The 113,880-nt window shown below is 69.2% G+C and carries 103 protein-coding genes and 3 pseudogenes (2 of these 106 only partly in view); 50 read left to right on the top strand and 56 right to left on the bottom strand.

The window, feature by feature from the left end; translation table 11 throughout:
* On the bottom strand, positions 1-891 hold the 5' portion of the coding sequence (locus G6N49_RS21910; protein ID WP_083044551.1) for a 3-ketosteroid-delta-1-dehydrogenase. The gene continues 816 nt to the left of window position 1, outside the view; the window shows 891 of its 1,707 coding nt (coding positions 1-891); it begins with the start codon at positions 889-891; its stop codon lies off the left edge, out of view.
* Between the two features lie 100 nt (positions 892-991).
* Here G6N49_RS21910 and G6N49_RS21905 point away from each other — a divergent pair, with 100 nt between their 5' ends.
* The 6 genes from G6N49_RS21905 (at position 992) to G6N49_RS21880 (ending at position 5,915) form a co-directional block, all read left to right on the top strand.
* Complete coding sequence (locus G6N49_RS21905; RefSeq protein WP_011854329.1) at positions 992-1,786, top strand: SDR family NAD(P)-dependent oxidoreductase; 795 nt, start codon at positions 992-994, stop codon at positions 1,784-1,786.
* Positions 1,783-2,286 (top strand): nuclear transport factor 2 family protein, encoded by a 504-nt coding sequence (locus G6N49_RS21900; RefSeq protein WP_083044552.1) that lies wholly within the window; start codon positions 1,783-1,785, stop codon positions 2,284-2,286. Before G6N49_RS21905 ends, G6N49_RS21900 begins: the two co-directional genes overlap by 4 nt.
* A gap of 51 nt (positions 2,287-2,337) precedes the next feature.
* Positions 2,338-3,474 (top strand): 3-ketosteroid-9-alpha-monooxygenase, oxygenase component, encoded by a 1,137-nt coding sequence (locus G6N49_RS21895; protein ID WP_011557723.1) that lies wholly within the window; start codon positions 2,338-2,340, stop codon positions 3,472-3,474.
* Positions 3,471-3,761 carry a ferredoxin gene (locus tag G6N49_RS21890; protein WP_083044553.1) on the top strand — a complete coding sequence of 97 codons (291 nt, stop codon included), beginning with the start codon at positions 3,471-3,473 and terminating at the stop codon, positions 3,759-3,761. The genes G6N49_RS21895 and G6N49_RS21890 overlap by 4 nt, the downstream gene beginning before the upstream one ends.
* A gap of 9 nt (positions 3,762-3,770) precedes the next feature.
* Complete coding sequence (locus tag G6N49_RS21885) at positions 3,771-4,583, top strand: SDR family NAD(P)-dependent oxidoreductase (RefSeq protein WP_011557725.1); 813 nt, start codon at positions 3,771-3,773, stop codon at positions 4,581-4,583.
* Positions 4,584-4,679: 96 nt separating this feature from the next.
* On the top strand, positions 4,680-5,915 hold the full coding sequence (locus tag G6N49_RS21880; protein ID WP_083044554.1) for a DUF222 domain-containing protein: 1,236 nt from the start codon (positions 4,680-4,682) through the stop codon (positions 5,913-5,915).
* 5 nt (positions 5,916-5,920) lie between these two features.
* Here G6N49_RS21880 and G6N49_RS21875 read toward each other — a convergent pair whose 3' ends face one another.
* From G6N49_RS21875 to G6N49_RS21830, 10 genes are all read right to left on the bottom strand, one after another.
* Positions 5,921-6,997: a hypothetical protein gene (locus G6N49_RS21875; protein ID WP_011557727.1), complete on the bottom strand. Its 1,077-nt coding sequence runs from the start codon at positions 6,995-6,997 to the stop codon at positions 5,921-5,923.
* Between the two features lie 91 nt (positions 6,998-7,088).
* A complete protein-coding gene (locus G6N49_RS21870) occupies positions 7,089-8,039 on the bottom strand; it encodes an alpha/beta hydrolase (RefSeq protein ID WP_083044555.1) in 951 nt (316 codons plus the stop codon).
* Positions 8,036-9,640, bottom strand: a complete 1,605-nt coding sequence (locus tag G6N49_RS21865; RefSeq protein ID WP_083044581.1) for an FAD-binding protein — start codon at positions 9,638-9,640, stop codon at positions 8,036-8,038. The genes G6N49_RS21870 and G6N49_RS21865 overlap by 4 nt, the downstream gene beginning before the upstream one ends.
* Before the next feature lie 11 nt (positions 9,641-9,651).
* Entirely contained in the window at positions 9,652-10,440 is a 789-nt protein-coding gene (locus tag G6N49_RS21860) for an SDR family NAD(P)-dependent oxidoreductase (protein ID WP_064874520.1), read from the bottom strand.
* A gap of 11 nt (positions 10,441-10,451) precedes the next feature.
* The gene (locus G6N49_RS21855) at positions 10,452-11,312 is read right to left on the bottom strand and encodes an SDR family NAD(P)-dependent oxidoreductase (RefSeq protein ID WP_083044556.1); all 861 of its coding nucleotides are present in this window, start codon (positions 11,310-11,312) and stop codon (positions 10,452-10,454) included.
* Between the two features lie 4 nt (positions 11,313-11,316).
* Positions 11,317-11,799, bottom strand: a complete 483-nt coding sequence (locus tag G6N49_RS21850) for a nuclear transport factor 2 family protein (protein WP_011557732.1) — start codon at positions 11,797-11,799, stop codon at positions 11,317-11,319.
* 62 nt (positions 11,800-11,861) lie between these two features.
* Positions 11,862-12,635, bottom strand: coding sequence for a crotonase/enoyl-CoA hydratase family protein (locus G6N49_RS21845; protein ID WP_179967859.1), 774 nt, complete (start codon positions 12,633-12,635; stop codon positions 11,862-11,864).
* 8 nt (positions 12,636-12,643) lie between these two features.
* On the bottom strand, positions 12,644-14,062 hold the full coding sequence (locus tag G6N49_RS21840) for an aldehyde dehydrogenase family protein (protein ID WP_011557734.1): 1,419 nt from the start codon (positions 14,060-14,062) through the stop codon (positions 12,644-12,646).
* Between the two features lie 14 nt (positions 14,063-14,076).
* Entirely contained in the window at positions 14,077-15,183 is a 1,107-nt protein-coding gene (locus tag G6N49_RS21835) for a zinc-binding dehydrogenase (RefSeq protein ID WP_011768018.1), read from the bottom strand.
* A 12-nt stretch (positions 15,184-15,195) separates the two neighbouring features.
* Positions 15,196-16,776 carry an acyl-CoA synthetase gene (locus G6N49_RS21830; RefSeq protein ID WP_225891796.1) on the bottom strand — a complete coding sequence of 527 codons (1,581 nt, stop codon included), beginning with the start codon at positions 16,774-16,776 and terminating at the stop codon, positions 15,196-15,198.
* Between the two features lie 100 nt (positions 16,777-16,876).
* Here G6N49_RS21830 and G6N49_RS21825 point away from each other — a divergent pair, with 100 nt between their 5' ends.
* Together G6N49_RS21825 and G6N49_RS21820 are read left to right on the top strand one after the other, a co-directional pair.
* Positions 16,877-18,760, top strand: coding sequence for a flavin-containing monooxygenase (locus tag G6N49_RS21825; RefSeq protein ID WP_083044557.1), 1,884 nt, complete (start codon positions 16,877-16,879; stop codon positions 18,758-18,760).
* Complete coding sequence (locus G6N49_RS21820; protein WP_011854337.1) at positions 18,757-19,644, top strand: SDR family NAD(P)-dependent oxidoreductase; 888 nt, start codon at positions 18,757-18,759, stop codon at positions 19,642-19,644. The genes G6N49_RS21825 and G6N49_RS21820 overlap by 4 nt, the downstream gene beginning before the upstream one ends.
* 5 nt (positions 19,645-19,649) lie before the next feature.
* On the opposite strand, the gene G6N49_RS21815 is transcribed toward G6N49_RS21820, so the two are convergent.
* From G6N49_RS21815 to G6N49_RS21780, 8 genes are all read right to left on the bottom strand, one after another.
* Positions 19,650-20,270 carry a Dabb family protein gene (locus tag G6N49_RS21815; protein ID WP_011557739.1) on the bottom strand — a complete coding sequence of 207 codons (621 nt, stop codon included), beginning with the start codon at positions 20,268-20,270 and terminating at the stop codon, positions 19,650-19,652.
* On the bottom strand, positions 20,263-20,604 hold the full coding sequence (locus tag G6N49_RS21810; protein WP_064874533.1) for a hypothetical protein: 342 nt from the start codon (positions 20,602-20,604) through the stop codon (positions 20,263-20,265). The genes G6N49_RS21815 and G6N49_RS21810 overlap by 8 nt, the downstream gene beginning before the upstream one ends.
* Entirely contained in the window at positions 20,597-21,529 is a 933-nt protein-coding gene (locus G6N49_RS21805; RefSeq protein WP_064874535.1) for a LipP1 family hormone-sensitive lipase, read from the bottom strand. Before G6N49_RS21805 ends, G6N49_RS21810 begins: the two co-directional genes overlap by 8 nt.
* A complete protein-coding gene (locus tag G6N49_RS21800) occupies positions 21,526-22,386 on the bottom strand; it encodes an IclR family transcriptional regulator (protein ID WP_011768019.1) in 861 nt (286 codons plus the stop codon). Before G6N49_RS21800 ends, G6N49_RS21805 begins: the two co-directional genes overlap by 4 nt.
* Before the next feature lie 173 nt (positions 22,387-22,559).
* Positions 22,560-24,023, bottom strand: a complete 1,464-nt coding sequence (locus G6N49_RS21795; RefSeq protein WP_083044558.1) for an FAD-dependent oxidoreductase — start codon at positions 24,021-24,023, stop codon at positions 22,560-22,562.
* The gene (bphC, locus tag G6N49_RS21790) at positions 24,020-24,928 is read right to left on the bottom strand and encodes a biphenyl-2,3-diol 1,2-dioxygenase (RefSeq protein WP_011854343.1); all 909 of its coding nucleotides are present in this window, start codon (positions 24,926-24,928) and stop codon (positions 24,020-24,022) included. The genes G6N49_RS21795 and bphC overlap by 4 nt, the downstream gene beginning before the upstream one ends.
* Positions 24,929-24,943: 15 nt before the next feature.
* On the bottom strand, positions 24,944-26,125 hold the full coding sequence (locus G6N49_RS21785) for an acyl-CoA dehydrogenase family protein (protein ID WP_011854344.1): 1,182 nt from the start codon (positions 26,123-26,125) through the stop codon (positions 24,944-24,946).
* Between the two features lie 89 nt (positions 26,126-26,214).
* Positions 26,215-27,234 carry a ferredoxin--NADP reductase gene (locus G6N49_RS21780; RefSeq protein WP_064875121.1) on the bottom strand — a complete coding sequence of 340 codons (1,020 nt, stop codon included), beginning with the start codon at positions 27,232-27,234 and terminating at the stop codon, positions 26,215-26,217.
* 90 nt (positions 27,235-27,324) lie between these two features.
* Between G6N49_RS21780 and G6N49_RS21775 the strand changes: the two genes are divergently transcribed.
* On the top strand, positions 27,325-28,947 hold the full coding sequence (locus G6N49_RS21775) for a flavin-containing monooxygenase (protein WP_083044559.1): 1,623 nt from the start codon (positions 27,325-27,327) through the stop codon (positions 28,945-28,947).
* Between the two features lie 90 nt (positions 28,948-29,037).
* Here G6N49_RS21775 and G6N49_RS21770 read toward each other — a convergent pair whose 3' ends face one another.
* Both G6N49_RS21770 and G6N49_RS21765 read right to left on the bottom strand, forming a co-directional pair.
* On the bottom strand, positions 29,038-29,895 hold the full coding sequence (locus G6N49_RS21770) for an alpha/beta fold hydrolase (RefSeq protein ID WP_011854347.1): 858 nt from the start codon (positions 29,893-29,895) through the stop codon (positions 29,038-29,040).
* Between the two features lie 34 nt (positions 29,896-29,929).
* Positions 29,930-30,535: a TetR/AcrR family transcriptional regulator gene (locus G6N49_RS21765; RefSeq protein WP_083044560.1), complete on the bottom strand. Its 606-nt coding sequence runs from the start codon at positions 30,533-30,535 to the stop codon at positions 29,930-29,932.
* Between the two features lie 50 nt (positions 30,536-30,585).
* On the opposite strand from G6N49_RS21765, the gene G6N49_RS21760 reads away from it, so the two are divergent.
* Positions 30,586-31,959 (top strand): MFS transporter, encoded by a 1,374-nt coding sequence (locus G6N49_RS21760; protein WP_011854349.1) that lies wholly within the window; start codon positions 30,586-30,588, stop codon positions 31,957-31,959.
* On the opposite strand, the gene G6N49_RS21755 is transcribed toward G6N49_RS21760, so the two are convergent.
* Positions 31,956-32,795: an SDR family oxidoreductase gene (locus G6N49_RS21755; RefSeq protein ID WP_011557753.1), complete on the bottom strand. Its 840-nt coding sequence runs from the start codon at positions 32,793-32,795 to the stop codon at positions 31,956-31,958. The two genes, G6N49_RS21760 and G6N49_RS21755, sit on opposite strands and share 4 nt — an antisense overlap.
* Positions 32,796-32,892: 97 nt before the next feature.
* Between G6N49_RS21755 and G6N49_RS21750 the strand changes: the two are divergent.
* Together G6N49_RS21750 and G6N49_RS21745 are read left to right on the top strand one after the other, a co-directional pair.
* Positions 32,893-33,183 (top strand): annotated as a pseudogene (locus G6N49_RS21750) (hypothetical protein); the annotation flags it as partial.
* Positions 33,184-33,262: 79 nt separating this feature from the next.
* Complete coding sequence (locus tag G6N49_RS21745) at positions 33,263-34,159, top strand: universal stress protein (RefSeq protein WP_083044562.1); 897 nt, start codon at positions 33,263-33,265, stop codon at positions 34,157-34,159.
* 60 nt (positions 34,160-34,219) lie between these two features.
* On the opposite strand, the gene G6N49_RS21740 is transcribed toward G6N49_RS21745, so the two are convergent.
* The 3 genes from G6N49_RS21740 to G6N49_RS21730 all read right to left on the bottom strand — a co-directional run bounded on the left by G6N49_RS21740 (position 34,220) and on the right by G6N49_RS21730 (position 36,675).
* Positions 34,220-35,140: a TIGR03619 family F420-dependent LLM class oxidoreductase gene (locus G6N49_RS21740; protein ID WP_083044563.1), complete on the bottom strand. Its 921-nt coding sequence runs from the start codon at positions 35,138-35,140 to the stop codon at positions 34,220-34,222.
* Positions 35,141-35,168: 28 nt separating this feature from the next.
* A complete protein-coding gene (locus G6N49_RS21735) occupies positions 35,169-36,008 on the bottom strand; it encodes a mycofactocin-coupled SDR family oxidoreductase (RefSeq protein ID WP_011557757.1) in 840 nt (279 codons plus the stop codon).
* A 79-nt stretch (positions 36,009-36,087) separates the two neighbouring features.
* Positions 36,088-36,675: a TetR/AcrR family transcriptional regulator gene (locus tag G6N49_RS21730; protein ID WP_083044564.1), complete on the bottom strand. Its 588-nt coding sequence runs from the start codon at positions 36,673-36,675 to the stop codon at positions 36,088-36,090.
* 112 nt (positions 36,676-36,787) lie between these two features.
* Here G6N49_RS21730 and G6N49_RS21725 point away from each other — a divergent pair, with 112 nt between their 5' ends.
* Entirely contained in the window at positions 36,788-38,065 is a 1,278-nt protein-coding gene (locus G6N49_RS21725) for a cytochrome P450 (protein ID WP_011854353.1), read from the top strand.
* On the opposite strand, the gene G6N49_RS21720 is transcribed toward G6N49_RS21725, so the two are convergent.
* Genes G6N49_RS21720 through G6N49_RS21710 form a run of 3 tightly spaced genes read right to left on the bottom strand, consistent with a single transcriptional unit; the run spans position 38,062 to position 40,491 of the window.
* On the bottom strand, positions 38,062-38,871 hold the full coding sequence (locus G6N49_RS21720; RefSeq protein WP_011557760.1) for a carboxymuconolactone decarboxylase family protein: 810 nt from the start codon (positions 38,869-38,871) through the stop codon (positions 38,062-38,064). The genes G6N49_RS21725 and G6N49_RS21720 overlap by 4 nt on opposite strands.
* Positions 38,855-39,664 (bottom strand): mycofactocin-coupled SDR family oxidoreductase, encoded by an 810-nt coding sequence (locus tag G6N49_RS21715; protein ID WP_011557761.1) that lies wholly within the window; start codon positions 39,662-39,664, stop codon positions 38,855-38,857. The genes G6N49_RS21720 and G6N49_RS21715 overlap by 17 nt, the downstream gene beginning before the upstream one ends.
* Complete coding sequence (locus tag G6N49_RS21710) at positions 39,661-40,491, bottom strand: mycofactocin-coupled SDR family oxidoreductase (protein ID WP_083044565.1); 831 nt, start codon at positions 40,489-40,491, stop codon at positions 39,661-39,663. The genes G6N49_RS21715 and G6N49_RS21710 overlap by 4 nt, the downstream gene beginning before the upstream one ends.
* An 87-nt stretch (positions 40,492-40,578) precedes the next feature.
* Here G6N49_RS21710 and G6N49_RS21705 point away from each other — a divergent pair, with 87 nt between their 5' ends.
* Positions 40,579-41,187, top strand: coding sequence for a TetR/AcrR family transcriptional regulator (locus G6N49_RS21705; RefSeq protein ID WP_083044566.1), 609 nt, complete (start codon positions 40,579-40,581; stop codon positions 41,185-41,187).
* Here G6N49_RS21705 and G6N49_RS21700 read toward each other — a convergent pair.
* Positions 41,152-41,841, bottom strand: a complete 690-nt coding sequence (locus tag G6N49_RS21700) for a DUF899 domain-containing protein (RefSeq protein WP_083044567.1) — start codon at positions 41,839-41,841, stop codon at positions 41,152-41,154. The two genes, G6N49_RS21705 and G6N49_RS21700, sit on opposite strands and share 36 nt — an antisense overlap.
* A 186-nt stretch (positions 41,842-42,027) precedes the next feature.
* On the opposite strand from G6N49_RS21700, the gene G6N49_RS21695 reads away from it, so the two are divergent.
* Complete coding sequence (locus G6N49_RS21695) at positions 42,028-43,368, top strand: HNH endonuclease signature motif containing protein (RefSeq protein WP_163647430.1); 1,341 nt, start codon at positions 42,028-42,030, stop codon at positions 43,366-43,368.
* A gap of 36 nt (positions 43,369-43,404) precedes the next feature.
* Here G6N49_RS21695 and G6N49_RS21690 read toward each other — a convergent pair whose 3' ends face one another.
* On the bottom strand, positions 43,405-44,070 hold the full coding sequence (locus G6N49_RS21690) for a FadR/GntR family transcriptional regulator (protein ID WP_083045580.1): 666 nt from the start codon (positions 44,068-44,070) through the stop codon (positions 43,405-43,407).
* Between the two features lie 46 nt (positions 44,071-44,116).
* Here G6N49_RS21690 and G6N49_RS21685 point away from each other — a divergent pair, with 46 nt between their 5' ends.
* Positions 44,117-45,328, top strand: coding sequence for a CynX/NimT family MFS transporter (locus G6N49_RS21685; RefSeq protein WP_083045581.1), 1,212 nt, complete (start codon positions 44,117-44,119; stop codon positions 45,326-45,328).
* A 1-nt stretch (position 45,329) separates the two neighbouring features.
* Here G6N49_RS21685 and G6N49_RS21680 read toward each other — a convergent pair whose 3' ends face one another.
* Positions 45,330-45,824 carry a hypothetical protein gene (locus G6N49_RS21680; RefSeq protein WP_011557768.1) on the bottom strand — a complete coding sequence of 165 codons (495 nt, stop codon included), beginning with the start codon at positions 45,822-45,824 and terminating at the stop codon, positions 45,330-45,332.
* 55 nt (positions 45,825-45,879) lie between these two features.
* On the opposite strand from G6N49_RS21680, the gene G6N49_RS21675 reads away from it, so the two are divergent.
* The gene (locus tag G6N49_RS21675) at positions 45,880-46,452 is read left to right on the top strand and encodes a M15 family metallopeptidase (RefSeq protein ID WP_011557769.1); all 573 of its coding nucleotides are present in this window, start codon (positions 45,880-45,882) and stop codon (positions 46,450-46,452) included.
* Positions 46,453-46,511: 59 nt separating this feature from the next.
* Positions 46,512-47,162: a hypothetical protein gene (locus G6N49_RS21670; RefSeq protein WP_011557770.1), complete on the top strand. Its 651-nt coding sequence runs from the start codon at positions 46,512-46,514 to the stop codon at positions 47,160-47,162.
* Here the strand turns inward: G6N49_RS21670 and G6N49_RS21665 are convergent.
* The 5 genes and pseudogenes from G6N49_RS21665 to G6N49_RS21645 all read right to left on the bottom strand — a co-directional run bounded on the left by G6N49_RS21665 (position 47,159) and on the right by G6N49_RS21645 (position 54,207).
* Positions 47,159-48,439 carry a hypothetical protein gene (locus G6N49_RS21665; protein WP_011557771.1) on the bottom strand — a complete coding sequence of 427 codons (1,281 nt, stop codon included), beginning with the start codon at positions 48,437-48,439 and terminating at the stop codon, positions 47,159-47,161. The two genes, G6N49_RS21670 and G6N49_RS21665, sit on opposite strands and share 4 nt — an antisense overlap.
* Before the next feature lie 62 nt (positions 48,440-48,501).
* Positions 48,502-48,690: pseudogene (locus tag G6N49_RS21660) on the bottom strand (hypothetical protein); the annotation flags it as partial.
* A 107-nt stretch (positions 48,691-48,797) separates the two neighbouring features.
* A complete protein-coding gene (gene treS / locus G6N49_RS21655; protein WP_011557773.1) occupies positions 48,798-51,068 on the bottom strand; it encodes a maltose alpha-D-glucosyltransferase in 2,271 nt (756 codons plus the stop codon).
* A gap of 179 nt (positions 51,069-51,247) precedes the next feature.
* Complete coding sequence (locus G6N49_RS21650) at positions 51,248-52,627, bottom strand: aspartate aminotransferase family protein (protein ID WP_011854365.1); 1,380 nt, start codon at positions 52,625-52,627, stop codon at positions 51,248-51,250.
* Between the two features lie 86 nt (positions 52,628-52,713).
* Positions 52,714-54,207, bottom strand: coding sequence for a CoA-acylating methylmalonate-semialdehyde dehydrogenase (locus G6N49_RS21645; protein WP_011557775.1), 1,494 nt, complete (start codon positions 54,205-54,207; stop codon positions 52,714-52,716).
* A gap of 81 nt (positions 54,208-54,288) precedes the next feature.
* Between G6N49_RS21645 and G6N49_RS21640 the strand changes: the two genes are divergently transcribed.
* The 4 genes from G6N49_RS21640 (at position 54,289) to G6N49_RS21625 (ending at position 61,775) form a co-directional block, all read left to right on the top strand.
* Entirely contained in the window at positions 54,289-55,917 is a 1,629-nt protein-coding gene (locus tag G6N49_RS21640; RefSeq protein ID WP_083045583.1) for a PucR family transcriptional regulator, read from the top strand.
* Between the two features lie 179 nt (positions 55,918-56,096).
* The gene (locus tag G6N49_RS21635) at positions 56,097-60,269 is read left to right on the top strand and encodes a SpoIIE family protein phosphatase (RefSeq protein ID WP_011557777.1); all 4,173 of its coding nucleotides are present in this window, start codon (positions 56,097-56,099) and stop codon (positions 60,267-60,269) included.
* Complete coding sequence (locus G6N49_RS21630; protein ID WP_011557778.1) at positions 60,269-60,601, top strand: STAS domain-containing protein; 333 nt, start codon at positions 60,269-60,271, stop codon at positions 60,599-60,601. Before G6N49_RS21635 ends, G6N49_RS21630 begins: the two co-directional genes overlap by 1 nt.
* A 10-nt stretch (positions 60,602-60,611) precedes the next feature.
* A complete protein-coding gene (locus G6N49_RS21625) occupies positions 60,612-61,775 on the top strand; it encodes a YihY/virulence factor BrkB family protein (protein WP_011557779.1) in 1,164 nt (387 codons plus the stop codon).
* Here G6N49_RS21625 and G6N49_RS29605 read toward each other — a convergent pair.
* Positions 61,773-62,891: pseudogene (locus G6N49_RS29605) on the bottom strand (NCS2 family permease); the annotation flags it as partial. The gene G6N49_RS21625 and the pseudogene G6N49_RS29605 sit on opposite strands and share 3 nt — an antisense overlap.
* A 164-nt stretch (positions 62,892-63,055) precedes the next feature.
* Between G6N49_RS29605 and G6N49_RS21615 the strand changes: the two are divergent.
* Positions 63,056-63,970 carry a LysR family transcriptional regulator ArgP gene (locus G6N49_RS21615; RefSeq protein ID WP_064873429.1) on the top strand — a complete coding sequence of 305 codons (915 nt, stop codon included), beginning with the start codon at positions 63,056-63,058 and terminating at the stop codon, positions 63,968-63,970.
* A gap of 4 nt (positions 63,971-63,974) precedes the next feature.
* Here the strand turns inward: G6N49_RS21615 and G6N49_RS21610 are convergent, their stop codons facing one another.
* A complete protein-coding gene (locus G6N49_RS21610; RefSeq protein ID WP_083045587.1) occupies positions 63,975-65,186 on the bottom strand; it encodes an NAD(P)/FAD-dependent oxidoreductase in 1,212 nt (403 codons plus the stop codon).
* A 119-nt stretch (positions 65,187-65,305) separates the two neighbouring features.
* Between G6N49_RS21610 and G6N49_RS21605 the strand changes: the two genes are divergently transcribed.
* From G6N49_RS21605 to G6N49_RS21595, 3 genes are read left to right on the top strand one after another with little or no spacing between them, the layout of a single operon-like run.
* Positions 65,306-66,391 (top strand): GGDEF domain-containing protein, encoded by a 1,086-nt coding sequence (locus G6N49_RS21605; RefSeq protein WP_163647429.1) that lies wholly within the window; start codon positions 65,306-65,308, stop codon positions 66,389-66,391.
* A gap of 13 nt (positions 66,392-66,404) precedes the next feature.
* On the top strand, positions 66,405-67,094 hold the full coding sequence (gene tenA / locus G6N49_RS21600) for a thiaminase II (protein ID WP_083045482.1): 690 nt from the start codon (positions 66,405-66,407) through the stop codon (positions 67,092-67,094).
* A gap of 2 nt (positions 67,095-67,096) precedes the next feature.
* Positions 67,097-67,747: a class I SAM-dependent methyltransferase gene (locus G6N49_RS21595; RefSeq protein ID WP_083045481.1), complete on the top strand. Its 651-nt coding sequence runs from the start codon at positions 67,097-67,099 to the stop codon at positions 67,745-67,747.
* A 100-nt stretch (positions 67,748-67,847) separates the two neighbouring features.
* On the opposite strand, the gene G6N49_RS21590 is transcribed toward G6N49_RS21595, so the two are convergent.
* Positions 67,848-68,303 (bottom strand): STAS domain-containing protein, encoded by a 456-nt coding sequence (locus tag G6N49_RS21590; RefSeq protein WP_011557786.1) that lies wholly within the window; start codon positions 68,301-68,303, stop codon positions 67,848-67,850.
* 152 nt (positions 68,304-68,455) lie between these two features.
* A complete protein-coding gene (locus G6N49_RS21585) occupies positions 68,456-69,757 on the bottom strand; it encodes a DNA polymerase domain-containing protein (protein ID WP_083045480.1) in 1,302 nt (433 codons plus the stop codon).
* A gap of 57 nt (positions 69,758-69,814) precedes the next feature.
* Here G6N49_RS21585 and fadD2 point away from each other — a divergent pair, with 57 nt between their 5' ends.
* Positions 69,815-71,596, top strand: a complete 1,782-nt coding sequence (gene fadD2 / locus G6N49_RS21580; protein ID WP_083045479.1) for a long-chain-fatty-acid--CoA ligase FadD2 — start codon at positions 69,815-69,817, stop codon at positions 71,594-71,596.
* A 3-nt stretch (positions 71,597-71,599) separates the two neighbouring features.
* Here the strand turns inward: fadD2 and G6N49_RS21575 are convergent, their stop codons facing one another.
* Entirely contained in the window at positions 71,600-71,908 is a 309-nt protein-coding gene (locus G6N49_RS21575; protein WP_011557789.1) for a hypothetical protein, read from the bottom strand.
* Between the two features lie 60 nt (positions 71,909-71,968).
* On the opposite strand from G6N49_RS21575, the gene G6N49_RS21570 reads away from it, so the two are divergent.
* Entirely contained in the window at positions 71,969-72,874 is a 906-nt protein-coding gene (locus G6N49_RS21570) for an ADP-ribosylglycohydrolase family protein (protein WP_083045478.1), read from the top strand.
* Here the strand turns inward: G6N49_RS21570 and G6N49_RS21565 are convergent.
* The 4 genes from G6N49_RS21565 to G6N49_RS21550 all read right to left on the bottom strand — a co-directional run bounded on the left by G6N49_RS21565 (position 72,834) and on the right by G6N49_RS21550 (position 77,471).
* Positions 72,834-74,120 (bottom strand): MFS transporter, encoded by a 1,287-nt coding sequence (locus G6N49_RS21565; protein ID WP_011557791.1) that lies wholly within the window; start codon positions 74,118-74,120, stop codon positions 72,834-72,836. The two genes, G6N49_RS21570 and G6N49_RS21565, sit on opposite strands and share 41 nt — an antisense overlap.
* Positions 74,121-74,206: 86 nt before the next feature.
* Positions 74,207-74,500: a DUF4193 domain-containing protein gene (locus tag G6N49_RS21560; protein ID WP_011557792.1), complete on the bottom strand. Its 294-nt coding sequence runs from the start codon at positions 74,498-74,500 to the stop codon at positions 74,207-74,209.
* 101 nt (positions 74,501-74,601) lie between these two features.
* Positions 74,602-76,794: an acyl-CoA dehydrogenase family protein gene (locus G6N49_RS21555; RefSeq protein WP_083045477.1), complete on the bottom strand. Its 2,193-nt coding sequence runs from the start codon at positions 76,792-76,794 to the stop codon at positions 74,602-74,604.
* 59 nt (positions 76,795-76,853) lie between these two features.
* Positions 76,854-77,471 (bottom strand): TetR/AcrR family transcriptional regulator, encoded by a 618-nt coding sequence (locus tag G6N49_RS21550; RefSeq protein ID WP_011557794.1) that lies wholly within the window; start codon positions 77,469-77,471, stop codon positions 76,854-76,856.
* Between the two features lie 140 nt (positions 77,472-77,611).
* Here G6N49_RS21550 and G6N49_RS21545 point away from each other — a divergent pair, with 140 nt between their 5' ends.
* The 13 genes from G6N49_RS21545 (at position 77,612) to eccE (ending at position 94,081) form a co-directional block, all read left to right on the top strand.
* On the top strand, positions 77,612-78,457 hold the full coding sequence (locus G6N49_RS21545) for an oxygenase MpaB family protein (RefSeq protein WP_225891837.1): 846 nt from the start codon (positions 77,612-77,614) through the stop codon (positions 78,455-78,457).
* A 16-nt stretch (positions 78,458-78,473) separates the two neighbouring features.
* Positions 78,474-79,376: a class I SAM-dependent methyltransferase gene (locus G6N49_RS21540; protein WP_011557796.1), complete on the top strand. Its 903-nt coding sequence runs from the start codon at positions 78,474-78,476 to the stop codon at positions 79,374-79,376.
* 132 nt (positions 79,377-79,508) lie between these two features.
* Positions 79,509-81,356 carry a type VII secretion AAA-ATPase EccA gene (eccA, locus tag G6N49_RS21535; RefSeq protein WP_197913489.1) on the top strand — a complete coding sequence of 616 codons (1,848 nt, stop codon included), beginning with the start codon at positions 79,509-79,511 and terminating at the stop codon, positions 81,354-81,356.
* On the top strand, positions 81,353-82,903 hold the full coding sequence (gene eccB, locus G6N49_RS21530; RefSeq protein WP_083045475.1) for a type VII secretion protein EccB: 1,551 nt from the start codon (positions 81,353-81,355) through the stop codon (positions 82,901-82,903). The genes eccA and eccB overlap by 4 nt, the downstream gene beginning before the upstream one ends.
* A complete protein-coding gene (gene eccCa, locus G6N49_RS21525) occupies positions 82,900-86,865 on the top strand; it encodes a type VII secretion protein EccCa (RefSeq protein WP_083045474.1) in 3,966 nt (1,321 codons plus the stop codon). Before eccB ends, eccCa begins: the two co-directional genes overlap by 4 nt.
* Positions 86,865-87,173 (top strand): PE family protein, encoded by a 309-nt coding sequence (locus G6N49_RS21520; RefSeq protein ID WP_011557800.1) that lies wholly within the window; start codon positions 86,865-86,867, stop codon positions 87,171-87,173. The genes eccCa and G6N49_RS21520 overlap by 1 nt, the downstream gene beginning before the upstream one ends.
* On the top strand, positions 87,174-88,751 hold the full coding sequence (locus tag G6N49_RS21515) for a PPE family protein (RefSeq protein ID WP_083045473.1): 1,578 nt from the start codon (positions 87,174-87,176) through the stop codon (positions 88,749-88,751).
* A gap of 49 nt (positions 88,752-88,800) precedes the next feature.
* On the top strand, positions 88,801-89,094 hold the full coding sequence (esxG, locus tag G6N49_RS21510) for a type VII secretion system protein EsxG (protein WP_011854377.1): 294 nt from the start codon (positions 88,801-88,803) through the stop codon (positions 89,092-89,094).
* Between the two features lie 29 nt (positions 89,095-89,123).
* Complete coding sequence (locus G6N49_RS21505) at positions 89,124-89,411, top strand: WXG100 family type VII secretion target (protein WP_011557803.1); 288 nt, start codon at positions 89,124-89,126, stop codon at positions 89,409-89,411.
* A gap of 36 nt (positions 89,412-89,447) precedes the next feature.
* Positions 89,448-90,392: an ESX secretion-associated protein EspG gene (locus tag G6N49_RS21500; protein WP_083045472.1), complete on the top strand. Its 945-nt coding sequence runs from the start codon at positions 89,448-89,450 to the stop codon at positions 90,390-90,392.
* Complete coding sequence (gene eccD / locus G6N49_RS21495; protein WP_179967779.1) at positions 90,319-91,749, top strand: type VII secretion integral membrane protein EccD; 1,431 nt, start codon at positions 90,319-90,321, stop codon at positions 91,747-91,749. The genes G6N49_RS21500 and eccD overlap by 74 nt, the downstream gene beginning before the upstream one ends.
* A complete protein-coding gene (gene mycP / locus G6N49_RS21490; protein ID WP_083045471.1) occupies positions 91,746-93,131 on the top strand; it encodes a type VII secretion-associated serine protease mycosin in 1,386 nt (461 codons plus the stop codon). Before eccD ends, mycP begins: the two co-directional genes overlap by 4 nt.
* On the top strand, positions 93,128-94,081 hold the full coding sequence (eccE, locus tag G6N49_RS21485) for a type VII secretion protein EccE (protein WP_083045470.1): 954 nt from the start codon (positions 93,128-93,130) through the stop codon (positions 94,079-94,081). The genes mycP and eccE overlap by 4 nt, the downstream gene beginning before the upstream one ends.
* Here eccE and G6N49_RS21480 read toward each other — a convergent pair.
* Positions 94,067-95,056 (bottom strand): L-lactate dehydrogenase, encoded by a 990-nt coding sequence (locus G6N49_RS21480; protein WP_011557808.1) that lies wholly within the window; start codon positions 95,054-95,056, stop codon positions 94,067-94,069. The genes eccE and G6N49_RS21480 overlap by 15 nt on opposite strands.
* 102 nt (positions 95,057-95,158) lie before the next feature.
* Between G6N49_RS21480 and G6N49_RS21475 the strand changes: the two genes are divergently transcribed.
* Positions 95,159-97,006 carry a pyruvate kinase gene (locus G6N49_RS21475; protein ID WP_083045469.1) on the top strand — a complete coding sequence of 616 codons (1,848 nt, stop codon included), beginning with the start codon at positions 95,159-95,161 and terminating at the stop codon, positions 97,004-97,006.
* Positions 97,007-97,012: 6 nt separating this feature from the next.
* On the opposite strand, the gene G6N49_RS21470 is transcribed toward G6N49_RS21475, so the two are convergent.
* Positions 97,013-97,420 (bottom strand): pyridoxamine 5'-phosphate oxidase family protein, encoded by a 408-nt coding sequence (locus G6N49_RS21470; RefSeq protein WP_011854382.1) that lies wholly within the window; start codon positions 97,418-97,420, stop codon positions 97,013-97,015.
* Positions 97,421-97,475: 55 nt separating this feature from the next.
* Positions 97,476-98,672 (bottom strand): alpha/beta hydrolase family protein, encoded by a 1,197-nt coding sequence (locus G6N49_RS21465; RefSeq protein WP_083045468.1) that lies wholly within the window; start codon positions 98,670-98,672, stop codon positions 97,476-97,478.
* Positions 98,673-98,798: 126 nt separating this feature from the next.
* Between G6N49_RS21465 and G6N49_RS21460 the strand changes: the two genes are divergently transcribed.
* Positions 98,799-99,563 carry a trans-aconitate 2-methyltransferase gene (locus G6N49_RS21460; RefSeq protein WP_083045467.1) on the top strand — a complete coding sequence of 255 codons (765 nt, stop codon included), beginning with the start codon at positions 98,799-98,801 and terminating at the stop codon, positions 99,561-99,563.
* Here G6N49_RS21460 and cysC read toward each other — a convergent pair.
* The 4 genes from cysC to G6N49_RS21440 all read right to left on the bottom strand — a co-directional run bounded on the left by cysC (position 99,560) and on the right by G6N49_RS21440 (position 104,603).
* Entirely contained in the window at positions 99,560-101,419 is a 1,860-nt protein-coding gene (gene cysC / locus G6N49_RS21455; RefSeq protein WP_083045466.1) for a sulfate adenylyltransferase subunit CysN, read from the bottom strand. The genes G6N49_RS21460 and cysC overlap by 4 nt on opposite strands.
* On the bottom strand, positions 101,419-102,339 hold the full coding sequence (gene cysD / locus G6N49_RS21450) for a sulfate adenylyltransferase subunit CysD (RefSeq protein ID WP_011557814.1): 921 nt from the start codon (positions 102,337-102,339) through the stop codon (positions 101,419-101,421). Before cysD ends, cysC begins: the two co-directional genes overlap by 1 nt.
* Positions 102,336-103,139, bottom strand: coding sequence for a trehalose 2-sulfotransferase (gene stf0 / locus G6N49_RS21445; RefSeq protein WP_064916887.1), 804 nt, complete (start codon positions 103,137-103,139; stop codon positions 102,336-102,338). The genes cysD and stf0 overlap by 4 nt, the downstream gene beginning before the upstream one ends.
* Before the next feature lie 66 nt (positions 103,140-103,205).
* On the bottom strand, positions 103,206-104,603 hold the full coding sequence (locus G6N49_RS21440; protein ID WP_083045465.1) for a sulfatase family protein: 1,398 nt from the start codon (positions 104,601-104,603) through the stop codon (positions 103,206-103,208).
* 89 nt (positions 104,604-104,692) lie between these two features.
* Between G6N49_RS21440 and G6N49_RS21435 the strand changes: the two genes are divergently transcribed.
* On the top strand, positions 104,693-105,115 hold the full coding sequence (locus G6N49_RS21435; RefSeq protein ID WP_064916885.1) for a PPOX class F420-dependent oxidoreductase: 423 nt from the start codon (positions 104,693-104,695) through the stop codon (positions 105,113-105,115).
* Positions 105,116-105,139: 24 nt separating this feature from the next.
* Here the strand turns inward: G6N49_RS21435 and G6N49_RS21430 are convergent, their stop codons facing one another.
* Positions 105,140-105,622, bottom strand: a complete 483-nt coding sequence (locus tag G6N49_RS21430) for a hypothetical protein (protein WP_083045464.1) — start codon at positions 105,620-105,622, stop codon at positions 105,140-105,142.
* Positions 105,623-105,669: 47 nt separating this feature from the next.
* Between G6N49_RS21430 and G6N49_RS21425 the strand changes: the two genes are divergently transcribed.
* The gene (locus G6N49_RS21425) at positions 105,670-106,329 is read left to right on the top strand and encodes a phosphatase PAP2 family protein (protein ID WP_083045463.1); all 660 of its coding nucleotides are present in this window, start codon (positions 105,670-105,672) and stop codon (positions 106,327-106,329) included.
* Here the strand turns inward: G6N49_RS21425 and G6N49_RS21420 are convergent.
* Complete coding sequence (locus G6N49_RS21420; protein WP_083045462.1) at positions 106,283-107,773, bottom strand: bifunctional phosphatase PAP2/diacylglycerol kinase family protein; 1,491 nt, start codon at positions 107,771-107,773, stop codon at positions 106,283-106,285. The genes G6N49_RS21425 and G6N49_RS21420 overlap by 47 nt on opposite strands.
* 62 nt (positions 107,774-107,835) lie before the next feature.
* Between G6N49_RS21420 and G6N49_RS21415 the strand changes: the two genes are divergently transcribed.
* The 3 genes from G6N49_RS21415 to G6N49_RS21405 are packed head-to-tail and all read left to right on the top strand — an operon-like array spanning position 107,836 to position 109,942.
* Entirely contained in the window at positions 107,836-108,429 is a 594-nt protein-coding gene (locus G6N49_RS21415) for a winged helix-turn-helix domain-containing protein (RefSeq protein ID WP_011557821.1), read from the top strand.
* Entirely contained in the window at positions 108,429-109,253 is an 825-nt protein-coding gene (locus G6N49_RS21410; RefSeq protein ID WP_235679562.1) for an SRPBCC family protein, read from the top strand. The genes G6N49_RS21415 and G6N49_RS21410 overlap by 1 nt, the downstream gene beginning before the upstream one ends.
* Before the next feature lie 35 nt (positions 109,254-109,288).
* Positions 109,289-109,942, top strand: coding sequence for a L,D-transpeptidase family protein (locus G6N49_RS21405; RefSeq protein ID WP_011854386.1), 654 nt, complete (start codon positions 109,289-109,291; stop codon positions 109,940-109,942).
* Positions 109,943-109,945: 3 nt separating this feature from the next.
* Here G6N49_RS21405 and G6N49_RS21400 read toward each other — a convergent pair whose 3' ends face one another.
* A complete protein-coding gene (locus G6N49_RS21400; RefSeq protein WP_041925201.1) occupies positions 109,946-110,404 on the bottom strand; it encodes a nuclear transport factor 2 family protein in 459 nt (152 codons plus the stop codon).
* Positions 110,405-110,510: 106 nt separating this feature from the next.
* On the opposite strand from G6N49_RS21400, the gene G6N49_RS21395 reads away from it, so the two are divergent.
* Positions 110,511-111,224: a DUF3159 domain-containing protein gene (locus G6N49_RS21395; protein WP_064916907.1), complete on the top strand. Its 714-nt coding sequence runs from the start codon at positions 110,511-110,513 to the stop codon at positions 111,222-111,224.
* Here the strand turns inward: G6N49_RS21395 and G6N49_RS21390 are convergent.
* Complete coding sequence (locus G6N49_RS21390; protein WP_011854389.1) at positions 111,219-112,742, bottom strand: FAD-dependent oxidoreductase; 1,524 nt, start codon at positions 112,740-112,742, stop codon at positions 111,219-111,221. The two genes, G6N49_RS21395 and G6N49_RS21390, sit on opposite strands and share 6 nt — an antisense overlap.
* An 82-nt stretch (positions 112,743-112,824) precedes the next feature.
* On the opposite strand from G6N49_RS21390, the gene G6N49_RS21385 reads away from it, so the two are divergent.
* A protein-coding gene (locus G6N49_RS21385) for an Hsp70 family protein (RefSeq protein WP_163647428.1) crosses the window boundary here: on the top strand, positions 112,825-113,880 show its 5' portion. It continues 735 nt past the right edge of the window; the window shows 1,056 of its 1,791 coding nt (coding positions 1-1,056); its start codon is at positions 112,825-112,827; its stop codon lies off the right edge, out of view.

Here is a 113,880-nt window from a genome sequence, read left to right as displayed (position 1 = left end):
ACCCAGCCTCTCGGACTGGAACTTCCAGCGCATGTCCATGTGATGGTCGAAACCCCCGGCAGCCAGTACGACACCCCGGCGCGCGGTGACGGTGATCTCCTGACCCCGGTGGTCGACCACGGCCCCGGTGACCCGGCCACCGTCGTCGGTGACGAGTCGCTGCAGTGCGGTCTCGGTCCAGATCGGGATGCCGGCGCGCAACACACCGGCGAACAGGCCGGCCGCCAGCGCCTGCCCACCCGCCGCGTACCGCCGGCCGAGCAACAGACCACCGATCCCCTGACCGAGTCGCTTGGCCACCAACGGGATTCCCTTGCGGGGCACCCGCGACATCAGGTTCAGCCAGCGGTAGTCGGCGCCGGTCGTCGGCATCGGGATCTTGACTTCCATCACGCCCGGACGCAACCTCGGCAAGTACTCCCCGAGGACCGCGGTGTCCAGCGGGCGGCACTCGCACGTGCGGCCCGCAGCGGAACCGCCGGGTTGTTCCGGGTGGTAGTCCGAGTACTCCCGCGCCCAGAACAGCCGCATCGGGGTCGTGCGGCGCAACAGGTCGATCGTGGCGTCGACGTGTTCGAGGAATGCTGCGGAGCGCGACGCGGGCGCCGTGCCGTCCACCACCGCGTCGAGATAGGTCGCGGCCCGCTGCGAGGTGTCCCCGCCGCCGTCACCGTCGATCACCTGACTGGCGGGCAGCCACAGCGCACCTCCGGACCGCGCCGTCGAGCCGCCGACGAACTCCGACTTCTCGACGATCAGCACCGACAGGCCGCGGGCCTGGGCGGCCAGCGCGGCGCCCATCCCGGTACCGGAGCCCACCACCAGGAGGTCGACGGTGGTGTCGAGGACCGGCAGTCCACCGGGAATCGTCGCTGTATGCGCAGTCGTCACGGCCGTGACGCTAGGGCGTCACCCCTCCCGGCAGCACCGACTCGCCCGGTCAGCGGAACACCTGGCCGGCGGCAGGGACCCACGGTGTTGGATCGTCCTCATGACAGACCTCGACAAGTACGGGCCGTGGGCCGTCATCGCCGGTGGATCCGAAGGAGTCGGAGCGGAGTTCGCGCGGTCACTCGCCGGAGACGGTTTCAACCTCGTGCTGATCGCCCGCAAACCCGGGCCGCTGGACGAGACCGCCGAGTCCTGCCGCGAACTCGGCGCCGACGTGCGCACGCTGTCCCTCGATCTGCTCGACCCCGAGGCCACCTCGCGCATCGCCGAAGCCACCGCCGACATCGAGGTGGGTCTGCTGATCTACAACGCAGGCGCCAGTACGTGCAACGATCCCTTCCTCGACGCCGATCTGGCCGAGTGGCGCAAGATCATCGACCTCAACATGTCCAGGATGCTCGAGCTGACGCAGCATTTCGGCAGGCGCATGGTCGCGCAGTCGCGCGGCGGCATCATTCTGGTCGGATCGCTGTCGGGGTACATGGGCTCGGTGCGGCATGCGGTGTACTCCGGGGTGAAGGCGTTCGGCCGGATGTTCGCCGAGAGCCTCTGGCTGGAACTGCGTGAGCAGGGTGTGGATGTTCTCGAACTGGTCCTCGGGGTGACCCGGACACCGGCGATGGAGCGCGCCGGCCTGCGATTCGACATCCCGGGGTTCATCGTCAACGACCCCGCCGACGTCGCCCGCGAGGGGCTGGAGCATCTCGGTGACGGGCCGGTACGCGTCGCCGGCGGCAACGCCGAGCAGGCGGCGCGCAACAGCGGTCCGGACCGCGCCAGGATCGTGCTCGAATCCCACCTGGCCATCCAACGACTCATCGGGGCGCAGCCGTGAGTTCGGACCGGCTGGCGGCCCTCGAGGCGCGGTTGCAGCGGCTCGAGGACGAACGCGACATCCAGCGGCTCATCGCGAGCTACGGCCCGTACGTGGACGCCGCCGATGCCGACGGTGCCGCCGCACTGTGGGCCGAGGACGGCAGCTACGACGTCGAGGGCTGGCGGATGACCAGCCGCGACGACGTCCGGGCGATGGTCTCCTCGGACGGCCACCGAGCGCTCGTCGCCGCAGGGTGCTGCCATTACCTCGGCCCGTCGATCGTCACCGTCGACGATGACGAGGCGGTGGCTGTGTGTGAATCCGTGGTGCTGCGCACGACCGGCGAGACGCCGGTCGGATATGCGGTGTGGCGCGCGGCGGCCAACCACTTCCACCTGCGGCGGGTCGGGGGTGTCTGGCAGATCGCGGCGCGCACGACGCGTCTGCTCGACGGCAACCCCGAGGCGCACCGACTGTTGACGGCCGGTGTCGCGGGGCAGCGGTCCGACCTGTCCTGATGAGCGGAACATTCGCCCCCCGGCGCCACCGCCCGGCGGTAGAACTGTCACATGACGTCCGACATCGACGAGGTTCGGCAGATCGAGGCCGACGCGGCACCGACCCGGTTCGCCCGCGGGTGGCACTGTTTGGGGTTGACGCGTGATTTCGGCGACGGTAAACCGCACACCGTCAACGCCTTCGGCCAGAAGCTCGTCGTGTTCCGCAGCGGCGACGGCAGGATCAACGTGCTCGACGGCTACTGCCGTCACATGGGCGGTGACCTGAGCCAGGGCGAGGTCAAAGGCAACGAGATCGCCTGCCCGTTCCACGATTGGCGCTGGGGCGGCGACGGCCGGTGCAAGCAGGTCCCGTACAGCAAGCGGGCGCCGCGGCTTGCCCGCACCGCGACGTGGACCACGCTGGAACAGGACGGCATGCTGTTCGTCTGGAACGACCCGGAGCGCAAACCGCCGCCCGACGACGTGACGATCCCCCGGATCGAGGGCGCCACCAGCGACGAGTGGACCGACTGGCACTGGTACACCACGGTGGTCGACACCAACTGCCGTGAGGTCATCGACAACGTCGTCGACATGGCGCACTTCTTCTACATCCACGGGTCGCTGCCCACGCACTTCAAGAACATCTTCGAAGGCCACGTCGCCACCCAGTACATGAACAGCGCGGGACGCGCCGACCTCCAGCCCCCGGAGGGACCGCGGATGCTGGGCACCACCTCCGTCGCCTCCTACCACGGCCCCTCGTTCATGATCGACGACCTGACGTACCACTACGAAGAGGCCGATCACCACACCGTGCTGATCAACTGCCACTATCCGATCGACGCGAATTCCTTTGTGCTGCAATACGGCATCATCGTCAAGAAATCCGAGGCACTGCCCGACGACCTGGCGGTGCAGACCGCGGTCTCGCTGGGCGACTTCGTCAAGATGGGCTTCGAACAGGACGTCGAGATCTGGAAGAACAAGGCCCGCATCGACAATCCCCTCCTGTGCGAGGAGGACGGGCCGGTGTATCAATTGCGGCGCTGGTACGAGCAGTTCTACGTCGACATCGCCGACGTCACCCCCGATATGGTCGACCGATTCGAGTACGAGGTCGACACCACCCGCCCGCGGGAGGAGTGGATGAAGATCGTCGAGGCCAACATCAGCGCACGGGCGTCGGCGACGAGCGCGGGATGAGCGTCCGGCCCGACAACCGGCTCGACGACGCCCCCATGGTGCCGGTGACGTGCCGGGCCTGCGGCGCGAAAGTGCTCGCCCGCAAGAGCAGTTGGCAGCAGACCAGCGTCCAGTGGAGCGCCGACGCGGCGCAGCGCTGCCCGCAACGGCGGGACAGTGAGGCGCTCGCCGCGCACGGCCGCAAGACGGTCTTCCTGTCCTGCTCCGAGTTGTCCGAGTCGATCGTCGAGGCGGTGCGTGCGGGCCGGCTGTCCATCGTGGACGAAACGGTGGACGTCGCGCCGTAGTCTCGCCTGGTGACCGAACACATCGATCCGCCGGTGGCCGTCGTGACCGGGGCTTCTCGCGGAGCGGGCCGCGGTATCGCACGGGCGCTCATCGCCGCCGGGTGGCGGGTGTACCTGACCGGCCGCACCGTCGACAGTCTGGGCGAGGGTTCGGTGGCGGTGCCGCTCGACCACCGGGACGACGCGGCGGTGGGCGCCTTGTTCACGCGGGTGGAGGACGAGGCCGGCCGGCTCGACCTGCTGGTCAACAACGCCGCCGCGGTCCATGACGCGTTGACGGGTCGAGACCCGTTCTGGCAGAAGCCGGTTGAGCTGGGCGACATTCTCGACGTCGGATTGCGGTCGTCCTATGTGGCGGCCTGGTACGCGGCGCCTCTGCTTCTGCGCGGTCCCCGGGGACTGATCGCGTTCACGTCCTCGCCGGGATCGGTGTGCTACATGCACGGTCCGGCCTACGGCGCGCAGAAGGCGGGTGTCGACAAGATGGCGGCCGATATGGCTGTCGACTTCCGCGGTACGCCGGTGCACACCGTCTCGATCTGGATGGGCATCCTGCTGACCGAGAAACTGCGCGGTGCGTTCGACGGTAATCCGGATGGGCTGGCCGCGATGGCCGAGCACGCCGAGACGCCCGAATTCACCGGTCGGGTGATCGATGCGCTCTACCGTGACCCGGCCCGCGAGTCGCTGAGCGGGCACACCGTGATCGGCGCGGAACTGGCTGCGCGCTACGGGATCACCGACGAGGGCGGCAGGCAGCCGGTGTCACACCGCGGAATGCTGGGCGCGCCCCGGACGCCGAGTGACGTGGTGGTCCGCTGAGCGGGCTGCGCCGGTGCCTGTGGATAGAAGCGGCGCTGTGGATGACTCGGCCCAGCCGAGGGAATCGCGTCGGGGGTCGTGCTTAGCGTCGGTGTCATGGTCGATACAGAGATCGATGAGGCGGCGCTGATCGAGCGGATCGCGGCGCTGGAACGGGCGAAGTCCGCCGCGGCGGCTGCGCAGGCACGCGCGACCGCGTTGCTGGACGAGAAGCGCCGGGCCGCCGAGGCGGCGGCCGGTGTGCCGGCGAACAAGCGAGGCCGCGGTCTGGCCTCGGAGGTGGCGCTGGCGCGGCACGACTGCCCGAACAAGGGCGGCCGCCACCTCGGATTCGCCCGAGCGCTGGTCCACGAGATGCCCCACACCCTGGCCGCACTCGAGTGCGGTGCACTGTCGGAGTGGCGGGCGACGTTGATCGTCCGGGAATCGGCGTGCCTGTCGGTCGAGGACCGGCGCATGTTGGACGCCGAACTGTGCACGGACGTTGCCGCGCTGGAAGGTCTGGGCGACAAGCGCATCGAGGCCGAGGCGAAGAAGATCGCCTACCGCCTCGACCCTCAGGCGGTGGTCGACCGGGCCGCCAGGGCGGCCTCGGAGCGCACCGTGACGTGCCGGCCGGCGCCGGACACGATGACCTACGTGACGGCACTGCTGCCGGTTGCTCAGGGGGTGGCGGTCTACGCCGCGCTCAAACGGTCGGCCGACACCACCTTCGACGACCGGTCCCGCGGTCAGGTCATGGCCGACACGCTGGTCGAGCGGGTGACCGGCTGCCCCGCCGAGGTGGCCGTCCCAGTGGCGGTGAACCTGGTGATCACCGACGAAGCGCTGCTCGGCGGCGACCCGGAACCGGCGGTGATCAGCGGGTATGGTCCGGTACCCGCGGCGGCGGGCCGCCGCCTCGTCGACGCCGCGGTCACCGACAAGCGGTCGAAGGCCACGTTGCGCCGGTTGTACCGCCGGCCGCGCTCAGGTGCGTTGGTGGCGATGGAGTCACGGTCACGGTGCTTCCCGAAGGGCTTGGCCACGTTCATCGACCTGCGCGACCAGACCTGCCGTACCCCGTACTGCAACGCCCCGATCCGCCACCACGACCACGCACGGCCACACCGCGCCGGCGGACCGACCAGCGCGCTCAACGGGCTCGGCGAGTGCGAAGCATGCAACTACGCCAAAGAAGCCCCGGGCTGGCAGGTCACCGCCGCTATCGATGAAACCGGAACTCATACGGCGGAATTCACCACGCCAACCGGTGCGGTGTACCGCTCGACCGCACCGTCACCACCCGGTGTCGCGCCTCCGGACGCCGCGGGAGACTCGCGAGCCGCTTGAGCCGGTCAGGCGAGCTGGAACGCCGACAGCGGGGCTTCCTCCGGGTAGGCCGCCGGACCTCCGAGGTCGTACGCCGCATTGAGCGTGGCGATGAACTGCGGGTCGTGCAGCGGATTGTCGGGCATCTTCAGCGAAATACCCTGCGCGTTGACGTCTTTGACCAGGGTGTCGATCGCCTGCTCGATGGTCAGGTCGTCGGAGTGGTCCATGTTCTTCTTGAGCTCGTCGTAGTCGGAGAACACCTCTGCCGACCAGTGGACCAGGAACCGCAGTTCGTCGGTGTGGTGGCGGGCGATCACGTCGTCACCGTTCTTCAGAACCCAGTGGTCGCGATCGGACGGATCCCCCGTGAACACCGTGTCGAATGCCAGGCCCGCGGGGGTCTGCTGCTCGAGCGGGCCGTTGGCCTCACCGCGGTGGACCATCATCTCGTTCTGCACCACCACGCCGCGGTTGTACACCGGCGGAAGCAGGCGCTGCGGCGCCTTGAGCGGGCCCTCTGGCCAGTAGGTGAAACCGCTGCCCTCGTCGAGCGAGAACCAGGTGATCACCTGCGCCATCTTGATCAGATGGTCCTGGAACAGACCGGATTTGCCCATCACGCTCGTCAGCCAGGTGGGGGCGTTCTCGTGGCGCACCCCGCGGAAGCTGGGGGAGTCGAGGTGCCCGGGGTCGCGGTTGGCGCACGGACCGTTGATGTTGAACAGCATCATTTCCGGCTTCGCGTACTCGGCGTTCCAGTAACTCTTGGCGTGAGCCAGGAACTGCTCGTTGTAGAAGCAGTCGTGCAATTCGGGGTAGAGCACCGTGCCGTAGTTCGCCAGGTAACCCCGGAACGTCGGGGTCAGGAACAGATCGAGCGACGGTTCGAACCCTTCGGGGAACGCGCCGCTCATGGTGGCCATCAGTTCCTCGGCCGATGCGAAATGCTGGGCGATGATCAGCTTCCACGGCCCCTGCGTGCGCACGACATCCAGTAGCCGCTCCCGCTGGTCGTCGGTGTAGATGTCGTCGACCTCACGCGGCGGTGACGCGGGGCGCAGGACGTCGGACAGCGCCAACCGCCGATCATCAGTGAGCATCGAATCTCTCCTTCATTCATCGGCGCGCACGGCGCACTGGGTTGTCTAGATTCTGCGTCCGTCCGTGGTGTCCCCGACGGCCGCTTTCCGGTCATCGGGAGACTGGAACCGGATAGGCGAACTTGGCCCGCAGCAGCGCGCCGGTCTCTGCGATGGCCAGCCGACCCCTGGCGGTGGCGTCCGAGCGCATCAGGAATCCGTGATACGCGCCGGGATAGCGCGTCTGGGTGGTCTGCACGCCGGCGTCGCGTAACCGGGTTGCGTACCGCTCACCCCAGTCGCGGATCGGGTCGCATCCGGCCGTCACAACGATCGCCGGTGGCAGACCGGTGAGATCTGTTGCCAGCGCCGGGAATCGGTACTGATCCGGGGGAACGGCGGCGCCCTGGTCGGCCAGTTCGTGCATGTAGTCGATGTCGGCGCGGGTCAGCATCGGCGCGTCGGCCAGCAGCTGGATCGACTCGCAGGTCATGTCCCGGTCCAGGCCCGGGTACAGCAGGACCTGGCAGAGGATCGACGGGCCGCCACGGTCGCGGGCCGCCAGCGCGACCGCCGCTGCCAGCGATCCGCCGGCACTGTCACCTACGACGGCGAGCCGGGAAGCGTCCACTCGAATCACCTCGGCATTGCCGGCCACCCAGACGGTGGCGGCGTAGGCGTCGTCGAATTGGGCGGGCGCCGGTGCCTCGGGGGCCAGTCGGTACTCGACGGAGACCACCGTCGCACCGCTGTGTGCCGCCAGAGCCCGGGCGAGCGGTTCGAACGAGCGGTTCGACCCCATGACCATGCCGCCGCCGTGGAAGTAGACCAGCACCGGTGCCGAGTCGTCGTCGGTCGGCCGATAGATCCGCACCGGAATCGGTTGCGCCGGGCCGGGAATCGACAGGTCATCGACGTCCGCCATCTCGGGCGTGTCATCGGGGTGGGGCGTCGCCTCCACGGCGCGCCGCACCGCGTCCAGCCCACGCTCGCGCATCGGTGGGATGGCGCCGAACGAGGCGACACGCGCGGCGGCGTCGGGATCGAGTCCGGGCACGGTCACCGTGGCTGTCCCAATCCGTCCGCGGCGTGCGCGCCCGCGCGCCGACCGCTGAAGATGCAGTCGGCGAGGGACAGCCCGCTGACGTAGCTGTTGGAGCACACGCCCACCGCGTTGCGTCCGGCGGCGTACAGACCCGGCACCGATTCCCCATCGACACCCAGTATTTCGCCGGTGCTCTCGTCGACCAGCAGGCCGCCGAGGGTCAGGCCGGGAATCGGGAAGAACATCGAGGAGTCGGCCGAGATGTCGATCGAGTAGAACGGCGGGGTGAGCAGCGGCGGACAGAGTTCGGGGTCCTTGTGTGCGGGATCCCCGGCACCATTGGCGAGGCCGCGGTGGTACTCGTCGACCGTGCGTCGCAGGCCTTCGGCGTCGATCCCGTTCTCGGCGGCGAGGTCCTCGATCGAGGCGGCCTTCTTGTGGCCGATCGTGAACAGGTAGATCAGCTGCAGGCGTTGGAAGATCTGGGTCTGGGTGCGGATCTGGCTTTTCACCTTCCGCCACGTTTGCGCGTCGTAGATCGCCCATCCGGTGCCACCGAAGTCACGCATCAGCACGTTGCCGTGGGTGGCGCCGTAGAGGTCCTCGTTGGCGATGCGCCGTCCATCCGCCCCGACGGTGAGCCCCTCGAGGAACGCGCTCGGCGGCGAGAGGAATCGCCAGGCCGTCACATTGTCCATCTTGCCGGTCACCCCGCCGGCGGCGAGCCCCAGCGCTATGCCGGTGCCGTCGTCGCCGACGGTTCCCAGCGGGGACACCTTCATGAACTGCGGTGCGTGGGCCTGCATCCACTCTCGGTTGTGGACGAAGCCTCCCGCCGCGAGGATCACCGCGGGTGCGCGGGCCTCCGCGTCCACGGAAGCACCGGTGCGCATCTCCTCCGCGCGCGCGACGAGGCCCTCGACCAGTCCGGGCATCCAGGTGCCCGCCTTCCCGGTGAGCTTGGTCAGCACCTTGTGCTTGCGCGCGTTCGGGTGCGCCGGATCCAACGCGCGGTAGCGGACACCGGCGATGCGGCCGTCGTCATCCTGGATGAGGCTGTGCACCTGGGCCAGGGGGATGAATTCCACGCCTTTGTGTCTCGCCGATCGGGCGAGGCGGTCGAACAGGACCTTGCCGGAACTCATTCCGCGCGCGAGGACGCGGTGGCCGCGCGGTACCGGCCGGGCGCGGCCTGCGTACGGATAGGCCTTCTCGTTGCCGGAGTAGTACAGGTAGAAGTCGTCGGTCGGATACGAGGTCTTGTAGGTGGGCACCTCGCCGCCGCGGAACTCGACCCCCTGCGCCTTGAGCCACTCGATCATCGCCGGGCTCTGCCGGCAGAACCGGTCCAGTGTCTCGCCGGACACGGAGTCGCCGACTTCGGACTCGAGGTAGGCCCGCATGTCCTCGACGCTGTCGTGGTAGCCGCCGGCGTGCTGTTCGGCGGTGCCGCCGCCGGCGTAGACGATCCCGCCGGACAACGCCGTCGCACCGCCGCCGTAACCGCGGTCGAGCACGAGCACGCGTGCGCCACGGTCGGCGGCCTCGATCGCGGCTGCCGCACCGGCTGCGCCGAATCCGACGACGATGACGTCGTAGTTCATGGCACCGAAGTTCATGGCACCGTAGTTCACAGCACCGACTTGATCTGTTTGGCGACCAACCTGGTGGTGCGTTTCGCCGACACCCGCGCCAGCACGTCGAGGCTGTGTGCGTCGGCACCGATGAGTACCCGGAAACGGTCCTCGGCGATGCCGTCGACGATCTTGCGGCCCGCCGCCTCCGGCGTGGTGGACCGGACCTTCTTACCGCCGGCGTCGAGCATCTCGACACCCGAGTTACTGGTCAGCTCCGTGGCGACGTTGCCCGGAAAGACCGTCACCACATGGACATTCGTATCGCACAGCTCGGCGTAGAGGCCTTCGCTGAACTGTTTGACCGCGCCCTTGCTGGCGCTGTACAGCGTCTGGCTGGCGAAGGGCAGCAACGCCGACAGGCTCGACATGTTCGTCAGGTTCGCCTCCGGGCGGGCCAGGAGGACGGGCAGGAACGCGCGGCACATGTCGACCGTGCCGGCGAAGTTGACGGCCATGATGCGATCGGCTGTCTCCGGGGGCAGCTCGATGAACGGCGCGAACCGGTGGATGACGCCGGCGATGTTGACCAGCCCGTCGACTCGGCCGTGGACGTCGACCACCCGGCCCGGCATGGCGGCGACCGCGTCCCTGTCCGTGACGTCGAGAACGTGGGTGGACAGCCGGGTCCCGGCCATCGCGAGCCGTGCCGTGCCGGTCAGTCCCACTTCGTCGACGTCGGCCGCCGCGACCAGCGCACCCCGGCGCAGGAGGTCGAGCGTCACCTGCCGGCCCATACCGTTACCGGCACCGGTCACGACGAACACCCTGTCGGTGATGCGCACCCGAAGTCCTCTCAGTGCTGTGCGGGGTCGTAACGCGGTTTGGTGCGCAGCAGCGGTGCCCGCTGCGTGGTCAGCACATCGGCGCGTTCGGCCATCGCGTTTCCGACGTACTCGGGCTGCGTGAGCAGGTAGAACCGGCCGTCGGCGGCCTGGTCGAACACCACCTCTGCCGCGGCCAGGGGGTCCATCGCGGCCGCCTTGATGTCGAGCATCGCCAGCCGCTGGGACTCTGCCGCGCCGACGTCCCCGTCCGTGACGCCGCCCGCCGACTCGAAGATGTTGGACGTGACCGCGCCGGGCAGCACCGCCTGCACGTGGATGTGGTCGTGTTCGGCCAGTTGGACTTCGAGCGCCAGGCACTCCGTCAGGGCGAGCACGGCGTGTTTGCTCATGATGTAGGGCGCCTGCAGGGGGACGACGGCGACGCCGCCGATCGAGCTGAGATTCCACACCCACGCCGGGGTGCGCGCCTCGATCATCATCGGCAGGAATGCCCGGACACCGTGGAAGACGCCGCTGACGTTGATGTCGACGACACGCTGCCAGTTCTCGACCGGGGTGTCCCACAGGTAGCCGAACTGTTCGACGCCGGCGTTGTTGACGAGCAGGCGCACCGGGCCGATGTCGCGGTAGGTGCGTTGCGCCAGCTCCTCGACGGCCGCGAAATCCCTGACGTCGCAGACCATGTCGAAAGCGGTGGCGCCCTGGTCCGACAGTTCGTCGCGCAGCGCGGCGATCGCGTCGCCGTCGACGTCGGCGAGCACCACCGTCATGCCCAGGCGGGCGGCGTGGCGCGCCAGCCCGGCGCCGATGCCGGCGCCCGCCCCCGTGATGACCGCGACACCGCCGCCGAAGGTCTGCCCGGCGTTCACGACCTCAGGCGCCCGCGGCGGCGGGGTCGGCTGAATACTCGGACAGCAGAACCGAATTGGTGGTGTCGAGGATGACCTCCATCTCGGTGAACTCCAGCCCGCCTGCGCCGCGCCGCACGGCCACCTCGGCGACGCCGCTGGACACCGCGAACGGCACGTAGTTCGCGATCTGGTTCACGAAGATGTAGAAGCGGGCGCGGGTCACGTCACCGTCGGTACCGGTGCGGTGCAGGTTGGTGGCGTGGTGGCGCAACGGGTAGGGGCTCTGCTTGCGGTGCTCGGACAGCCACTCCATGACCGCCTCCCGGCCGACCAGCTCCGGTGACATCAGCTCCTCGAAGGGGCTGGCGCCGGACTCGCTGCGGCTGATGTACCGGATGTCGTCGGCGTAGGCCGCCGCCATGTCGTCGTAATGGGCTTCGTCGTAGTGGTACCAGAAGCCGGCGACGAACTCCTGCAGTTCCGACAGCGCGATCTCGTTGCTCATGGCGGTCAGTCAACCGGCGGGCGGCCCGGATGACACCCGGGCTGTCCGGTCAGCGGAACACGTCAACTCCGCCACCGGCTGATGCGCCGCTCGTGTTCGGCATCGCGATGGGCGAGTGGTTGCATCGCCGCGGCCATTCCGAGCGTCGACTCCAGGGAACCGGTCCGCGATTCCTGTAGGAGGCGCTTGGCCATCCGCAGGACGTGAGCGGGGTTCTTCGTGATGCGCTCGGCGAGCGCCTGCGCTTCGGCGAGAAGATCCTCGTGCGGAACGACGCGGCTGACCATGCCCCACTCCGCCGCCGTGGCCGCGTCGATGCGGTCCCCGGTCAGCGTCATCTCCGCGGCGCGCGCATATCCGACCGCCCGCGGCAGGAACCAGGTGCCACCGTCCCCGGGGATGAGCCCGACCTGTACGAAGCTCTCGGCGAACGACGCACGGTCGGAGGCGATCCGGATGTCGCACATCATCGCCAGGTCACACCCGGCGCCGACCGCGGCCCCGTTGACCGCGGCGATCAACGGCACCTCGAGCCGCTCGAGCGCACGGGGAATGCGCTGGATGCCGTCGAGGTATGCGCGCCGCTGATCGAGCGGCTCCAGGCCGAACATGCCCTGCCGGTCCGCCATCTCCTTCACGTTGCCGCCGGCGGAGAAGATCTTGCCCTCACCGGTGAGGATGACGGCACGAATCGCGTTGTCGGCGTTGACGGCGTGGACCGCGGCCTCGAACGCGGCGATGAAGCCGTCGTCGGTGATCGCATTGCCGACGTGCGGCAGATCGATCGTCCACACCTGAATGGCTGCGGTCGTCGTGATGCGCAACGGACCGCTCATGTCGGCGGTCATGCGGGCAGCTGCAGGGATTTGGTCTGCAGGAACTCTTCGAAGCCCGCGCGGCCGAGTTCCCGGCCGACGCCGGACTTCTTGTACCCGCCGAACGGCGCCACGGGGTTGTACGCGCCGCCGTTGAGGTCGAGCTGCCCGGTCTGCACCCGGCGCGCGAAGGCGATCGCATGATCGAGGTCCCCGGCCCACACCGCACCCGCCAGCCCGTACGGGGTGCCGTTGGCGATCCGCACGGCGTCGTCCTCGTCGCGGAACGGGATCACCGCGAGGACGGGTCCGAAGACCTCCTCCTGACCGAGTTCGGAATCGGGGTCGACGTCGGCGAAGACGGTCGGCGCGACGTAGTAGCCGATGTCGCGGATCTTCTCGGCGCCACCGGTGATCAGCCGCGCGCCGTCGCGCTGGGCGCGCTCGATGAATCCGCGCACGGTGGCGAACTGCGATGCCGACGCCGACGGTCCGATACGCGTGGCCGGGTCGAGCGGGTCACCGACGGTGTACCTGGCGGCGGCCGCCTCGACCAGCTCGAGCGCCTCGCCGTAACGGCTCTCCGGCACCAGCATCCGCGTCCAGGCCATACAGGTCTGGCCTCCGTTGAGGTATGCGTTCCCGACACCGACCTTCACCGCCGTCGTCAGGTCGCCACCCTCGAGGATGACGTTGGCCGACTTGCCGCCCAGCTCGAGCGCCACCTTCTTCACCGTTTTCGCGGCGAGCTCGGCGACCCGTTGGCCGACCGCCGTCGATCCGGTGAACGACACGAGGTCGACATCCGGGTGCTCGGCGATCCGCTCGCCCACCACGCGTCCGCTGCCGGAGACGAGGTTGACCACCCCGGGCGGCAGGCCGGCCTCGTCGAGGGCCTCGACGAACTCGAACACCGACAGCGGCGCCTCGTTGCTCGGCTTCAGCACGACGGTGCAGCCCGCCGCGATCGCCGGCACCACCTTGGCGACCACCTGGTAGAGCGGGTAGTTCCACGGCGTGATGGCGCCGACCACCCCGTAGGGTTCGCGGACGACCAGCGAATTGCCCATCCGCTCTTCGAATTCGAAGGTGGCGAGTACGTCGGCGATGCCACGGGCCACCGCCAGCGGCACCTTGGTCTGCACCCCCTGCGCGATCCGCACGGGGGCGCCCATCTCGCGGGTGATCGTCTCGCCGATGTCGGGAAGCCGCTTCTCCATGGCGGCGATCACCCGATCGAGGCGCTCGCGCCGTTCGGCGACGGTGATCAGCGGGTCGAAGGCTCGGCGCGCCGCGGCGACCGCCGCGTCGACGTCGGCGGTTGTGCCGTCGGGGACCGATCCGATCACCTGCTCGGTTGCGGGGTCGATGACCTCGATCGCGTCGCCGCCGTCCGGGGTCGCCCAGCGGCCGTCGATGAACAGGGTCTTCCGGGTGTAGTCGTGCATGGATTCCTTCTCGATCAGGGGATGATGCTCGCGCGGACATCGCGTTTGCCGTCGGCGGCGGCGAATGCCTCGTTGATGTGGTCGAGCGGGTAGTGCGCCGCGGCGAGACGGTCCAGCGGCAGGTGGTCCTGGTGCTGTTCGAGGAACGTCAGGGCCCGCGACAGCACGGCTGGGTCGTAGAGCGAGACACCGACCATCGTCTTGTTGCCGAATACGAAACGCGACGGGTCGAACTCGAAGGTCTTGCCGATGTTGATGTTGCCGATCTCGACGTAACGGCCGAACTGACCGAGCAGTTTGAGGCCCTCGTCGATGGCCGCGGGGTGGCCGACGACCTCGACGACCACGTCGGCGCCGTGGCCGTCGGTCAGCGTGCGCACGATCTTCGCGCGGTCCTTGACCGTGGTCGCCTCGGTGATGTCGACGACCGCGTCGGCGCCGAACGCCGTCGCCAACTCCAGACGCTCGGGGACTCCGTCGATCGCGATGACCTTGGCGGCGCCGCGGGCCTTGGCCACGGCGACCGCGTACAGGCCGAGCGCCCCGGCGCCCTGCACCACCACCACCTCACCGAGTTGCTGGTCCACCCGCTCGAGCCCGTACATGACCTGTGAGAGTGCACAATTCGCACCCGAGGCGACCTCGTCGGACACCACGTCGGGCACGGTGTAGACCACCGCGCCCGCAGGTAGCAGGTAGTAGTCGCCGTACCCACCGACGAAGTACGGCGGTTCGTCGGCACGCCCGAGCATCGCCATCTTCAGGTTCAGGCAGGCGCCCCGCCGCCCCAGCAGACAGTTGCGGCAGCGGTGGCACGAGTAGAAGTAGGGGAACACCACGCGGGTGCCCTCGGCCAACGGCACGCCGTTCGAATCCGCGGTGACGCCGTCGCCCAGTGCGGCGACGGCACCCACCATCTCGTGGCCGAGGACGGTGGGCAGTTGCCCGCCGAGTCCGCGGGTGGCGAAGGTGCCGTGCCAGGCGTGCAGATCCGACCCGCAGATGTTGGTCCGGGTGACCTTGACGAGGATCTCGCCCGGACCGACGTCGGCCAGGTCGACGGTGTCGATCACGAACGGTTGTCCGGGTGCGTCGAAACGCGCGATCCGTCCTTCGAACACAGGTGTTCCCTCTCAGTGGCTGTGGGCGGCGCTGAACCGTTGCCGCAGATCGCGTTTGAGCAGTTTCCCGCTGGGGTTCTTCGGCAGTGTGTCGACGAAGAAGACCTGCTTCGGCGTCTTGTATCCGGCGAGGTGCGCACGGCAGTGCGCGATGATGTCGTCCTCGGTGACGGCACTGCCGTCGCGGAGGACCACCGCGGCCACCACCGTCTCCACCCACACCGGGTGGGGCAGGCCGAAGACCGCGGCCTCCTGCACACCGGCGTGCCGGTACAGGGTCTCCTCGACCTCCCGGCTCGCGACGTTCTCACCGCCGGTCTTGATCATGTCCTTCTTGCGGTCCACGACGTGCAGCAGGCCGTGCTCGTCGTAGTAACCGAGGTCGCCGGAGTGGAACCAGCCGCCCCGGAACGCTTCTGCGGTCTTGGCCGCGTCGTCGAGGTAGCCGAGCATCAGATGTGGGCTGCGGTGGGCGATCTCACCCACCACACCCGTGGCGACGGGGGTGTCGTCCTCGTCGAGGATGGTGGTCTCCACGTTGACCACCGGACGCCCGGCGGAACCGGCGTGGGCGTCCTGTTCGTCGGGTCCCAGCGCCGATGCCAGGGGCGCCATCTCGGTCTGACCGTAGAAGTTCCACAGCCGGAGGTCGGGCAGGCGTTCGCGGAGCTCGGCCAGGATCTCCCTCGGCATCGCCGAGGCGCCGTAGTAACCCTTGCGCAGACTGGAAAGGTCGACCTCGTCGAAGACCGGGCAGCGCAGCAGGCTGATCCAGACAGTCGGTGGCGCGAAGTAGTTGGTGACGCCGTAGCGCTCGATGGTGCGCAGCACCAGCTCCGGCTCCGGCCGCGGCAGGATGATGCTCGTCGCACCGAGATAGACGTCGGTGGCGAGGAAGTTGTCCAGCTGTGCGCAGTGATAGAGGGGCAGTGAATGGACCTCGACGTCGTCGCCGGCCATGGACCCGGCCACGATGGTGCTGACGTACTGCCACATCAGGCTCCGGCTGCTGTGCATCACCGCCTTCGGGCGCGATTCCGTGCCGCTGGTGTACATGAGTCGCAGCAGTTGGTCGTCGTCGATGTGCGGGCTGGGTGCGGGGGATTCGGTGGTCAGCCACCGGGCGAAATCGTCCCAACCCTCCGCGGGGGCGTCCCCGTCCGGTACGAGCGCGACCTTCGTCGTCACCGAGCCGCCCAACCGCATGGCTTCCTCGGCTGTCGCCGTCAGGTCGGCCTCGACGAGGAAACCGCGGACCCCGCTGTGGCCCAGCAGGTAGGAGATCTCCTCGGCGGTCAGCATGAAGTTGATCGGCACCAGCACCACCGCGGCACGGGCGGTCGCGAAGGCCAGGACGGCGTACTGCCAGCAGTTGTGAGACAGCAGGGCGATGCGGTCACCGGGGCCGAAGCCGTTGTCCTGCAACGCCGCCGCCGCCCGGTCCACCAGACGCTCGAACTCGGCGAACGTCAGGACCACGTCGCCGTCGACGATCGCCGTCTTGTCCGGAAACCTGCGCGCCGACCGGCGGGGGATGTCACCGAGCGTGTGACTGCGTGCCTGCACGACGACCGGGTCCATGGCGGCATCCATGGGGAAACCCAAACACGCCCGGTCGCCCGCCACGGACGGCTGTCCCGCTCAGTAGGCACGACAGTGCTCGGCGCGCGACGCCGGTCCGATACTCGTCGGCGTGACGACTGATGCGGAGCTGAGGAGCCACCTGCGCCAGGCCGACCCCGGTGTCCTCGTGGCGGTGTTGGCGCAGATGACCGGCGACCCCTCGGTCATCGACGAGTTCGCACCGGCGATCTCGCACATACCGGACCCTCCGGAGCGGGCCGGCGTCACCGACCCGGACACCATGGAGGCCCTGGTCGACCGGATCGTCGAGGCCCTCGACACCCCGCGGTCGGGCGGGCTCGCCGCCGACGACCCGAACCTATTCACCCGGCTGCTGCCGGTGGCGCTGGGCTCCGACGTCGAGGACGAATTCGTCCCGCTGCTGCTCGAGCAGGGCGGGTTCCAGCTCTCCCAACCCACACTTCCACGGGATGTGCCGATCCCGGCGTCGACGACGGTCACGATCATCGGTGCCGGCATCGCCGGGATCGTCGCGGCGCTGGCCGCCCGCGATGCCGGGGTCGCCTTCGAGATCCTCGACCGCAACGACGAGGTCGGTGGCACGTGGTTGACCACGAAATACCCCGGCATCGGCGTGGACACCCCGTCGGCGTACTACTCGCTGTCGCGGGAGGTGAATCCCGACTGGACGAACTACTACCCGCAGGGCGCCGAATACCAGGCCTACCTGGTGTCGCTGGCCGACAAACACGGCTTGCGGGAGCACACCCGGTTCGGCACCGAGGTCGAGGCGCTGTGGTGGGACGACGACCGGCAGGAGTGGCAGATCCACGCGGTCGACCGCGACGGCAACCGCAGCGTGAGCCACTCGCGTGTCGTCATCACCGCTGCCGGCTACCTCAATCGCCCGCGGTGGCCGGACATCCCGGGCCGCGACACGTTCGCCGGGATCAGCGTCCACTCGGCGCAGTGGGACCCGTCGCTCGACCTGACGGGTAAGCGGGTGGCGATCATCGGTGCGGGCTGCACGGCCGTGCAGATCGTCGACGCCTGCGTCGACCAGGTCGAGCACCTGACCGTGTTCCAGCGCCAGCCGCACTGGGTCGCGCCGCGCAAACGGCTCTCCGACGACGTCCCCGAGTACCGCCGTTACCTCGGCCGGCACCTGCCCTACTACGCGAACTGGCACCGGCTGAAGTCGTACTGGGCCACCGCCGACAACAACTATCCGGTCATCGTGCGCGATCCGGAGTGGGCCGAGAGGCACCTGTCGATCTCGCCGGCCAACGACGTCCTGCTGCAGATGTGCCTCGAGTACATCGACCGGATGTTCGGCGAGGGAACCGAACTCGCGAAGAAGGTCACGCCCGACTTCGCCCCGTACGGTAAGCGCATCATCCGCGATCCGGGCGGTTACTACGCCGCGTTGACCCGCGATCACGTCGACGTCGAGGCCAGCGAACCGGCCGAGGTCGACGCGCGGGGCATCGTCACCCAGGACGGCAGGCAGATCGACCTCGACGTCATCGTCTACGCCACCGGCTACCACCTGGATTTCCTGTCCACCGTGGACATCCGCGGGCGCGGCGGCCGTACGCTGCGCGAAGAGTGGGGTGACAGCCCCCGCGCCTATCGCGGCGGCACGGTGCCCGGCTTCCCGAACCTGTTCATCACCTCGGCGCCGAACTACAGCCCCGGCCACGGTGCGGGCGCCAACTTCTCGATGGAGGTGCTGGCGCACTACATCATGGAATGCCTGCAGCTCATGGCATCACGACGGGCGACCACCATCGAGGTGACGCAGGAGGCGTACGACGACTACGTGGCCGACATCGACGACGCGATGTCGCGCACCGTGTGGTGTCATACGCCGAACGCCCACACCTACTACCGGTCCGGGTCCGGGCGGGTGGTGGTCGCCACCCCGTACCGTCTGATCGACGTATGGCAGCAGCACCGCGCGCCGGTCGAAGACCATTTCGTGATCCGATGAGTCGCCTGCTCAGCGGTAAGACCGCGCTCGTCACCGGAAGCAGCCGCGGCATCGGCCGGGCGATCGCGCAGCGCCTGGCCGCGGAGGGGGCAACGGTGGTCGTCACGGCGCGCTCGCACACCCCGTCACCGTCCGTACGGGCCGGTGCCGCGGCCGCGCTGCCCGGAACCATCGGGGAGACCGTCGAGATGATCGAGGCGGCGGGCGGAACCGCCTGCGGGGTGGCGGCCGACCTCGAGGACCAGCAGCAGCGGCTGAGACTGATCGACGAGGTGCTCGACCGTACCGGCCGGCTCGACATCCTCGTCAACAACGCCGGATACGCCGACTACTCCGTCGTCGAGCACATGGCCATGGACACCTTCGACCGCACGGTCGAGCACTATCTACGCACTCCGTTCGTCCTGTCGCAGTGCGCGATTCCGCACATGCGCACCCAGGGCGCGGGGTGGATCGTCAACATCGGTTCGGTCACCGGAATGGCGCCCGTGCGGCCGTTCCGTGAGTACAACAAATCGTCCGGCGACGTCGTCTACGCCTCGGTAAAGGCCGCCTTGCACCGCTTCACCCAGGGTCTGGCCGCCGAGTTGGTCGACGACGACATCGCCGTGAACTGCGTCGGCCCGTCGACGGCTGTGCGCACTCCCGGTGCGTCCCAGCTGATCCCGGACACGTTCCCGACCGAACCCGTCGAGTATCTCGCCGAGACCGTGCTAGCGATGTGCCATCTGCCCGCGGCCGATCGCACCGGGCTCGTCGCCTTCAGCCTGCACTATCCGTGGTCGCAGGGGTTACCGGTGCACACTCTCGACGGCAGCGCGGTCCTGCCGCCGCTGGAGCCGCCGGCGACGGCGAATCCGAACATCCGGCCGGCAGGGCTGTAGCGGCTTCAGGCGTGCACCACCGCGTCGTTGCGGCAGAAGCTGTGGCACACCCGATCCCGCACGATCATGTCCGGACACTCCGGATCGAACCACCGGTCGACGTACGCCCAGTGAATCGGATGCATGAGGTACGGGCCCATCAACCCGTCGACATCGGTGAACTCCTGCTCGAACACATGCGTCCACGTCGACGTGCCGATGGCGTCCTCGACCCGGCTCAGCTGCCACGAGTGGATGGTCCGCACGTAGCGGGGGAGTAGCCGCAAATCGTCCTCGAATCGGCGGACGGTCGCCTCATCGGTCCCGGGACGTACGCGCAGCAGCAATGCCCGATAGACGGTGGCGATCCCGTCGGCGCCGGGGGTGGATGAGCCGCTGTAGGTGGCGCCGTTGACGTGCCGGACGGCATTGCGGTCCAGCAGTTCGTCGAGCTTCGTCACGGCGTCGGCACGCGCGTGCCGGTCGGAGAACCGCAACCGCACGAGGATGTCGCCGCCGTTGCGTACCCCGGGCAGCGTCGGTTCGACGAGCGTCCACTCGGCGCCGAAGGTGCTTCGGCGCAACGTGTCCAGAACGTCGTCGCGCTCCGACTCGTCCACGTCGAGCAGGCGGATGACGCTATACATCGCAGAGTCCGTCCACGTCGGCGGCATCGGCGGCCACCTCCCGGCTGCGTTCGGTGACGAGTTGGTCGATCCCGGTCCACCATTCGCCGATCGAAGGGTCGGGTCGGCCTTGCCACGTCATCTCCCACCATGCCCTGGCGCTGGGCAGCGACCAGGTCACGGTGACGGTGTTCGGCTGGTCCTCGAACCAGATCGGCGGGCTCACCAGCACCCGCTGCAGCGTCATCCCGCGTTGCCGCGCCCCGGGCGCGTATCCGGTGAGATAGGCGTCGACGAACTCGCGGGTGCGTCCGGGCCGGGTGACCACCCGGTCGGTCACGAAAACCTCAGCCACCGGCGGGAACTCCCGTCAGCAGAGCGACGGCATCCTGGCACAGCTGCGCGCGGGCGGTCTGCGCGAGTTCGAGGCTCGGCATGGTCATGAAGCCGTGGATGCCACCGTCGAAACGGCGCACCACCGTGGGCACCCCGGCCGCGGACAGCGCCTCACCGAATCGCACACCCTCGTCCCGGAGCGGATCGTGGCCGGCGATCACCACGACAGCAGGCGGCAGCCCGCTCAGATCGGCGTGCAGCGGCGACACATAGGGGTGCGTGCGGTCGAAGTCGTTGGGTACGTACTGATCCCAGTACCACCGCAGCGCCTCGGCCGGGTTGTAGTACCCGGACCCGAACAACCGGTACGACTCGGTGGTGAAATCGGGGGTGACCATCGGGTAGACGAGCAACTGGGCGACCAGCGAAGGCCCGCCGCGGTCCCGGGCGATCAGGGCGGTGACCGCGGCCAGATTGCCTCCGGCGCTGTCACCGCCGACCGCGATACGTCCGGGATCGGCGCCCAGTGCGGTGCAGTTGTCCGCCACCCACCGCGTGACCGCGTACACGTCCTCGGCCGCGGCCGGCCACGGATGCTCGGGAGCCAGTCGGTAGTCGACCGAAACGACAATGGCGGCAGTCTGATTGGCGATGTCGCGGCACAGCCCGTCGTGGCTGTCGAGGTCGCAGAACACGAAACCGCCGCCGTGGGCGTAGACCAGGACGGGCAGGGGTCCGGCACCGGCGGGATGGTAAATCCGTATCGGGATCTCACCCACGCTGCGGTCCTCGACCGCGGCGACCGGCTCGGGTTCGGCGGGGGCGATGAACCGGGAGCGGATCGTGGCCCGTGCCTGCGCGCCGGTCATGGTCTGCACCGGTGGGAAGCCGCGGTCCAGCCCCTCGATGAGGTCGGCGATCTGCGGGTCGAGCGCCCCGGTCATGCGAGCTGCAGGGCGGTCGACTCGTGGGCCGGACGCGGCGTGGGGCCGCTGCGCAGTGGCCGCACCTGCTGCAGGGTCGGCGCGACGCGCTGCGGCCCGCCTTCGACGTTGCGCCACACGCCCATCGCGGTCATCCGGACCGGCGCGGCGAGACGTTGGTCGAAGACCATGCGGCCCATCGGCCCGCACACGGACAGCGCCGCGACGGCTTCGCCGGGTGCGCCGATCGGCGCTGCGACACAGCCGAACCCGGGTAGCGACTCCTCGCGGTCGAAGGCGACACCGTGGGCGCGGGTCTTGGCGAGTTCGTTCGCCAGCTGGGCGGCGCTGCCGATGGAGTACTTGGTCCGGCGATTGTCGAGGTCGACGTCGTCGCACGCATCCGCGTTGTAGGCGAGCAGCGCCTTGCCGATCGCGGTGCAGTGCGCGGGCTGGCGGCCGCCGACCCGGCTGGGGAGTGCGGCCACCATCCGGTCGCCGATCTTCTCGAGGTAGACCACGTCGGCGCCGTCCAGGACGGCGAGGTGCACCACCAGACCCGTCGCGCGGTGCAGATCGTGCAGCAGCGGCGTCGCCGCCCGGTGCAGCCGGTCCTGGTGTACGGCCAGCGACCCGAGTTCGACCAACCGCATGCCCAGCTCGTAGTCGCGGCCGTTGCGGCGCAGCCAGCGCAGTTGCACGAGGCGTTCGAGCATGCGGTGCGCCGACGACCGGGGCAGCCCCGTGCGCCGGACGATCTGGGCCAGCGTCAGCCGGCCGGGGCCGTCGAAGGCATCGAGCACCAGCGAGACCCGGTCGATGACCGCGCTGGGGGTGGATTCCGGGCTGACTGGAGCCAGTCCTGGTTGGACCGTCATGGCGCCTCCTGGGGCTGAAGTGAAGATCAGGCATATTCCTATTAGGAATATGCCTGTTTGTATCACAACCGAGTGGGCTGTGTCACTTGGATCTTGAAACTGGATTCAGCCCACATTCGGCCACGCCGATATGGCCGTGACCCGGCTGGGTCACGGCCATGGTCCGGAGGCGATCAGCCCTTCGCGGCGGCGCGTCCTGCCCGGCGGCCGTAGAAACTGCCGTCGCCCAAGGAGATTCCGCTGGCGTATCCCCAGGCGGCCAGGCCGGCGGTCGAGCGGCCCGCGGCGAACAGCCCGGGGATCGGCTCCCCGTCGACGTGCAGCACCTCCCCGTCCAGCGAGGTCTGTAGGCCGCCCAGGGTGAATCCCCCGGTGCTCTCGCGCAGATCGATCGCCCCGACCGGGGACCCGACCGGACGCAGCCACTGCGGTTTCTTGTGCAGCAGTGGATCTTCCCCGCGCGCCGCGCCGTCGTTGTAGGCGGCAATCGTGGTCTGCAGCGATCCGGGTGCCAGTCCGATCTCGGCCTCGAGTTCGGCGACGGTCTCGCACACCCACGTCGGCGGCCGCATCATGAGCTGAGGCGACAGCGAGGCCATCGCCTCCTCCTGCGCGTCGCCGTCGATGATCAGGTACGCGGTGTTGTTCTGGTGGTACAGCGTGAGTTGCCCGACCCGGCCGGGATAGGTGTCCTCGGCGACGAACCGCTGGCCCCGCTCGTTGACCAGGACACCGCGCACCAACTGCTGCGGGTCGATGAAGATCGCGACCTCGGTGGCGTCCATGTGCGCCAGATCGGCGCCGAGCGCCTGGGCCATCCGGATCGCCTGACCGTCGTGCTGTTCGATCGACGCCGCGGGACGTCCCGCGATCCGCGGGGCGTACTGAGCCACCATCGCGTCGTTGTAGGCGAAGCTGCCGGTGGCCAGCACCACCCCGCGGCGCGCGCGGATCGTGACGTCGGTGCCGTACTGGCGGGCGCACATGCCGGTCACCCGGCCGTCGGCCTCGACCACCAGGCGCTGGACCCGCACGTCGTACAGCGCGCGGGCGCCGGCCGCGGTCGCGGTCTCGACGAGCGGTTTCATCAGCATGTAGCCGGCGCTCGCCTCACCCTGCTTCTTGTCCGACATCTGCGGGACGTGTCCGCGAGGGGCCGGCGTGGCGATGGTGTTGAACGGATACGAGTTCTCCCCGCCGCTGTACATCAGGCCCTGGTCGCCCATCGGCTCCCAGCCCGGTTCGCCGAAGAACTCGGCCTTGAACGGGACCCCGCATTCGACCAGCCAGTCGAAGTGCGCGACGCTGCCCTCGCAGTAGTCGGCGATCCGGCGGTCATCTGCACCGGGGCCCATGGCCGCGTTCAGGAACGCCGCCATGTTGTCGACCGAATCCTCGAAGCCGCAGGCTTTTTGAATCGGTGTCCCGCCGCCGAGGTAGATGAACCCGCCGGCCATCGAGGCCGCTCCGCCCCACGAACCGGTTCGTTCGAGCACCAGCACGTCGGCGTCCGCGTGTGCGGCCTCGACCGCCGCGGCGGCACCGGCGACGCCGTACCCGGCGATCACCACGTCGGCCTCGTGGTCCCAGGAGGTGACCGACGAGGCGGGGACGGGCCGGACGTCGTCGGCCGTCACGGGCGCATCGCCGCGGGGAGGTCACCCACCCACTGGTGGCCCCAGTAGCTGTCGGCGGTGATCTCCTCAGCGGTGTAATAGGTTTCGTCGACCCGCATCCCCTCGGTGCCGAATTCGATGTCCCAGTCGCCGGGTGCGCGGACGTAGAACGACACCATCTTGTCGTTGGTGTGCCGGCCCAGTGTCGAGGACAGCTGGTATCCGTCGGCGGCCACCCGGTCCAGCGCCTGGCCGACGGCGTCGAGGCTGTCCACCTCCACCATCAGGTGCACCAGACCGGGATCACGCACGGTCGACGCGGGGCAGATCGCCAGGCTGTGGTGGCGTTCGTTGATGCCGAGGAAGCGCACCCGAACCGGGCCGAACTCGGGCGGTACGGGAACGCGGAACGCCCCGCGGGACCGGAAGCCCAGCACCCCGGTGTAGAACTCGAAGACCCCGTTCACGTCCAGTGCGGGCAGCACCACATGGCCGAGACCCTGTGCGCCGGTGACGAATCGGGCTCCGAACGGCGTCACGACGGGGCTGTGGTCGAGCACCGCCCCGTGGAACACCTCCAGTGCGGTGCCCGCGGGATCCTCGAACGCGATGACCTCCTCGACCCTGCGGGCGTCGGCCTCTTCGAGCGAGAGCTGTTTGAACGGCGTCCCTGCCGCATCCAGGTCGCGCTTGACCTGTTCGAGCGCCGCATGGTCGCGCACCTCCCAGCCCACGGTGACGATCCGGTCGGTGTCACCGGGGCGCACGATGATGCGGGCGGCCCGCTCGTCCATCCGCAGATAGAGACACGAGTCGTCGGGTCCGCTGCCCTCGGCGAAACCCAGAACCTGGAAGGCGAAGTGCCGCCACCGGTCGATGTCGGCGGTCTGCACGGTGACGTAGCCGAGGCTCTTCAACACTGTCATCTGTCGTCTCCCTGCTCAGATCATTGCCCGCAACGCGCCCTGGGGGTCGACGCCCAGTGAGCTCAGCGCGGAGGCGTGGTAGATGGTGCCGGGCGTGTGGATCGCGTGCGCCACCCCGGCGTGCGCGTCACGCCAATACCGTTGCAGCGGTTTGTCCATGCGCAGTGCGTTACCGCCCGAGCGGGCGAAGATCTGATCGACGGCGGTCACGGCCCGCCATACCGCCTTGATCTGGTCACGGCGCACCGCGGCGCGGTCGGCGAAGGTCACTTCCGTCCCGGTGTCGACCATGTCGAAGATCCGGTCGACGTTGGCGAGCAGCGCCTGGCGCGAGGCCTGGATGTCGGCGGCGGCCTCACCGATCGCGTACATCACATACGGGTCGTCCTTGACGGCGACGCCGCTGGCGTTGACCCGTTCGCGTTGGTAGTCCAGATGTGCGGCGAGTGCACCCTCGCAGATGCCGATGGTCGCCGAGCTGATGCCGAGCGGGAACATCGTCGACCACGGCATCTTGTAGAGCGTCTTGGTCATCCCCGCCTCGACCTGGGCGGAGCCGTCCATCACCTTCAGCCCGTCCATGGTGCGGTAGGCGGGGACGAACGCATCGCGCACGACGACGTCCTTGGAACCGGTGCCCCGCAGTCCGACGACGTCCCACGAATCGTCGACGATCTCGTAGTCGCTGCGCGGCAGGATCATGTGCAGGATCTGCGGTGGCATCACCGGCCGGCCGTCGGCGTCACCGACCATGGCGCCCAGGATGATCCAGTCACACGCGTCGGTGCCCGAGCTGAACTGCCAGCGCCCGTTGAACAGGTAGCCGCCGTCGACGGGTTTGGCCACACCCTGCGGGGCGTACGGCGACGCGATCCAGGTGTCGACGTCCGTCGCCCACACCTCCTGCGCGACCTTCGGATCGGCGTACGCCAGCTGGTACGGGTGCACGCCCACCACACCGTTGACCCACCCCGCCGCCGGATCGAGCGCCGCGGTGGCCATCACGGTCTCGGCGAACTCGCGCGGGTGGACCTCGTAACCGCCGTACTCCTCGGGCTGCAGGAGCCGGATGTTGCCGACCGCCTTCATGTTCTTGACCGTGGTGTCCGAGAGCTTGCCGATCCTCTCGGCCTCGACGGCCTGCTCTCTGAACTGGTCGGCCAGTTCCATCACCCGGTCGATAACCCGCTCGGTCATGAGGCGTCCTTTTCTCGTGAGGCTGTCTTCGATGGTCTACCGCGATCGTCTGCCGCTCGTGGGCGAATCCCGGTGAATGGAAAAGCGCGTCAGAACTCGATGTGCACGTCGTCGGACGCAGGGGTGGCCTGACAGCCGAGGATCGTGCCTGCCTCGATGTCCTCGGGTTCGAGGATGTCGGTATCAGGCATGTCCACCCGGCCGCTGCGCAGGGTGGCGGCACACGATCCGCACTGTCCTTCGCGGCACGAGTACGGCACGTCGAGGCCCGCGGCGATCATCGTGTCCACGAGCGTGGACTGCCGCGGCCACCTGAGGCCGTGCTGCCGGCCGTCGAGGTCGACCCGCAGGTCGGCGCCGTCCTCGGTGGTGGTGTCGACCGGGGCGACCTCGGCGAACGGGTCACCGGTCAGTGATCGGAAGACCTCGGTGTGGACGGCGTCGCGGGCCACACCCGCATCGGCCAGCGCGCCCTGCACCGCGGCCATGAACGGGGCGGGTCCGCAGAGGTACGCCTCGCCACCGGCGAAGCGCCGCGCCAGGGCCGCGAGCTGCTCCCGTCCGGGCAGGCCCTGCACGGATTCCAGCCAGTGCGCGACCGTGAACCGGTCGGGGTGGCGGGCGACCAGCCCACGCAGTTCGGCGGCGAAGATCACCGACCGCTCGTCGCGGTTGGCGTAGACGAGGGTGACCCGTCCGCGGCCCACCGCGAGTGCGGACTTGAGGATCGACATGACCGGTGTGATGCCGCTGCCGCCGGCCCACAGCACCAGATCGCGGTCCAGGTCGGCAGGGGTGAACGTCCCCGACGGCGGCAGGGACTCGATCACGTGACCCGCGACCACGTTGTCGCACAACCAGTTCGACCCGTATCCGCCGTCGACGCGTTTGATCGTCACCTTGGGTGCGGCGTCGGTGTGCGGGGAGCTGGCCAACGAATAACAGCGGGCCACCGCACCCCCGTCCGTCCCCGGCACCCGCAACGTCAGGAACTGACCGGGCCGGTAGTCGAGGCCGGCGGCCTCGGCGAAGACCAACGACCGGGCATCGTGGCTCTCCTCGATCACGTCGGTGACGATGAGCTGTACGGAATCCACGTCGGCGATCATGGGGGCGCACCGTGCGCAGCAGTAACGCGGCGTCCGTTGACCGGGACGGACCCCTCCGCACGCCGGCCGCGCACGCCTACCTTGATCGTCGTGGACACCTCGGCTGATCAGCTACCCGACCACGTCGATGCGGTGGTCGTCGGCGCCGGTTTCGCGGGGCTCTACGCACTGCACAAGCTGCGCTCGCAGGGGCTGACCGTCCGGGTGTTCGAGGCCGCCCCCGATGTCGGCGGCACCTGGTACTTCAACCGGTACCCCGGAGCCCGGTGCGACGTCGAGAGCGTCGACTACTGCTACTCGTTCTCCGATGAGCTGCAGCAGGAGTGGAACTGGAGCGAGAAGTACGCCACCCAGGCGGAGATCCTCCGCTACATCAACTGGGTGGCCGACAAACTCGACCTCAGATCAGGTGTCACGTTCAACACGAAGGTCACCTCCGCGGTCCTCGACGAGGACACGCTGCGCTGGACGGTCACCACCGACACCGGCACGGTGGTGAACGCCCGGTTCGCCATCATGGCGACCGGTCCGCTCTCGGCGGCGCTCACACCGCAGTTCCCCGGCCTCGACACCTTCGCGGGCGAGATCTACCACACCGCGGACTGGCCGCACGAGGACGTCGACTTCACCGGCAAGCGGGTCGCCGTCATCGGCACCGGGTCGTCGGGCATCCAGTCGATCCCGATCATCGCCGAACAGGCCGCGCAGCTCCACGTCTTCCAGCGGACCCCGAATTACAGTGTGCCGGCCGGTAATCGGCCGTTGACCGACGACGACATCGCGACGGTCAAGGCCACCTACGACGAGCGGCGACGACTGTCGTGGCGCAGCGGCGGCGGCTCACCGCACATCGCCCACCCGAAGCTGACGATGGAGGCCTCACCCGAGGAGCGCAGGGCGGCGTTCGAGCGGCGGTGGGAACTCGGCGGCGTGCTGTTCTCGAAGACCTTCAGCGACCAGATGATCGACCCGCGGGCCAACGAAGAGGCCCGCAAGTTCTACGAGGAGAAGATCCGGGCGGTCATCGACGACCCCGAGGTCGCCGACCTGCTGATCCCGAACGACCACCCGATCGGTACGAAGCGGATCTGCACAGACACCAACTACTTCCAGACCTTCAACCGGCCCAACGTCGAGTTGATCAGCGTCCGCAAGACCCCGATCGAATCGGTCGACCCGGGTGGGATCAACACCTCGGACGCGCACTACGACGTCGACGTCATCGTGCTGGCAACGGGATTCGACGCGATGACCGGCGCGCTGGCCAAGATGGACATCGTCGGTCGGGGCGGTGAGACACTCGCCGACGACTGGCGGGACGGTCCGAGGACCTACCTCGGGCTCGGTGTCGACGGGTTCCCCAACCTGTTCATCGTGTCCGGTCCCGGCGCGCCGGCGGTGCTGGCCAACATGGTGCTGCACGCCGAGGCGCACGTGAACTGGATCTCCGACTGCATCGACTACCTCGACAGCCACGGCTGTGCGGCCATCGAAGCCACCCCGCAGGCTGTCGACGACTGGGCCGCCGAACTCTCACGGCGGGCCGAGGCGACGTTGTTCACGCAGGCGAACTCGTGGTATCTGGGCGCCAACGTGCCGGGTAAACCGCGGGTGTTCATGCTCTTCATCGGGGGGTTCGGGGTCTACCTCGACATCTGCGCCGAGGTCGCCGACGCCGGATACAAGGGCTTCGAGCTGCTCAAGGCGCCGTAGCGCAAGCCGTCTCGGCCGCGAGCAGACACAGAATCGCGTGGCGGGCGGGCGAATGAGGCGATTCTCTGTCTGCTCGCGGGACGGAGCGGGTCATTCCCGCAACAGGAAAGACAGCACCGCTGCCTCGAACGCCGCCTTGGCCTCGATCATCGCCCAGTGCCCGCAGTTCGGGAACACGTGCAGTTCGGCGTTGGGGATGGTCCGCATCGGGATCAGTGCCATGTCCAGGGGGCTGACCCGGTCGTCGCGGCCCCAGGTGAGCAGCGTCGGGGCGGCGACCTTGTGCATCTGCGCCCACGGCAGCGGGGCGTCCGATGTGCGCATGAACGCCATCATCTGGGCGAAGGCCGCCTTACCGTACATGCGGCGCGCGGCGGCAAGCGTCTCCGGATCGGTTGCCAGTTCCCAACGCTCGGCGATCAGTTCCTCGGTCACCAGCGCCTCGTCGTAGACCATCGACCGCAGCCAGTCGACCAGCCGCTGACGGGTCGGGTCCTCGGTGAACTCCTGCAGCAGGCGGATGCCCTCGCTGGGCCCAGGGCTGAACACGTTGGTGCCGATACCGCCGATGGTGACCAGTCGCCGAAGCCGGTCCGGATGGTGGATGGCGAAGTTGACACCGACACCGCCACCCATCGAGTTGCCGACGATGTCCACGCGGTCCACCCCGAGGCCGTCGAGGAACGGCGCCACCGCCCCCTGCGCGTCGATCATCGGATGACCGCCCGCGTCGTCACTGACCCCGAATCCGGGGAATTCGAGGATGAGACAACGGAAGTGCGCGCTGAACGCAGGCAGGACACCGCGGAAGTTTCGCCATCCCGTGACGCCCGGGCCGGAACCGTGCAGGAACAGCACCGTCGGCCCGGCCCCGGTGTCGTAGTACCGCAGGGTGCCCGACGGCGTGGTCAGTTCCTGCAGCGGCAACTGGTCTGACGTCGCGGTCATGTACGGCTCCTCGTTTGGTGTGACGGGTCGGCGCTCAGACTGCCCGAAGGCCGGCGCTGGGGAGGCCTTCCTCGGCATCGTGTCGGGCGATCACCGCGATGGTCCTGGCCAGCCGCTCCCGCGAACCGTCGGCCGTGGCGCGGTGCTGGGCCACCGCCAGCATGGACGACGCCCAGATGTCGGCGACCAGGTCACCGATGTGCCGTTGACGGACCGTCGGGAGTTCGCGGCCCATCGCCGACGTGAGCATCTGACTCAGGCTGTTGCGCACCCGATCGGCGTTGGCCGCCGCGACACTCTCCGCGCACAGGTACGCGCGGGTGAGGGCATCGGCGAGAAGCGGTTCGGCCCAGAGTCGTTGGGTGATGAAGTCGGCGACGTACAGCAGCCGGTCATACGGCTCGGCGATCCTGTCCAACGGCGCCCGGGCGTCGGTCTCACACGCCGAGAGCCACCGGTGCAACGAGGCGACCAGCAGGTCGTCCTTCGAGGCGAAGTGCTGGTAGACGGTGCTCGGCGCGACACCGGCCAGTTCGGCGACCGTCCGGATGTGCACGGCGTCGTAACCGTCGGCGGCCAGATGCAAGGCAGCTGCGACGACCCTGTCTCGACGGGTCACGGCCGTGATCGTGCTGTCCACCGCTGCAGGCTAGAGCCGTCCGGCGGACGTGCACAGCGTTCTCTCGATGAATGGGATTCCGGCCCACAGGAGCACCGGCGAACGCGAAGATCGGGGACATGGACGAGACGGCAACTCCTGATCCGGCGTTGCTGCGCCGGGTCGCGATTTCCAGTCTGCTGGGCACCGCGATCGAGTACTACGACTTTCTCGTCTACGGGACGATGAGCGCGCTCGTGTTCGGGATCATCTTCTTCCCCGAATCGGATCCCGCGGTGGCCACCATCGCCGCGTTCGGCACGCTCGCCGCGGGTTACGTCGCCCGGCCGGTCGGCGGAATCCTGTTCGGACACTTCGGTGACCGGATCGGCCGCAAATCGATGCTGGTGCTGACGATGACCCTGATGGGCGTCGCGAGCTTCCTCGTCGGCGTGCTGCCCACGTTCGCCGCGATCGGGGTCGCGGCACCGATCCTGCTGGTGGCACTGCGCGTGATCCAGGGGGTGGCGATCGGAGGAGAATGGGGCGGAGCCACCCTGATGGTCACCGAGCACGCCGAACCGCACCGCCGCGGGGCCTGGAACGGTGTCATGCAGATGGGTTCGCCGATCGGCTCGCTGCTGTCGGTGGCCGTCGTCACCGCCATCACCCTGATGCCGGACGAGTCGTTCATGTCGTGGGGTTGGCGGGTGCCGTTCCTGGTCAGCCTGCTGCTGCTCGGCCTCGGGATCTACGTGCGGTTGTCCATCACGGAAAGCCCGGTGTTCGAGCAGGCGAAACGGGCCGACGACCGCCCGCAGGGCCCCCCGCTCGTCGAGGTGCTGCGCCGCCCCGGGAACCTGGTCCTCGCCTGCGCCGTCGGGATCGGGCCGTTCGCGCTCACGGCGTTGATCAGCACCTACATGATCAGCTACGCGACGGCGATCGGGTACCACCGCACGGACGTGATGACCGCGCTGATCTTCACGTCGACGACGGCGCTGATCACCATTCCGCTCTTCTCGGCCCTGTCGGATCGGGTGGGGCGGCGGGCGGTGATCGTCACCGGGGCGATCGGCATCGTCTGCTACGCATGGCCGTTCTACGCACTCGTCGACATGGGTTCGGTTCCGCTGCTCACCGTCGCGATGGTGATCGCGCAGGTGCTGCAGTCGCTGATGTACGCCCCGCTGGGCGCGCTGTTCTCCGAGATGTTCGGTACGCGGGTGCGCTACACCGGCGCCTCGATGGGCTACCAGTTCGCCGCCCTGTTGGGCGCCGGCTTCACACCGTTGATCGCCAGCAGCCTGTTGGCAGAAGGGGTCTCGCGAACTCCATTGGTGGTACTGGCCGCGGGTTGCGGTGTGGTGACCATCGTCGCGATCTGGCGCGTCAGCGAGACGCGGGGCGCCGACCTCACCGACGCGGGGAGGCTACCCCGCGGAGCGGCGGCGGCCGATCGCTAGTTGCGGAACCGCTTCAGGTAGGACACCAGTCGGCGCGCGGGCACCGGTTTCGGCCAGTCGTCGGTGCGGAAGTGGGCGTCGGTGCCACCGTCGACGAAGATGACGCTCCCGCAGAGGAAGTCGGCGGCATCAGACAGCATGAACCGGATCCAGTCCGCGAGCTGACCGGCGTCGCCGAAACCGCCCACCGGAACCGGGAACCGCTGCACCGCCTTGGCCTGCTGCTTCGACGCCAACTGCTCTTCGAGCAGCGGGGTCATGATCGCACCGGGTGCCAGCGCGTTGAGCCGGATCCCCGCACCTGCCCACTCCGGTCGGATCGCGTGGCGCCGCACCCAGCGGCTGACCGCGATCTTGGAGGCCGCGTAGATGAGCGCCGAGCCGACCGGCCCGAACAGGCGGACCGCGCGGACCGCCTTGTCGACGTCGCCGGCGAGCAGCGCCTTCACCGCGCGCTTGGGCACCAACGGGGTGGTGGTGGTCGAATTACTCGACACCACAACCACTTTCGCGTTGCCCGCGGACGCCAACGCCGGTCGCCACCCGTCCAGGAGTTCGACGACCCCGCGGTAGTTCACCTCGGCGATCAGCCGGAGTCGGCCCTTGCCACTGCCCGGCCCGATGCCCGCGGCGAGCACCGCGCCGTCGAGGTGACCGCCCGCGGCGCTGACCACCTGCGAGACCGCCCGCGCCCGCCCGTCCGGTGTGGACAGGTCGGCGACCACGTCGGCCTCCTTGACATCCACACCGATCACGCGGTGACCGTCGGCCCGCAACCGTTCGGCGGTCGCACGGCCCATTCCCGACGCCGATCCCGTGACGGCATAGGTGCCCATGTCGAGCCCTCCCAAATGTCGCTGTGGCAACGACTGTGGCACACGCGGTGTCCGAAGGCCGCCTCGGGCCACCCCGGCCGGAATCTAGACTCACCGGATGGCGGAACCGCCCACCACCGAGGACGGCCACCACGTCGTGGTCAACGGACGTAAGTGGCGCGCCACCGACCCGTCGATCCCCGCCGACCGCAGGGCGGAGTTGACCCGCATCCTGATGTCCTGGCGAAGGGAGGTCCGCCGCACCAAGGGCACCGACCAGGAGCGGGCGGCCCGGGCCGGTGTGCAGGCGGCCAAGGTGGCGCTGGGGGAGCGCGGAACGCCGCCGTGGTGGGAGCAGACCGACGAGCAGCGCCGGGCCCGCTGGCAGGCCGACGTGCCCGCGCCGGGAGGGCCGCTACCGCCCGAGGCGCCGGTGAGGGAGCATCGTGGGGATCACCCGCATCCGGGTAACGGTGAAAGGACCGAACATGCCTGAGAACACCTCCGCCGTGGTCGTCGGCATCGACGGCAGCGACAGCGCCCTGCAGGCCGCGCGGTGGGCCGGTGCGGTGGCCGCCACCTGCGGCGCGCCGCTGCACATCCTGCACGGCATGCCCAGCCTCGGCCGCAACCTGACCGAGACGGCCGCGGCCATCCAGGCGGCGATCATGTCCTACCAGCGCGACTCCGCGCTGATCTTCCTGCGTGCGGCGGCGGACGCCGTCCACGAGGACCGGCCCGACCTCTCGGTGACCACCGAGGCCAGCGAGACACCGGTGGACGAGGCGCTCATCGAAGCCAGCGCCACGGCCCGCCTGATCGTGCTCGGCGGTCAGGACGTCACCGGCGCGGCCGCACTGATCCTGGGCTCGACGACCCTGCGGGTGGCGACCCACGCCGACTGCCCCGCCGTCGCCTTCCGCGGTGACGATGTCACCGTGTCCGACAAGCCGATCGTCGTCGGCGTCGACAACACCGCCGCCGGCGCCGGGGTGCTCGCGACAGCATTCGACTTCGCAGATGCGATGAAGGTCAAGCTCATCGTCGTGCGGTCCTGGACGACCCGCGCGCCGGCCGGTGACGTCACCATTCCGTTCCTGATCGACTGGGAAGCGCTGGAAGCCGCCGAGTGGGCGGCGTTGACCGAACTCGTCGACGGCTGGCGTCAGCGCTATCCCGATGTCGACGCGGAGTGCGTGGTGGAGACGATGTCCCCGGCCCGGGCGCTGCTGAGCCACGCCACCGGCGCGCAACTGGTGGTGGTGGGCAGCCGGGGGCGAAACGCGTTGGCCGGGCTGGTATTAGGATCCACCAGCATGAACCTGCTGCACCACAGCCAGGTTCCGGTGATGGTGACGCGGGCGCACGCCCCAGAAGCAGATTGACGTTGACGGCCGAGATCACGCTCGAGGGGCGGCGGGTTCTCGCTCGCGCTGTGACACCCGCTAGGGCACTTGGGGTTTGATCTCCTCGACCACCCACTGGGCGTAGTCGAGGTATTCGTCGACGCCGCTGACCGGAGGTAACGGGACGGCGCTGACGGTCACGCCCTGTTCGCCGAGCCAGCAGAGGCGGTCCACGATCTCGGCCGCGTTCATCCCCGGGCGGCCGTGGGGGTCGTCACGGGCGACGTGCCCTTCACCGACGCGGGTGGTGCCCAGTCCGTGGACGACGTCGAAGGTCCGACCGTCGTACCCGGGTTGGGATTTGATGAACTCGAGACGTTCGGCGATCTTCTCGGGCGGGGTGAGAAACGACCACCAACCCGATGCGAACTTCGCCGCCCGGCGCAGCGCCGCGTCGGCGTCACCGCCGATCCAGACCGGCAGATGCGGTTTCTGCACCGGCTTGGGCTCGAAGGCGACGTCGTCGAACGACACGTATCTACCCTGGAAGCTCGGCGAGTCACTCGTCCACAGTTCGACGATCGCGGCCAGGTATTCGTCCGCCATCCGGCCGCGTTCGTGAAATGGCACCCCGAGTAGCTCGAATTCCTTTTCCAGCCAACCCACCCCGAACGTCACCATCATCCTGCCGCCGCTCATCCAGTCCGCGGTCGCCAGCGCCTTGGCGAGGACGATCGGATGCTGCAGCGGCAGCACCGTGATGCAGGAGTTGAGCCGGATGCGTTCGGTCGCACCGGCGAGGTAGGCCTGCGCCACCGTGGATTGCAGATAGTGCGGACCGGACAGTTCGACGTGGTCGTTGGGGATCACGAAATGTTCGGGAACGGCGATCATGTCGTAGCCCCACGCGTCGGCGCACTTGGCCATCCGGGTCTGATCGGCCCCGGTGACCGCGGCCTCCCACGGCTGCGTCATCGCCTTGAGCCGCAGCATGTGGGGCAGGTTGAAGACGAGTTTCACACGGGACTCCTGTGTCCGGCGGCACGCGCTACTTGAGCATGCTACCGGCGTCGACGGTGACGGGTAGCCCGGTGACGTAACGGGATTCGTCGGAGGCGAGGAACAACACGGCGTTGCTGATGTCGATCGGCTCGACCCAGCCCACGGGCAGCACGTGCATGAACTGCGCTGCCACGGCGAGGTCGTCGACCCCGGGGTTCTCCAGATCGGGCCGGAACAGCTTCTTCGTCCCCTCGTTCATGAACAGCGGGGTGTTGACGTTGGTGGGGCACACCGCGTTGACCCGGATCGAATGCTGCCCCAACTCGACCGCGAAGGTCCGCATCAACCCGATCACGCCGTGCTTGGCCGCGATGTAGTGGCCGGTGTGCGGATACGCCTTGAGCCCGCCCACCGAGCTGGTGAGGATGATCGATCCGCCGCGGCCTCCCGAGAGCAGATGCGGCACAGCGGCTTTGACCGTTTTCCAGACGCCGGACAGGTTGACGTCGATCATGTCACGCCAGTCGTCCTCGCTGGTCTTGTCCAGGGTCTGGCCCCCGTTGCCGATCCCGGCGTTCGCCACCACGATGTCGAGCCGGCCGAGTTGCTCGACGCCGCTGCGGACGACCGCGTCGAGCGCATCGAAATCGCGGACGTCGACCTCGGCGGTGACGATCCGGCGGTTCAGTCCCTTGACCAGATCCGCGGTCTGGGCGAGGTCGTCGGGTGTGGCGGGCGGGATGTCGGTGTGGCTGCTGATCGGACCGCACACATCCACGGCGATGATGTCGGCGCCCTCCTCGGCGAGCCGCACCGCATGACTGCGGCCCTGACCGCGTGCGGCACCCGTGATGAACGCGACCTTGCCGTCGACTCGCCCGCCCATATCGCCTACCTTCCCTCGCTTTGTCGCCCGATCAATTCTGATCGATCGATCAGGAGCGTGACACTGTGGGCGCGGCTTGTCAACCGTCCTGGCCTGCCGTCAACCGGTCCAGCAGGCGCTCCATGAACGCGCGGAACTCGTCGTGTCCCAACGTGACACCGACCGCGCTCTCGTTGCACAGGCTCCGGGCGGTCTGGGCGATGAGCATCGACACCGCGGTGGGCGGATACTCCTGCAGGTCGACACCGCGGGCGCGAAGCGCGACGGCGACGGCCGCCGTCTCGATGTCCCTGACCCGCTCGGCGTAGGACTTGAGTTCGGCGCGGATCGCCTTGCGGTGGTTGGCCAGTGCCATGAACTCGGTGTTGAGCCCCGTCAGGCGCAAGTCACTGTTCATCGTCCACAGCGTGTGCAGCGGTTCGTCGGCGGTGAGCGCTTCGCGCATGCGTTCCAGTGAGGCTTCCGCGCCGGCCCGCAGGACTTCCACGTAGAGGTCGTCCATGGTGGGGAAGTAGTAGTAGACCAGCGCCTGTTTGACGCCCGCCTCGGCGGCCACCCGGCGCGACGTCGCAGCGGCGTAACCCTCTTCACGCATGATCTTCGCCGTCGCCTCGATGAGCCGCTGCCGGGCCGAGATGTCCGCCTTGGGTTTCCGGGGAGCCGACATCAGTGGACCTCGACTCGTGGATCGCTTGACCCCCCGCGAGACGGCGTGATAGGCATGGCGCATTCTATCAGCCTGATCGATCGATCAGGATGCAGCGAAGGAACCGAGCTCCATGACCGATCTCGCCTCAGTCGACTTCTTCTCCGACCCGGACATCAGCCAGAATCCCTACGGGTACTGGGATGCCCTCCGCGAGCAGGGCCCGGTCGTGCGGGAACCCCACCACGGAGTGGTGGCGGTGACCGGATATCAGGAGGTGCTCGCGGCGTTCCGGGACCACGACCACTTCTCGGCGGTCAATGCGATCGGCGGACCCTTCCCGCCCCTGCCGTTCGAACCGCAGGGCGACGACATCACCGAGCAGATCGAGGCGCACCGGCACCTCTTCCCGATCCACGAGCACATGGTGGTGATGGATCCGCCCGCCCACGAGCGGGCGCGGTCGCTGCTCAGCAGGCTCCTCACGCCGCGGCGGCTCAAGGAGAACGAGGACTTCATGTGGCAGCTGGTCGATCAGCAGATCGACCAGATCATCGGTAACGGCCGATGCGAGTTCCTCTCGGAGTACGCCAAACCCTTCGCGACGTCGGCGATCATCGACCTGCTCGGCGTACCCGAGGACGACCGCCCCGAGTTCCTCGCCGCCCTGGGCGCGGAGACGCGCCAGGGCACCCGGGTGGGTGCGCTCGACGGCGAATCCGTGGGATTGGACCCCCTGCAGTATCTCGACGACAAGTTCGCCGGGTATCTGGCCGATCGGCGCCGTGAGCCGCGGGACGACGTGCTGTCGGGGATGGCGACCGCGACCTACCCGGACGGTTCCACCCCCGAACTGATGGAGGTCGTGAAACCGGCGACGTTCCTGTTCGCCGCGGGTCAGGAGACCGTCACCAAACTGCTCAGCGCCGCCGTCCAGACACTGGGCGACCGCCCGGAATACCAGGACCTCCTGCGCGAGGATCCCCGTCGGATACCGACGTTCATCGAGGAGGCGCTACGGATGCACGCGCCGACCAAGGTCGACTTCCGGCTGGTCCGCAAGACCACCACGCTCGGGGATGTGCACCTGCCGGCAGGCACCATCGTGATGCTCTGCCTCGGCGCCGCCAACCGGGATCCCCTGAAGTTCGACGACCCCCATGAGTTCCGTCCGGACCGCAAGAACGTCCGGGAGCACCTCGCCTTCGGCCGGGGTATCCACACGTGTGCGGGCGCACCGCTGGCACGCGTGGAGGGCGTTGTCACCGTGCGCCGTCTGTTGGATCGGCTGCGCGACATCGGCATCGACGAGAGCGTGCACGGCCCGGCCCGGCGCCGCAACTATGTGTACGAGCCGACCTTCCTGCTGCGCGGGCTCACCAGCCTGCACATCGAGTTCACGCCGGCCTAACCGGTGTCGGCCCACTCGGCGGTGACCCGCTGCTTCTGTTCACGAATGGCCTCGGCCAGGTGGGCCGCCTTGGGCCAGCCGTAGTGCGCCGCGAAATGCAGTGCCAGTTCATCCATCTCGTCGAAGGACAGATCGCGGCTCTTGAGCGCGGCATACACGTGGCTCACGATCGGGTACGGCGCATCCTGGAACCCCACGCAGGTGACGGTGATCAACCGGCGTTCCCTCATCCCCAGGCCGGGCCGCAGCCACACCTCGCCGAAAACGAAGTTCAGGATGCCCGCCCCGGAGAAAGGGTTGTCGCGTGTCGGCGCGAACGCCAGACAGTTGACGTCCTTGAAGGCCTGCTCACCGACGGCGAGCCGGTCCTCGGGATCGCTGGGCGTGGTCAGCGGCAGCAGAGGTTCGGGCGACGGCAGCTGGTGGCCGCGCTCAGCGTGGATGCGTTCCCAGAGTTCGTCGACGATCATGTTGAACCGGGAGGCCTTCGGCCATCCGGCGTATACAGCGAAATGCAATACCATTTCCTGCATTTCGGCGATCGTCACGTCCCCGCTGCTGAGGGCGGCGTAGACATGGTCGCGAAGCGGCGTCTCGGCGTCGGCGGCGGCCACGCAGGCCAGCGTGATGAAGCGCCGGTCGCGACGGCTCAGCACCGGGCGCTGCCACACCTCGGCGAAGACGAAATCGTACAACCGCGCCATGGCGGAGGAATGCGGTTCGGGCGCCGCGACACCCATCACATCGGTGTATGCGTGCCGCACCCGTTCGTAGGCATCGGCGTTCGTCTCAGCGGAGTGTGACACCGGCGTCCACCTTGAACTCCAGACCCGTGACGTACCGGGACTCGTCGGATATGAGGAACAGCACCGCATTGCTGATGTCGACCGCGTCGGCCATGACGACCGGCAGCGCGTTGAGGAACAGCGGGACCAGATCCGGCCGGGATTCCAGCACGCCGCGCAATGAATCCGGTCGCATCCCGGTCTCGACGCCGGTCGGATGCACGGTGTTGACCCGGATGCTTTTGGCGGCAAGCTCATTGGCCAGCGCGCGCGTCATGCCGACGACACCGTGTTTCGAGGCCGTGTACGGCGTGTGCAGCGGCGTGCCCTTCACGCCTGCGGCCGAGCTGATGTTGACGAGGCTGCCGCCGTGCTCGAGGAGGTGTGGAATCGCCGCGGCGCAGGTGTTCCACGTACCGATCAGGTTGACGTCGACCACCGCGCGCCACTGTTCGGAGGTGGTGGTGTCCCATGTACCGACGGTGAGCACACCGGCGTTGGCGACCGCGGCGTCGAGACCGCCCAGCTGCGCCACCCCGTCGTCCACCGCAGCCGCCAGCGCCGCGCCGTCCCGCACGTCGACGACGTGGGTGACCACGCGGGCACCGTGCGTCTCGGCCAGTCGTCCGGTCTCGTCGAGTTCTTCCGCAGTGGCAAGCGGGTATTCGAGTTCAGGCAGTGACCGGCAGATGTCGACGAGGATCAGATCGGCGCCCTCTTCGGCCAACCGGACGGCGTGGCTGCGCCCCATCCCTCGTGCGGCCCCGGTGACGACGACCCGCTTACCGGCGACCCGTCCGTTGCGCTCGTTCACAGCTTGTTGCAGAAGCCGGCGTCGACAGGGAAGGTGACCCCGGTGACGTGTTTGGCCTCGTCGGAGACGAGATAGGCGATCGCGCTGCTGATCTCCTCCGGCTCGAGCAGTTGCACCGGCATCGGATTCTGCAGATGCGGACCGCCGTCGGGATAGTTCTCGAGGAACGCGGTCATCGCGGGATTCACCGCCATCATCGTGTTGACCGCGGTCGGATGGACGGTGTTGACCCGGATACGGTGCGGTGCAAGCGCATTGGCCAGGGTTCGCATCAGCCCGACGATTCCGTGTTTGGAGGCCGCATAGCCCAGGCCGCCGCCCTGCAGTCCGCCGAAACCGCGCAGGCCCGCGGTCGAACTGGTGAACACGATGGACCCGCCGCGTTGACCGGCGATCAGATGGGGGATGGCGGCCTTCGCGGTGTGGAAGGAACCCACCAGGTTGACGTCGACGACGTCGTTCCACATCTCGAGGTCTTCCTCGATCGTCAGTTCGCGGAAGGCCATCGTCGCGATACCGGCGTTGGCGCAGACGATGTCGAGGCGGCCGAAGTGTTCGACGCCGGCGTCCAACGCCGTTCTGAGCGCGTGGAAGTCGCGAACGTCGGCGACAGATCCCAGCATTTTTCCACCCTGGGCCTCCACCAGCGCGACAGTCTCGTCGAGCTCGTCGCGGGTGGCCATCGGATACCCGTTCGACTCGATGTCGGCGCAGATGTCGACGCCGATGATGTCGGCGCCGTCGGCCGCCAGGCGTACCGCATGGCTGCGGCCCTGCCCTCGGGCGGCACCGGTGATGAACGCGACTTTTCCGTCCAGGGAACCCATGATCCTCGCTTCGTCGACACAGTGAGTAACCGCGTTACTGTGAGCAGACGGTAACCTAGTTACTCAGCTGTCGGCAAGGGGGTGAGGATGGGTGAACCGGGGGACCGGAGTGATGACCGGTTGCTCGCCGTCGTGGTGGAGATCCTCGACACCGACGGATACGACGCAGTGCAACTGCGGGAAGTCGCGCGCCGCGCCCGCGTCTCGTTGAGCACGATCTACAAGCGCTATGCCACCCGCGACGAGCTGATCCTCGCCGCGCTGGAGGCGTGGATGGAGGACAACCGGTACTCCGGGGTCGTCCCACATCCCAAGGCGGCGGACGCCTCGCTCCACGAAGCGTTGATGGACCTGTTCCGCACCATCTTCGAACCGTGGGAACAGCACCCGGGCATGCTGACGGCGTACTACCGCGCGCGGTCATCGCCGAGTGGGCAGACCTTGTTGCAGCGCGGCCTCGATGTCGTGGTTCCGGCCGGTCTCGAGTTGCTCGCCGAGGTCGACGAATCGTTCATCGACGACCTCAACGCCGTCGTGTCGAGCGTGGTGTACGGGCTGCTGGGTCGCTTCTCCACCGGGGAGATCGCGATCACCGAGATACTCCCGACGCTCGACCGTGCCGTGTACTGGCTGACGACGGGTTACGAAGCGGCGAAAGGCTCAGTGGCTGCCGTACATACGCGCGATGTCCGGTGAGTCCAGCCATCCCGAATAGGTGGGCCGCTGCGGCCATCCGTCGGGGGAGTCCTGCCATTCCTCCTGGCGCCCCCATGGCAGGAGGTCGATCAGCGCGAACGTGTGGCTGAGCTGTTCGGTGCCGCGGCCGTTGGTGTGCCAGGTGCGGAAGACCGCATCGCCGTCTCGGAGGAAGACATTCACGCCGAACCCACCGCCGGGCGGTGCATCGACGTCGGCGCCGAACGAACTCTCCGACGACGAGTACCACTCCATCTTGTTACCGACCTTGTCCTTGTAGGCCAGGGCCTCCTCGATGGGTCCGTTCGTGACGATGACGAACCTCGCGTCGTAGTTGTCGAGGAATTCGAGCCGGGTGAACTGCGACGTGAAGCCGGTGCATCCGCCGCACTGCCACTCCTGGCCGTCGGTCCACATGTGGTTGTAGGTGATCAGCTGCGACCGCCCCTTGAACACGTCGGCGAGCCGGACGGGGCCCTCCGCGCCGATCAGCGTGTAGTCGGGCATCCGCACCATGGGCAGGCGCCTGCGTTGTGCGGCGATCGCATCCAGTTCGCGGGTCGCTGCCTTCTCGCGCCGGCGCAGATCCTCCAGCGCGGCGCGCCAGGTCTGTTGGTCGACTTCGGGCGGCAGCCCGGTGATTCCAGTGGTCATCGCGTCATCCCGTCGTGGTCGTACGAGTTGTTCACGGGTACTGACTCAGTGTGCGCGCGAAAGTCATCGCCGCGCTTCGATATCTTGGCGCACGCTCGCGGACTGTTCGAAACCTCTTTCGTCACAGTGGTTTCCATAGTCACATCGCTGGCGGTTTTGTCGGTGGCTCGAACTAGTGTTCGAAGCATGGATGGATTGTCTGGCGCGGTCGACCACCTCGTGGCGTCCATCGCCGCTCTGCAAACCGCCTCCATCGACGAGCTCTCCTACGAGCAGATCGTGGCCGAACTGGACCGCATCAAAGCAGCTGTGTGGGCGGTGCCCAGTGTGGAGCACCGCCTGACCGCGCGGCTGATGGACGCCGACCCGCATGAACTCGGCGCCACCTCTATCAAGGAGGTGCTGGCCAACCACCTGCGCATCTCCCGCAAAGCCGCCGGCGACCGCCTCACTGACGCGCGCCAGTTGGGGCCGCGCTACACCCTGACTGGGGAGCGGGTGCAGACCGAGTTGGCCCACACCGCCGATGCGGTCGCCCGCGGCGACATCGGCACCACGCACGTGCGGATCATCCAGGAGTTCGTCAAGAAGCTTCCGGCATGGGTGTCCTGGGAGCGCCGCGACCACTACGAACGCGACCTGGTCGGCCACGCCAGCGCACTGCGGCCCGAGGACTTCCGCACAGTCGCCGACACCCTGCTGGGGTTCATCGATCAGGACGGCACCGAACCCGACCACCACACCCACCAACGTCGCCGTGAGTTCACCGTCGGCCGCCAGCAGGCCGACGGGATGAGCCGGGTCTCGGGGTGGCTCACCCCCGAAGCCCGCGGGCACTGGGACCTCATCGCCGCCAAATACGCCGCCCCCGGCACCAACCTGCCCCACGACGACACCCACACCGGCCGCGACGACCGCACCACCGGCCAACGCCACCACGACGCGATCACCACCGTCCTACGCGACGCGGTCGCCTCCGGCTCCCTCGGCCAGGTCGCCGGCGTTCCCGCCAGCATCGTCGCGACGATGACGCTCAGCGAGCTTGAACGTGCCGCCGGGTGGGCGCACACCGGCGGCGGCAACCGCCTGCCCATCCGGGATCTGATCCGGATGGCCGCCCACTCCCGGCACTACCTGGCGGTGTTCGACGACCACACCGAAGAGATCCTGTATTTCGGCCGCGCCCGCCGCACGGCGTCGACCGCGCAACGCCTGGCCCTGTTCGCCCGCGACAAAGGCTGCACCCACCCCGGCTGCACCGTGCCGTTCTACTGGACCGAAGCCCACCACGCCCACGACTACTCCCGCGGTGGGCGCACCGACATCGACGATCTCACCCTGGCGTGTCAACCCGCCAACCTGCTCATCGAGACAACCGGATGGACCACCCACCGGCCCGGTAACGGCCGCACCGAATGGACCCCACCCGCCGACCACGACACCGGCCAACCCCGCATCAACAACCACTTCCACCCCCACCGCTACCTCACCGACAACGACGACGGTCAAGACGACGAGCCCGAATAGCCATGCAGCACAGCGTGTTGCATGCGCCGGTCCGCCTCAGCGTCGATCCGGGAGTTCCTCGATGAGCTCCTCGAGGAAACCGCCTGCCTCGTGGCCGGCTCGGTCGACATCGCCTCTGGCGATCGCTTCGACCAGCCCGTCGTGCGGGATCCGGTCGAATGCGTGGGTTTCCACGGTGGTCGCCACACTCGCAGTGACCACTTCGGTGAGACCGCGGTACAACTCGATCAGCACCGCGTTGTGCGACGCCCTCACCACCGCGAAGTGGAATTCCGCGTCGGCCCGCACGAACTCGTCACGGGCGTCGAGGGCATCCCGGCGGGCGAGCAACGCGCGAATCTCGGCAAGGTCTTCGGCGGTGCGCGCGGTCGCCGCCAACCGGGCACCTTCGACCTCGAGGCAACGCCGCACCTCCAGCACCTCGCGCAACTCCGAACCGCACAGCCGGCGCACTGCCCCGGAGACCTCGCTCGTGGCCCGCACATATGTGCCGTCGCCCTGTCGGACCTCCAGGATTCCGCTGTGGGCCAGCGCGCGCACCGCTTCCCGGACCGTGTTGCGGCCGACGCCGAGAGCGGCGACCAGCGCGGGCTCCGTCGGGATCCGGGTGCCGACCGGCCACTCGCCGGCGGACACCGACGCGCGCAGTTGAGCGATCACCTGGTCCACCAGGCCTGCGCGGCGGGTAGTGGCGAGCGGCACCGAAACTCCATTCGTCCAATCATGGGATGTATGGGACGATACCGCGGTGAAGGGCCACACGCGCGTCGACGCCACAGCCGGTCAGGCGTCCGAAGCCGGCGTACGGGCTGCCGGCGGCGTGTTGCTCACGATCGCGGTCATCCTCACCGCGCTGAATCTCCGCCCCGCGATCACCAGCATCGGACCCATGCTCGGCGAGATGCGCACGTCGATGGGGGCCAGCGCCACCTGGGCCGGTGTCCTGACCACCCTGCCCGGATTGTGTTTCGCCGCTGCGGGATTGACGGCCCCATGGCTGTCACGACGGTTCGGTCTGAGTAGGGCCATCAGCGCCGCCCTGACCATCCTGAGCGCCGGGCTGCTCATCCGCGTCCTGGACGGCCCGTATGTGGTGCTCGGCGGAACGCTGGTCGCCACCGCCGGCATCGCGTTGACCAACGTGTTGATCCCCGTGGTGATCAAGGGCTCCTTCCCGACCCGCGTCGGGCTCATGACCGGCGTCTACACCGCCGCGCTGCAGGGCGGCGGTGCGCTGGGCTCCGCGGTGACACCCGGATTGGAAGCCGTGTTCGACGACTGGCGCACCGCCCTGGCGTCGTGGGCCGTCGTCGCCGTCGTCGCGCTGGTCTTCTGGATCCTGGCGTCCCGCGGCATCGCCGGCGGGCAGCCGTCGACGACCCGGGTCAAGGGACGGTCCCTGCTGCGCAACCGGCTGGCGTGGACGGTGACGCTGTTCTTCGGATGCCAGTCACTGCTGGCCTACGTGATGATGGGCTGGCTGCCCGAGGTCTTCATCGACAGCGGGGTGAGCAAGTCGACCGCAGGGCTGCTGGTCGGGTTGATGTCGCTCATCGCGGTCCCGATCAGCATCTTCGTCTCACCGCTGGCCGCCCGCTCGTCGAGTCAGAGTCCCTGGATCGTCGGCCTCGGCACGATCGGCGTTGCGGGCGTGATCGGACTGCTCATCGACCCCGGCGCCGCCCCGCTGCTGTGGAGCATCCTCGTCGGCCTCGGGCTGAGTGTGTTCTCGCTGGCGCTCACCGTGATCGCGCTGCGTGCCCGCACGACCGAGGACACCGCCCAGTTGTCCGGCATGGCGCAGGGATTCGGCTACCTGCTCGCGGGGCTCGGCCCGTTCCTGTTCGGGCTCCTGCACGACGTCACCGACGGGTGGACGGTGCCGTGGGCCATGGTGCTCGTCGTCTATCTCGTGCAGATGACCATGGGCGCCTTGGCCGGACGCAACCGGTACGTGTGACTCAGCCGCAGAGCCCGTCGAGGGTGGCGGTGAGCGCGTCCAGATCGCGTTTGACGGCCTGCTGGCCGGGATCGCTGTCCGGTGCGCCCGCGGTGGCCGCGGCCCCGAACTGCATCAGCTTCATGGCGAACTGCCGCACCGCGTCGGCGAGTTCGGGCGGCGTGGCCGGATCCAGGATGTCGAGCAGGTACTGGCCGCCGCCCATCAGCGCCACCCGGGCGTTGGCGGCCACCGCGAGCACCCCGGTCACGTCGTCGTCGCCACCGGGCGACGCCAGATGCGTATTGGTCGCGACTCCCGTGCGCACCTGCGTGTACGCCGCGCACGCGGTGTCCTTCGCGCCTGCCTGCGCGGCCGCGTCGTAGCTCGGCGGCCGGGCCTGCCACCACGTCCACACCGACAGGATCAGCGCGGCGGTGGCGATGAGGCAGGCGATGACGGACAGGGCCGTGGACCGGGAGCGGGCGGCACCGATCGGCTGTGGTCCCGGCGGCATGGGAGAGATCGTAATCCGGTCGCGCGGTGCAGGCCGAAGCTGGCATGGTGGCGGGGTGGGTGTGTGGCGGACGGTGTGCCGGGTCAGCGTGGCGGTGGGCTGCGCCTGCGGTGTGCTGTTCGGCGCCGCGCCGTCCCACGCGGACCCCGCCGAACCCGGCGTTGACACCCTGGTAGGGCCCGCGGCGACCGACACCTTCGGCGGATACCTCCCCGAAGACGGGACGCTGACCGCCTTCGACGTCGAGAATCCGATCGTCGGCAGGCTCGATCCCGCACTGCTGGCGGCCGTGCAGGAGGCCAGCCGCGCGGCGGCCGCCGACGGCGTCGAGGTCGAGATCAACTCCGGTTGGCGCTCGATCGGGTTCCAGGAGCGGCTGTTCGAGGACGGGGTGCGCACCTACGGCAGCGTGGAGGTCGCCCGGCAGTTCGTCGCGTCACCGCAGACGTCGATGCACGTGGTCGGGCGGGCGGTGGACGTCGGCGGACCGGGCGCGGCGGCGTGGATGTCGCGCAACGGCCCACGGTTCGGACTGTGTCAGGTGTACGCCAACGAGCTGTGGCACTACGAGTTGACCGCGGACGCCAACGGCGCCTGCCCGCCGATGAAACCGAACGCGACCGGCTGACAGCCGGGAATGTCGTTCTCACGCTCGGTAACATGATGGCCGTGTCGGGAGAAGACGCGGTGACCACCGGTGTCGCGGGTTCTCTGATCCTGACGTCGGACTACCGGGTCGCCGATCCCTCGCGGGTGTGGCCGCTGCTCGAACGGCGCCGGGCGGAACTCGCCGCAATCGGCGCCCATCACGTGTTCGTACACACCTCGATCAGCGAACCCGACCGGGTGCTGGTCACCATGGCGCTGCACACCGTCGAACCCGTGGCGGACCTGCTGCGCTCACACGTCTTCTTCGACTGGTTCGACGCGGTCGGGGTGGCGGACCTACCCGCCGTGTTCGCGGGTGAACTCGTGGACCGCTTCCACATCGAACCCGGTCACCACTGGACGGCCAAGGCGCCCGCGGTGGTGATCGCGGGCGTCACTGTCGTGCGGGACGTCGACACTCTGCTGGGCCAGGTCCACCGCACCCGTGACCTGTTCCGCCGCAACGGGATCGAGAACGTATGGATCTTCCGGGCGTTGGACGATCCGCACGAGGTCATGTTCCTGCAGGACGTCGCCGACGAGGCGAGCGCCCGCCGATGGCTGGAACGTCCGGAGACGGCGGAGAAGTGGCTCGCCGAAGCGGGCGTCGGGGCGTATCCGCCCGTGTTCGTCGGCGCACTGCGCCACGTCATGCGCATCGACGTGGCCGAACATGTGAACGGACCCTAGTCGAGCCCCTCCAGGTGGCCGCTCAAACCCCTTGTCTGCCAGAGGTTCAACATGTTGGTGAACATCTGCAGCGGAGCGCGCAGGCTCTCGTCCCCACGGATGCGTGGATCGTGTCTCGTGGTGTGGACGTCGGCGTCGGGCAGGCGGTTGCCGATGCGCGCAGGCACGTCGAGCAGCCAGGTGATGCCCATCAGCGCCATGTAGAGCATCAGGTGCCGCCGCATCAGCACCGGATCGGGTCGTGGTCCTCCTGCGCCTTCCACCTCGGTGCAGAACAGCACGAGCAGCTCGTCGAAGTGGTTGTCCCACAGGTCGGTTTCGGCGGCGCACAACGCGCCCCACAGCGCCATCGCGAGGTTCAGTCGGCTGACGCAGCCCCAGTCCATCAGCCCGCACTGCAGCACGCCGCCGCCGTCGCGCCAGAACCACGCGTTGTCGACGTTGGCGTTCCAGTGGCTCAGCGCGATGTGGTCGTCGGCGTCCCGCAGCGATCGCCAGATCGCCTGCTCGCGGCGTAACACCTCATGGGCCTCCTCGCCGAGGCGCGCCAGGAAGCCGGAGGTCCGCACATGCGGTGGCAGCAGTCCCGGGTGGGTCTCGGTGAATTCTCCGAGACGGGACAACCGGCGCTGCAATCGATCTGGTGACAACGTCACCGGTTCCCCGACGGTCGCCGCCCGCAGGTCGACGGGGAACGCCGCCGAGAGCTGCTCAGGCAGCCGACCGGACCGCTGCGCGCCCGCCAGCCGCGCCAGCGCGGTGACCAGCGCGCGGTAGTGCTCGTCGGGATGCGGCATGTCCTCGTCCAGGCACTTCTCGTACTGGCGCTCGACACCGTTGCACCCGAACGGGATCCGATCGGTGATCAGGATTCCCGTGCCGGTGCCGGCGTGGTAGTCCCCGAACCGGGGATGGGGGATCGCGATCGGGAACCCGGGCGTCCGCGACAGCGCCGCGAACACCACCTCCGAAGCCATCTGGGTTCTCCCGCGGTCCCGGACGGGGTCGTCGAAGTCGCGGGAGAACTTGACGAACAGGTCCGTGCGCAGACCCGGTTCGGGGCGGGCGTACTCGACGTCGAGCAGCATCTTGCGGCCTGTGCTGCCGCCGGTCATCTCGTCGCACCGGCCGATCCGTACCACCCGGTTGTCCTCGGTGAGTGCACCGAATGCGCGAAACGCGTTGGTCAGAAACGTCTCTCCGCCGTCACGCAGTGCAGCGGCGGTGGCGGGGATCGGCAGGCCGAGATGGTCGCCGACGACCCAGTCACCGCTCATCAGGGTTTGTTGCGCCCCGACCGGCTGAGTCGCCATTCGGGCGGGAAATTCAGATCGTTGTCCTTGACGTCGTCGTCGACGTTGCACTTGTGGATCAGATCGGCGTAGTTCTGCCGCATGCCCATCGTGGTCGAGTTCTGCGCCTCAGGACGGTCGAAGGTGATGTACGCGATCCGGTTCTCGACGTCCTTCTCGAACTTGATGAAGGGTTCGGCGTCCTTCTTCATCTTCTCGTAGTCGTATGCGCGCATATCGTGTTCGGGCATTGTCATCTCCGTCTGTGCCGCAGGGCAATCCGCCTCAGTCTGTCAGCGCGGCCGGAGATTCGGGCCGTTTACACTTTCCGCTTAGCAGCCGATCACGTCTCGGAGTCGTCGGCGGTGACCTCGACCAGCAGGGACATCCCGTGATGCGCGGGCATCTCGACGGTGAAGCTGTGCAGGTCGTCGACCGTGGCGAAGGCGTGGCCGGTGAACATGTCCGACACCTCGGCACCGGGTGGCAGCGCCTCGGAGCGCACCGTTCCGGCGACCTCCTCGTTGGCGAAGTTCAGCACGGTCAACTGATAGCGGCCCTCGTCGGCCAGCTGGTGCACCAGCACGAGCATGCCGCGGTGGGAGACCTCGGGGATGTCGACCTGGCGGCTCGTCGCGATGCCGTAGTGCGAACGCACCCGCAGGATCGCCTGCAACTGGCGTAGGAAGCTGGTCTCGTCGTCGAGCTGATCGGGGATCGACCCGTAGAGGCTCCGCCCCCGCGGCATCCCCGCCAACGACTGTGTCGCACCGGGATTCACGCCCATCAGATCGTGGGCGGCCCGGTGGATCCACCGGGTGTCGCCGCCGCGCAGGAGTTCGCCGACCTGCCCGGCCGGCAACGTGAGCATGCCGCACAGGTCCCACCCCGACAGCGCGAACACCCCCGGCTGCAGCGCGTTGAACATCGCCAGCAGCAGATGGGCTCGCCGGATGCGGTCGATGCGCACCGGATCGTCGTCGATCTCGTCCAGATCGGTGATGCCGAGGGTGGCCGCGATGACCGTCGCGGTGGTGCAGGCGATCCCGTTGGTGGTGAAAACCAGGTTGTACGGGGCGTTCTCGCCGGTGAGCCGTACGCTGAGGTCCCGGCGGATCGTCTCGCCGAGCGCCTCTCCGGTGATCTCCTCACCCTTGTAGGTGTAGATGTCGTCGCGGTGTCCGTTCGACCAGTGCACGAGTTCGTAGGTCAACTCGTCGTGGTTCTGCAGGGCGTGAATCAACGACGCCGGGTCGACGCCGAGTTCCAGCGTGGTGCGCAGCGTCAGCCGCAGGAACTCGGTGTCCGCGGTGGCCAGGGCGTGCTGGTAGGCGGGCCGGTTGATGAAGTCGTAGGACAGGTCCGCGCCCGCTTCGCCGATCTGGCGGATGTCGTCGATGGTGAGGTTGAGCTCCTGGAAGGTGAACCCGCCCACCTTGCGCACCATGCTGGCGATCAGATGGTTGGCCGCCTCGGACAGCGGATGACCCTCCGACCAGGCGGTGCTGTCCTCGGCCGCGGTCTTCTCCGCGCCGAGAAAACCGTTGGCGTCCAAACGAAGTCCGCCGGTGCCCAGGTCGGCGAGCGAATGCAGCGCGTCCCCGATCACGAGGCGCATCCCGGCGAACGACGGGTCGAGCCAGTTGATCGACGGCTGACCGTCCTTGAAGTAGTGCAGGTACACCCAGCGGCGCTCCACGCCGTCGACGCCGAGCACCGGCCGGGTGACGCTCCAGTTGGTCTCCTTGATGCCCTCGGCGTAGAAGATCACCCGTTGCAGGCGGCCGATGATGTAACCGGCCTTGTCCAGCCACTCCTCGGTGGCCTGGTCGATGTTGACCGAGTCGACACCGGGCGGCACGGCGGGCAGGTGTTCCCAGTCGCGGGGATCCACCTCCACCATGTGGTAGATCCCCGGATAGTCGGCGTACTTCATCTCCGCGAGGCGGAAGTCGGCGCCCTTACCGGTGTGGCCGGGCACGATGTCGTCGATGATCGTGCCGCCGTACCAGTTGGCCGTCCCGCACATCTTGCGGAACTCCTCCTCGGTGCCGAAGGCCGGGTCGATCTCGGTGCTGATGCGGTCGAAGTGGCCGTCGACGCTCGGGGTGGTCTGCCACCCCGAGATCCCGCCCGCGCGCTTGACCGGTCCGGTGTGGATGGCCTCGATACCGATGTCGGCGAACGCCTTCCACATCTCGTCGTCGGCCAGCGCCTTGAGGAACGACTCGTTGGGCCGGGTGATCAACGACAACGGGTAGGCGGTGAACCACACCGACGCCGTCTCCACCGCGCCGCGCGGGCTCGGTGTGGCGTACGGGTTCTGCCACATCGAGCCCTGACCGGAGAACTGCTGGCTGATCTCGTTGGCGTCGGCGAGCATCGACTGCGACAGCAGCCACGACACGTACGCCGGGTTGTCCGCGCGCGCCGGACCGTCCTGGGCCACCGAGCGGCGGGTGAACGGCGATTTGACGCGGGGACGGAACCGCAGCGCCCGCGGACGCGCCGGATGCAGGTACTCGTCGTAGGTGATCTCGCTGGGCTCGTTCGTCTGATCGTCGGTGCCCGACCCGGCCTGGTCGTCGTAGTCCGTCTCTGGCGCCTCAGACATGCATCCCCTTCACGACCTGGTTCCCGGTGGTTCGACCTTCGGGAGGTAGTTCCACACTGCCGCGATGTCGAAACGGCGCGTCGTTGCGCACGTGCCGACCACCGGCCCACCAACCCTGGCCACCAACCCTACGGATGCCGAGGCGCCGGCGTCTTCCGGCGAGGGGGTGTCAGCGACGGTTACAGGTGCGAGTCGGCGACGTCGAGTGCCTGGTCGAGGATCGCGAGACCTTCGCGGACTTCGTCGGCGGTGACCGTGCACGGCGGTACGGCGTGGATCCGGTTGAAGTTCGCGAACGGCAGCAGGCCGTTCGCCTTGCACGCGGCGACCACGGCGTTCATCGCTGCGCTGCTCGCGCCGTACGGGGCCAGCGGTTCGCGGGTCTGCGGATTGGCGACCAGTTCGATCGCCCAGAAAACCCCGGTGCCGCGGACCTCGCCGACGCTCGGGTGGCGGGCCGCGAGTTCGGCCAGACCGGGTCCGAGCACCTCGGCGCCGATGCGGGCGGCGTTGCCGACGATGTCCTCCTCCTCCATCGCGTTGATGGTGGCCACGGCCGCCGCCGTCGCGAGCGGATGCCCGGAGTAGGTCAGCCCGCCCGGGTAGGGGCGATGGGCGAAGGTCTCGGCGATGGCCGGGCCGATCGCGACGCCACCGAGCGGCACGTAACCGGAGTTGACGCCCTTGGCGAAGGTCAGCAGGTCGGGGGTGACGTCGAAGTGGTCGATGGAGAACCACTTACCGCTGCGCCCGAAGCCGGCCATCACCTCGTCGGCGATCATCACGATGCCGTAGCGGTCGCAGATGTCGCGGACACCGGCCAGGTAACCGGGCGGGGGGACCATGATGCCCGCGGTGCCGGGGATGGACTCCAGCACGATCGCGGCGATCGTCGACGGACCCTCGAGTCGGACGATGTCCTCGAGGTGGGCCAGCGCGCGGGCCGACTCCTCGGCCTCGGTGGTGGCGTGGAACTGCGAGCGGTACAGGAACGGGCCGAAGAAGTGCACGACGCCGGCGTTGCCGTGGTCGTTGGGCCACCGGCGCGGGTCACCGGTCAGGTTGATCGCCGTCTCGGTGCCGCCGTGATACGAGCGGTAACGGCTGAGCACCTTGTACTTGCCGGTGTGCAGCCGCGCCATCCGCACCGCATGCTCGACGGCGTCGGCGCCGCCGTTGGTGAAGAAGATCCGGTTCAGCTCGCCGGGGGTGCGCTCGGCGATCAGCCGGGCGGCCTCGGAGCGGGCGTCGTTGGCGTGCTGCGGGGCGACCGTGCACAGCTTGGCGGCCTGCGCCTGGATGGCGGCGACGACCTTCGGGTGCTGGTGGCCGATGTTGGTGTTGACCAGCTGGCAGGAGAAGTCCAGCAGGCGCCGACCCTCACCGTCCCAGATGTAGCTGCCCTGCGCGGCGGTGATCACCATGGGCGAGATCTCGGCCTGCGCCGACCAGGAGTGGAAGACGTGTGCGCGGTCGAGTTCGTAGGCGCGGGCGGCCTCGGCGCGGGCGTCGTCGATCGACAGGCCGTTGGGCAGGGTGGTCTCGTTGGTGAGCGTCATGGGGATTCTCCTCCTGCGCCGAAAGTACGGTTGTTGACGCCGCTACTCGGGCGATGCGTGCAACAACCGTACTCTCGGCGCGAAAATTAGTTGTTCTGCGGGAAGCCGAGGTTGATGCCGCCGTGGGACGGGTCGAGCCAGCGTTGGGTGATGGCCTTGCCTCGGGTGAAGAAGTGCACGCCTTCGGTGCCGTGGGCGTGGCTGTCGCCGAACAGCGAGTTCTTCCAGCCGCCGAAGCTGTAGTAGGCCATCGGCACCGGGATCGGCACGTTGATGCCGACCATGCCGACCTCGACCTCGTTCTGGAAGCGCCGGGCCGCGCCGCCGTCGTTGGTGAAGATCGCGGTGCCGTTGCCGTAGGGATTGCTGTTGATGAGCTCGAGCGCTTCGTCGTAGGTCTCGACGCGCACGACCGACAGGACCGGGCCGAAGATCTCGTCGGTGTAGACGCTCATCTCGGGGGTGACGTTGTCGAGCAGGGTGGGTCCGAGCCAGAAGCCGTTCTCGCCACCGTCGGCGGAGACCTGGCGGCCGTCGACGACGACCTTGGCGCCGTCGGCCTCCCCGGCGTCGATGTAGGAGGCCACCTTGTCGCGGTGGGCCTTGGTCACCAGCGGGCCCATGTCGGAATCCTTGGTGCCGTCACCGGTGCGAAGTGCGCGTGCCCGCTCACCGATCTTGGCGACCAGGTCGTCGGCGATCGGCCCGACGGCCACACAGGCGCTGATCGCCATGCAGCGTTCCCCGGCCGAGCCGAAGCCCGCGTTGACCATGGCGTCGGCGGCCAGGTCGAGGTCGGCGTCGGGCAGGATCACCGCGTGGTTCTTCGCCCCACCCAGGGCCTGCACGCGCTTACCCGCGGCGGTGCCGGTGGCGTAGACGTACTGGGCGATCGGGGTGGACCCGACGAACGACACCGCCTTAACCTTCGGATGGGTGAGCAGTTCGTCGACCGCGGTCTTGTCGCCCTGCAGCACGTTGAACACGCCGTCGGGCAGTCCGGCTTCCTTCCACAGGCGGGCCAGCCACAGCGACGCCGACGGGTCCTTCTCGCTCGGCTTGAGCACGACGGTGTTGCCGGTGGCGATCGCGACGGGGAAGAACCACATCGGCACCATGGCCGGGAAGTTGAACGGGCTGATGATGCCGACCACCCCGAGGGCCTGGCGGATGGAGTACACGTCGACGTTGGTCGAGGCGTTCTCGGTGAACCCGCCCTTGAGCAGATGCGGGATACCGCAGGCGAACTCGACGACCTCCTGGCCGCGGCTGACCTCGCCGAGCGCGTCGGAGAGCACCTTGCCGTGCTCGGCGGTGATGATCGCGGCCAACTCGTGCTTGCGGGCGTTGAGCAGTTCGCGGAAGTTGAACAGCACCGAGGTGCGCTTGGCCAGCGAGGTGTCCCGCCATGCCGGGAACGCCGCCGCGGCCGCCTCGATCACCGTGCGGGCATCCTCGACGCCGGCCAGCGCGACCTGACCGGTCACCTCACCGGTCGCCGGATTTGTCACCGGCGCGGTGGCCTGCGAGCCACCCGCGAAGACGTCGTTGTTGCACCAGTGCTGAACAGTGTTCGCCATGCGACCGAGTGTGCAACGGCCTCCGCGCTGCAGGGCGTTGCAGAGTGTCACTGATTCTTCGTCCGGGGCTACATTGTGTAAATGACGATGACCGTGGCCGACGTGATCGGGCTGCCGGTCGTCGCGCGCGGCGAACCCGAGGTGCTCAGCGCGCGCCGCTGGGAGGACCCGATCAGGTGGGTGCACGTCGGCGACGTGGCCGACCTGTCTGCGCTGCTGCAGGGCGGCGAACTGGTGCTGACCACCGGTGCCGGGCTGGCCGCCGATCCCCGGCGCTACCTGCAGGGGCTCGCCGACGCCGGCGCGGTCGGGGTGGTCGTCGAACTGGGGACGGCGATGACGGCGGTGCCGCAGTGGGTCGTCGCCCATGCCGAACGGCTGGACCTCGCGCTCGTCGCGCTGCACCGGCAGATCAAGTTCGTCGCCGTGACCGAGGTGGTGCACCGGCGGATCGTGGCCGCCCAGTACGACGAGGTGGCGTTCGACCGGCGTGTGCACGAGACGTTCACCGAGCTGAGCATGAAACGCGCGTCCCCGGCCGGGATCGTCGACGCCGCGGCGCGCATCCTCGGCGAACCGGTCGTCCTCGAGGACCTCGCCCACCAGGCGCTGGCCGTCGCTCCCGGCGGCGACGCGGCCGCGACGCTGTTGCAGAACTGGGAGCGGCGGTCCCGGGCGAGCGCCGCCGACGGGGACTGGGCGGTCACCTCGGTCGGACCGCGCGGCGAGGAGTGGGGGCGCCTGATCGTCCCCGCGGCACCCCCCGACCGGGCCCGCGCCACGATGGTCCTCGAACGGGCGGCGGCGGCGCTGGCCCTGCACCGGATGATCGAGCGCAACCGCAGCGGGCTGCACCAGCAGGCCCAGAGCGGGCTGATCGACGATGTGGTGGCCGGTCGCATCACCGACGAACGCGAGGCCGCGGCTCGGGCGCACGCCCTCGGACTGCGCAGGTCCGCCCGGTACCTGCCGCTCGTCGTGCGGGTCGACCGCGGGGCGGCCACCATGGATCCCGTTGTGGCGCAACGCCGTAACGTCGAACTGCTGGACGCCGTCGCGCACACGGTCAACGCCGCGGGCCACACCGCGCTGTGCTCGATCCGCCGCGACGGCGAGATCGGCGCGCTGGTGGCGCTCGACCCCGGGCGCGGCGGCTGGGACCGGGCGCTGACCGCACTCGGCGAACGGGTGCACGCCGAGGTGCGCCGCCGCGACGGCGGTGCCCGTTCCGAGGGCCGCTCGGTGTGCGCGGTGGGTGATCCCGCCGCCGAGATCGTCGAGGCGATCCACGGGCTGGGCGAAGCCGCCCACGTCGGCGAGGTCGCCATCGCCATGCACGGCCACGGCCGGGCGGTCTACCGCGCGTCCGACGTACGCCTGCGCGGTCTGATCGCGCTGTTGCGGGACGATCCGCGGGTGCAGCAGTTCGCCGAGACCGAGTTGCGGGCACTGCTGCTCGACGACGACGAGCGCGTGCCGTCGAACCTGGAGGTGTTGCGCCAGTACCTGCAGGTGGCGGGCAACAAGGCGGCGTTGGCGCAACGGCTGCACATGAGCCGGCCCGCGCTCTACAAACGGTTGGCCGCGATCGGCCGGACCCTCGGCGTCGATCTCGACGACGCGGAGTCCATGACGTCGCTTCACGTGGCCGTGCTGATCCTCGACGCTCAGCGGCGTGCCGCCCCCGCGGTACTCACCCGGGGCGGCTGATGAACCTGGTTTCACTTTCACCCGCTTTGGGCAGCCTGCATCCACGGATGACTCCGGGGACAGACGGCGCCGCGACCGCGGCGCTCGACCATAAGGTGACGATCACGCCGGGCGCGGGCGCGCGCCCTGGCGCGGCGCCGCCTTCGTGCGTCGATCCGCGGCGCTGAGAGGGATGTCGGTTGGGCGTTGAGGAAGCTGGGGCGGCTTCGTTGACCTCCTCTGCGAGTGCACTGTTCGGCGCGGACCCGGAAGTGGGCCGTCATCTCGCCATGGTCGACTGGGCGTCGACCGCGCTCGGGGACCCCACCGCCTGGCCCCAGAGCCTGCGCACCGCCGTCAACATCCTGCTGTCGTCACGGTTCCCGATGTGGATGGCGTGGGGTCCGGAACTGACCTTCTTCTGTAACGCCGCCTACCGGCGGGACACGTTGGGCCGCAAGTACCCGTGGGCGCTGGGCCGGCCGGCCAGCGAGGTGTGGGCGGAGATCTGGCCCGACATCGGTCCCCGGATCGAATCCGTGTTGTCCACCGGCCGGGCGACGTGGGATTCGGCGCTGCTGCTGTTCCTCGAACGGTCCGGGTACTCCGAGGAGACCTACCACACCTTCTCCTACAGCCCGCTGCGCGACGACGGCGGTCAGGTCGTCGGCATGCTCTGCGTGGTCAGCGAGGACACCGAGCGGGTGATCGCCGAACGCCGCATGACGACGCTGCGGGACCTCGGATCGGATCCGAGCGTCGTACGCACCGAACGGCAGATGCTCGATTTCGCCGCCGAGCAACTGGGCCGCAACCGCCACGACCTGCCGTTCACGCTGACCTATCTGTTCGGTGACGATGGCGATGCGGTTCTCGCCGCGAGCAGCGGGATCACACCAGGGCACGCGGCGGCGCCGGAAACCCTGTCGGCCGACGGGATGTCGGTGTGGCCGGTCCGGCAGCCCGCCGAGGGTGAGACCGTGTTGCTCGAGATCGACGGCGAGTCGCTGGCCCTGCCCCGCGGGGTGTGGCCGGACCCGCCCACGCAGGCGCTGGTGGTCCCACTGCTGCAGCAGGGCGCCGACCCGGTCGGATTCCTGGTGGCGGCGTTGAACTCCCACCGCAGGCTGGACGCCCCCTACCGCGGGTTCATCGAACTGGTCGCGGGGCACATCGCCGCCGGGATCGGCAGCGCCCGCAGCTACGGGGCCCAGCAGCGGCGGGCCGAGGAGTTGGCCGAGCTCGACCTCGCCAAGACCACGTTCTTCTCCAACATCAGCCATGAATTCCGCACACCCCTGACCTTGATCCTCGGGCCGTTGGCCGAGATGCTCCGCACCAGTGAGCTCGACGTGCGGGTGCGCGAAGAACTGGAACTCGCGCACCGCAACGGATTACGGCTGGCGAAGCTGGTCAACACGCTGCTCGACTTCTCCCGCATCCAGGCCGGCCGCATGCGGGCGCAGTTCGAACCCGTCGACCTCGCCGCCGTCACCGCCGAACTGGCGAGCGTGTTCCGTTCGGCGATCGAGCGGGCGGGGCTGGAGTTCACCGTCGACTGCCCGCCGCTGGCCGAACCGGTCTTCGTGGACCGCGACATGTGGGAGAAGGTCGTCCTCAACCTCCTCTCCAACGCGCTGAAGTTCACCCGCGAGGGCGCTGTCACGGTGCGCGTCACCGCCGACGACGGCGTGGCCGTGGTCACCGTAGCCGATACGGGGGTCGGGATCCCCGAGGCGGAGATGCCCCGGCTGTTCGAGCGGTTCCACCGGGTCGAGACGGTCGATGCCCGGTCCACCGAGGGCAGCGGGATCGGTCTGGCGCTGGTCAAGGAACTCATCGGCCTGCACGGAGGCACCATCGGTGCCCAGAGCGAGGAAGGCCGAGGCACCACCTTCACCATCCAGATGCCCTTCGGCGCGGCGCATCTGCCGGCCGACGAGGTCGTGCCGCACGGGCGGGTGTCGGGCGTCTCCGCCAACGCCGACCCCTACCTGCAGGAGGCGCTGCGCTGGCTGCCCGCATCGGATCCCGAATCCGACTCTCGAGACCCGATCGCCGCGCCGGTGCCGGCGACGGGCGGGAGTGGCACCGGCACTGCCGTACCGGCCCGGATCCTGATCGCCGACGACAACGCCGACATGCGCGCATACCTCACCGGTCTGCTGCGCGGCGCGGGCTACGAGGTGACGGCGGTGTCCGACGGCAGACAGGCACTGGAATCCATCCGGGCGGAGTTGCCCGACCTCGTCGTCAGCGACGTCATGATGCCTGGTCTCGACGGTCTGGAACTGGTCGCGGCCCTGCGCGCGGAATCCCGCACCGCCGCACTGCCGGTACTGCTGTTGTCGGCGCGGGCGGGGCAGGAATCGTCCATCGAGGGCCTGCACGCCGGCGCCGACGACTACCTCGTGAAACCCTTTGCGGCAGCCGAACTCCTGGCTCGGGTGCACGCCAACGTGGCGCTGGCACGCCTGCGCAACCACCACAGCCGCTGGCGGACCGCGCTGATCGACTCACTGCAGGAGGCGTTCTTCGTCTGCGACGAAGACGGTGCGGTCGTCGAGATCAACGCCGCGTTCAGCCAGATCCTGGGCTACGGTCCCGAAGGTCTGCCGTACCAACCCGTGCAGCCGTGGTGGCCCGACCCCGACACCGATCCCGAGGGCTACCGTCAGACCAGCCAGGCCTTCGGCGGAGTGATGGGTCAGAGCCGCGGGGAGTTCACCTTCCCGGTCGTGCACCGCGACGGGCACCGGCTCTGGGTGAACGCGAATTTCAACCCCGCCCGGGATCCCGACACCGGCCGCCGCGTGGCGGTCGGTACGTTCCGCGACGTCACCGCCGAGCACTACATCGTGCAGCGCGAGATGGCGCTGGCCGCGCTGAATGCGCAACTGGCAGAAGCCGACACCCTCGACGGGGCGCTGCGCGCCGCCGTCGCGGAACTGCACCGGCTGTGGCAGGCGCGCCGGGTGCTGGCCGTGACCTTCCCCGGCGCGGACGGCGACGTCACCCCGGACGTCATCTGCGCCGGCGAGGCCGTGCAATGGTCGGATCTGCCTGCCGGACAACGCGATACGATCACCGCGCTGCGTACCGCCGATCTGCTGACCGCCGACACCGAGGAGTACGGCACAGCGGGTATCACGCTGCAACATCCCCGCGGTGTCCTCGTCCTGTGGATCGAGTTGCTCGAACAACGGCCGTTCACCCCGGAGGACCGCACGCTGCTCACGGTCCTCGCGGGCCGTCTCGGCCAGGGTCTGCAGCGGGTGCACCGGCTCGATCAGCAGCGGGAGACCGCGCTGACGCTGCAGCACGCGATCCTCGGCCCCGCCCGGCTGCCGGGCGGGTTCGCCGTCCGCTACCACCCGGCGACCCGGCCGCTGCAGGTCGGCGGCGACTGGTACGACGTCGTGGATCTCGACGGCGACTGCATCGCGCTGGTCGTGGGCGACTGCGTCGGCCACGACCTGGAGGCCGCCACCGTCATGGGCCAGTTGCGCAGCGCATGCCGTGCACTCCTGCTCGACCAGCCCAGTCCCGGGGCGGCGCTCGCCGGTCTCGACCGGTTCGCGGCGCGGCTGCCGGGGGCGCGCTGCACGACCGTGTGGTGTGCGGTGCTCTCACCCGAAACCGGTGAACTGGTGTACTCCAGCGCCGGTCACCCCCCGCCCATCCTCGTCGGTCCGGACGACGGCCACCGCGTGCTCGACGACGCCCGCGGCTTCGCGCTGGCGCTGCGGCCCGATCAGGAACGGCCGGAGGCCCGGGTGACCCTGTCCGCCCGGACCACGCTGCTCCTCTACACCGACGGGCTGGTGGAGCGTCGCCGCGCCTCGTTGGAGACGGGTATCGGCCGAGCCGCCGACCTGGTCGCCGACGGTCGATCCGATGCCCTCGACGCGGTCGCCGACCAGCTGATGTCCCGCCTCGCACCCGACGGTGGCTACCAGGACGACGTCGCGCTGCTGCTCTACCGCCAGCCCGCCCCGCTCGACCTGGTGTTCCCGGCGCGCAACGAATACCTCGCGAGTTCCCGTACGGCCCTTCGCCGTTGGCTGACCAAGGCGGGCGTCGGACCTGATCAGGCGATGAACGTGCTGATCGCCGCCGGCGAGGCGGTCGCCAACGCGATCGAGCACGGGCACCGTGACCGGCCCGACGGACGCGTCACCCTGCGCGCGACCGCAATGGTCGACCGGCTGCAGGTGTCGATACTCGACACCGGTTCGTGGAAAACCCCGCGCACCGAGGTCGACACCCGGCGCGGCCGCGGCGTCGCGCTGATGGAGGGCCTCATGGACGATGTGACGATCAGGCCCGGCGACGACGGCACCACGGTCCACCTCGAGGCCGGGATCCTGTGATGGCCACACCGCTGACCGTCAACGCCGACCGGCACACGGACGGCACCCCGCTGCTGGTCGCCGCGGGCGAGATCGACCTGAGCAACGTCGAGACCTTCACGCGGGCGCTGATCACCGTCATCGCGGCGGCCGACGGCGCCGGGGGAACGGTCACCGTCGATCTCAGCGCCGTCGAATACCTCGACAGCGCCGCGATCGGCGCGCTGTCCGTGCACGCCGACCAGGTGCCGCAGATGCGGTTGGTCGCCAACCCGTACCTGATCCCGGTGCTGCGGATCAGCGGTATCGACCAACTGGCGACCGTGGAGCCGGCGCAGCCGACCGACGGCTAGGCGGTTCGCGGTGATCGGTTGGTTCGACAGGCTCCAACAGCGCAGCCGCGCCATGGGTTACGTCATCGCGGTGGTCTACAAGTACGTCGACGACCAGGGTGGGTACCTCGCCGCGCTGATCACCTACTACGCGTTCGTGTCCCTGTTCCCGTTGCTGCTCCTGTTGACCACCGCGCTCGGTGTGGTGCTCGTCGGCCGCCCGGAGCTGCAGCGGCAGATCGTCGAGTCGACGGTCAACCAGTTCCCGCTCATCGGTGAGCAACTGGCACAGCCCGAACAACTCAGCGGCGGCGCGGTCGCCGTCGTGGTCGGCATCCTCGGCGCGCTCTACGGCGGGTCCGGCGTCGGCCAGGCGGTCCAGAACGCGATGAACTCGGTGTGGGCGGTGCCGCGCAACGTGCGCCCGGATCCGATCCGCTCACGCGTCCGTAGTCTGCTGCTTCTGCTGGTGCTGGGGTCCGCGGCGATCGCCGCGACCCTGTTGTCCGCCGTCGGCCGTGCCGTCGACGATCTCGGGGTGCTGGGCACGGCCGGGGTCGTGGTGGGGACCATCGCGATCAACACCGGGATCCTGCTGGTCGCGTTCCGGACGACGACGAGCCGTGAGCTCACCTACCGCCAGGTGCTACCCGGTGCGCTCGCCGGGGCGCTGATCTGGCAGTTCCTGCAGTGGTTCGGCGCAGGCTACGTCGCGCGCACGGTCAGTTCGGCCAGTGCCACCAACACCGTGTTCGCACTGGTCCTCGGGCTCCTGGCGTTCCTTTACCTCATCTCGGTCAGCCTGGTGCTGTGCGCCGAGCTCAACGTGGTGCGGGTCGACCACCTGTACCCGCGCGCCCTGCTCACCCCGTTCACCGACTCGGTGACGCTGACCTCCGCCGATCGGCGCACCTACACGCGCAAGGCGAAGGCCGAGCGGGTCAAGGGTTTTCAGCATGTCGCGGTGACGTTCAGGCCGAGCCGGTCACACTCCCATGAGGGTCTCGATCCAGCTGCGGGCGAAGTAGAAGAGGAAGCCGGCGGCCACGACCCACAGCAGCGGGCTGATCTCGCGGGCCTTCCCGGCGCCGGAGCGGACGACCACCCACGAGATGAACCCGACACCGATTCCGTTGGCGATGGAGTAGGTGAACGGCATGGCGGCGACGGTGAGGACGACCGGCAGCGCCACTGAGAACTCCGACAGTTCGATGTGGCGCAGGTGGGACACCATCATCGCGCCGACGACCACCAGGGAGGCCGCGGCCACCTCCGTCGGCACGATGGAGGCCAGCGGGGAGACGAACATCGCGGCGAGGAAGAGCGCACCGGTGATCAGGTTCGCCAGGCCGGTGCGGGCGCCCTCTTCGATACCGGCGCCGGATTCGATGAACACCGTGTTGGACGACGCCGACGACGCACCGCCGACTGCCGCGCCCGCACCCTCGACGATCAGCGCGGAGCGCAACCGGGGGAACGTCCCCCGGTCATCGGAGAGCCCCGCCTCGCGCGAGAGCCCGGTGAACGTGCCCATCGCGTCGAAGAAGTTGGCGAACACCAGCGTGAAGACGAGCATCACCGCCGCGAGGATCCCGATGCGCTCGAAGGCACCGGTCAGGCTGAACTCACCGACCAGCGAGAGGTCCGGTAGCGCGAACGGCGAACCGGACAACTGCGGCACCGACAGGCTCCAGCCGCCGGCCTTGTCCTGGGCCGATCCCAGATCCCAGATCGCCTCGACGACGACGGCGATGACGGTTCCGGCCACCAGGCCGATCAGGATGCCGCCGCGCACCCGCCGCGCGACCAGCACACCGGTGACCAGCAGCGTGATCACGAAGATGAGCGTCGGCACGGTGTTGATCGAGCCCAGTCCACCGGCACCCAGCCCGACCGGCGGCGACGCCAGCCCGGTGGAGTTGACGAAACCGGCGTCGACGAGGCCGATGAACAGGATGAACAATCCGATGCCCGCGGTGATGGCCAGCTTCAGTTGCATCGGCACCGCGTCGAACACCAGTCGCCGCAGACCGGTCACCGCCAGCAGCACGATGATCAGACCGTTGATGACCACCAGGCCCATCGCCTCGGGCCAGGTGACGTCACCGACCACCGTCGTCGCCAGGAACGAGTTGATGCCCAGGCCGGCGGCGAAGGCGAAGGGCAACCGTGCGATCAGACCGAACAGGATCGTCATGACCCCCGCGGCGAGCGCCGTGGTCGCCGAGACCTGGGCGAACTGCAGCGAGTTGCCCTCCACGTCGTCGGAACTCGACAGGATGATCGGGTTCAGCACGATGATGTAGGCCATCGCGATGAACGTGACCAGGCCGCCGCGGACCTCGGCGCCGAGCGTCGACCCACGCGCGGAGATCTCGAAGAAGCGATCGAGGCGATTCATGGGACGAACCCTAAGGTGAACCACCGTCGACGGCGAATTACCACGGCGGGCGCCAGGAATCCTAGATTGGTTCGGTGGCCACAGCCCATTCGCGGACGCGTGACGAGGTCCGCCTCGGCGCCGACCAACTGGCCGCCCTCGCGGCGGTGATCGAATTCGGCAGCTTCGACGCGGCCGCCGAGCACCTGCATGTGACCCCGTCCGCGGTGAGCCAACGCATCAAGGCGCTCGAACAGCGGGTCGGACAGGTTCTGGTGGTGCGCGAAAAGCCCTGTCGGGCAACAGCATCGGGCATACCACTGCTGCGCCTCGCGGCGCAGACCGCGCTGCTCGAGGCCGAAGCGCTCGGGGAGCTCGGCGGTCCGGGCGCCGCCCTGGTGCCGCGGGTGGCGGTGGCCGTCAACGCGGACTCCATGGCCACGTGGTTCACCGCCGTGCTGGGCGACGTCTCGGAGGTGTTGTTCGACATCCGGATCGAGGATCAGGATCACTCCGCCCGGCTGCTGCGCGAAGGCGTGGTGATGGGGGCGGTCACCACCGAGCGCAGCCCGGTGCCCGGCTGCCGGGTGCAGTCCCTCGGGGTGATGCGGTACCTGCCCGTGGCGAGCGCGGGGTACGTCGAGCGGTATCTGCCCGACGGTTTCACCGCGGTCGCCGCGGCGCACGCGCCGTCGCTGGCCTGGAATCGCGATGATGCGTTACAGGACATGCTGATCCGCCGGGCATTTCGCCGCGCGATCACCCGGCCGGTGCACTACGTGCCCACCGCGGAGGGGTTCGGCGCGGCGGTGCGCGCCGGGCTGGGCTGGGGGATGTACCCGGAGCAACTGGCCGTCCCCGAACTGGCCGGTGGTTCGTTCGTCCGGGTCGCCGACGTGCATCTCGACGTGCCGTTGTATTGGCAGTGCTGGAAACTCGACAGCCCGCTGGTGGCGCGACTGACCGGCGCGGTCCGATCCGCGGCGGCCGGTCTGGCGCGGCGGCGATGACGATTTATACGCGCCCTCTGAGGATGAGGTTCCAGTAGGTGCGCGGCAGCACGTAGCGGTCGAACGCCCACGCCGTGCGGCGAGATTCGAGTGGGTCGACGAACGACGGCAGCGACGACGCCACCGATCCGGTCCGGTCGTACTCCCCTGGTATCAGGTGGTGCGCGTCGGTCGTGACCGGCGCGACCGTGTAGCCGTCGTAGCGCTGGAGGTCTCCGCCCTCGCGGGCGGCGAGCAGGTTCTCGACCAGGATCGAGACCTGCCGCCGCAGCGCACCGCCCGACGGATCGGTTTCGACGGCCGCGGCGTCGCCCGCCGCCCAGATCTCCGGATGTGTGCGGTGTCTCAGCGTTTCGGGGTCGATGTCGATGAGCCCGTGGGGCCGCCCATTCGTCAGGCCCGAACCCTCCAGCCAGCGGACGCCGCGGAACGGCGGTACGAGGTGCAGCATGTCGTACGGCAGCGTCTCGCTGGAGCCGTCGCGGCCGGTCACCGTGATGTTGCGCTGGTCGGGGCTCAGCGCGGTCACCGCGGTGTCGAACAGCACGCGCACTTCCAGGGCCCGCAGATGGTCGCGCAGCCGGTCGTCGATGCGCGGCGCGGGGAGCAGGTGTGGCCGGTCGACGACGAGGGTGATGTCGACGCCGGGGAAGCGCCCGGTGCGCTTCCAGTGCGCGGCGGCCAGGAACAGCGGTTTGAGCGTCGTCGCGGTGCAGCTGACCGGCGGGCGCGGCACGGTGAACACCACACGCCCGCTGGGGGGCATGGCCTGCACGAGTTGCCAGGTCTCCTCGGCGCGGTCCACGTAGTTGCTCGCGACCGCCGGCGTGTCCAGCGCGGTGTGGATCCCGGGCAGCGCGTCGGTGTCGGGCACCAGCCCGGTGCCGAGGATCAGATCCCGATAGCGGTAGCGGCGGCCCGACGAGCACGACACCGTGCGGTTGGGCGCATCGATCATCGCCGCGGCGTCCTGCAGCCACGTGCATCGGCGTGGGGTCACCGACCGCTGGGTCCGCTCGGCGTCCCGCATCGCCGCCTGTCCGCCGCCGACATAGGACAGCAAAGGCCGGTAGGTGTGGACGCGCTGCGGTTCGATCAGCGCCACGTCGGTGACGCCCTTACGGATCAGCCGCGCCGCCGCGCTGACACCGGCGTTGCCGCCGCCGACGACGAGGACATCGAAGCAACGGTCGGCCGGTTCGGCGGTGGGGTCCACCCCGGTGCGTTACCCGCAGCGGTGCCCCGTCAACCCCGCGCTGCGTTAGGCTGCGGCGGGCACTGCCGGTGGGTTCCAGCGAACTCGTGGCTGCCAGTGGGTGAAGGGGGGGGTCGCTGGTGCACTGGTTTCGTCGGTGGTGGCGGCAGCCCGACCACTTCGAGTGGATCACCGGGTATCTGGCTGCGCGCGGCATGCTCGGGGTGGCGCGCTGGAATCTGGCGTCCAGCACCGTGGCGTTGGCGCTCGTCCCGGCGGTCCTCGCGATGAGTTCCCGGGGGCCGGATGCCGGGCCGGACCAGGTGCTGAGCCGGATCGCGGTGCTCGGTGGGTTGTGCGCCGCGACGCTGTGGGTGGTGCGCTGGCCCACCCGCGCGCAGTCCGTCGCCTACATCCTGGCGGCCAACCTGTTCATCACGCTGGCGTGCTACGTGCAGGACGACCCGATGGTCGGGTTGATGGGCTGTACGGTCTTCGCCACCACCGGCGGCTACATCGCGCTGTTCCACACGCCCGGATACATGCTGTACAACTTCGGGGTCGCGCTGTATGTCGGTGTGCTGCAGACGGTTCGGCTCGCGGTCGAGACCTCTGACCCCGCATTGGCCGTCGGCCTGCTGCTGCTGGTCCTGGTGCTCAACGTCGCGGTGCCGTTCGCCGTGCAGGCCATCGTGCATGCGCTGGGGGTGGATCTGCTGCGGGCCGCCCGCGACCCGCTCACGGGCCTGCTCAACCGTCGGGCGGTGTACCAGCAGATCGAGCAGCTCCTCAGCGCCCATCGCGACCGGCACGTCCATCTCGCGGTGGCGGTGGTCGACCTCGACGACTTCAAACAGCTCAACGACAGTCGCGGACACGCGATCGGTGACGAGGCGCTCGTCGCCGTCGCTCAGGCGCTGCGCGCAGGGGCGGGTGAGGGGGCGGTGGTGGGCCGGCTCGGAGGTGAGGAGTTCGTGCTCGCCGAACTGCTCGAGGCCGGCCAGATCGACGACTGGGCGCAGCGCATGTGCACCGCGGTGGACGTGGTCCCGTTTCCCGTCACCGCCAGCGTCGGTGTCGCGGCGGTATGCCTGCCCCTGCCCGCCGACGACGATGCACAGACCGTGATCCACATGCTCATCGGCGCCGCCGACCACGCCATGTACGCGGCCAAGCGCGCCGGCGGCAACCAGTTCCGGCACGACGACCGGAGCGCCTGCTGCTGATACGTTGGCCGCGATGGAGACGCCTGACGAATCGACGACGAACACCTGGTCGCAGCGGCTGTGGCACGAGACCGAGCCGATCTTCTCGGCGATCATGGCCCACCCGTTCATCTCCGGGCTCACCGACGGCACCCTGGACCCCGAGGTCTTCGCGCACTACGTCGCCCAGGACGTCCACTACCTGCGCGACTACGCGCGGGCGCTCGCGGTGGTCGGCGCCAAGGCGCCGACGCTGGCCGGCACCGCGATGTTCGCCCGCCACTCGGCCGAGATCGTCGAGGTGGAGCTGTCGCTGCACGAGACGCTGTTACCCGAGATCGGGCTGGACCCGGCCGAGCTGGACCGCGTACCGGTGGCCCCCACCACCCGCGCCTACACCAGCTATCTGCTCGCGACGGTCTACGGCGGCAGCTTCGTCGACGGCCTGGCGGCGATCCTGCCGTGCTACTGGATCTACGCGCGGGTGGGCGAGGAGTTGATCGGACGGGGATCGCCCGACAGCCGCTACCAACGGTGGATCGACAGCTACGGGGGCGACGAGTTCGCCGCCACCGTCAAAGAGGTGCTCGAGCTCACCGACCGCGTCGGCCCGACGCTGAAGCCGGCGGAGGAAGCGGCCGCTCGCGCCCACTATGTGACGACGGCACGGTATGAGTGGATGTTCTTCGATGCGGCGCACCGCCGCGAGGCCTGGCCGGTCTGACCATGGCGCCACACTCCTTCGACGCACCGGTCCGACGGTGGGAGGACATCCCGGGCTGGTTCGGCTGGCGGCAGGCCCAGGAGGAAGCCGTCGCCCACTTCGGCGACGGCGACCGGTTCTCCGCCCCACGTTTTGTCGCCCCCCGTTTCGTCGAGGTGGGCAGCTATCTCGGCCGCAGCCTCTGCTCGCTCGCCGAGGTCGTGCGGCAGTCAGGCCGCGAGATCGGCATCATCGGGGTGGACACGTGCCGGGGGAGCGGTCCGGAGGGTGCCCGCGAGATCAACGCCCACGGTCCCGCCGTCGAGTTCGGCGGCGGCACGTTCGCGGGACTGCTGCACCGCAACGTCATCGCCTGTGGATTCGCCGACACTGTCGCGCTCCTGATCACCGACTCGGTGTCGGCGGCCCGGATGTTCGACGACGAATCCCTGGCCTGGGTGCACATCGATGCCAGACACGATTACGAGAGCGTGCGCGCCGACATCGCGGCCTGGGCGCCCAAGGTGGGCCCCGGCGGCTGGCTGTCGGGGGACGACTACCACCCGGAATGGTGGCCGGGTGTGGTCGCTGCGGTAGAAGAAGCACTGCCCGACGCCCGTGAATGGACGCCGGGACAGTGGCGCTGGCGGAAACCGCCGGCTTCGGATCGGTGAGAGGTCAGGCGGCGGACTGCACGTGATGCACGTGGTGGCGGCGCTTGAGCAGGAATGTCAGCCAGCGAACGTCGATGAGCATGGGATGTGCCTTTCCGTGTCAGGCTGTCTTGGTCAAGAGGGGCAGCAGGCGGCGCCGGGCCAGGATGCCTTCGCTGAAGTGATGCAAGGCTTCCGGAACCGAGGCGGTCACCGGCATGTCGTCGAGAGTGCCGGAGGCGCGCAGCACCTGCAGAACGGGTTGGCTGCCGATCACCGACCATTCGACGTCGGCTTCGGCGCAACGGGCGTCGATTTCGTAGAACAGTGAGAGGCCTTCTGCGGCAAAGGTACTCACACCACTGAGATCGAGGATGAACGGCTTCTCCGCGAGGACGAACCGCCTCGCGTAATCCGCGACGCACGACAGGTTGTCGGCGTCGATGTCGCCCGTGACCGTGACGACCGTTGCGAGTTGACGGCAGCGGGCCCGCATCCGGACCCGGTCGCAGTCGAACGACGGGTTGCCGTAGTGGAAGGCGCTGTGCGAACCAGTGGATGTGCTCGTGAGTGTCATGAGCGGTCTCCCGTCGGCGTTTCGCTGGAATGGCTTCGTTGTTTTGCCACCTCAACGTGACTCCGAAGTTATGCGGGGAATTTAAGGCCGCCGGGTAGCTACCGCTAAACCTTTGGTAAGAGTTGCTATTCGCGGGACTCGTGATGCGATTGTTACCGGTCGGTATCCGGGCCGTGCCGCGACTGGGAGGCCCACTGGGGTCCGGTGTAGTTCTCCCACGGACTGTAATCGGCCAGCAGCGGTTCCTGCGGCGGACGCTGCTCCTCCGGGACGTGCCGGAGGTTGATCCGGATCCGGTACCAGATGGAACTGGGACCGCGCATCCCGTCGACGAGGACGTCGGGCGGTTGCAGCCGTTCCGCCGCGGCCGGGTGGCGCTGACGCCAGGTGTCGAGTGCGGCCAGTGCCTCGTCCTTGGTCTTGGTGCGGGCGATCTCGATGAGCGGCATCACCGACTGCCTGCGTCCTGTGGCCCCGCCCTGCCGTTTGGCGCCGCGGGGCGCCTTCTCGGCCGGCCCCAGTCGGTCGGCGAGATCGAGCAGCGCGTCCAGCCGGCCGGGATGGTCGTCCATCGACTCCCACGGATCGCCGATCTCGGCGTAGCGGGCGGGCACGGTCGCGACGGTGAACGCCTCGGGTCGGCAGCCCGGCACCTCGTCCCAGCGCAGCGGGGTGGACACCCGGGCGTCCGGGGTGGCGCGCACCGAGTACGCCGACGCGACGGTGCGGTCGAAGGCGTTCTGGTTGAAGTCCACGAACACCCCTTCGCGTTCCTCCTTCCACCACCGGCTGGTCGCGAGGTCCGGCGCGCGCCGCTCCACCTCGCGCGCGATCGTCTGGGCGGCCAGCCGGACGAATTTGAACGGCCAGCGCGGTTCGATGCGGGCATAGATGTGGAAGCCGCGCGAACCCGAGGTCTTCGGCCAGGCGGTCAGGCCGTGGTCCTCGAGCACTTCTCGGGCCACCATCGCGACGGCGACTATCTGCTGCCAGTCGACACCGGGCATCGGGTCGAGGTCGACCCGCAGTTCGTCGGGATGGGCGAGATCGCCCGAACGCGTCGGATGGGGGTTGAGGTCGACGCATCCGATGTTGACCGCCCACCCCAGCCCCGCGGCGTCGTGGATCACCGCCTCCTTCGCCGAGGTGCCCGATGCGTACTTCAGTTCCGCGACGTCGACGTAGTCGGGGCGCTTGGCCGGCGCGCGCTTTTGGAACACCGCCTCCTCGGTGATGCCCTTGACGAAGCGTTTGAGGATCATCGGCCGGTCCGCGACGCCGCGCAGGGCGCCGTCGGCCACGGCGAGGTAGTACTCGATCAGGTCCAGTTTGCTGATCGGCGGCCTGCCCTGATGCGTCTCGAAGACGACCTTGTCGGGGTGGGTGACGGTCAGCGTGCGACCGGCGATGTCCAGCGTCAGGCCCTGAGCCCGGGATCCGGCCATGTCAGCCATGGTAGGGACTGTCCGATACCCGCCTCCGCTGCGACATGGGTCACATATTGTGGTGACATGCCGAAGCTCACCGAACTTCCGTCGCAGGTTGCCGCGAAGGCCAAGCTGTATCTCGACCGTGGCTCCGCTGAATTGCACTACGCCCGAAAGATGTTCGAGGCGGGCGCATTACAGCTGGAGCCGCCGCAGAACATGGCTGCGTTCGTGGCCGACATGCGTCGGTGGGGTGAGTTCGGGATGATTCCGGCGCTCAACGCCCGTCGCACCCCGGACCGTAACGCGGTGATCGACGACGAGGGCGAGATGACCTACGCCGAACTCGACGAAGCGGCGCACGCCGTCGCGCACGCCCTGCTGGCCAAGGGGATCAAGGGCGGCGACGGGGTGGCGGTCCTGGCGCGAAACCACCGCTGGTTCCTGGTGGCCGTCTACGGCGCCGCCCGCACCGGCGCCCGCATCATCCTGCTCAACAGCGAGTTCTCCGGACCGCAGATCAAGGAGGTGTCCGAACGCGAGGGCGCCAAGCTGATCATCCACGACGACGAGTACTCCAAGGCGGTGTCCCAGGCGAAGCCCGAACTCGGGTATCTGCGCGCACTGGGCACCAACCCCGACAACTCCGAGCCCTCGGAGAGTGACGCGCAGACCCTCGCCGACATCGTCGCCGGGGGCGACAAGACCCCCGCACCGAAGGTGACCAAACACTCGTCGGTCATCATCCTCACCAGCGGCACCACCGGCACGCCCAAGGGCGCCAACCGCAAACCGCCGCTGTCGTTGGCGCCCATCGGGGGCATCCTGTCGCACGTACCGTTCAAATCCGGTGAGGTGACGCTGCTACCCGCGCCGATGTTCCACGCGCTGGGTTACCTGCACGCCACCATCGGCATGATGCTCGGGTCGACGCTGGTGCTGCGGCGCCGGTTCAAACCGGCCACCGTGCTCGCCGACGTCGAGAAGTACAGGGCGACCGCCATGGTCGTGGTGCCGGTGATGCTGTCGCGGCTGCTCGACCACATCGAGAAGACGGACACCAAACCGGATCTCTCGTCGCTGCGGATCGTGTTCGTCTCGGGTTCGCAGTTGGGCGCCGAGTTGGCGACCAGGGCGATGAAGGACATCGGCCCGGTCATCTACAACCTGTACGGCTCGACCGAGATCGCGTTCGCGACCATCGCCCGTCCGGAGGATCTGCAGAAGAACCCGGCGACGGTCGGGCCGGTCGTCAAGGGGGTGCGGGTCAAACTCTTCGACGAGAACGGCAAAGAGGTGCCGCGCGGTGAGGTGGGCCGGATCTTCGTCGGCACCACCTTCCCCTTCGAGGGCTACACCGGCGGCGGCCACAAGCAGATCATCGACGGGCTGATGTCCTCGGGCGACGTCGGATACTTCGACGAGGACGGACTGCTCTACGTGTCCGGCCGCGACGACGAGATGATCGTGTCCGGCGGAGAGAACGTGTTCCCGGCCGAGGTGGAGGACCTCATCAGCGGCCATCCCGACGTGGTCGAGGCCACCGCGCTCGGAGTCGAGGACAAGGAGTGGGGGCACCGGTTACGGGCGTTCGTCGTCAAGGCCGAGGGCGCATCCGTCGACGAGGACGCCATCAAGGGTTACGTCAAGGAACACCTGGCGCGCTACAAGGTGCCCCGTGAGGTCATCTTCCTCGACGAGTTGCCGCGCAACCCGACCGGCAAGATCCTCAAACGCGAACTGCGCGAGATGGACGTGGACGGCTCGGGCGGTGACGCCGGTGACTCCGACGGCGCCGACGGCTCCGACGGCTCCGGTGACTCCGACGGCGCCGACGGCTCGGGCGGTGACACCAAGGCGGAATAGCCGCTAATCGGTGAGCGCGGACCCCGGCACCGACAGGCACAGCAGGAACAACATGAACAGGAACCAGCCTGCGCCGTGCCAGATCGGCCAGGTGCCACGGAATTTCCAGACGCGGTAGGTCTGGATGAAGGCGCCGACGCCGCCGGCGAACAGCACGACGGGGACGAGGATCGCTGCGATGAGGGAATGGTCGTCGGGGATCGCGTAGAACGCGAAGCACACCCCTGCCACCGCGATCACGGCGACGACGTAGGTGACGGCCGAGTGGAAGGCCTGCGGATCGTGCCAGCGCTTCTCCACATCGTTGGTCATGAGGTCCGGTTTCCCGGGGCACACTCGGGGGAAACGGCCGCGACGACGAAGGGAGGCGAGGTGGGTGGTGCATCGATACGGTCGAGGATCCGGGCGGGCCTGCTGGCCTACGCGGCGGGGGACGCGGCAGGCGTGCCATGGGAAGGCTGCGTGGCCGCGGAGATCGACCGCCCCGGCATCGACGAACTCCCTCGCCGCGGGGACTGGCCGCCCGGCGCCACCTCCGATGACACGGCGCTGACCCTGCTGGTCGCCGAATACCTCCGCGATCACGGTGCGGTGGTCGACGAGGCCGACTTCCTGACCAGGCTCGCCGCCGCCGCGCCGCACATCCGCGGGATCGGGCCCAGCACCCGTGCGGCGATCGACCGGTTCTGGACCCGCGGCGCGCTGCACGCCGAGACCGGCGACACGAACGGGGCGGCCATGCGCGCGCTGCCGATCGGGTGGGCGGTCGCCGACGACGGTCTGCGCCGCACGGTCACGACAGGCCTGTCGCGGACGACACACGGTGCCGCATCCGCCGTCGCGGCCGCGTGCATCGCGTCGGCGATGGCGTCCGCGGCGGTGGACGGAGCCTCTCCTCTGGATGCGGCCTCGACCGAAATCGATTGGGCCGAAACGCAGTTCGGCATCGAGCTGAGACCCGTGCGCGGCGCGGTCGACGGCCGGTGGCGGCCGGGCCGCAACGGGGTGTCGCTGGAGGCCGTCGGCGCGGTGGCCGCGGTGGTGGACGTGGTCCGGCACGCCGACGTGGGGCACCTTTCTGTCGCCGACGCGCTGCGCTACGCGGTGTCCCTCGGCGGCGACACCGACACCGCCGCGGCGATCGCGGGCGGAATCCTCGGCGGCCGCGTGACGGGCACGCCGGACATCCCGTGGCTGGACCGCGTCGACCTACCCGACGGTGCGACTCTCGACGGCCTCAGCGCCGCGCTGGCGGAGTTGCGGGCGTCGACGGGCTGAGCCGGTCGTTCGACAGTGTGAATACGACGCCCGCCGAGATCACCATCATCAACCCGACCGCCCACATCCCCGCCCGTGCCGAACCCAGCGCGTCGTCGAGCGCACCCGTGACGTACGGGGCGGCGAACCCGCCGAGGTTGCCGACCGAGTTGATCAGCCCGATGCCGCCCGCGGCCGCGGCGCCGGTCAGGAACCGCGACGGCAGCGCCCAGAAGCTCGGGATCGCGCTGAACACCCCCATGGCGGCCAGCGTCACCGGGATCATCACCAGCACCGGGCTGTCCAGGTACAGGGCCACGGGGATCGCCAACCCGCCCAGTAGCATCGGGACCGCGACGTGGCGGGTGTGTGCGCCGGTGCGGTCCGCGCGTCGCGACCACAGGTACATCGCCACCGCCGCGAACGCGTACGGGATCGCCGTGATCAGCCCGACCTGCTCGATGGACAGCGTCAGCCCGAAATCCTCACGGAACCCGGCGATGATCGACGGCAGGAAGAACGCCAGCGCGTAGAGCCCGTACGCGACGCCGAAGTACACCACCGCGAGCGCCCACACCCGCGGGCTTCTGAGCGCTCGGCGCAGCGGGAAGTCGAACCGGCTGCTCACGGCATGCTCTTCTGCCGCGAGAACGCCTATGAGCCAACGTTTTTCGTCGTCGGGTAGCCAGTTCGCGTCGGCGGGCCGGTCCGTCAGGGCGATCCAGCACACCACGCCGAGCGCGATCGCCGGAAGGCCCGAACAGATCATCATGAACTGCCAGCCGGCCAACCCGAACAGGCCGTCACCGACGTCGATGAGCCAGGCGCCGACCGGTGTCCCGACCGCCGCGGCGATCGGGCTGGCCAGCATGAACATCGCGACGACCCGCGCCCGGTACGCCGTCGGGAACCAGCGGCTGAGGTAGAGGATCACCCCGGGGAACAGTCCGGCTTCGGCCACGCCGAGCAGGAAACGCAGCGCCAGCAGTGTCGGGGCGTTCGGCGCGAAGCCGATCGCGACGACGACCAGACCCCAGGACACTGCGATACGCGCCAGCCACCGCCGGGCGCCGAAGCGGTGCAGCGCGAGATTCGACGGCACCTCGACGAGGACGTAGCCGATGAAGAAGATGCCCGATGCGAACCCGAACATCGTGGCCGACAGTTGCAGGTGGGCGCTGATGTCGGCTCTCGCGATGCCGAGATTGGTGCGGTCCAGGTAGTTGACGAAGTACAGCGCCATCAAGATGGGAACGGTGCGCCACATGACCCTGCGCACCGTGGCGGACCCCCGCTGCCCGCCACTGGTCACGCCGTGATCGTAATGGGGCGGCGGGCGCCGCCCCAGTCACGTCAGGCGCAGTCGGCGCAGATCATCGTCCCGTTCGAGTCGCGGGCCAACCGGCTGCGATGGAACACGAGGAAACAGCTGCTGCAGGTGAACTCGTCGGCCTGCTTGGGGATGACCCGCACCGTGAGCTCTTCACCGGACAGGTCGGCGCCGGGGAGGTCGACGGTGTCCACTTCCTCGGCGTCGTCGTCGAGAACCGCCGTGCGGGCGTCGGCGCGACCCACCGGCAGCTCGTCGAGCGAGTCCGATTCCAGGTCTTCTTGCTTACGGCGGGGGGCGTCGTAGTCAACGGTCATGATGGCTGCCTCTTAAGTCGTCGCGGGGAACTGCACAGCACTCAACGGACGCTGATCGCCTGTTGTTCCCGCCCCGTCGACCCGCCAAACCCCCCAGCGGATTACGGATCGCGCGGCAACCCGAGCAGGCGCTCGGCGATGATGTTGAGCTGCACCTCCGAGGTGCCGCCGTAGATGGTCGTCGCCCGGCTGCCCAGCAGGTACTCCACCCACTTGAACTCCAGTGACTCCGGTTCGGCGAGCACGCCGTCGGTGCCGAACGACGACACCGCGAACTCCGCGTACCCCTGACCGGTTTTCATCGACAGCAACTTGGAGATCGCGGCCGACGGCATCGCGTCGCCGCCGGCCAGGGTGAGCAGCGTCGAGCGCAGGTTGAGCAGTTTGGCGGCGTGCCCTTCGGCGATCAGCTGACCGGCCTTGTTCTGGCCGATCTGGTCGAAGTGCCCGTCGCGGATGAACTCGACGAAACCGTCGAGCGTGGCCAGGAACGGCGGCTCGCTGCTGCCGATCGAGACCCGCTCGTTGGTCAACGTGTTGCGGCTGACCTCCCAGCCGCGGTTGACCTCACCGACCACCAGTTCGTCCGGGATGAACACGTCGTCGATGAAGACCGTGTTGAACATCGCGTTGCCGGTCAGTTCGCGCAGCGGTTTGACCTCGACGCCTTCACTGTTCATGTCGAGCAGGAAGTAGGTGATGCCGTTGTGTTTCGGGGCATTCGGATCCGTTCTCGCCAGCAGCGCCCCCCACTGGGAGTACTGCGCGCCGGTGGTCCAGATCTTCTGGCCGGTGACGCGCCAGCCGCCGTCGACCTTGGTGGCCTTCGTGGTCAGGCTCGCCAGATCGGATCCGGCGCCCGGCTCGGAGAACAGCTGGCACCAGATCATCTCGCCACGGAACGTCGGCGGCAGGAAGCGCTGCTTCTGCTCGTCGGTGCCGAACGCCACGATCGACGGGATCAGCCACGCGGCGATCCCCATCTGGGGGCGCTTGACCCGGCCGGCGGCGAACTCCTGGGCGATGAGGATCTGCTCGACCGGACCGGCGCCGCGACCCCACGGGGTGGGCAGGTGCGGCACCACCCAGCCGCCCTCGGCGATCGCGACGGTGCGCTCCTCGCGCGGCAGCGCCTTGAGCGCGGCGACCTCGGCGCGGATCTCCTCACGAAGCTTCTCGGTGTCGGGGTCGAGGTCGATGTTGATCGGACGCATCCCGGTGGTCGTCGCGGTGTCGACGATGTGCTGCGGGTAGTCGGCGCGGCGTCCGAACGCGGCGGCGAGCACCAGCGCGCGGCGGTAGTAGACGTTGGTGTCGTGTTCCCAGGTGAACCCGATGCCGCCGTGCACCTGGATGCACTCCTGGACGCAGTGCTGGGCGGCGGTCGGCGCCAGCGTGGCCGCGACCGCGGCGGCGAACTCGAAATGCGGCTCGTCCGTGACGTTCTCGCGAACCTCGTCGAGGGCGCGGGCGGCATCCCACACCGCGGCGGTGGCCCGCTCGGTCTGGGCGATCATGTCGGCGCATTTGTGCTTGATGGCCTGGAACTGTCCGATCGGCCTGCCGAATTGTTCGCGGATCTTGGCGTAGCCGGATGCGGTGTCGGTCGCCCACCGGGCCACCCCGATCGCCTCGGCGGACAGCAGCGTGACGATGAGCGCCCGAGCCAGCGCGGGCGTGAGGTTGCTCAGCACCCGGTCGTCGGCGACGTCGACGGCGTTGGCGCGGACGTGGGCCACCGGACGGAGGGGGTCGATGCTCGCGACCGGTTCGATCTCCAGTTGGCCGGCGTCGAGGACCACCCATTCGTCACTCGAGTCGATGGCGACCGGGAGAACCAGCACGGAGGCCTGCGCGGCGGCGGGAACGGCCCGCACCTCACCGCGGATGACCAGCCCGTCGCCGTGCCGGGTGGCGGTCAGGCCCGAGTCGATCGCGTAGGCGGCGATGACGTCACCCGAGGCGAGCCCGCTGAGGACCTTGGCGTCGGGATCGTGCGCGGCGATCAGCGCACCGGCGATCGCCGACGGTACGAACGGGCCGGGCACTGCGCCGTAACCGAATTCGGCGAGCACGATCGCGAGCTCGAGGATGCCGAAGCCCTGCCCGCCCACGGATTCGGGAAGGTGCACCCCCTGCAGTCCCTGTTCCGCTGCCGCCCGCCAGAACGGGGGCGGGTTGGGAATCGGGTTCTCGAGCGCATCGTGGAGCACTTCGGACGGCGCCACCCGCGCCACCAGGGATCGCACCGAGTCGGCGAGATCGTTGTGCTCTTCGGTGATTGCGATGGGCATAGCTTCGTTGCCTTCCCTATTAACCGCTTGGTTGGGAGCCACATTACATACGGTGCGAGTCAGTACAACCGGGGATCGGCGAGCTGGTCGACCATCGCGGTCAGCTGGTCGACGAGCCCATCGGGGTCGAGCGCGAAGCTGCCTGCCAGCCAGGCGCTGATGGTCTGCCCGACACCGCCGACGACGAAATGCGCTGCGGCCTTGATGCGGTCGTTCTCGGACTGGCGCAGCGCTGCGCTGGCGTGCCGGCCGGACAGCATCGCGAACAGGGCGCCCGATTCGGCGCGTTTGCGCACCACGACGGTGTTCGACAGTTGTGAGCTGAACAGCAGCCGGCCGATGCGGGGATCCTCGGAGACGGTCCGGATGATGTCGGTCATCACCGCGCGGCTCTGGGCCCGTGGCGGCGCGGCGGCCGCGGCGGCCTGTGTCGTGGTGGCGATGCCGTTGATCACCCAGTCGAAGACCGCCGCGACGAAGTCGTCCTTGTCGGTGAAGCATTCGTAGAAGTACCGGACGGTGACGCCGGCTCGGCGGCAGATGGCCCGGACCGTCAGCTCGGCCAGATCCTGTTCGGCCGAACCGAGCAGGTCGAGGCCGGCTTCGAGGAAGCGCTGCCTGCGCTGCGCGAGGCGTTCCGGAGCCTCGACGCCGCGGTAGGGCCGCACCTGTCCCATGCACCCATCTTGACACCCGTCGATGCGGCGGGGGAAAATCAGGAAACATTCGTTCTCACATTTAGGGGTGGCCAGTGACGGTCAGCGAACCGCTTCCGCACGTCGAGCGTCCGGTCAGCGCGCCCGCGCACCCCGACAAGCTGACCCCACCCCCTGCGCTGGCCCGGCGCGCCGCCAGCATGGAGGACGGGCTGATGGGGGTCGCGCTGCTGGCCGGCCCGGCGAACGTGATCATGCAGTTGGCCCGTCCGGGCGTCGGTTACGGCGTGCTGGAGAGCCGCGTCGAAAGCGGCCGCGTCGACCTGCACCCGGTCAAACGCGCCCGCACCACCTTCACCTATCTGGCCGTCGCGACCCGGGGGAGCGACGCGCAGAAGGCGGCGTTCCGCCGGGCCGTGAACAAGGCGCACGCGCAGGTGTACTCCACCGACGAGAGCCCGGTGAAATACCACGCCTTCGACAAGGACCTGCAGCTGTGGGTCGCGGCCTGTCTCTACAAGGGCGCGGTGGACGTGTATCGGCTCTTCGTCGGGGAAATGGACGACCAGGCCGCCGAAGAGCACTACCGCGACAGCATGACGATGGGCACCACGCTGCAGGTGCCGCCGGAGATGTGGCCCGCCGACAGGGCGGCGTTCGACAAGTACTGGCAGGAATCGCTCGACAAGGTGCACATCGACGACACCGTGCGCGAATACCTCTATCCGATCGCGGCGTCGCGGCTGCGCGGGCTGAAACTGCCCGGCCCGTTGCAGCGCAGGAACGAAGAACTCGCGCTGCTGATCACCACCGGCTTCCTGCCGCAGCGCTTCCGCGACGAGATGCGGCTGCCCTGGGACGCCGACCGGCAGCGCCGATTCGACCGCCTCATCGGGGTGTTGCGCACCGTCAACCACCTGCTGCCGCGGTTCATCCGGCAGTTCCCGTTCAACGTGCTGCTCAAGGATCTGGATCGCCGCATCCGCACAGGGCGCCCGCTGATCTGACGCGTATAACCGAATCGTGCGTCACGACAACGATTCCTGGGACATCACCACCAGCGTCGGATCGACCGCCCTCTTCGTGGCGGCATCCCGGGCGCTGGAGGCACGCAAACCCGACCCGCTCGCGGTCGACCCGTACGCGGAGGTCTTCTGCCGCGCCGCCGGTGGCGACTGGGCCGGCCTGTTCGACGCAGGGGCCGATCCGAAACCCGACCACGTTCTGTTCTCGGAATTCGGTGAGCAGTTCGTCAACTTCCAGGGCGCCCGCACCCGGTACTTCGACGCCTACTTCGCCGCGGCGTCGGATGCGGGTGTGCGGCAGGTCGTGCTGCTCGCGGCGGGGCTCGACTCGCGCGCCTACCGGCTGCCCTGGCCCGACGGCACCGTCGTCTACGAACTCGACCAGCCCCGGGTGCTGGAGTTCAAACGGGAGGTGCTCGCCGAGCGAGGCGAGCAACCGGTGGCGCAGCGCCGTGAGGTGGCGGTCGATCTGCGCGACGACTGGTGCGCCGCGCTGACCGCGGCCGGATTCGATCCGGCCCGGCCCTCGGCGTGGCTCGCCGAAGGGTTGCTGATGTACCTGCCCGCCACCGCCCAGGAGGCGTTGTTCTCGGGGATCGACGCGCTGTCGGCCCCACGTAGCTGGGCCGCCGTCGAGGAGTCGGTGCCGATGCCCGCCGAGGTCTTCGCGTACAAGCGCGAGGAGGAGCGCGCGGCCGGCGAGGAGGGCACCTTCTTCACCCTGGTCTACAACGAGCGGCACGCCCCGGCCGAACGGTGGTTCGGCGAGCGCGGATGGGCCGCCGAGCCGACCTCACTCGCCGACTATCTGACGCGCGTGGGGCGTCCGGCCCCTGTCGACGATCCCGAGTTCGGCGCCATGATCAGCGCAATCCGACTGGTCACCGCGACCAAGGGGTGACCGGCGTCACCGGTCCGGTCGCCACCGTGCGTCTCGACACTTAGGTTGTGCAATGCTAACTTCACCGAAAGTTAGCCTAGCCATACTTAAGGGGAGACTGCGGGGGCCGAGCGCCCCTGCGTGTAACGACCAATGGAAACGCCTACTGACACGCTCGCGGCGCCGAGAACCGCGCCTGCCCGGGTCGACCGTGACGTGGTCAGCCGGTTTGCCACCTGTTGCCGTGCACTGGGTCTGACCGTCAACGACCGGCAACGCCCGGCCGACGTCTCCGCCGCCCGCACCGGATTCGCCGCGCTGACCCATATCGCGCACGACCAGTGCGACGCCTGGGTGGGTCTCGCCGCCGCCGGCGACGTCAGCGCACGGGTCGTCGAGGCGATCTGGTCGACCCGCCACAGCGCGGGCGCCCTGCAGCGGCACCTCGAGATGGCCCCCGGTGCGCTGGGCTTCCACTACGACAGCGGGCTGTATCTGCAGTTCCGTGCCACCGACGGTGACGACTTCCAGTTGGCCTACGCGGCCGCGCTCTGCGACAACGGCGCGTACGCCGACGCCGACGCGCTGGTGGGTGAGCTGATCGAGCGGCGCCCCGGATGGCCGCAGGCCCGGTGGCTGCGGGTCGCGATCCACCACCGCACCCAGCGCTGGTCCGATGTCGTGCGGCTGCTCACCCCGGTGGTCAACGACCCGTCGCTCGACACGACGTACGCGCACGCCGCACGGGTCACGCTCGGCCTCGCGCTGGCCCGCCTCGGCATGTTCGCGCCCGCGATGTCCTATCTCGCCGAACCGGCCGGGCCGATCGCGGTCGCCTCCGTCGACGGCGGGTTGGCCAAGGGTCTCACCCTGCGGGCCCAGGGCGAGGAGGAGGACGCCGCCGACGCGCTCCAGGAGCTCTACGCGGCCAACCCGGAGAACGCCGAGATCGAGGCCGCGCTGACCGATCCGACGTTCGGGCTCGTGACCACCACCGCGGCCCGTATCGAGGCGCGCAGCAACCCGTGGGATCCCGAGACCGAGCCCAGCGAATCGGATTTCGTCGACCCCGGCGCCAAGGACCGCAAGGCGCACCTGCTCGTCGAGGCCGAGGCCGAGCTGGCCGACTTCATCGGACTCGAAGAGGTCAAGTACCAGGTGGCGCGGCTGAAGAGTTCGGTGGCGATGTCGATCCGGCGCCAGGAGCGTGGCCTGGCCGTCGCACAGCGCACCAACCACCTGGTGTTCGCGGGCCCGCCCGGCACCGGTAAGACCACCATCGCGCGCGTCGTGGCCAAGATCTACTGCGGACTCGGGCTGCTGCGCAAGGAGACCGTGCGCGAAGTGCACCGCGCCGACCTGATCGGCCAGCACATCGGTGAGACCGAGGCCAAGACCAACGCGATCATCGACGCCGCGCTCGACGGCGTGCTGTTCCTCGACGAGGCCTACGCGCTGGTGTCCACCGGCGCCAAGAACGACTTCGGTCTGGTCGCCATCGACACGCTGCTGGCCCGGATGGAGAACGACCGCGACCGGCTGGTGGTGATCATCGCCGGGTACCGCAAGGACCTCGACATGTTCCTCGACGCCAACGAGGGTCTGCGGTCCCGCTTCACCCGCAGCATCGACTTCCCGTCGTACTCGCCGGGGGAACTCGTCGAGATGGCCGTGCGGATGGCCGAGAAGCGCGACAGCGTCTTCGAACCGGCCGCCCACGACGACATGGAGAAACTGTTCGCCCAACTGGCCGAGTCGTCGAGTCCGGACGCCAACGGTGTGGACCGGCGCAGCCTCGACATCGCCGGTAACGGCCGGTTCGTCCGCAACCTCGTCGAACGGTCCGAGGAGGAGCGCGAATACCGCCTCGACCATTCCGGTGACCACTCCGCCGAGGCCGACGACTTCACCGACGAGGAACTGATGACCATCACCGTCGACGACGTGCGCAAGTCGGCCGAACCTCTGCTGCGCGGCCTCGGGCTGACGGTGTCCGCATGACCACACCCGACGACCGCCGGTCGTTCAGCTCGCGGACGCCGGCCAACGAGAACCCCGAACGGATCACCTACCGCCGCGGTTTCGTCACCCGCCACCAGGTGTCCGGATGGCGATTCGTCATGCGCCGCACCGCTTCCGGTGTGGCACTGCACGACACCAGGATGCTCGTCGACCCGCTTCGCACGCAGTCCCGCGCCGTTCTCACCGGGGCGTTGATCCTCATCACCGGTCTGGCGGGCTGTTTCGTCTTCTCCCTGATCCGTCCCGCCGGTTCGGCGGGCACCGACACGGTGCTGGCCGACCGGTCGACCGCGGCGCTCTACGTGCGCATCGGTGAGCAGCTGCACCCCGTGCTCAACCTCACCTCCGCGCGCCTGATCGCCGGACGGGCGGACAACCCGACCACCGTCAAGACCAGTGAGATCGACCAGTTCCCCCGCGGCAACCTGGTCGGCATCCCCGGGGCGCCGGAACGCATGGTGCAGAACGACTCCCGCGACGCCGAGTGGACGGTGTGCGATGCGTCGTCGGGTGCCAACGCGGGTGTGACGGTGCTCGGCGGGCCGGTGGCCTCCGGCGGTGAACGGGCCAGACCGCTCGCCGACGATCAGGCCGTGCTGGTGTCCGGCGACGCGGGCGCGTGGCTGCTGTGGGACGGCAGACGCAGCCCGGTCGACCTCGCCAACCGCGCGGTGACCGACGCGCTCGGCTTCGGTGCGACCCCGACGACACCGCGGCCCATCGCCGCCGGGCTGTTCAACGCCATCCCCGAGGCGCCGCCGCTGGCCGCCCCGCCCATCCCGGATGCCGGTGCGCCGCCGCGGTTCCCGCTGCCGGTCGCCGCGCCCGTCGGGGCGGTCGTCGCCGCGTTCGAGGCCGACAACACGATTCGCTACTACGCCGTGCTGCCCGACGGGCTGCAACCAGTCCCAAAGGTGCTCGCCGCCATCCTGCGCAACACCAACTCCTACGGGTTGAACCAGCCGCCACGTCTCGGCGCCGACGAGGTCTCCCGGCTCCCGGTCTCACAGCTGCTCGACACCGACGCCTACCCCGCCGACCCCGTCACGCTCGTCGACCCGGCCGCCGATCCGCTGACCTGCGCGCATTGGTCGAAAGCTGCTGACGCCGAACAGAGTTCACTCGGCCTGCTGTCGGGGGCGGCGCTGCCGATGCCCGAGGGGATGCGCACCCTCGATCTGGTCGGGGGCGGTAACGGTGTGACGGCGAACCGGGTGGCGCTGACCTCCGGTCGCGGCTACTTCGTCCAGACGGTCGGCCAGGAGCCGGGATCGCCGACCGCCGGATCGCTGTTCTGGGTCAGCGACACCGGTGTGCGCTACGGCATCGAACCGGGTGAGAACGGCCAGACCATCGCGGCGTTGGGCCTCACCGCGGCCCCGGTGCCCGCGCCGTGGTCGGTGCTGGCGCAGTTCGCGGCCGGCCCGACACTGTCCCGCAACGACGCGCTGCTGGCCCACGACGCCCTGACACCCGACCCGAATCCCGCGCGTCTGGAGAACCTCACACTTCAGGAGAATCCATGAGCCGGCTGATCTTCGAGGCACACCGCCGGGTGTCCCCGCCGGCGACCCGTAAGGGCACGATCACCATCGAACCGCCGCCGGAACTGCCGCGGCTGGTGCCGCCGTCGCTGCTGCGCCGGGTGCTGCCCTACCTCATCGTGCTGCTGATCGTCGGCATGATCGTGGCGCTGATCGCGACGGGTATGCGGCTCATCTCGCCGACGATGCTGTTCTTCCCGTTCGTGCTGCTGTTGGCGGCCACGGCGATGTACCGCGGCACCGACAACAAGATGCGCACCGAGGAGGTCGACGCCGAACGCGCCGACTACCTGCGCTACCTGTCCGTGGTGCGCGACAACGTGCGCGCACACGCCGCGGAACAACGTGCGGCACTGGAGTGGTCGCATCCGTCGCCCGACGTGCTGGCGACCATCCCCGGCACCCGCAGGCAGTGGGAACGTGATCCACGCGACGCGGACTTCCTGGTCCTGCGGGCCGGTCTTCACGACACCCCGCTCGACACGACGCTGCGGGTCAAGGACACCGCCGACGAGATCGACCTCGAGCCGGTGTCGCACACCACGCTGCGCGGGCTGCTCGACGTGCAGCGCACCGTGCGGGACGCCCCGAAGGGCATCGACGTCACGAAGGTCTCGCGGATCACGGTGTTCGGTGAGGCCGACGAGGTGCGCGGTGCGTTGCGGGCCTGGATCGCTCAGGCGGTCACCTGGCACGACCCGAGTGTGCTCGGCGTCGCGCTGGCCGCCCCGGACGTCGACGGTGACGACTGGTCGTGGCTGAAGTGGTTGCCCCACACCGACATCCCCGGCGAGGCCGACGGCGTCGGACCGGCCCGCTACCTGACCACCGACATCGAGGCGCTGCGCGCGGCGCTGGCCCACGTCCTGGCCGACCGGGCCGCGTTCCCGGGTGATCCCGACCGCGCGCTGCGCCACCTGCTGGTCATCGTCGACGACCCCGACGCCGACGTGGAGGACCTCATACGCAGCCCGGGGCTGGCCGGCGTGACCGTGGTGCACCGGATCGCCACCCCGCCGCACCGCGAGCAGTATCCGAATCCGGAACGGCCCATCCTGCGGATCGCCGACGGCCGGATCGAGCGGTGGCAGAGCGGTGGCTGGGCGCCCTATGTCGACACCGCCGACACCATGGGCGCCGCGGACGCCCGGCACATCGCGCGGCGGCTGTCGCGGTGGGATTCCAACCCCAGCCACGCGCGGTCCACCACCACGGGCGGTTCGACGTTCACCACGCTGCTCGGCATCCCCGACGCATCGGCGCTCGACGTCGCCTCGCTGTGGGCGCCGCGCAGCCGCGAGGAGGAGCTGCGGGTCCCCATCGGGGTCACCGCCACCGGCGAGCCGCTGTACTTCGACCTCAAGGACGAGGCCGAGGGCGGGATGGGCCCGCACGGCCTGATGATCGGTATGACGGGCTCGGGCAAGTCGCAGACGCTGATGTCGATCCTGTTGTCGCTGTTGACGACCCACTCCGCCGAACGGCTGAACGTCATCTACGCCGACTTCAAGGGCGAGGCAGGCGCCGACATCTTCCGAGACTTCCCGCAGGTCGTCGCGGTGATCTCGAACATGGCCGAGAAACGTTCTCTGGCAGACCGTTTCGCCGACACCCTGCGCGGTGAGGTGGCACGCCGCGAGCAACTGCTCAAGGAGACCGGCCGCCGCGTACAGGGCAGTGCGTTCAACTCCGTCACCGAATACGAGAACGCGGTTGCGGCAGGACACGACCTACCGCCGCTGCCCACCCTGTTCGTGGTCGCCGACGAGTTCACGCTGATGCTCGCCGACCATCCGGAGTACGCCGACCTGTTCGACTACGTCGCACGCAAGGGCCGCTCGTTCCGGATCCACATCCTGTTCGCCTCGCAGACGCTCGACGTCGGCAAGATCAAGGACATCGACAAGAACACTTCGTACCGCATCGGTCTGAAGGTGGCCAGTCCCAGCATCTCTCGCCAGATCATCGGCGTGGAAGACGCGTACCACATCGAGTCCGGACGCGAACACAAAGGCGAAGGCTTCCTGGTGCCCGCCCCGGGTGCGGTGCCGATCAAGTTCCGCAGCACCTACGTCGACGGCATCTACGAACCGCCGCGGGCGGAGAGGTCGATCGTGGTGCGGGCGTTGCCGCAGCCCCAGCTGTTCACCGCCTCGCGGGTCGAACCCGAACCGGACACCGTGATCCCGTCGTCCGCGCCCGAGGCCGAGGCCGCGCCGCCGCGCAAGCTGATCGCCACGATCGGACAGCAACTGGCGCAGTACGGGCCCAAGGCGCCGCGGCTGTGGCTGCCCCCGCTCGACGAGCCCATCCGGCTCGTCGAGGTGCTGCAGCGGTCGGCCGTACCGGCCCGGCAGTGGCGGTGGCCGCTCGGCGAGATCGACAAACCCTTCCAGATGCGGCGCGACCAACTCGTCTTCGACGCCACCTCGTCGGCGGCCAATATGGTCATCCACGGCGGGCCGAAGTCCGGCAAGTCCACTGCGCTGCAGACGTTCATGCTGTCCGCGGCGGCGCTGCACTCGCCACGCGAGGTCACGTTCTACTGCCTCGACTACGGCGGCGGCAAACTGGCGCCGATGGCGGACCTGGCGCACGTCGGCAGTGTCGCGACGCCGTTGGAGCCGGAGCGGATCCGCCGCACCTTCGGTGAGCTCGAGCAGCTGCTGCGGGCCCGGCAGGCGCTCGGCGCCCGCGGGGAGGGAAGGAGCGGAGAGGCCTACCCCGAGACTTTCTTGGTCATCGACAACCTGTACGCGTTCAGCCGGGACAACACCGACACCTTCAACACCCGCAACCCGTTGCTGGCCAGGGTGACCGAGTTGGTCAACAGCGGCCTCGCATACGGCATCCACGTCGTCATCACGACACCGAACTGGCTCGAGGTGCCGCTGAACATGCGCGACGGGCTCGGGCTGCGGCTCGAACTCAAACTGCACGACAGCCACGACAGCAACGTGCGCATCGTCGGCGGTCTGCGCAGGCCCGCCGAGAGCGTGCCCGCCGATCAGCCCGGCCGCGGCCTGACCATGGCCGCCGAGCACTTCCTGTTCGCCACTCCGGCGCTCGACCTCATCCCCGCGATCAACGCGCGGTTCCCGGAGCAGACCGCGCCCCCGGTGCGGCTGCTGCCGCACGACCTCGCACCCGAGGCGATCGGGCCGCTGTACCCGGGCCCCGAACGGGTCGTCATCGGGCAGCGCGAGGAGGACCTCGCCCCGGTCGAACTCGATTTCGCGCAGAACCCGCTGCTGATGGTGTTCGGCGACAACCGATCCGGTAAGACGACACTGTTGCGGCATCTCATCCGCACGGTGCGCGAACACTCAGAGCCCGACGACGTCGCGTTCACCGTCATCGACCGGCGGCTGCAACTCGTCGACGAACCGCTGTTCCCGGACAACGAGTACACCGCGAACATCGACCGCATCACCCCGGCGATGCTCGGGCTGTCGGCGCTGATCGAGAAGCGCCGCCCGCCCGCGGGTCTCACCCCTGCGGAGCTGAGCAGGTGGTCGTATCAGGGGCATACGCACTACCTGATCATCGACGACGTCGACCAGATCCCGGACGGGCCGGCGGTCAACGGACCCTACGTCGGGCAGCGGCCGTGGACTCCGCTCGTCGGATTGCTCTCGCAGGCCGGTGATCTGGGCCTCCGCGTGATCGTGACGGCCAGGGCGACCGGGTCGGCGCACGCGGTGATGACCGCACCGCTGTTGCGCAGGCTCAACGATCTGCAGGCGACCGCGCTGACGCTGTCCGGAAACCCGCAGGACAGCGGAAAGTTGCGCGGTCACCGGTTCAGCCGCTTGCCCGCGGGCCGGGCGATGTTGCTCGGCGACACCGACACCCCGACGTTCCTCCAGCTCGTCAATCCGCTCGTGGCCGAGTCCGTCGCATCGGCGGGATCGACCCACACCAATGGAAAGGACTACCGCTGATGACACTTCGCGTCGTACCCGAAGGTCTCACCGCGGCGAGCGCCGCGGTCGAGGCGCTGACCGCCCGGCTGGCCTCCGCCCACGCCGCGGCCGCGCCGTTGATCGGCACCGTGCTGCCGCCCGCGGCGGACGCCGTCTCGCTGCAGACCGCCGCGGGCCTGAGCGCCAACGGCGGCCGGCATGAGGCCGTCGCCGCCCAGGGCGTCCAGGAGCTCGGCAGATCCGGCGTCGGTGTCGGCCAGTCCGGCGCCAGCTACGCCGCAGGCGATGCGATGAACGCATCGGCATACATGATCGCCCGCGGTTAGATGGTTCCCCCCATCTGGATGGCCCTGCCACCCGAGGTGCACTCGGCGCTGCTGTCCAGCGGCCCCGGCCCCGGGTCGCTGCTGGCCGCCGCGGGGGCGTGGCAGTCGCTGAGCGCCGAATATGCCTCGGCCGCAGCGGAGTTGACCGGCATACTCGGCTCGGTGCAGGCCGGGGCGTGGGAAGGGCCCAGCGCCGAGCAGTACGTCGCCGCACACACCCCGTACCTCGCCTGGCTGGCGCAGGCGAGTGCGAACAGCGCGGCGACGGCGGCGCAACACGAGACTGCGGCCGCCGCGTACACCACGGCGCTGGCCACCATGCCGACGCTGGGTGAGCTGGCCGCCAACCACGCCACCCACGCGGTGCTGCTGGCGACGAACTTCCTCGGCATCAACACGATTCCGATCGCCGTCAACGAGGCCGACTACGTGCGGATGTGGATTCAGGCCGCCACCAGCATGAGCACGTATCAGGCCGTCGCCGGTGCCGCGGTGGCCGCCGCCCCGACCACGGCGCCGGCGCCGTATCTGCTGGCGCCGGGTGTCGGCGAGGCGGGCCAGGCGATGGCGTTGGTTCAGCAGCTCGGCGCGCAGGCCCAGGCGAGTGAATCCGGTTCGGCGCTCAACATCTCCGACTCCATCAACCAGCTGCTCGAGCAGTACCTGCAGAGCGCGCCCGGCGGTCAGGAGATCATCGACTTCCTGCGGGACCCCCTGGGGAACCTGCAGACGCTCATCAACGACTTCATGACCAACCCGTCGGCCGCGCTGGTGACGTGGGGGCCGCTGCTGTCGGCCGTGGCCTACCAGGTCTTCACCAACCTGGTCGGGTGGCCGACGTGGGCGATGATCTTCGCATCGCCGTTCCTGCTCGCGGCCCTCATCCCGCTCGGCATCGCCGGGCTGGTGCTGATCATCGACGCACTCAAACCCGAACTGACCCAACCGCCCGCGGAACAGACCGAACCGGCGCCGGCACCGGCCCCACGGCCCGACCAGCAGGTGCTGCCGGTGGCGGGCGTTCCCGCACCCGGTGCGCCCGCCACTCCCGGAACGGCGCCGGCGGGCAGTTCGGCCGCCGCCCCGGCCGCACCCGCCCCCGCCGCGGCGGCAGCCGCCCCACTGGTGCCCTACGCGGTTCGCGGTGGCGATCCGGGGGAGGGGTTCACGCCCACGGTGCGCGACTCGACCGGGGCCAAGGCACCCGCCGGTGACATCCCGGCCGCCGCCGCGGCGGCGGCCGCCGCCTCGGCCGCGGAACGGCGAAAGCGGCGGCGCCGCAAGATCACCGAGGTCAAGGGCCGCGGCTACGCCGACGCGTACATGGACTACGAAGACGACCCCGACGAGCCGCCGGTCGTGGAGCCGCGGGTGGCGGCGTCCTCACGCGGCGCGGGTCCGATGGGCTTCACCGGTACCGCACCGGGTGCCGCCGATGCGCGGGCGACGGGGTTGACGACGCTGTCCCCGGATGCGTTCGGCACCGGGCCGGTCAGCCCCATGCTGCCCGGCACGTGGAACCCCGACAGCGAGCCCGACCAGCCCGCAGAGGGCCAGGAGGGAGGACCGCGCACCTGAACAGACAGTCAGTGCCCCAACATCTTTCCGCGATCCGAAAGGAACAACCATGAGCATGCTCGACGCCCACATCCCCCAGCTGATCGCCTCGGAGGCCGCGTTCGGCGCCAAGGCCGCGCTGATGCGCAGCACCATGGCCCAGGCCGAACAGGCCGCGCAGTCCTCACAGGCCTTCCACATGGGCGAGTCGTCGGCGGCTTTTCAGGCCGCCCACGCCCGGTTCATCGAGGTCTCGGCGAAGATCAACGCGCTGCTCGACATCGCCCAGGTGAACCTCGGCGACGCCGCGGGCACCTACGTCGCCGAGGACGCGGCGGCCGCCGGCACCTACACCGCCATCTGACCACACGCCACGATCTTCAGGAGATTCCCATGTCGCAGATCATGTACAACTACCCGGCGATGCTGGCGCACGCGGGTGAGATGTCGAGCTACGCAGGCGCGATGCATGCCGTCGGCGCCGACATCGCCAGTGAGCAGGCGGCGCTGGCCGGTGCCTGGCAGGGTGACACCGGTATGACCTACCAGGCCTGGCAGGCCCAGTGGAACGCCAGCCTCGAGGAACTGGTGCGCGCCTACCGCGCGATGGCGAGCACCCACGAGATGAACACCATGTCGATGAGCGCACGCGATCAGGCCGAGGGCGCCAAGTGGGGCTGAGCGGCTCCCGGCGTGCCGGGCGGGTTTCGGGTTGCAGTGGGTCCCAACGCCGTTGAGCTGACCGCCGCCCAGGCGTGGTTCGTCGCCGATGCCGTCGGCGCGGGATCGCTGCCCTGGGTGCTGGCCGTCACCCCGCCGTACAGCCAGGAGGCCGACCGGGTGCCGTTCACCGCCGAGACGGTGGCTGCGCTCGAAACGCTCGGGGTGCTGTCCGGTGACGGGGTCGTCGACGCCAGGGTGGCCGACTGGGTGCGGGTGGTGTGCCGCGCCGAGCAGTGGCTGGATCTGCGGTTCGTCTCCGGCCGCGGTGCGCTGCTGCGCGGGGTCGTGGCGCGCCGGGCGGATCAGACGGTCGTCGCGTTGCGCAGCCGCTCGCTGATCACGTTCACCCGCATGGCCATCGACCATCCGCACGCGCTGGTGCCGGTGCTCTGCGCGGGGTTGTCCGGACGTGCGCCGGCCCGATTCGCCGAGTTCACGCTGCCGGCGGCGGTCGGTGCACGCGCCGACGAACAGATCCGGCAGGGCACGCCGCTGGCCGAGGTGCTCGACTTCCTCGGCATCCCACCGTCGGCGCGGCCGGTCGTCGAGGCGGCGTTCGACACCTCCAGGACCTACGTGGAGATCGTGGCGGGGGGGCACCGCGACGGTCACCGCGTCACCACGCAGGTGGGCGTCAGTGTGGTCGACACGACCGAGGGCCGGGTCCTGGTGAGCCCGGTCCGGGCGTTCGACGGCGAATGGGTGTCGACGTTCGCACCCGGTACACCCTTCGCCATCGCCGCCGCGGTCGAACGGCTGACCGGCTCGCTGCCCAGCGGGGCGTGGTTCCCCGATCTGCACCTCACCCGAGACTTCGACACCCGACCCCGCGACGAATACGACACGAGAGAACCGAGAACACGACATGCCCGACACCACGACACTGTCCGACAACACTGTGATGCCGATCGTGCGGGTGGCCGTACTCGCCGGTGGTGACGACGGCGGTCGGCTGACCGAGATGGCGCTGCCCGCCGGCCTGCCGCTGCGTGAGATCCTGCCCGCCGTGCAGCGCATGGCGCGTCCGCACGACGACGGCGACCGCGACGATCCGGCGCCCCAACCGGCGAGGCTGAGCCTCGCGCCGATCGGCGGTGCGCCGTTCAGCCTCGACGCGACGCTGGACACCGTCGGCGTGGTCGACGGGGACCTGCTGGCGCTGCAGCCGGTGCCCGCGGGCCCGAGCGCGCCGCGCATCGTCGAGGACATCGCCGACGCGGCGGTGATCTTCTCCGCCGCGCGGGAGAAGCGTTGGGGACCAACGCACATCAGGCGCGCCGCCGCGGCCGCGGTGGTGGGTCTGATCCTGGTCGTCACCGGCCTGAGCGTCGCGCATCGCCTCGTCACCGACGACGGGATCGGCCTGATCGTGGTGTGTGCCGTGGCGGTGGCCGCGGTGCTCGGCGCGCTGCTCAGCCGCGCGTCCTCGCCGGCGCTCGCGAGCACCCTGGCCCTGAGCGCACTGCCCGCGGTGGCGGCCGCGTTCGCGCTGGCGGTGCCCGGCGACTTCGGCGCCGCGCAGATCCTGCTCGCCGCGGCGGGGGTCACCGCCTGGTCGGTGATCAGCCTGACCACGGGCGACCGGGCCGTCGCGGTGTTCACCACCACCGCGGCAACGGGTTTCGGGGTGCTGCTCACCGCCGCCGCGGCATCGCTGTGGACGCTGTCGGAGACGGTGCTGGGTTGTGTGCTGATCCTGACCGGCCTGCTGGTGACCGTGCAGGCCGCGCAGTTGTCGGCGATGTGGGCCCGGTTCCCGCTGCCGGTGATCCCGGCGCCCGGCGACCCGACGCCGTCGGCGCAACCGCTGCGGGTGCTCGAGGATCTGCCGCGCCGCGTGCAGCTGAGCCAGTCGCACCAGACCGGTTTCCTGGCCGCGGGTGTGGTGCTCGGCGTGACGGGATCGCTTGTGCTGGTGGGTCAGCAGGACGTGTCGCGGTGGGCGTGGTACGTCGTGGTGGCCGCGGCGGCAGGCGCGGTGCTCCGCGCCCGCGTCTGGGATTCGGCACCGTGCAAGGCGTGGCTGCTCGCCCACCCGCTGCTGCTCGGCGTGGCGTTGCTCGTACTCTTCGCCGCCACCGACCGGTTCGACGCCGCCTGGTGGGCACTGGCCGCGACGGCGGCGGTCGTCGTGGTGTGGGTGATCGTCGCGCTCAACCCGTCGATTGCCTCCCCCGAGACGTACTCGCTGCCCATGCGCAGGCTCGTGGGGTTCGCCGCGACGGCAGTCGACGCCTCGCTGATCCCCGTGATGGCCTTGCTCGTCGGACTGTTCAGCTGGGTGCTCAACAGGTGATCCGACCCCTCGCCCTGCTCGCCGTCACCGGTGCGGTCGCGCTGCTCGCCGCACCGTCGGCCGCTGCGGTGACCCCACCGCAGGTGGATCCCGCGACACCGCCGCCGTCGGGCACCGCCGGACCGGTGCAGCCGATGGCGCAGCGTGGGGACTGTGTGGTCGGTGGTGTGCTGGCCGGCAGCGATCCCGGTGCGGTCAGCCCGAACCAGTTGGCGCTCAACCTGTCCGGTGCGTGGCGGCACAGCCGCGGCGAGGGTCAGACGGTCGCCGTCATCGACACCGGCGTCAAGCCGGGGCCGCGGCTGCCGAACGTCGAACCGGGCGGCGACTTCCTGGGCTCGACCGACGGGCTCACCGACTGCGACGGGCACGGCACACTGGTCGCCGGGCTGATCGCCGGACAACCCGGCGCCGACGGTTTCTCCGGGGTGGCGCCGGGCGCGCGCATCGTCTCCATCCGGCAGAACTCGCCGCGGTTCTCCCCGGTCAACCCGGGGGACGACCCCGCGGTGTCGCGCGCCGCCGCCGACGTCGCGAGCCTGGCCCGGGCCGTCGTACGGGCCGCCGATCTCGGCGCGCGCGTCATCAACATCTCGGTGGTCAGCTGCCTGCCCGCGGGCCGCAGCGTCGACCAGACCGAACTCGGTGCGGCGCTGCGATATGCGGCCCGGGAGAAGGATGCGGTGATCGTGGCCGCGGCGGGTAACGACCGCGCCGGTATGAACACCGGATCGGCCTGTGAGTCCAATCCGCCCGGCGACGCCGCCCGCCCGGACGACCCGCGCAACTGGGCCGGCGTCACGTCGGTGTCGATCCCGTCGTGGTGGCAGCCGTACGTGCTGTCCGTGGGGTCGCTGGCCAGCACCGGTCAGCCCTCGGACTTCACCATGTCCGGTCCGTGGGTCGGTATCGCCGCGCCGGGGGAGAACATCACCTCGGTGAGCAACGGACCCGACGGCGGGCTCGCCAACGGGCTGCCCAACGACCGCGACGAGCTGTTCCCGGTCAGCGGCACGAGTTATGCGGCCGCGTATGTGTCCGGGGTTGCGGCGCTGGTGCGCAGCAGATTCCCCGAACTCACCGCAGAACAGGTGGTGGCGCGGCTGACCGCCACGGCCCACGGTGGCCCACGATCGCCGTCGAACGTGGTGGGCGCCGGCAGCGTCGATCCGGTCGCCGCGCTCACCTGGCGGGTGCCCTCCGCCACCGCCGCCGCCGCGGTTGCGTCGAAACCGATTGCGGCGCCGCCGAATCCGCCGGTACCCGACCACACTCCCCGAACGGTCGCGCTGATCGGCACGGCGGCGCTCGCGCTGACGGTGCTCGCCGCGCTGGCCTGGCGCTCGGGGGCGACCCGACCACGAAAGGACGAGGCCTCATGACGGCCAGGATCACGTTGGCGCTTCTGTTCGCCCTACCGGCGGCGCTGGCGTACCCGTGGCAGACCGACACCGACTGGTGGCTGCTCGGTGTGGCGATTGCTGTCGTCGTACTGCTATTCGCCTGGTGGCGCGGTCTTTTCGTGACCGAGATGGTGCGGCGGCGTTTCGCGATACTGACCCGCAACCGGCGCGGCGGGCACCGGCAGGAGCCGGCCGAGCACTTCGCCACGGTGGCGCTGCGGGTCGACGAGGCGCCTACGGGCGATGTGCCGCTGGCGCTGCTCGCCGGTTACGCCGACCGCTACGGGGTGCGCGCGCACAAGGTGCGGGTGGTCAGCAGGGACCTCGCCGGCGAGCGGACGACGTGGATCGCGCTGACCGTGGGCGCCGCCGACAATCTGGCGGCGCTGCGGGCGCGGTCCCCCCGGCTGCCGCTGCGGCAGACCACGGAGATCGCCGCCCGCAGGCTCACCGACCACCTTCGTGAGCTCGGCTGGACGGTCACCCCGGTCGACGAGACCGCCGCACCGGTACCGCACCCGGTACGTGAGACGTGGCGCGCACTGCGCAGCGAACACGGCCATGTCGCGGCCTACCGGGTCACGGTCGACGATCAGGTGTCCGACACGCTCGCCGCGGTGGCGGCGCTACTGTCGGCCGAGACGTGGACTGCCATCGACATCGTCTGCGGCGCAGAGTCTCCCGAGATCGTCGTCGGATGTGCGGTGCGCACCGAGGACCGGCCGAAGGCCAAGGCGCCGTTGCCTGCGCTGACACCGCAGCGCGGCAGGCACCGGCCCGCCGCCGTGGCGCTGCACCCGCTGGGCGACCAGCGGCTCGAGGGCCGGCCCGTACCGGTGACCGGCGACGGCCTGCACCGGCTGCGGTGGCCGGTCGACCACCCGCCGGTTACCGAGCTCGTCGAGGTGGGTACCTCAGATCCCCAGTGATCGCCGCACGTCTGCCAGCGTCTGCGCCGACCGCCGCAGGCCGTCGAGTTCGCCGGGGGACAGCTCCACTTCGAGGACGCGTCGCGCGCCGCCGGCCGATACGACCGTGGGCAGCGAGAGCGCGACACCGGTGATGCCGTAGGCGCCGTCCTGCACCGTCGACACCGGCAGCACCCGGTGCTGGTCGCCGAGTACCGCCTCGACGACCCGGGCGGTGGCGAGACCGATCGCGAGGTTGGTGGCGCCCTTGCCCGCGATGATCTCGTACGCGGCGTTGACCACATCGGTGGCCACGGCCGTCCGCGTCGGCTCGTCGAAGACCAGGCGGCCGTCCACCCGATAGGCGTCGGCGCCGACGCCACCGATGGACAGCGTCGACCACAACGGGATCTCGGAGTCACCGTGTTCGCCGATGACGAGGGCGTGCACGTTGCCGACCGCGATCGCCGCCCGCTGCGCCACGAGGTACCGGAACCTGCTGGAGTCGAGCACGGTTCCCGTTCCGAAGATCTGGCCCGGCTGGGCGTCGACCACGCTGGACGCCGCGTAGGTGACGACGTCGACGGGGTTGGTGACGAAGATCACCACCGCGTCCGGCGAGTGCTCGAGGAGCTGCGGTGTCAGCGTCTGCGCCATGGCGACGTTCGCCGCCGCCAGGTCGAGCCGGCTCTGGCCCGGGTGCTGTTTGGCGCCGGCGGTGACGACGACGATCGCGGAGCCGGCGGTGACGGCGATGTCGTCGGATCCACCGACCCGGCACTCGGGAACGAACTGGCTGCCGTGATTCAGGTCGAGGACCTCGGCGCGCACCTTGGCGCTGTTGGTGTCGTAGAGCGCCAGCGTCCCCGCGGAGCCGCGGATCAGGCAGGCGTAGGCGATCGCGGTGCCGACACTGCCCGCACCGATGATCGACACCTTCGGCCGAGCGGACCGCACTTCGGGAGATGCCGGGGGAGTGGTCACCGCTCCAATCATGCTGGCTCGCGATCATGCTGTCTCGCGGCCCCCGGCGTTCACCGGGAGGTAACCCGCGGCCGTTAGCGTGGCGAACTCCGACAGAGAACCAGGAGTGCCGCCGTGTCGTCTGCGCATACCCCGGTCGTGTCACGGCTGGAAACCGCCGACCGCGCACTCGAACAGCTCGACGAGCTGATCGAACGGCTCGAGAAGGCCGAAGACGCGTGGTCGGACTGGCTCACCGCGGTGAGCCCCGAGCACCGCGCCAGCGCGACGAACATGGTCCACTACTGGTCGCTGCGACAGAGCGATCTGCGTGACCTCCAGCGCCGGCTGGCGGGTCTGGGCCTGTCGTCGCTGGGCCGCAGCGAACCACACGTGGAGGGGACGTTGCGGCTCGTCCACGCGGCGGTGGCCGCAATGCGTCACGGCTCCTGGCATCCGCCCGGCGTCACCGCCGTCGACGCGAACGTCGGCGACGAACTGCTGCGGGAGCACGCCGTTGACCTGTTCGGCCCGGCACCGGCCGAGCGCGCAACCCGCATCATGGTGACCCTGCCCTCGTCGGCCGCGACCGACCCGGATCTGGTGCGCGACCTCATCGCACGCGGGATGAACGTGGCCCGCATCAACTGCGCACACGACGATGCCGAAGCCTGGACCGCGATGGCCGGCCACGTCCGGCGCGCCGCGGAGTCGACCGGTCGAAAGTGCCTTGTCGCGATGGACCTCGCGGGCCCGAAACTGCGCACCGGACCGATCCGGCCCGGGCCGCGGGTGATCAAGCTGCGACCCACGCGCGATGCGCTCGGCCGCGTGGTGACACCCTTTCGGCTGCGGCTCACCGCATCTGAAGAGCCCACTGGCTCAAGCGAATCCGCAATGGCTGTGGTGCCGGTCGATGAGGCGTGGCTGGCCCGCCGCCGCGACGGGGACGTGGTCGGATTCCACGACGCCCGCGGGGCGAAGCGGCAACTCGTCCTGAGCCGTCCCGACGAGATGGCCGGGGCCGTCATCGCGACCGGCGACAAGACGAGCTACCTCGCCACCGGAACCGTTCTGCACGCCGGTGCGCACGACCCGTGCGAGGTCGGCCTGCTTCCCGAACGGGATCAGACGCTCATGGTGCAGCGGGGCGACGAGTTGACGCTCACGCGCGACTGTGCGCCGGTTCCCGCCGACCACGGAGGGGCGCCGCGGATCGGGTGCACCCTGCCTGAGGTCTTCGACCATGCGCGGCCCGGCCAGAAGATCCGGTTCGACGACGGCCGCATCGGGGGTGAGATCGTCGCCGTCGAACGCGATGCGCTGCGGGTACGGATCGACCGCACCGCACCCGGCGGGTCGAAGCTCGGTTCGGCCAAAGGCGTCAACGTGCCGGACACCCACCTGCCGATCGCGGCGCTGACCGACAAGGATGTGGAGGATCTCGCGACGGTCGTCGCGATCGCCGACATCGTCGAGATCTCTTTCGTGCAGCGGCCTTCCGACATCACGCAGCTGCACGACGAACTGCACCGGCTCGGTGGCGACCACCTCGGTGTGGTGCTCAAGATCGAGACCCGGCGGGCGTTCGAACACCTCCCGCAACTGCTCCTCACCGCGATGCGGTGGCCGCGCGTCGGTGTGATGATCGCCCGCGGTGACCTCGCGGTGGAGGTCGGCTACGAACGGCTCGCCGAGGTGCAGGAAGAGGTGCTGTGGTTGTGCGAAGCGGCGCACCTTCCGGTCATCTGGGCCACCCAGGTGCTCGAGAGCCTGGCCAAGTCGGGTCTGCCGTCGCGTGCCGAGATCAGCGACGCCGCCATGGGTGAGCGTGCGGAGTGCGTCATGCTCAACAAAGGTCCGCACATCGTCGACGCGGTCGTGGTGCTCGACGACATCCTGCGTCGAATGAACGAACACCACTACAAGAAGAACGCGCTGCTCCGGCAGCTGCGGTCGTGGCGGCCCGACGCGACGGAATGACGTGAGCTAGGCGACGAAGCCGAACCGACGGCCGGTCACCCGGTCGGGCCTGATCCGCACGAAGTGCTGTTTGGTCGTCGCCGTCCACGAAAAAAGCTGCGCCCCAGCTGCTTTCTCGAGTTCGTCGTCACCGTGAACGGTGCGCGCGACGCCCTTGACGACCACGCTCCATCCCTCGGTTGCGGTGTGCGCGTCGGCCTCGAACAGCACCTGGTTGCTGATCGCGGCGCTGGTCAGTTTGGTGCCCTCGGCCGTGCGGAACAACACGGTCCGGTCCTGGACGGCGAAGTTGACGGGGAAGATCTCCGGCTGGCCACCGGCACATGTGACGAGGCGTCCCAGGGCCACGCTGTCCAGCAGCCGCCAGCACTCACTCTCCGGCAGGATGGAAACCGGTTGCGACTCCGCGGACATGGTCAGCGATGCTACCCGCGGCTGGGCGGGCATCGGGCGAACCGACGGTGAACAGTCAGTCGAACATGAAGTCGCGCAGGAAGCGTGTCATGCGGCGCAGATAGTCGGGCTGGCTGACGTGCAGCAGGTGGTTACCCGGGAACCAGTGGAAGGCGCACCGCTCCCAGTGCTCCCACAACAGTTCGGCCTGTTGCGGCGGCGCCAACCGGTCCCCGAGGCCGGTGATGATCAACCGGCGGTCCCGCGGCACCAGCGGTGCGTAGTTCAGCGGGGACGGGTAACGCGATGCGGCGGCCTCCAGTTCCGGGCCCAGCCCGGCGATCCTGCGGTTGAGGGCCACCAGTTTGTTGGCGGGGAACCACTCGTCGACCGTGCGGTCCGGGGTGACCACGGGCACGTTCGGGATGACCGCCTGGATCCTGTCATCGACGCAGGCGAGCAACGCCGAGGTGAACCCGCCCAACGAGATTCCGGTGACGGCGACCCGGTCGACACCGGTGAACTCGAGATGGTCGATGAGGGAACGGAAGTCGTGGACGGCCTGGGCCATGGCCTCCGCGAAGCCGGCGAACCCGTTGGCGAAGTAGCCGTATCCGCTGTAGGGCGAGTACTTCTCGGCGCGGCGGCCGTGGAACGGCAGCGTGTAGAGCAGGACGTCGTAACCGGAGCGGTAGAACCACGGCAGCGACAGGAACTGGCCGTTGAACAGGTAGGCCGAGCCCATGAAGCCGTGGATGACGCACAGCGTCGGGCGGGGTCCGTCCTCGTGGCGCCAGTGCTGGGCGTGTACGACGTTGTTGCGTCGGTATCCGCGGCAGCGGTCGCGCAGTGCCGGGTTGACCGCTTCGAAACTGCTGCGGAACCGGATGTTGTGCACACGGCCGTGCGCGGTCCACTCGGCGACCGGGTTGGCCGGGCGCGACGAGATGCGGGGCGGCACGGTCGGCGCCGGGAAGGACACCGCAGGGTCCTTCGCGGCGGCGAGTTCGCCGTAGAACCTCAGGTGTTCGGCGTCGGCCCCGGTGGTCGACGGCCGCAGCGCCGAGGCCACGACCGACGGCAGCATGGCAGCACCGACCATCGAGGCGACGCCGGTGCGCAAGGCGATGTCCGCGACGGCCGACGAGTCGACGATCATGCGCTGGCGCAGCGTGAGGTCGGCCCGCCGCGGCAGACCGCGCGCACCGGCGTCGGCACCGGGGATGTCCAGCACGGGGACGGGCGGGTCGACGGGATCGGCGGACTGCGTCATCCGACCGATGCTAGCCCTCGGAATGCACGCCCGAGTGTGTACTGAGGGCGGGAAATCGGCGGAATCAGCACCCTGACGGCACAGTCGGCGCCGTGGACACACGGTCAACGGTGCCAGACTGGCCACATGTGGAATCCCGAGGCGTACCTGTCCTTCGCCGATCATCGCGGGCGGCCCTTCTTCGACCTCCTCGCCCGCGTCGGCGCCGATGCGCCCCGCCGTGTCGTCGATCTCGGTTGCGGCCCAGGCAATCTCACCGTCGTCCTGCAACACAGGTGGCCCGAGGCCGTGGTGGAGGCGTGGGACAACTCGCCGGAGATGGTGGCGGCCGCCCGCGAGCGCGGTGTGCAGGCGAACCTCGGCGACGTCCGCGGCTGGTCGCCGCAGCCCGACACCGACGTCGTGCTCAGCAACGCCACGCTGCAGTGGGTGCCCGAACACCCCGAACTGCTGACCCGGTGGGCGGGTGCGCTGGCCGCCGGTTCGTGGCTGGCGATGCAGGTGCCGGGCAATTTCGACGCGCCGTCACACCAGGCGGTGCGCCGGCTCGCGGATCGGGAGCCGTGGGCACCGCTGTTGCACGACATACCGTTCCGGGTGGGCAAGGTCGTCGAGACGCCCGCGGACTACGCCGCACTGCTCACCGATGCGGGCTGCAGCGTCGACGCCTGGGAGACCACCTACATCCACGAGCTGACGGGTGCACACCCGGTGCTCGAATGGACCACCGGCACGGCGCTGCGGCCGGTGCGCAGCCGGCTGACCGACGAGCAGTGGGACCGGTTCCGCGCCGAGCTGATCCCGCTGCTCGACGAGGCCTACCCGGTGCGCGCCGACGGGCGGACCTTCTTCCCGTTCCGGCGGGTGTTCGTGGTCGCGCGGACCGGTTAACGCCTGCTGTCGAGCAGGTCGATCACCTGCTTCACCAGATCGGCGATGTCGGCACCGGTGGTGTCGAGCACCAGGTCCGGAGCATCCGGCGGCTCGTAGGGGGCGTCGACACCCGTGAGGCCCTTCAGTTCGCCGGCGCGGGCGCGGGCGTAAAGCCCCTTGGGGTCCCGCTTTTCGCATTCCTCGACGGGGGTGGACACGTACACCTCGAGGAACGGCAGCTTGGCGGCGTCGCTGAGGGTGCGCGCGATCTCCCGATCGGATTTCAGCGGCGACACCAGCGACGCCAGCGCGACGACACCCGCATCGGCGAACAGCCGGGTGAGATGCCCGACCCGGCGGATGTTCTCGGCGCGGTCACCCGCGGCGAACCCCAGGTCGTCGGACAGGCCGTGACGGATGTTGTCGCCATCGAGCAGGTAGGCCACCTGCCCCGATTCGACGAGCGCGCGTTCGACCGCCACGGCGACGGTCGACTTGCCCGATGCGGGCAGACCCGTGAACCAGATGGTGGCACCCCGCTGACCCGTCGAGGTCCAGCGGTGGGTCCGGTCGAGTGAGGAGGGATGCCAACGGATGTCGTTGCGGGTCTGCGCCCCGGGCGTGACCTCACGTGGTTCGAGGATGGTGCCCGCGCCGACGGTGTCGTTGCTCGATTCGTCGATCAGGATGAACGCACCGCTGTCCCGGTTGTCGGCGTACGCGTCGGTCACGACCACCGAACTGGTGCGCAGCGTGAGCGATCCGATGTCGTTGAGGACCAACTCCACCGGGTTGTCGAACTCGTCGAGGGTCTCCGGGTCCAGGCGGCTGTGCAGCGCCTGCACCGTGGCGCGCACCGTGCGGGTGCCCTGTTTGAGGGCCAGCCGGTCACCGGCGCGCAGCGGGGCGTCGGCGAACCAGCAGACCGTCGCGTCGAGTTCGCGAGCGAGCACCGGCAGCGTCGCATCGTCGGCGCCGCTGACGAACACGTCCCCACGGCCGACGTCGATGTCGTCGGCCAGTTCGATCGCGACCGACAGCGGCGCCACGGCGACCGGCCGGTCGTCGTCGAGGGTGTCGACGACCGTGACTGTCGAGCGGGTGCCGGCCGGAAGGCTCACCACCGTGTCACCGACGCTCAGCGTGCCCGCCGACAACCTGCCGGTGTAGCGGCGGCGCTGTTCGGCGGTCGGCCGCGACACCCACTGCACGGGCAGCCGCAGCTTGTTCGGCTCAGGTTGCGGCGGAACGAGTTCCACGCCTTCGAGGTACTCGAGCAGGGTCGGTCCGTCGTACCAGGGTGTGCGGTCGGAGCGGTGCACGACGTTGTCGCCGTGTTTGGCCGCGAGCGGGATGACCGTGATGTCGAGACCGCCCAGGCGTGCCGAGAGCGTCTGCAGTTCCGCGGCCACCTCGGCGAAGCGGTCGCCGTCGAAGTCGACGAGGCCGATCTTGTTCACCGCCGCGACGAAGTGCTTGATACCCAACAGCTTCGCGATGCGCGCGTGCCGGTTGGTCTGCCGGAGCACCCCGGCGCGGGCGTCGACGAGCAGCACCGCCACATGCGCATTGGAGGCGCCGGTGAACATGTTGCGGGTGTAGCGCTCGTGACCCGGGGTGTCGGCCAGGATGTAGCTGCGGTTGGCGGTGGAGAAGAACCGGTAGGCGACGTCGATCGTGATGCCCTGTTCGCGTTCGGCCCGCAGCCCGTCGGAGAGCGCGGCGAGGTCGGCGACCCCCTCCTCGTCGGTGACGGCCTCGAGGTGGTCGAGCGGCAGGCTGTCGGTGTCGTGCAACAGCCTGCCGATCAGCGTGCTCTTACCGTCGTCGACCGATCCCGCGGTGGTGATGCGCAGTAACTGACGAGTCCCCATCAGAAGTACCCCTCGCGTTTCCGGTCCTCCATGGCCGCCACCGAGGTGCGGTCGTCGGCGCGGGTCTCGCCGCGCTCGGACACCGTCGCCGCCGAGATCTCGGCGATGACCCGCTCGATGTCGGTGGCCTCCGAGCGCACCGCACCGGTGATCGTGAGATCGCCGACCGTGCGGTAGCGCACCCACTCCACCGCCGAGGTCTCCCCGTCGCGCGGTTGCGCGTACTGCGACACGGCCAGCAGGATGCCGTCACGGGCGAATACCTCACGCCGGTGGGCGAAGTAGATCGACGGCAGCTCGAGGTTCTCCAGTTGGATGTAGCGCCACACGTCGAGTTCGGTCCAGTTGCTCAGCGGGAACACCCGGACCTGCTCACCCTTCTTGATGCGCCCGTTGTAGAGCGACCACGGTTCGGGCCGCTGCGCCCGCGGATCCCACTGTCCGAACTCGTCGCGGAAACTCAGGATCCGTTCCTTGGCGCGGGCCCGTTCCTCGTCGCGCCGCGCACCGCCGAACGCCGCGTCGAAGCCGCCCTCCTCCAGCGCGTCGAGCAGCGTGCGGGTCTGCTGGCGGTTGCGGGAGGCGCCGGGACCGGGATCCGGGACGCGGCCCCGGTCGATGGACTCCTGCACCGAGGCGACGATGAGTTTGTGGCCGTGTCCGGTGACGCGGCGGTCGCGGAACTCGATCACCTCGTCGAAGTTGTGGCCGGTGTCGACGTGCATGACCGGGAACGGCAGCGGTGAGGGACGAAAAGCCTTCTCCGCCAGGCGAAGGAGGACGATCGAGTCCTTACCCGCGCTGAAGAGCAGCACCGGGCGCTCGAGTTCGGCGACCACCTCGCGGATGATGTGCACGGCCTCGGCCTCCAGGAGCCGCAGTTCGTCGACCCGTAACGCGTCGATGTCGGTGGTCGTCATGTCGGCAGCCCGTCCCTCTCGGCGTCGGCCCTGTAGCGGTCCACCCATTCGTCGGACCGTTGATCGGCCTGACGTTCGAGCACCGGTGCCGGCGCCAGCCGGGGGTCCTGACCGAGCCGGTCGAGGACGTCGGCGACCACCTGGGTGAGGTTGCGCCACAACACCGGGTAGGGCACGTCGATGGGTTCGACGTTCTCCTCGGCGAACCAGTTCCGCCAGCCATCCTCCTGTGCGCGAAGCATTCTCACGACGTGCGCGATGGCCCCGGCGTGGTACTCGGCCCTGGCGTCGCGGTTCGGATCCGGGCGGCCGCGCCACACCCGCGTCTGTACGGCGCGCCAGAACGACACCGCCTGGGAGATGACGTCGGGCCGGTAGACGTGCACCAGAACCGGATCGCTGCCCACGACGTCGCGGATCGCGGAGAGCAGACCGTCACCGGAACGGTCGGGCAGATCCTTGGCGCGGTCGAGCAGCAGCGGCGTCTGGTTCCACATCAGCTTCCCGCCCCAGACACCGTTGGGGGTGCGGCCTACCGTGCGGATGTAGTCCCGCCAGATGGTCGCCGGCGCGAGGTCCGGCTTGCCCTCGTCGAGCGGGTCGAGCAGCCGCAGGATCGACTCGTCCTCGATGTCGGCGAACCACTCCCGCGGCTGGGGCGCCTGACTGGTCTTCGGCAGGTACTGGAAGAACTCCTGCGGTTCACCGGCGACACCCGTGGCGCGCAGGGATTCCACGAGCAGGGTGCTGCCGCTGCGCTGTGAGGCGAGAACCAGATACGCCGTGGATCGCGAAGGCATGGGCGTGAGCCTAACCGCAACGCAATTCCGCTGCCTATCCGGAATTTACGTTCACGATGAGTTTATTCATTGCGCCGTTCGGCGCTCACCCTTGACGCCTCGTTCCGCCGCGATGGCCGAGCGACTGGTGACTTCCCGCCGGTGAATTCGCAGATATGTCTCGGTGTATCGGTCGGATATCCGCGTACCCGCGAAATCCGACGGTATGACGTCGTTGGTCTTCACCCGCCAGTCGTCGAGCAGGAGCGCCAGATCGGTCGCGACGGCCTCGGCGTTGATCTTGTTCTCCGACGTCAGCAGGTTGTGTTGCTCGGTGGGGTCGGTGCGGAGGTCGTAGAGTTCGCGGGCGGGCCGTGGCGTGCGTGCCCGCGGTCCGACGATGCGCCCGGGGGCGCTTTCGGCGATGTCCCACGGCAGATCCAACAGCGGCCGTTGCGCGTAATTCTCGATATAGCTGAATTCTTTTGTCCGGATCGCACGAATTGGGTCGAAGGAATCGTGATAGGTCTTCGTGGTGTACACCGCGGTGCGCACTTCCCGTGTTTTCTCCGCGCCGCCCAGCAAATTGTCGGCATGCGAGAGTCCCTCGACCTCTCCGGGAATGTCGACGCCGAGCACGTCGAGCAGCGTGGGCAGCAGGTCGACGCCGCTGAACAGATCGTCGTAGACGTCGGGGGCGATGCCGGCGTCAAGCGGCGGCCGGATGATCATCGCGATACCGGTGCCCGCGTCGTACAGCGTGGACTTCGCCCGGGGCAGGGCCGGACCGTGGTCGGTCATGAACACCACCCAGGTGCTGCGGTCCAGTCCGGTGGCCGCGAGCGTGTCGAGCAGTTGGCCGACTGCCGCGTCGGCAACGGTGATCGACCCGTAGAACGCGGCCAGATCCTGGCGCACCTCCCGGTCCTCGGGAAGGTAGTCGGGTAGCGCGACGGTGGCGGCGTCGGCGGGTTCGTAGCGGTCACGCGGGTAGGGCCGGTGGGTCTCGAAGAATCCCGCGGTGAGCAGGAAGGGGCGCTGCGGTGCGTCGCGCAGCCACCCGGTGGCGCGTTCGACCACGTATTCGCAGTAGGAATTGGACACGTCGAACTCGTCGAACCCCAGTTTCGGCGGATACGATGTCTCGTGCTGCATCCCGAAAAGTGCTGTGTGTAAACCGTTGTCAGACAAGATGTGCGGTAGGGTGCGGACGCCGGCGCGGTACTCCCAGCCGTGGTGCGCCAGTCCGACCAGGCCGTTGCTCTGCGGGTAGCGGCCCGTGAACAGCGACCCGCGCGACGGTGAGCACAGCGGTGCGGTGGCGTGGGCGCGGGTGAACAGGATGCTCTCGGCGGCGAACCGGTCGAGGCGGGGGCTCTGTACGTCCGGGTGTCCGTAGGCGCCGAGGTAGCGACCGAGATCGTGCCAGTGGACGATCAGCACGTTGGCGCGGTCCTGCGGAGTCACCCGTGGTTGTCCTGTCACGCTGCCCCACAGAAGCGGTTCTCGGCCCGTTCGGCAAGTGTTCGGCTCACCCGAAGCAACTTATCCCTCGCCGGATCTAACCTCGTCGGATGGACGAGTTCTCCGCCGAAGTGGTCGCATTCCTGTCCGAGGGCACTCGAACCGGCAAGCTGGGCTATGTCGCATCAGACGGCAGACCGCTCGTCGCGCCGGTGTGGTTCATCGTCGAGGGCAACCAGCTGGTCTTCAACACCGACCGCGACACCGCGAAGGGGCGTGCGTTGCGCCGCGATCCCCGGGTGGTCCTCTGTGTCGACGATGAACGTCCGCCGTTCTCGTTCGTCCAGGTGCAGGGCCTCGCCTCGACGAGTGAGGATCCCGACGAGCTCCTCGACACGGCGACCCGGATCGGCGGCCGATACATGGGCGCAGACCGCGCGGAGGAGTTCGGCCGCCGCAACGGCGTACCGGGCGAGTTGGTCGTCCGCATCACTCCGACGAAGGTGGTCGCGGTGTTCGACCTCGCCGACTGAGCGCAGGGGGCACCCGATGCCGGCCTACGGCCGGTAGGGCACGCCCACCGCACGGAACACCCACTCCGGAGGGACGCTGATCTGCAGTGACCGGGTCGGCAGCACGGCGAGCACGTCGTCGGGGATGTCGCTCTTGTAGTGCATCGACAGTTCCCCGTGGGAGCGCGGTTCCACGCGGTGGACGTCGACCTCGAAATGCAGGCCGTCGGGCGCGATCTCGACGCCGACCGGCCCGTCGGCCGGGGTGCCCCAGCGCTGGTCGATGGTCCGGCCTGCCAGACCCGGCACGGTCGACAGCGTGGCCAGCACCCGCTCGCGGGTGAGCACCAGTGCGCCGGTGTATCCGGAGACGCTTCCCGACGCCCGCTTACCGGGGATCGATCCGGTGAACCGGCGGGTGACGGGGACGAACTCGGACAGGTGCAGGATTCCCTCGGCCTCGGACTGAGCGCGCATCTCGTCGGGCAACCTGCCGATACGAAGCAACTTGCGCAGAAAGACGGCCATGTGCAGGCAGCCTAAACCGCTTCGCCGGTGACTGGTAAACAGGCGTGATGTCCAACCGGAGGTGGCTGATCGGTTCGGCCGTATCGGCTGCCGCGGTCTTCGTGCTGATGTGGATCGGGTACGCCCACTGGGCGTGGTTGTTCGAGGCCGATCTGGCCGTCCTCGAACCACTCGACCGCTTCGGCGCCGCCCACCCCGGCTGGGTGACCGGTTGGGACGTCTACTGCACGGTGCTGGGGCCGACGGTGTTACGGCTCGCGGGCGTCGTCGCCATCGTCGTCTCGTTGGTCCGGCGCCAGTACCGAACCGCACTGTTCCTGGTGCTCACCGTCGAGTTGTCGGGGCTGCTCCTGGTGGCTGCCAAGGCGATCGCGGACCGTCCGCGGCCCGCCACCGCACTGGTGGCCGCGCAGTCGACGTCGTTTCCGTCGGGCCACGCGCTGGGTGTGATGGTGTGCGTGCTGGCGTTTCTCGCCGTCCTGTCGCCCACACTGGCGCCAGCGGCACAGCGGTGGGCGATCGTCCTGGGGGTGGTGCTCATCGTGACGATCGGGGTCGCGCGCGTGGTGCTCAACGTCCACCACCCCTCCGACGTGGTGGCCGGGTGGGCGCTGGGTTACGTCTACTTCGTCATGTGCTGGCTGTGGTATCCACCGCGGGTCAGTCCAGCGGCCGAAACACCGGCAGCACCCGGTACTGCGCCGTGAAGCTCGCGGTCTGGCACTCGGTGCCGACCTCCCCGTCGCACGCCAGAACGGTCGGGCCGTCGATGGCGGTGAAGGTGAACTCCGGCACCCGCATCTCGTGGTAGAGCGGGCTGCGTTCCAACCGGCCCAGCATCAACGCGGTGAGGATCCGCACCCGGCTGAACCGTTTCCCGGTCTCCAGGATCCGCACGTCGAGTAGGCCGTCGTCCATCCGGTGGCGCTGTGCCGGTGCGAAACCTGACGGCAGGTAGGTCGAATTACCCAGGAAGAACAGCGATGTCTGCAACGTCCGGTTGTCGTACTGGATGCGCACGGGTTCGGCACGGCGCAACGTGTGGAACATCGCGTAGAGGCCCGCGACGGGTTTGCCGACCTTGTGCTCCAGCTTCTCCCTGGTCTGCACGAACTGCGGATAGGCACCGATGCTCGCGGTGTTGATGACCATGTGTTCCTCGTTGAGGCACACCAGATCGACGCACGCGACGCTGCCGCGGCGGATGGCATCGACGGTGCGGGCCACCGAATCGCACCCGATGTCCTTCGCGAAGTGGTTGAACGTTCCGCCGGGGAACACCGCGAGCGGGAGTCCGGCCTCCTTGGCGATCCCCGCCGCGGTGGCTACCGTGCCGTCGCCGCCGCCGACGGCCAGGACCTCGGCGCGCCCGGCCGCCTCGCGCAGCACCTGCTGCAGATCGTCGCCTTCGTCCAGTTCGACGACCTCGGCGCGGGGCAGGGCGTCCCGCACCTCGTCCACCACCCGCGCGCCGTTGCCGCCGCCGGAGGCCGGGTTGATCACCAACACCACACCGGCGCCCTCGGGCCGGGGCGGGGTGGGTACGCGCAGCGGTTCGGCCGTCGGCAACTTCGTCGGGGTGGTCGGTGGTACCACGCGGCCGCCGAGCACCGAGACGGCCGCGCCGAGACCGAAACCGGCGAATACGTCTCCGGGATAGTGCGCCCCCGTCGCCACCCGGGACAGCCCCACCAGCCCGGCCAGCAGCGCCAACCCCAGTCCGATCGGCGGGCTCTCCAATCCGACGCCGACCGCGAAGGCCGCCGCGCTCGCGGAGTGACCCGACGGAAGCGAGTTCGACGTCGGGAAGCGCCGGCCCCGCCGGGCCAGCGGTACCGGCAGATAGCTCGGGCGGGCTCGTCTCCAGATGCGCTTGGCGCCCTGGTTGGCGACGAGGCTGGTGACCGCGAGCGACAACACCCCACGGGTGGCGCCGCGGCGCGTCCTCGGCCCGCCGGACGCCATCAGGCCGGCGGCGATGGCGCACCAGAGCTTCGAGTGGTCGGCGGCGCGCGTCAGCCGCGGCATCGTCGCGTCGAGCAGCGGACTCGGCGACTCGGCGACGGCTTCGAAGACCTCCCGGTCGAGGCTGCCCAGGCCCTTGCCGATCTGTCGGAGGCTGCTGCCGCGGCGCCGGATGCTCAGGTCCATAGGAGCCAACGTAGCCGCCCGTGCCCTTGACAAAACTTCTTGTCAAGGGTGAGGCTGGCCGGGTGCTGGATGTGGACGTGATCGCCGACCCCGCCGCCGCCGTCGTCGCGCTCGACCCGGTGCGCAGCCGACTGCTCGCGGAGCTGACCGAACCGGCATCGGCCGCCGCGCTCGCCACCCGTGTCGGAATCACCAGGCAGAAGGTCAATTACCACCTGCGGGCACTGGAACAGCACCAGCTCGTCGCCGTGGCCGGCGAACGAAAGTGGGGCGGTCTCAAAGAACGTCTCCTGGTCGCCACCGCATCGTCGTACGTGGTCGCGCCCGGCGCGCTCGGCGCCGCCGCCGCAGATCCCGCGCGGTCCCGCGACCGGCTCTCCGCCAGCTACCTGATCGCCTTGTCGGCCCGGGCCGTCCAGGAGGTCGGCGACCTCTGGCGCGAAGCGCGGGCCAAGGACAAACGCCTGGCCACCCTGTCCCTCGACGCGACCGTCCGCTTCCGCAGCGCCGCCGACCGGGCCGACTTCACCCGCGAGCTGTCCGAGGCCGTCACCACCCTGGTCGCGCGCTACCACGACGACACCGCCCCCGGTGGCCGTGCACACCGGGTGGTGCTGGCCGCTTATCCACAACCGAGAGATCAGGAGGATGCGTGATGCCGATACGGAAAGACGACGGCCGCCGTTGGGTCGAAATGGAACTGCTGGTGCCCGGCACACCGGAACAGGTGTGGGACGCCATGGCGACGGGCCCCGGGATGAGCGCCTGGTTCACCCCGACGACGGTCGAGGAACGCGTCGGCGGCGAACTGCACTTCGACTTCGGCGGGGGCGCCACGCAACGCGGCGTGGTGACCGGGTGGGAGCCGCCGCGCCGGCTCACCTACGAAGAACACGACTGGAGCGGTATCGGTTCGCCCGGACCGCTGGCCACCGAGATCACCGTCACCGGCCGGCGCGGCGGTGAGTGCGTGGTGCGGATGGTGCACAGCCTGTTCACCGACGCCGACGACTGGGACGACGAACTCGAGGGCTTCGAGGGCGGCTGGCCGGGATTCTTCGCGGTGCTGCGGCTCTACCTGCGCGACTTCGCGGGGCAACCGGCCGCGCCGGTGCGGGTGATGGCCGAGTACCCGGGTGAAGTGGCCGACGGGTGGTCCCGGTTGGCCACCGCGCTCGCACTGACCGGTGCCGACGTGGGTCAGCGCGTCGCATCCCCTTCGGGTGCACCCGAATTCGGCGGGGTGGTGGAACGGGTTCACCAGACGCGAGAGTCACGTGACGTGATGGTGCGGCTCGACCACCCGGGCAACGGGATCGCCGTCGTCGGTATGTACCCGATGGGGGACGCGGCGCGGGCGATGGTCTCCCTCTACCGCTACGGTGACGCCGCCGCGGATACGGCCGCCGACCAGCGGCAGGTGTGGGCGCAGTGGCTCGACGGGGTCCTCGGTCGCGACCCGATCGTGTCCCAAACTTGACGTGACCGAGAGGCCGACCGCCCAGGATGGGTGGGATGCGCCGACTGTTGACCCTGCTGTGCGCAGCCGCGGTGTGTCTGGTCGCCGGGGCGCCGGTCGCACCAGCCACCGCCCCGTGGTTCGCCTCGTCGGTCGGGCCGGCGACCCAGGTGATCTCCGTTGTGGGCGTGGGCGGTTCGTCGGCCAAGATGGACGTCTACCAGCGCACTGCGGTGGGTTGGCAGCCGGTCGCCGCGGGCATCCCCGCGTTCATCGGCGCCAAGGGGATGGCGCCGCAGACCCACGACGGTGAGATGAAGACCCCGATGGGGGTGTTCACGCTCGACTTCGCGTTCGGCACCGAACCCAACCCGGGCGGCGGACTGCCCTACGTCCAGGTCGGGCCCGACCACTGGTGGGACGGGGACATGAAGAGCCCCACCTACAACACCATGCAGGTGTGCAAGAAGGAACAGTGCCGGTTCAACACATCGCTGAGTGCGGGGACCGAGAACCTCGACATCCCGCAGTACCGGCACGCGGTGGTGATGGGGGTCAACAAAGCGCGTGTGCCGGGCAACGGCGGCGCCTTCTTCGTGCACTCCACCGACGGTGGGCCGACGGCCGGGTGCGTGGCCATCGACGACGGCAGGCTGGTCGAGATCATGCGGTGGCTGCGGCCGGGCGCGCTCATCGCGGTCTCGAAGTGACGGTCAGAGGTTCAGCGCGCGACCGCGTTTCAGCTTGAAGTTCAGGTTCGCCAACGACATGCTCGCATCGTAGGTGCGGTCGTAGCCGGTGGCGCAGATCTTCCAGCCGTCCGGTGTGCGGCGGTACCGGTCGCGGTAGAACGCGGCGCCGATCAACATGAAGTCGAAGTCCGGCGCGATCACCCGGTCCTGCAGATACCAGGTGCCGGTCGCCTCGTCACCGTCGACGACGATCTCGGGGTGGTCGACGCGGTGTTCGGTGATCACCTCCGGTCCCAGTGAGGCGCGCATGAACGACACCAACGCCTCACGGTCGGTGAACCGGTGGTCCTCACCGAGCGACTCGCCGTACTCACCGACGACGTCCTCGGTGAGCGTGTCGGTGAACGCCGCCCAATCCTTGGTGTCCAGGGCCCGCAGATACCGGTACTTGACGTTCTTGATCTCGTCGATGTCACCCATGGCCGACATTGCAGCACAACCGGTGCGGACGGCATAGAGTCCGGGCATGAAATTGATCGACGGCTACGTCAGATCGCCGTTCGCGGGTCTCGCGCCGTGGATCCTGATGGCGGTCGTGGCCGGTCCCGGCCGGTTCGAGGAAGCCGCCTCCGCCGCTCTGGGCCTCGCGCTGCTGACGCTGTGGGTCGGCAGGCGCCGCGGGGTTCCGGTGCACGCACTCGAGGCGTTCGGCGTCGCCTTCTTCGCGGTGCTGGCCGTCCTCGGGCTGATCGCCCCGCCGGACACCATCCGGTGGCTGGAACTGTGGGCCGGCGAATTGAGCAACGTCGCACTGGCGGTCTTCGCGGTGGCCACGCTGCTGATCCGGCGCCCGTTCACCTTGGCGTACGCGAAAGACACTGCACCACAGGAGTACTGGGACAGCCCGGTCTTCCTCCGGATCAACTACGTCATCTCGGCGGTGTGGGCGGGTGCCTTCCTGGTGTCGGCGGCCGCAGGCGCGTACGCGGACGGGGTGCTGGGCGACAACGACAACTTCTGGTTCTCCTGGATCGTGCCGCTGGCCGCGATCATCTTCGCCGGGGCCTTCACCGACTACTACCCGGACCGCGCGACGGGCGAGAGCACGGCCTCCTGGGCGCGGGTGTTCGACTGGTTGCCGATTTTCGTCGTCATCACCGGCATCGTCGGCTGGGTGTCGGATTCGACCTCCGACACGGTCGGCATCGCGCTGATCGTCATCGGCAGCGTCGGGTCGGCGGTGATGCGCAAGGTTTTTCCCGACGAGCCGGCGAAAATCCCCGGGCCGTCACAGTCATAGAGACCGCGTGAGATCCCGCGTCGCGGGGCCCTCGAGCAGGGTCCCGTCCGGTGCGAAACGCGACCCGTGCAACGGGCATTCCCACGATTCGTCGGAGTCGTTCCAGTTGACGATGCCGCCGAGGTGCGGGCACACCGGCGAGACCCGGCGCTCCACCCCGTCGACGACGCTGCGCGCCTCCAGCGCCCACGGCGGTCCACTGACCACACCGCCGGACTGTGGGGTCCGGTCGGCGATCCGCGTCACCGGCGTGATCCATCCCTTGGCCAGGTTGATCCCGACCTCGACGTTGGCCTGCACCGCCTTCGGGATGCCCGACAGCTCGTGCGGGCTCCAACTGGCGAACGCGTCGGCCCAGTCCATCCGGCCGCCCAGGATGCTGCTCGACAACGCCAGCGCGGCGGCGGCGCCGTTGGTCATCCCCCACTTGTCGAAACCCGTTGCCACGTAGATCTTGTCCTGCCCGGGCAGGATCGGCCCGACGTAGGGCAGCTCGTCGGCCGGTGAATAGTCCTGTGCGGACCAGTAGTTCGTCTGCATCGCACCCGGGTAGTGCTGTTTGGCCCACGCGTCGAGTTCCTGCACCGACGACGACGGATGCTTCTCCCGGCCGACCGGATGTCCGGCCCCGCCGACGATCAGCCGATCCCCGTCCTGGGTCGGCGCGTAACGCACCGACCGGGTGGGGGAATCGGTGGACAGGTACATGCCGCGGGTGATGGTGCCGGGCACCTTGTACGCCATGCAGTAGGACCGCGCCGGTTTCAGGCGGGCGAAGAACCCGCCGCGGTCGAGGATCGGGATTCCCGTCGCCAGCACGCACTGCCGCGTGTCGACGTCGAACTCGTCACCCCCCGAGGTGCGCACGTGCAGCGTGAGCCCCCTGGAATCTCCGTCGGTGCCGGAGACCCGCTGCACCCGCACGCCCTGGATCAGTCGGCCGCCCCGCTCGTCGAGTTCGACGATCAGGCTGTCCAACAACGGCATCGGATCGAACTGCGCCTGACCGGCAAGCCGGACACCGCCCTCGAACGGGAAGGGCACGTGGGCCCCGTGAGACCCGTCGACCCACTCCGTGTCCAGACCCGCCGCCTGACACGCCTCCAGTTCCGCCCGCGCCGCGGGCAACCCCGTGTCCGACTGCGCATAGGTGAAGGCGTCCTCGCGCTGCACCGAGATCCCGTGGTTCTCACACCGCTGGATCAGCCACTCCTGGCCCTCGAGGTTGCCCTCGACGTACTTCTTCGCGACGCCCGGGCCGTGCTTGCCGACGATCTTCGACAGTTTCGTGCCCTGCAGCAGGCTGATCTTGGCGGTGGTGTTACCCGTCGCCCCCGCGCCCGCACGGAACGCCTCGAGCACCATCACGTCGCGCCCGGCGCGGGCCAACAGGACGGCGGTGACCAGACCGGTGAGCCCGGCGCCGACCACGACAACGTCGGCGGAGCGGGTGGTTTCGTCGAGCGGGTTGGGGGCAACGGCCTGTTCGGGACGGCCGGCCAGCCACAGTGACGTCATGCGAGGGTGTTACCCCCCGTGAACCCGCCGAAACGAGGGGTTGACGGCAGGCAGACAACGATGCCACTAGGGTGATTACCCGATGAGCGACCCGTTGGGCTTGTCGATCGGGACCACCAACCTGGTTGCGGCACGAGTCGGCAATCCACCTGTCATACGGCGTTCGACGCTGAGCCTGTTCAGCGATCGCACGCCGCAGGTCGGGCTGCCCGCCGAACAGTCCGGGGGCGTGGTGCTCGACGGTTTCGTCGAGCGGGTCGGCGACCCCGTCCCACTCGTCGCCGCCGACGGCACCTCCTACCGCGCCGACGCCCTGCTGGTCGAGGCGCTCGACGCGATGACCGAGGCCGTCGGCGCGGCACCCAGCGGTGACATCGCCATCGCCGTGCCCGCGCACTGGGGTACCGCCACGGTCTACGCGTTGCGCAACGCGCTGCGCACCAACCCCGTCTTCACATCCAACGGCGCCCCCGCGCGCCTGGTGTCCGATGCGGTCGCCTCGCTGACCGCGCTGCGCGCCAACCCCGGACTGCCCACCGACGGAGTGGTGGCGCTGCTCGACTTCGGTGGCAGCGGCACCAGCATCACCCTCGCGGACGCCGCCGCGGGTTTCGCGCCGGTCGACGAGACCACCCGGTTCACCGAGTTCTCCGGTGACCTGATCGATCAGGCGTTGCTCACCCACGTACTGACCGGGATCACCGACGCCGGTGGCGTCGACCCCGCGGGTACCGCGGCGGTCGGATCACTGACCCGGCTGCGGGAACGGTGCCGCGACGCCAAGGAGCGGCTGTCGGCGGTGACGGCCGCCGACGTGGCCGCCGAACTGCCCGGCTACCACTCGACGATCCGGATCACCCGCGCCGAACTCGAGGAGATGCTGCAACGCCCGCTGGCCGGGGTGCTGGCCGCGCTCGACGCCGCGCTGGAACGGACCCGCATCGGATGGGCGGGTGTCTCGGCAGTCGTCACCATCGGCGGCGGAGCGAGCATCCCGCTGATCACCCAACAACTCTCGGCGCACACCCGCGTCCCCGTGATCACCACGCGGCAACCGGCGCTCGACGCCGCGGTCGGTGCCGCCCTGTTCGCCGCCTACAGCGCGGCCGCGGAGGCGCCGACGGGGATGGCCGCCGCC

This window comes from Mycolicibacterium monacense (assembly GCF_010731575.1).
GTDB classification, from domain to species: domain Bacteria; phylum Actinomycetota; class Actinomycetes; order Mycobacteriales; family Mycobacteriaceae; genus Mycobacterium; species Mycobacterium monacense.
This window is presented reverse-complemented; position numbering and strand designations above follow the sequence as displayed.

What these genes read in the sequence shown, in the direction of transcription:
- G6N49_RS21905 (WP_011854329.1), top strand. Translation starts at nt 992, where the DNA reads ATGACAGACCTCGACAAGTACGGGCCGTGGGCCGTCATCGCCGGTGGA.
- G6N49_RS21895 (WP_011557723.1), top strand. Translation starts at nt 2,338, where the DNA reads ATGACGTCCGACATCGACGAGGTTCGGCAGATCGAGGCCGACGCGGCA.
- G6N49_RS21890 (WP_083044553.1), top strand. Translation starts at nt 3,471, where the DNA reads ATGAGCGTCCGGCCCGACAACCGGCTCGACGACGCCCCCATGGTGCCG.
- G6N49_RS21880 (WP_083044554.1), top strand. Translation starts at nt 4,680, where the DNA reads ATGGTCGATACAGAGATCGATGAGGCGGCGCTGATCGAGCGGATCGCG.
- G6N49_RS21875 (WP_011557727.1), bottom strand. Translation starts at nt 6,997, where the DNA reads ATGCTCACTGATGATCGGCGGTTGGCGCTGTCCGACGTCCTGCGCCCC.
- G6N49_RS21865 (WP_083044581.1), bottom strand. Translation starts at nt 9,640, where the DNA reads ATGAACTTCGGTGCCATGAACTACGACGTCATCGTCGTCGGATTCGGC.
- G6N49_RS21850 (WP_011557732.1), bottom strand. Translation starts at nt 11,799, where the DNA reads ATGAGCAACGAGATCGCGCTGTCGGAACTGCAGGAGTTCGTCGCCGGC.
- G6N49_RS21845 (WP_179967859.1), bottom strand. Translation starts at nt 12,635, where the DNA reads ATGAGCGGTCCGTTGCGCATCACGACGACCGCAGCCATTCAGGTGTGG.
- G6N49_RS21840 (WP_011557734.1), bottom strand. Translation starts at nt 14,062, where the DNA reads ATGCACGACTACACCCGGAAGACCCTGTTCATCGACGGCCGCTGGGCG.
- G6N49_RS21830 (WP_225891796.1), bottom strand. Translation starts at nt 16,776, where the DNA reads ATGGATGCCGCCATGGACCCGGTCGTCGTGCAGGCACGCAGTCACACG.
- G6N49_RS21820 (WP_011854337.1), top strand. Translation starts at nt 18,757, where the DNA reads ATGAGTCGCCTGCTCAGCGGTAAGACCGCGCTCGTCACCGGAAGCAGC.
- G6N49_RS21815 (WP_011557739.1), bottom strand. Translation starts at nt 20,270, where the DNA reads ATGTATAGCGTCATCCGCCTGCTCGACGTGGACGAGTCGGAGCGCGAC.
- G6N49_RS21805 (WP_064874535.1), bottom strand. Translation starts at nt 21,529, where the DNA reads ATGACCGGGGCGCTCGACCCGCAGATCGCCGACCTCATCGAGGGGCTG.
- G6N49_RS21800 (WP_011768019.1), bottom strand. Translation starts at nt 22,386, where the DNA reads ATGACGGTCCAACCAGGACTGGCTCCAGTCAGCCCGGAATCCACCCCC.
- bphC (WP_011854343.1), bottom strand. Translation starts at nt 24,928, where the DNA reads ATGACAGTGTTGAAGAGCCTCGGCTACGTCACCGTGCAGACCGCCGAC.
- G6N49_RS21785 (WP_011854344.1), bottom strand. Translation starts at nt 26,125, where the DNA reads ATGACCGAGCGGGTTATCGACCGGGTGATGGAACTGGCCGACCAGTTC.
- G6N49_RS21780 (WP_064875121.1), bottom strand. Translation starts at nt 27,234, where the DNA reads ATGATCGCCGACGTGGATTCCGTACAGCTCATCGTCACCGACGTGATC.
- G6N49_RS21770 (WP_011854347.1), bottom strand. Translation starts at nt 29,895, where the DNA reads ATGACCGCGACGTCAGACCAGTTGCCGCTGCAGGAACTGACCACGCCG.
- G6N49_RS21760 (WP_011854349.1), top strand. Translation starts at nt 30,586, where the DNA reads ATGGGATTCCGGCCCACAGGAGCACCGGCGAACGCGAAGATCGGGGAC.
- G6N49_RS21755 (WP_011557753.1), bottom strand. Translation starts at nt 32,795, where the DNA reads ATGGGCACCTATGCCGTCACGGGATCGGCGTCGGGAATGGGCCGTGCG.
- G6N49_RS21745 (WP_083044562.1), top strand. Translation starts at nt 33,263, where the DNA reads ATGCCTGAGAACACCTCCGCCGTGGTCGTCGGCATCGACGGCAGCGAC.
- G6N49_RS21735 (WP_011557757.1), bottom strand. Translation starts at nt 36,008, where the DNA reads ATGGGCGGGCGAGTCGACGGCAAGGTCGCGTTCATCACGGGTGCCGCA.
- G6N49_RS21730 (WP_083044564.1), bottom strand. Translation starts at nt 36,675, where the DNA reads ATGTCGGCTCCCCGGAAACCCAAGGCGGACATCTCGGCCCGGCAGCGG.
- G6N49_RS21725 (WP_011854353.1), top strand. Translation starts at nt 36,788, where the DNA reads ATGACCGATCTCGCCTCAGTCGACTTCTTCTCCGACCCGGACATCAGC.
- G6N49_RS21710 (WP_083044565.1), bottom strand. Translation starts at nt 40,491, where the DNA reads ATGGGTTCCCTGGACGGAAAAGTCGCGTTCATCACCGGTGCCGCCCGA.
- G6N49_RS21705 (WP_083044566.1), top strand. Translation starts at nt 40,579, where the DNA reads ATGGGTGAACCGGGGGACCGGAGTGATGACCGGTTGCTCGCCGTCGTG.
- G6N49_RS21700 (WP_083044567.1), bottom strand. Translation starts at nt 41,841, where the DNA reads ATGACCACTGGAATCACCGGGCTGCCGCCCGAAGTCGACCAACAGACC.
- G6N49_RS21695 (WP_163647430.1), top strand. Translation starts at nt 42,028, where the DNA reads ATGGATGGATTGTCTGGCGCGGTCGACCACCTCGTGGCGTCCATCGCC.
- G6N49_RS21680 (WP_011557768.1), bottom strand. Translation starts at nt 45,824, where the DNA reads ATGCCGCCGGGACCACAGCCGATCGGTGCCGCCCGCTCCCGGTCCACG.
- G6N49_RS21665 (WP_011557771.1), bottom strand. Translation starts at nt 48,439, where the DNA reads ATGAGCGGTGACTGGGTCGTCGGCGACCATCTCGGCCTGCCGATCCCC.
- treS (WP_011557773.1), bottom strand. Translation starts at nt 51,068, where the DNA reads ATGTCTGAGGCGCCAGAGACGGACTACGACGACCAGGCCGGGTCGGGC.
- G6N49_RS21650 (WP_011854365.1), bottom strand. Translation starts at nt 52,627, where the DNA reads ATGACGCTCACCAACGAGACCACCCTGCCCAACGGCCTGTCGATCGAC.
- G6N49_RS21645 (WP_011557775.1), bottom strand. Translation starts at nt 54,207, where the DNA reads ATGGCGAACACTGTTCAGCACTGGTGCAACAACGACGTCTTCGCGGGT.
- G6N49_RS21640 (WP_083045583.1), top strand. Translation starts at nt 54,289, where the DNA reads ATGACGATGACCGTGGCCGACGTGATCGGGCTGCCGGTCGTCGCGCGC.
- G6N49_RS21630 (WP_011557778.1), top strand. Translation starts at nt 60,269, where the DNA reads ATGGCCACACCGCTGACCGTCAACGCCGACCGGCACACGGACGGCACC.
- tenA (WP_083045482.1), top strand. Translation starts at nt 66,405, where the DNA reads ATGGAGACGCCTGACGAATCGACGACGAACACCTGGTCGCAGCGGCTG.
- G6N49_RS21595 (WP_083045481.1), top strand. Translation starts at nt 67,097, where the DNA reads ATGGCGCCACACTCCTTCGACGCACCGGTCCGACGGTGGGAGGACATC.
- G6N49_RS21590 (WP_011557786.1), bottom strand. Translation starts at nt 68,303, where the DNA reads ATGACACTCACGAGCACATCCACTGGTTCGCACAGCGCCTTCCACTAC.
- G6N49_RS21585 (WP_083045480.1), bottom strand. Translation starts at nt 69,757, where the DNA reads ATGGCTGACATGGCCGGATCCCGGGCTCAGGGCCTGACGCTGGACATC.
- fadD2 (WP_083045479.1), top strand. Translation starts at nt 69,815, where the DNA reads ATGCCGAAGCTCACCGAACTTCCGTCGCAGGTTGCCGCGAAGGCCAAG.
- G6N49_RS21575 (WP_011557789.1), bottom strand. Translation starts at nt 71,908, where the DNA reads ATGACCAACGATGTGGAGAAGCGCTGGCACGATCCGCAGGCCTTCCAC.
- G6N49_RS21565 (WP_011557791.1), bottom strand. Translation starts at nt 74,120, where the DNA reads ATGTGGCGCACCGTTCCCATCTTGATGGCGCTGTACTTCGTCAACTAC.
- G6N49_RS21560 (WP_011557792.1), bottom strand. Translation starts at nt 74,500, where the DNA reads ATGACCGTTGACTACGACGCCCCCCGCCGTAAGCAAGAAGACCTGGAA.
- G6N49_RS21555 (WP_083045477.1), bottom strand. Translation starts at nt 76,794, where the DNA reads ATGCCCATCGCAATCACCGAAGAGCACAACGATCTCGCCGACTCGGTG.
- G6N49_RS21550 (WP_011557794.1), bottom strand. Translation starts at nt 77,471, where the DNA reads ATGGGACAGGTGCGGCCCTACCGCGGCGTCGAGGCTCCGGAACGCCTC.
- eccA (WP_197913489.1), top strand. Translation starts at nt 79,509, where the DNA reads ATGGAAACGCCTACTGACACGCTCGCGGCGCCGAGAACCGCGCCTGCC.
- eccB (WP_083045475.1), top strand. Translation starts at nt 81,353, where the DNA reads ATGACCACACCCGACGACCGCCGGTCGTTCAGCTCGCGGACGCCGGCC.
- eccCa (WP_083045474.1), top strand. Translation starts at nt 82,900, where the DNA reads ATGAGCCGGCTGATCTTCGAGGCACACCGCCGGGTGTCCCCGCCGGCG.
- G6N49_RS21520 (WP_011557800.1), top strand. Translation starts at nt 86,865, where the DNA reads ATGACACTTCGCGTCGTACCCGAAGGTCTCACCGCGGCGAGCGCCGCG.
- G6N49_RS21515 (WP_083045473.1), top strand. Translation starts at nt 87,174, where the DNA reads ATGGTTCCCCCCATCTGGATGGCCCTGCCACCCGAGGTGCACTCGGCG.
- esxG (WP_011854377.1), top strand. Translation starts at nt 88,801, where the DNA reads ATGAGCATGCTCGACGCCCACATCCCCCAGCTGATCGCCTCGGAGGCC.
- G6N49_RS21505 (WP_011557803.1), top strand. Translation starts at nt 89,124, where the DNA reads ATGTCGCAGATCATGTACAACTACCCGGCGATGCTGGCGCACGCGGGT.
- eccD (WP_179967779.1), top strand. Translation starts at nt 90,319, where the DNA reads ATGCCCGACACCACGACACTGTCCGACAACACTGTGATGCCGATCGTG.
- eccE (WP_083045470.1), top strand. Translation starts at nt 93,128, where the DNA reads ATGACGGCCAGGATCACGTTGGCGCTTCTGTTCGCCCTACCGGCGGCG.
- G6N49_RS21480 (WP_011557808.1), bottom strand. Translation starts at nt 95,056, where the DNA reads ATGATTGGAGCGGTGACCACTCCCCCGGCATCTCCCGAAGTGCGGTCC.
- G6N49_RS21470 (WP_011854382.1), bottom strand. Translation starts at nt 97,420, where the DNA reads ATGTCCGCGGAGTCGCAACCGGTTTCCATCCTGCCGGAGAGTGAGTGC.
- G6N49_RS21465 (WP_083045468.1), bottom strand. Translation starts at nt 98,672, where the DNA reads ATGACGCAGTCCGCCGATCCCGTCGACCCGCCCGTCCCCGTGCTGGAC.
- G6N49_RS21460 (WP_083045467.1), top strand. Translation starts at nt 98,799, where the DNA reads ATGTGGAATCCCGAGGCGTACCTGTCCTTCGCCGATCATCGCGGGCGG.
- cysC (WP_083045466.1), bottom strand. Translation starts at nt 101,419, where the DNA reads ATGGGGACTCGTCAGTTACTGCGCATCACCACCGCGGGATCGGTCGAC.
- cysD (WP_011557814.1), bottom strand. Translation starts at nt 102,339, where the DNA reads ATGACGACCACCGACATCGACGCGTTACGGGTCGACGAACTGCGGCTC.
- stf0 (WP_064916887.1), bottom strand. Translation starts at nt 103,139, where the DNA reads ATGCCTTCGCGATCCACGGCGTATCTGGTTCTCGCCTCACAGCGCAGC.
- G6N49_RS21435 (WP_064916885.1), top strand. Translation starts at nt 104,693, where the DNA reads ATGGACGAGTTCTCCGCCGAAGTGGTCGCATTCCTGTCCGAGGGCACT.
- G6N49_RS21430 (WP_083045464.1), bottom strand. Translation starts at nt 105,622, where the DNA reads ATGGCCGTCTTTCTGCGCAAGTTGCTTCGTATCGGCAGGTTGCCCGAC.
- G6N49_RS21425 (WP_083045463.1), top strand. Translation starts at nt 105,670, where the DNA reads ATGTCCAACCGGAGGTGGCTGATCGGTTCGGCCGTATCGGCTGCCGCG.
- G6N49_RS21420 (WP_083045462.1), bottom strand. Translation starts at nt 107,773, where the DNA reads ATGGACCTGAGCATCCGGCGCCGCGGCAGCAGCCTCCGACAGATCGGC.
- G6N49_RS21410 (WP_235679562.1), top strand. Translation starts at nt 108,429, where the DNA reads ATGCCGATACGGAAAGACGACGGCCGCCGTTGGGTCGAAATGGAACTG.
- G6N49_RS21405 (WP_011854386.1), top strand. Translation starts at nt 109,289, where the DNA reads ATGCGCCGACTGTTGACCCTGCTGTGCGCAGCCGCGGTGTGTCTGGTC.
- G6N49_RS21400 (WP_041925201.1), bottom strand. Translation starts at nt 110,404, where the DNA reads ATGGGTGACATCGACGAGATCAAGAACGTCAAGTACCGGTATCTGCGG.
- G6N49_RS21395 (WP_064916907.1), top strand. Translation starts at nt 110,511, where the DNA reads ATGGCGGTCGTGGCCGGTCCCGGCCGGTTCGAGGAAGCCGCCTCCGCC.
- G6N49_RS21390 (WP_011854389.1), bottom strand. Translation starts at nt 112,742, where the DNA reads ATGACGTCACTGTGGCTGGCCGGCCGTCCCGAACAGGCCGTTGCCCCC.